The organism is Dictyobacter halimunensis (assembly GCF_036245075.1).
On record NZ_BSRI01000002.1, the window covers coordinates 1,787,818 to 1,903,160 of the forward strand.

Here is a 115,343-nt window from a genome sequence, read left to right on the forward strand (position 1 = left end):
CAATGGCGCGGGCGCGTTCCTCTGCGGCGCGCAGCAGGGCGGTTCCGATACCCCGCCCCCCATAGTTCGGTGAGACAGAGAGGGTATCGATATACCACTCGTCTTCTTCCGCTTCTTTGTCTAGAGTGATCTGGGGATCATTTTTGAGGGCGCGCAGACGAGCGATAATGGGCTGGTCCAGCATAGCGGCTTTCCGACCATGATAGAGGATGACGATGCCAACGACCTGCCGGTCCTCTTCCGCCACCAGCGTATTTTGATAGCTCAGGCGGTTGGCGGGCAACTGGAAGAAAGTGGACATAAAGGTCTGCACCTCGCGCGGCTGGTCGCTACCGGCCAGCGTACCGGCGATGCTATCCATAGCCTGAATAAACAGAGGAACCACCTGGGACGCATCTTCAGGTCTGGCAGATCGAATATTCATGATACACGTTAATCCTTATGGTAACGCGAGATAGACTGACTTATTTACCGACACTAAAGGCGATATCAGGAGTGCGCTCGATACGACTATGCCAGCCGATGGTCCACAGCAGCAAGCCAATCACGATAATAGCCAGGCCAATCATAACCAGCACGAATTGGAAGAGCAGACCGATGACAGCCAGGAAGAGACCAGCGGCGGTAATGATGGGCCAGACGCTGGGGGAGCTATCTTTTCGATAGGTCGCCAGCAGAGCCTCTTCGGCGCGGGCCAGTTGTGCATTCTGCTCAATTGTGCGCTCCAATAAGAGGTGATCGACTCCTTCATGCAGGGCCCGCGCATCAAACGGTTTATTCACACACACACAATGCTCAATAGTAGCCAGAGGTGCGCTCTTCTCTTCCATGGGTGGATCCCAGGATAGCACGACCGTGGGCAGATCGGAAAGTTCGGGCTGCTCCTGTATCGTCTGGAGCAACGTCCAATCGCAGGAGACGCCATCATCAACGTCAAGGATCAGGAGATCAAGGGACTGGATGTCAGTCGAAGATATGGTTGCCAGGGAGGCCGCTTCGATTACCTCTAATCCACGGTGACGCAGGCCGAGGCTAATTAAGCGGCGCATGGTAGGGTCAGCTTCCAGCACGAGTACCGTTGCAGCTGTTGTTTTCTGCCCTTGCGACATATGTGCACCTCTATCGCTACAAAGTCTATCCGACGAGTTGTATTGCTGTATTAAGCATACGAGGCTCACATTACAATATCTTTGACACCTAAGGTGTTTACCTTACAGTGACCTGAATATTTTTAAAGGTGTGCAAACTTTTTGTTTTGAGGGCAACAGAGCGCCCCCGTTCGGGCGTCCGCATACGCGGCCGCCCGAATTTCAAATAAGCGAAGTGACAAAAACGCGCATTCAACGCGCGTTTTTGTCACTTCGCTTATTTGAAATAAAAGCGTTACCCATATATGGATGATGTAAAAAACGCACGTTCAACGCGCGTTTTTTACATCATCCATATATAACGTAATCGTAGGTGCCGGGCTTGCCCCGGCTTTGTCGCGCAGCGACCCTGTTCCCAGCCACGCATGTTCCACCAAAGGCGTTAACCGCGCCTATATTTTGGTGAGTTTATAACCGACGTCGGGGACTGTCAGGATGTATTCAGGTCGGCGGGAGTTGGTTTCGACTTTGCGGCGCAGGCGGCTGATGTAGACCCAGATGAAGTCGATATCGCGATTGTATTCGGGACCCCAGACCTTTTCGAGCAGGAGCTCGTGGGTTACGACCATGCCGACGTTCTGGGCCAGCGTGCTGAGCAGCTTGTATTCGGTACGGCTGAGCTGGACCGGTCGTCCGCCCACTGTGACCAGATGCTGGGCGTAATCGATGGTTAACTCTCCGGTGCTAAAGATGGTCTGGTTCTGAGTATGTTCGGTTGCTGGTACCCGGCGGCGTAGCAAGGCGCGTACACGTGCCAGCAACTCATTCATGCCAAAAGGCTTGAGCACCAGGTCGTCACAGCCCAGATCGAAGAGCTGCACGCGCTCCTCTTCCTCGCAGATCTCGCAGAGCATCATGACAGGCGCGTTCGAGAACTCACGCATGCGCTGCAGCAATTCCATACCGCTCATATCGGCCAGACGAGTGGAGAGCAGGATGATATCGGGCTCTTCCAGCTCCAACTGGCGCAGGAACTGTACCCCGTGGCTGACGACATGGACACGGTATTGCTGCTCTTCCAGATTAGCACGCAGGTAGCGAGCCAGGCGCGCATCATTCTCGGCCAGCAGGACGCGTGTATAGCGTCCCTGCTTCAACGACGAGGTGCGTGTCTTGCGCTGCTGCGCGGAAGCCGCTGTGGAGTCTTCTAGCGTCACCAACGGTGCCGAAGCGGTCAGGGTCTGTCGCGCCGTTAGAGGCAGGGTAAATGAGAAGCTCGCTCCCTGACCAGGACCCTCCGAGTCGGCCCAGATCCTGCCATGGTGAGCTTCAATGGTGGCGCGAGCCGATGCCAGGCCCAGGCCACTACCGCTGCGCTGCTCGGCCCGCTTATCAGGCTCGCCAGCAGCGCCATTCTGGGTATGAACCTTACTGGCATGCTCGATGCGATAGAAGCGATCAAAGATACGGTCCAGGTGTTCGGAGGCGATACCCACACCCTCGTCGCTGACGCAGATGCGTACCTCCTCCTCATTAGCATCCAGCGAGAGGCGCACGATCTTGCCAGCCGGAGAATAGGTTACCGCGTTATTGAGCAGATGATTCAACACCTGCTCGATGCGCAGAGCGTCACAGGTAACAGGTGGGATGCCCTCAGGAAGGTCCAGCACGAAGCGATGGTCCGGGGCCTGGTTCTGCCAGCGCTTCACCAGCTGCATCAGCAATTCAGACAGCTGCACCTGGGAGAGGTGAAGCGGCTGGGTACCATTATCGAAGCGCCAGACATCCAGCAGGGTATTCAACACATCGTACAGGCGATCGGATTGGGCATCGATCATCTGCAGCATCTCGCGCTGCATCGCTGGATCCCAACGGGCCGATCCACCCAGCAGGGTCGTGGCGCATCCCTTGATGATGGCCAGCGGCGTCTTAAACTCGTGCGCGGCCATCTTCAGCGTTTCCGAGCGCGCATCCGCCGCCGATCGCTCCAGGGTGACATCCTCCAGCAGAACACCACGGCCCAGGAAGGTACCCCGAGCATCACGCACCGGGAAACTGCGCACCCGCAACCAGTTGGCGGCCGCGTCGGCCAGCGACAGGTCAGCGGAATATTCTTGCTCGACATGCTGCCAGACCTCATCCAATTCAACGCGGGCCTCACGAGGATCTGTAGCCAGAGACAGCAGATGCTGGCGCACATCAAAGTTTCGCAGACTGGCCGGGTCGTGTCCAGAGAAGCGTAGTAGCCGCAGGGCGCTATCATTGGAATAGGTAACGCGTTCACGCGGATTGAGCAGCATGAAGCCGCTGCTCATGCTGGCGCACATTTCCGCGAGTACCTGGTATTCGCGACTAAACGCCGCTGGAATGGGATCAATGCTTCTATCAGTGGGTACACCAAGAGTCGTAGCATTCTCCGCAATCCACACGCCGCTAGGAATTGTATCGTGTTTTTGTTCGATGAAGGAGGACATCCAAAACAACCCTTTCCCGCCTGTGAGTGATGTGTAGAACGTGGCTACTCATATTTTAGCAATAAGAGTCAACCACGTGCCACCCACAAAAACAGGGGGAGAAGAGCCTGCCAGCACGCTTCATCGCCCGGCAAACATCTTTATATAACACTCTATTGGATAGTACTCAAAGACAATGGGGAGACGGCTACCTGAGGCCCGCGACCATTACAATGAGGATCAAGTGGAGGATCATCGCCACAATCAGACCAATAGCGATGAACAAGATCATACGTCGATCATTAATGTATTCACGCACACGCGTCGAATATGCATGGGGCCAGCGTTCGGCCGCCACGATACCCATGGCGATACGCAGACGCAAAGGAGAGCGCACAGGAGAACGCGTCATCTCATGCTGCAACAACTGATGACAGGCTTTACACAGCACCCATGAGAGTCTGGGCTCGGGCACACCCTCTGGCTCGACCAGCTCAATCGGCTCAAACCAGATGCGCGCCGTACAGATAGAACAGTATTGAGGAGCACGGCTTCTTCGCTTGCTCGTATCATCGCGCCGAACGGCAACGACAGACTCGTTACTGTGCATTGCATCTTTCATCATACGGCCTTTCTTACTCCAAAACAAAACGGTACCTTTGAGGAGTTAAGTTTGCTTTTCTCATTGTACCATATTTCTGCCCTCCCAATAGATAATTAAGACGCCATGAAACATGGAAACAGGTAAAAAGGGATTTATAAAGCGGGCTTTGCGTGCCTTCGGCTATGACTCTACGCGCCTACGGCGCTCACAATATTTTTATAGGCAAGTGGAGAACGGTCGGTGCTGCGCAGCACCGGCCGTTCTCCACTTGCCTATAAAAATATTGTGAGCCCTGGTATCTCAGTGAGATACCAGGGCTCACAAAAAACGCCAGAAGGCGATATAGGATGCTAGCGCAGCAGAGGCACCAGGTAGACGAGGGTAAATACAAATACCCATACGACGTCAACGAAGTGCCAGTACATCTCGGCCGCCTGAACGGCGAAGTGCTGCTCTTTGGTGAAGTGACCTCGTGTAGCACGGATCAGACAGACGATCAGGAAGATCGCGCCGATCGTGACGTGCAGGCCGTGGAAGCCTGTCAGCGTAAAGAAGGCTGAACCAAAGATGCTGCTAGAGATGGTGAAATGCTCTGGTCCTGTGATCAGCGATGTATATTCGTAAGCCTGGCATCCCAGGAAGATCGCGCCCAGGATAATCGTGCCAGTCAGGCCCCAGATCAACTTCTTCTGGTTACCGCTACGGATACCAGAACCGGCCTGGTGCACGAACCAGCTGCTGGAAAACAGGATGATGCTGGCGATAAAAGGCACGATGCTGAATTCCAGCTTCCAGACCTGGCTACTGTTGCGAATCTCTAGATAGAGAAATGCAGCGATCAGGTTAGCAAAGATCAGAGCTTCCGAGCCGATGAAGAAGACCATACCCCACCAGTTGAGACTGCGCTCACCCGGCTGGCCGTGCTGCTCCTCAATGATCCTTACCTGCTCGCCATGAGCAGTACTCATACAAGTAACTCCCTAACTCTACAAAGATAAGGCTCGTATCCGACGAGCCCCACCTTTTATCGACGCTCTAAAGCCCAACCCACACCCGATATCACAAGCAGTACAATGCCGATCCCAAGCACAATCGGGCCCGCCACAACTCCAAACAGGACAAAGGCGAGTGAAAAAGCCAGGCCCAACGGCCACAAACTTGGCCGTGGCATCACTTCTTCAGCATTAACCAGGCGCCCTTTGGCCCTGGTTCGCTTCCGACCTGTGGAACTCTTTTTAGGCAGTGGCTGTGCCCCCGTAGTTGTGCCCTCCTCTTGCGACACCTGCTGTTGATCCGCTGGCGCAGAGTCGGAGGTCGGTGTGCCAGCGGCGGGAGGAGCGGCGGAAACGCCGTTCTCCTCCACTGGCACCGGCTGCTCTACGCGGTTTGTTTGTTCTTGAGACACCTTATACCTCTACTAGTCTTGTTTCCACCGGGGTGGATAGGTTTACTCACTCTTAGTGAATGACAGATTTCCAGTCGGCATGATCTGGATACTTCTTGTCATAGAAGGGACGGCGGCTGCGTACAACCGGGATCTCCAGGAAGTTGTATTTCTTCGGAGGAGAGGTGGTGTCCCATTCCAGCGTGAAGGCATCCCATGGATCATCACCGGAAGGCTGGCCATTCTTCAAGGTCTTGATGACGTTGATCATGAACATGATGACGCCGATACCGATGATCAGAGCACCAACGGAGGCCATCAGGTTCAGGTCGTTCCAACCCAGGTTGCCAGGATACGTGTAGACACGACGAGGCATACCCAGGATACCCATGATGTGCATGGGGAAGAAGGTCAGGTTCAGACCAATGAAGGTGACCCAGAAGTGCCACTTACCCAGGCGATCGTCCATCAGCTTGCCGGTGAATTTGGGGAACCAGTAGTAGATGCCCGCAAAGACGGCCAGCGCGGTACCACCAAAGAGTACATAGTGGATGTGCGCCACCACAAAGTAGCTGTCAGTGATCTGGTAGTCGAAAGGCACAACCGCCAGGGCGGCGCCGTTCAAACCACCGATCAGGAACATAGCGATAAAGCCGAGCGCGAAGAGCATCGGAGCGTTAAAGCGCAGCTTACCACCAAAGACGGTGGCCAGCCAGTTAAAGATTTTTACCGCGGTCGGAATAGCGATCAACGTTGTGCTGGTCGCGAAGAAAGCCTGCGCGATCGAAGGCAGACCAACGGCGAACATGTGGTGTGCCCAGACGGTGAAGCTCAGGAAACCGATGGCCACACCGGACCACGCGATAAAGGTATAACCAAAGATTGGTTTGCGCGAGAAGACCGGCAGGACCTCAGAGATAATACCGAAGGCCGGAAGAATCAGGATGTACACCTCAGGGTGGCCAAACGACCAGAAGAGGTGCTGCCAGAGCAGTGGATCACCGCCATTGCCATACTGATAGAAATGGCTACCCAGGTGGCGGTCCAGCAGCAGCAGTACGCTGGCCACAGTCAGGCTGGGCAGGGCGAACAGCAGCAGGAAGGACATCACCAGGATCATCCATGAGAACAGAGGCATGCGGTTGATGCTCATGCCAGGGGCGCGCAACTTGAAGATAGTCACGACAAAGTTGAGCGATCCGGCGATGGACGAGATACCCAGCAGGGTCGTACCCAGCAACCAGAAGTCTGCGTTCATCATCGGCGTAGCCTGGAAGGCATGGCCCGCCGTCAGCTCACTCAGCGGAGCATACATGAACCAGCCACCGTTTGGCGCCTGACCAAACAGGAAACTGGACTGCATAAAGATACCGCCAAAGAGCACCAGCCAGTAGCCAAAGGCATTCATACGTGGGTAAGCCATGTCGCGCGCGCCGAGCATCAGCGGCACCACATAGTTACCAAAGCCAGAGAGCACAGGAATAACGAACAAGAAAATCATGGTCGTGCCATGCATGGTAAAGATCTGGTTATACGTATTCGGGTCCAGAACCTTCCCATTTGGCAACGCCAACTGTGTACGGATCAGGAGAGCCTCCATACCGCCCACAACAAAGAAAAAGAAACCGGTGATCAGGTACATCAGACCGAGCTGCTTATGGTCGGTCGTTGTAATCCATTCACCAATATAGGTTTCGCTAAAGCGCTTTCGGCGCACACCCGTCGTTGTTGTCGTCGTGGTGTGTTCACCGATGGTGCGAGTCGCCATGCGCAAATCCTCCAGTGTCTAGCCCCAAACAAAGGGTCACAGGGCAAGGCAGGTTATTTTAACCCTTCCAGATAGGCAACCAGCTGTTGAATCTGTTCATTGGTCAGCGAACCAATGTTCATGTCATTCCCAGGCTTAATTCCCTGAGGATCATTCAACCATTTCGCCAGGTTACATTGTTCCTTCAGTTTTGGATTATTTGGATCACAGTTACCGTTTTCGGTATTGTTATCCAGCACACCGCCAGCAATCAGGTTACGACTGCCAAAGTGCGTCAGGTTTGGACCAATCAGACATTGCGGTGTACCATTGGCCTTACCACCCGGCAGATCGGTGCATTCCTGCGCGGTGTTGTAGAACTGTTTCAAGTTTACTCCAACAATGCCATGGCAGGAGGCACACTGGTTTTTAAACAACGCGGCGCCCTTCTGAGCCAGCGCATCGGTTGGAGCCGTAGCGGCCTGCTGCTGACCCGACACCCACGTCTGAAAGTCATTGTTGTTAACGACCTTGACGTTGAAGCGCATATTCGCGTGCTGCGTGCCACAATACTCGGCACAAATACCTGTATAGGTACCCTCTTTCTCCGCCACGAACCACTTGGTGTTGTCGTGACCAGGCACCACGTCAGTCTTACCGGTCAACGCGGGAACCCAGAAACTGTGGATCACGTTGTTTGAAAACAGCTTGACATGCACAGTTGTGTTAACCGGTACCTCCAGCGTATCAGCAGTTGTGACGTGGTAGTTCGGATAGTAGAACTCCCACCACCACTGGTGACCGATGGCCGTAACTTCCATTCTTGGTTGTGATGCGCTTGCCGCTGGCTCATTTTCAGGAGCCACATAGAGCAGGCCACGGATCGTAAAAAAGAGAATAACAAACAGGACCAGGGTCGGAATAACGGTCCAAATGAGCTCCAATTTCAAGTTACCGTGATTTTGGAATGGATTCGGCATTCCAGGTCGTTCACGGTAGCGAATAATGGAGAAAATCAATATGCCCTCGACCAGGACAAAGATAACGATCGAAATGCCCAGGATCAACCAGAACAGGCTGCTCTCACTGGCAGCTACTGGTCCGGCGGTATTCAAGATCGAGGGTGAGTTTTCACCGCATGCGGCAAATAGAATAGAGGACAATGACAGCAAGCTTAGCAATGCTAGCCAGCGTTTTGCCCTTCGAAATACCGGCATCCTCACGTCTAAAGCTCTCCTAAACAATTGATTGACGATGGACGATGATGTCTTGTTTTGGCGACATTTTTCCACTGTACTGCTGTAGTGTAGCGATGGAGCCTAACACAAAACTTGCAATTTTTAAAATGAACCTTACAGCAGCCTGAATAGAGGAAGCGCCTCCAATGCCTGCCCCTTGCACCCCGCCTCATAGGTTCGGCCCTCACGACCGATTTCTCATCTGCCCACCAAACACGCCATGTAGGTTCGGCCCTCGCGGCCGATTTCTCCTCCACCCACCAAACACACCACGTAAGTTCGGCCCTCGCGGCCGATTTCTCATTCGCCCGGCGAGAGGTGCGGTCACCTTTCACTCAGGTGACCTCTTCAGAAAATCCTCTTACATACTATAGCAGGACAACGAGGAGGCGACAAGTAAAAATATGAGCGCGTTGAAACCAGCATTTTTCGCCGCGACTGAAACGTTCAGGCAATTGTAAGGTAAGAGAAACTGACTGCAAGGGCGGTATCAGGAATGGCGCCGACAATAGGGAACGTCAAACTTTATAGACTATAGGGAGCCTCGTGTATGAAGGTATTAAGCCATAGTGAGCTTGAAGAGCCAAAACAGGTCCATCCTTTTCGTCAGACTCTTTCAGCTTACATCAACCTGATGAAACCGCACGTGACGGTCTTGCTACTTGGCACCACAGTGGCGGCGATGGCCATCGCCGGTCGCGGCCTGCCCAATCTCGGATTGGTGCTGGCAACCCTGTTGGGTGGCGCCATGGCGGCTGGCAGTGCTAACGCTATTAACTGTTATATCGATCGCGACATCGACCAGATTATGGGCCGTACACAGCGTCGCTCATTGCCGTCGGGCCGCGTCCAACCTGTGCCTGCCCTGATCTTTGGCATCGGCCTGGGCGCCTTATCCTTTATCGTCTTAGCCGTGTTCGTCAATCTACTGAGCGCTTGCCTGGCTATGGGCGCCATCCTGTTTTATGTATTTGTCTACACCATGGGACTCAAGCGCAATAGCGCGCAAAACATTGTGATTGGTGGCGCCGCCGGTTCCGTGCCGGTCCTGGTTGGCTGGGCTGCCGTCACCAATAGCGTCCCACTGGCCGCCATCTGGCTCTTCGCCATTATCTTCTACTGGACACCACCACACTTCTGGGCCCTCTCACTGCTGATCAAAAAAGATTATGAGAAGGCAAATGTGCCGATGATGCCCGTGGTTCTGGGTGAGGCCGAGACACGCCGCCAGATCTTCTTTTACTCGCTCTTGCTCTTCGCGGTTACGATGATGCTCTTCTTGATGCACACCATGAGCTATCTCTACCTGGTCGGCGCCGTTATTCTGGGCGGCATCCTCATTTATATGTCGATTCGCCTGCTGACCGATCGAAGCAAAAACTGGGCACGTACTATCTTCTGGTATTCTAACTGCTATCTGGCCGCCATCTTCGCACTTATGGTGGTAGACCGCATCCTGTTCTAAATTATCAAGGTCAAGGTATTATGAGTATGCGTATGAGTTGGCGACTTGCTTCGCGATTATCCGTCATCAGCCTGGCGATAGTCGTCGTCATTTTAATTAGCGTCATTCAGCACAACCGGGCGACACCATCCGCCCCCAGCAGTAGCGGCAGCGTTGGTAGTACCTCAACGTCCGCGTCGGGGCTGCAAGGTACGGATCTGAATGGCACACAAGCTCCCAATTTTCAGCTCACAGATCAATATGGCAAGGCCGTCTCGCTCGCGCAGTTCCGTGGGAAACCGGTTGTGTTAACCTTCTTGTATACCCACTGCCCGGATGTGTGTCCTCTGACAGCCGAACACCTGCATACCACCGTACAGCAACTGGGTAGCGACGCCAAAAATGTGGCGATCCTGGCCGTAAGTACGGATCCCAAACGCGATGATACGGCTGCCGCCATGCAGTTCTCCACCGAACATAATATGCAGAACTACTGGCACTTCTTGACCGGGACGCAGCAAAAGCTTTCCCCGATCTGGTCGAGCTATAGTATCTACGCGCAACAGCAACAAGGTAAAGTAAACCATAGCACGGCGCTCTTTTTAATCGACAAAAATGGGAAAGAGCGCGTCTACATGGGCGATGATTTTACGCCGAACCAGATGACCGCGAATCTGCAGCAGCTACTCAAAGAAAAATAAAAAGACTTTTTAGTTTGACATAAAGAAGGGGGCGCTGACGCGCCCCTTCTTTATGCATAAGTTTGTGCAAAAGACGTGCCAGGTGCGCCTTCTGCACAAACTTATGCATAAAAATAGCTTTATTAAGATTACATAAAATACTGGAGCAACCAGACTTTGTAAGATTGACTGCTACAGCTCTGTCGGGTATTCTATCATCTATAACAAATTATTTAAAGCATGAGCTGTATGGGCAACATTGGTGTTAATTGTGTAACCATTTTCATGTGCAGTGAGGCTCTCTGTGATGAATAGTACGATGGATGAGAATCAGACATGGCGTACATTTCTGGGTCAGCTGATCGCCGATCCACAAGAACGCCAGCGTATCGCTGATGTGATGAATATCAATCCGGTGACGCTACAACGCTGGACGACCGGCAAATCGAATCCACGTCCCGATAATTTGCCACCACTGGTTGCTGCCCTGCCTCACTATCGGCAGCAATTGACGACCCTGATCGCCAGGGAATACCCAACCGCTCTGCATGCTCCCCAACCCGAAGCCGAGCCTCCGGTCGAGATCAGCGCGGCATTCTATACCCAGGTTCTGAATGCCTACACATCCAATACGGCACAGCAGCGCAAGATCGCCGTCTACAACCTGATCCTGCAGCAGATAGTCACCCATCTAGATTCCCAGCAGGTGGGGATGGTGGTTGTGTTGTCGCTGTGCGTTCCTCCACGTTCCGGTCAAACGATACACAGCCTGCGCCAGATCAATGCCCGCAGCAGCATCCCCGGCGGCCATCAGATTGAATATATGACCCAGTTCTTCGGGGCGGAATCGCAGACGGGGCACGCGGCCAGCACAGGGCATCCTGTCATCATTCAAAACCGGCAGGAAAAATTACGCCTCTTTCCCCTGCATTGCTGTGAACATGAAGAGTGCTCTGTTGCCTATCCTATCCTGCTTTCAGACCAGGTAGCGGGCACCCTCGCCATCCTCTGTAAGCAGCCTGACTTTTTTACGCAAGCGTACCTGGACCTGATTCAAAACTACGTGAATCTACTCGTGCTCGCCTTCGAGCCAGAAGATTTTTACGCTATTGATAAGCTAAAACTGGGCATCATGCCTCCGCGCCAGCAACAATACACGACGCTGGCCACGTTTAAGCACCGTGTCACCAATCATCTCATTGAAGCGAACCAGAATATGCGCTACCTTTCCCCCACGCAGGCCGAAACCATCGCCTGGCAAGAAATAGAAGAACTATTGTTGCACACGCCTCTCCCTTAAGTCTCTCCTCTCTCCACCCTCCAGCCAGGGATCTTTGAAAAATCCATTTTTGGATTTCGCGCTCCCAATGCGGGAGGACCCTGCACCCCGGTTTTGGGAACTTTTTCAAAAGTTCGGGATGACTCATATGCTAGACATCTGCCGCAGGCGACAAAGAAGAGGTTAAGAGGTACCACGCAGTGGAATAATTCAGGTTGCACGAACCTCATATATTTGGTATGCTTAAATATACAGGACCACTATTATCAAAAAATATAAGAGTCCTCGCTGATTGTAAACCATTCGCGGAGGAGAGCGAGAGCGTATGGAATCATCTCTTCAAAGAGCAAATCTCGCAGTAGACGATCGAGAATCGTCTCTGGAGTCATATCAGGAAATAGAAGAGGCGGAACACCATATCCATATGCCAGGTCCCAGTCTATGGCCCGCAATGTTAAGCGTCGCCATTCTGGTTGCCGTGGCCGGTTTGTTGTTCGTCCCTGATGCCCCCTGGGTGACCCTTGTTGCGGTTCCATTTATTATCTGGGGCATTATGGGCTGGGCGTTAGAAGATCCTATGGCAGGTGCCCACGATGAGGATGAGGCGGCATATAGGCCGGCGATCTCATTGCCAGCACATGAGGTATTGGATCGGGCCCGTGCGGCTGCTGAGCAGATTGTGACGTTAGGTAGTACGGCATTCAGTAACCACCCTGTCAAAGTTGAGCTTGAAAGTGAGACACCAGAAGGTGTGGTGCTCGCCCTTTATGGTAAGCTTGAGCTGGAAGTCCAGCGCGAGCGCCTGGAGGATGAGGTTAGCCGCGTCCCCGGTGTCGCAGGTGTACGCAACTTTATTGTGGCTGAGGATACCGTCTTGAATACAGCCTATGAGCGTATCGAGAATCTGAGGTCACAGGGCAAGCTGGAGGGAGCCACCAATATCTCTGTCCTGGTGGAAAACTATATTTTACACCTCTATGGAGATGTACCAAAGACCAGCATGAAATATGTTCTGGAGCGTGAAGTCGTCGGCATCCCTGGTGTACGCGTGGTTGTCAACCATATCGGTTTGAACAAAGACATCCCCGGTAACCTGGGTAAGACCAGAAACGCATAACAACATCATTTTCAGCATAAGCGCACGATAATAAAAACCAGCGGCCCGCTTTTCAAAAGCGGGCCGCTGGTTTTTATTATCGTGCGCTAGCGTTTGCGCAGGAAGGCCGGGATGTCGATGACGTCTCCAGACGGGGTGTTACGGTTGCCTCGTGACAGTTCAGAGGCGGCCCCACGGTCCAGGCGTCGCACGACACGTCCACGCTGACCCCCATCCCGACGCGGTGGCAAAGCCTGGTCCTCCAGATCGGGCGTCGGCAGGTTGCTCATATCGGGCATCGACGGCTGGGTTATCTCCTCATCTTCGTCATCCAGGTTGCCGCTGTTAATCAACGGGATTGCCGGAGGCGTGTAGCCATTGCCAGGCCGAAGCGGTCGCCCCGCATCAGGCTTATACGGTGGCAGAGCAGGGTTCGACGACGACACGGGCGCTGGCTGCTGATTCCTCGGCGCCGCGGGTATCGGTCCAGTGGGACGGTTGACGTCCTGCTGCATCGCCGGAGAGACTGGCGTTGGATAGCCCTGAGGAGCTCCCTGGCGGACAGGAGCATTGCCACTGGCATTGCCGGACTGTGACGGATTGGAACCGGTATACAGGCGGCTACGATCGTATTCTGGACGTGGCGCGCCAAATCCTGAATGACCACTGCTGGTCGCGACGCGCGCGGGCGGCAGCTGATCAAAGCCGGTGGCGATAACGGTGATCTTCACCTTGCCATCATAGTTGGCATCCTGCACTGCGCCAAAGATGATGTTGGCTTCAGGATGAGCCGCCTGGCTGATGATATCGGCCGCCTCGTTGACCTCAAACAGCGTCATATCCAGTCCACCGGTGATATTGAAGAGCACACCACGCGCGCCACTGATGTCGATATCCAGCAAGGGACTGGAGATCGCGATCTGCGCCGCATCGATGGCTCGACTCTCGCCGCTGGCCTCACCAATCGCCATCAAGGCGGAACCGGCCGCCGACATAATGGTCTTCACGTCGGCGAAGTCCAGGTTGATCAGGCCGGGCACCGTAATCAGGTCGCTGATACCCTGGATACCCTGACGCAATACATCGTCCGCCAGGCGGAACGCTTCGGCCAGCGGTGTACGCTTGTCGGCCACCTGCAACAGGCGGTCGTTGGGCACGGTAATCAGCGTATCCACGTGCTGCTTCAGATTATTGATGCCCTCTTCAGCTGAGAGCAAGCGCTTCTTGCCCTCAAAGGTGAAGGGACGGGTAACGACGCCCACGGTCAGCGCGCCTACCTCGCGCGCGATCTGCGCCACCACCGGGCTGGCGCCGGTTCCAGTGCCACCACCCATACCGGCGGTAATAAAGACCATATCCGAGCCCTTCAGGGCCTCATAGATATCCTCAGCATTTTCTTCAGCGGCCTTCATACCGACGCTAGGATTACCGCCTGCTCCAAGGCCACGGGTTAGTTTATCACCGATACGAATGCGATGCGGTGCCTCTGTCAGCAGTAAGGCCTGGGCATCTGTATTAATGGCAATAAATTCGATACCCGTCATATTGGCCTGGATCATGCGGTTAACCGCATTACTGCCACCTCCCCCAACACCGATCACACGGATTTGGGCGAAGCCCTCAAGTTGATGATTTCCCATTGGTAACATATTCTTCGTGGCCCCCTTTCGAGTTTCTCATTTATAAGTCAGTGCTTCATATGTGTAGAACGAACGACGCCCAGTTTGTTGCAGTGGTCCGCCTCCATGCATGCAATTGCTTATCATACTCCATTGTTCGTTTATACGCTACTCGCTGCTTCGCCTATAAATGAGTACGTCGTTTAAGGAATAAATGCACGCAGCCAGCGCCCAAACCGAGATACAAGATTATTTTCATCATCTTCTACGTTTACATCGATCGGCTCTTCCTCCATGAGGAGCGAGGTATTGCTCAATCCCCACAGCAATAGACCAACGGCCGTCGAATAGGCCGGCCTGTTGATCGAGTCCGCTAACCCATGCAGACCAAGAGGAGAACCGATGCGAGCCGGAAGATCAAGGACCTGGCCCGCCAGTTCTAAAATACCCGGTAGCTCGGCGGTCCCTCCGGTAATGACGACGCCAGCGGGCAGTAATCCATCATACCCAGATTTTTTGATCTCTTCATGCACCATACAGAAGATTTCGTCCACGCGCGCCTGGATGATTTCAGCCAGGAGTTTGCGCGGTACGAGATCATCACAGTCGGGCATAAATTGTGACAGGTCGATCATATCATCTTCATCGATAGCCGACGGATCACAATGCCCATACGTAATTTTCAGCTCTTCAGCGACCCCGACGGGCAGGCGCAGTCCGATAGCGATGTCGCTGGTGATCAGGTTACCACCCACTGGCAACACGATCGTGTGCCAGATAGCTCCATCAGTATAGACCGCGACATCGGTGGTGCCACCACCAATATCGACCAGGGCGACTCCCAGGTCGGTCTCGCCTTCCTCCAGGACCGCGTCACCTGAGGCCAGAGGCTCCAGGACGAGATCTTCGATCTCGACATGCGCCTTATGCACACATTTAATCAGATTATGCATAGAAGACACCGAGCCCGTAATGATGTGCGCCTCCACCTCCAGACGGAAACCCGACATACCAATGGGATTCTTGATGCCCTCCTGTCCATCGACGACATAACCCCGCGGAATCACGTGAATCAGTTCACGATTCGCGGGAATGGCAATTGCTCGAGCCACCTCGAAGGCACGGCTAATATCGTTTTGTTCAATATCCCGATTCTTAGGAGAAATCGCGACGAAACCTTTGCTATTCTCCGAAGAAATATGGCTACCAGCAATACCAACATACGCAGAGGTAATTTTCTTACCTGATAAGCGTTCAGCACGATCTAGCGCCGCTGCAATTGAAGTGACGGTCTCTTCAATGTTCACCACCACCCCACGGCGCAACCCCTGTGAAGGGCAGGTGCCAACGCCAACAATGTTCAGCTTCCCGTCACGATCCAGCTCGCCGACCAGGACACAGATTTTTGTTGTTCCGACGTCGATGCCGACAATCACCCGCTCTTGCACGATCTACGCTCCTATTGGGCGGTACACTTTTGAGACGCACTACGAATACAGTAATTCAGACCTGTCATGTGGTTATTCACGTTCTTACTGTTGTAATGTAAACACTGGTCGCAGGCCATAACGTAAGTCTATGGTGGCAAGATGTATTTGCTGCTGGCGTGCGAGCTTGACGATCTCACTTAATTCTTTAAGACGATTATCCAGAGAGTTCGCATCCTGAGAGTTTCCGAGATATGCTTTCCAACCATCCGGACTTTCTATAATATAAGATCCCCTACTACCTGCCACTTCACCAGTTTGGCTGGTAGTACTAGCATACATTGTACCATCGTAATACAGTTTGAACGTATCTATACCTGCGACCCTGGGAACTCGCTGCCAGACATTACTCGCAAATGTAATATCGATATTCTTTAAATACGTTCCAGGACGCAATAACGGCTCTGTTTTTGCGCCCTGATTTGTGGTGTCTACGATGGTTCCTAACTGCTCGGCTCCCGGCGTCTGACTGATGGGCGCGATCACGACCCCGTGCGTATCTACGCTGAAGGTGCCCTGCGGGCCCTGCCACAATACCGCGGGCCTGCGCTCCACAACGGTCACCGTCAATTGATCGGGAAACTGCTTGCTGATCGCGACCGATGCTACCAGCGGCGACTTCTGGATGCGCTCCTGAATACTCCCGGTGTCAACCAGAAAGATATTCTGCCCCTGAATTCCCATGTGCTCAATGTTCTGGATTAAACCGTTGTTGTGGGTACCCATCACGCTGACGCGATGCAGACGAAAAACATCGCTGGTGAGCGCGAAGTTGACCGCGGCGACCAGGCAGGCGATGAGCGCGAACGCGCCCACGACCTTCCAGATCATACTACGCCGACGTAACCGGCGACCACTACGCCTGGGAATCGACGACCGGTAGGGCAATGGACGCCGCACCGCCTGAGTGCGTCCATTGGTCGCCCGTACCCCCGTCTGGACCAGTGTACGTGGTACCAGTTTGACAGGCTTTTTGCGTGCTCGTGAGCGCACGTGTCGCAGTTGCGATTGACGTTGGGCAAACGTATGCCATGCCACTGAAGGGTCCGCATTGGGAACCGTAACTACCCGTTTCAACGAGCGAGCGGAGACGAGCGTATTTTGCGCCGGCTCTTTCTTTACCGCATCCTTTGGTGTGTAGACTTTTTCAAGCCTGTTATAGCCTGGCGTCACCCGTTGCGCTGGTAGCTTTTTCCTTTCTGTCATGTCATAGTACCTTCCACTCCCCGCGCAGTTCGACCTCTAGCTCTAGATCTACCCCGAAGCGATCATAGACGCGCTGATGGGCTTCTTTGATGAGAGCCGCAACGTCTGCTGCACGTGCTCCACCTACGTTGACGATAAAATTGGCATGGCGCTCCGAGATCTGGGCTCCTCCCTGGGTCGTCCCCTTCAACCCTACCGCTTCGATGAGCCGTCCCGAATAGTCGCCCTGCGGATTTTTAAACATTGAACCCGCGCTCTGCTGCGGTGGCTGGGTGCGTTTGCGATATTGTTTGTGCTCTTCGATGGCGGCACGCAACTGCTGGGGATCTTCCCGATGCAGGCGAATACCCAGTTGCATGACGATCTCGGCGGGCTCGATCAGTTTGTGGGGCGCGGCAACCGGGTTGCCCTCGCCATCAAACTGGACGCGCCTCTGAGCCCTGAAACGGCTGTGCCGGTAGCTAAGCTCTAACTCATTGTGCTGATAGCGCACAACCGTTGGAGCCACTGGAACCTCCTCGCACTGGCGCGCGTCGACGATGTCGACCCATTCCAGTACCTGTCCCAGATCGTGACCGTGCACGCCCGCGTTGCTAACGACCCCTCCACCCAGGGTCCCTGGTATGCCAGGACCAAACTCCAGACCACCCCATCCTTTGGGGGCGATCTCATTGATGATACGTGGCCAGCTGATGCCAGCCCCTACCGTTAAAAAGGCGGTTCCAGCGCCGCTCTCTTCCAGGGTATAGGAGTTGATGGCGACGCGCGCCACCACACCACGGACACCGGCATCGGCATAAAGGACATTGGTGCCATTGCCGGTGATCAGCAATGGCCAGCATCGCTCAGCACACATAGTAACCAGGCCCACAAGATCCTCAGGTGTATCCACTGAGACCCATACATCAGCGGGACCACCGACGCCAAAGGTGCAGTGGCGGGCTAATGGCTCATTGCGGCGCACGCGGCTGCCGAAGTGAGCAAGGAGTTCGTTATAAGCAATCTCAGCATCAAATGTCATGTCGTTTCCTCTAGGCCTGTTGTGTATTCTTCAATAGGTTTTCTGTGACGATATAAATGTCTCCCGCGCCCATGATCACGACCAGGTCGCCGGAGCGCAGGGTGTGGGCGAGCAGTTCGGTCGTTTCAGTGACGCTGCCACCATGCATAATGTGGGACTGACCACTGGCGAACGCGGGCTGCTGCGCGATTCCATCCACAAGTTCACGCGCATGGATCAAGCCGGTATCGCGCTCGCGGGCGGGAAAGATGTCCGCGATGATAGCGATATCCGCCGCGTCAAACGCGTGCAAGAACTGATCAAAAAAGGTCCTGGTCCGGCTATACATATGCGGCTGGTAGACCGCGACGATGCGCTGCCCCGGATAGCGGCGACGCGTGGCCTCCAGCGTAGCGGCGATGGCCGTTGGATGGTGGGCATAATCATCCACCAGCATGACGTCCAGCGCCTGGTCCACGATCTTCAGTGGACCCTGGTGGCGGATGTCAAAGCGCCGCCTGGTACCACTGAAGCCCGCCAGGGTCTGCGCGATGCTTTCGCTCCCCACACCACACAGCTGCGCCGCCGCCAGGGCCGCCAGGGCGTTCTCAATGTTATAGGCACCCGGCAACTGCAGGCGCATCACCTGTTCCTCTGGTATAGAGGAAGTCGCCAGACGCGAACGCACGCGGAAGCTGGTCTCGCCATCCAATTTGATATCATAGGCTTCAAAGGTGGCCGGACCCTGCTCGGGCACCGCATGATGTCCAACCGAATAGGTTAGAATCTGTCCCGGCCAATCGTGCAGGCGCGCCTTTAAATCCCAGCAACCAGGACTATCCGCGTTCATGATGACGGTCGCGGGCAGCGGCCAATCACCCTGCAGATCCATACCGCGAATAAAGTGCTCAAAGGCCGCCAGGAAGGCATCGTAATCGGCAAAGAACTCTGGATGCTCGAACTCGATCGAGGTAACGATCGCCAACCGCGGATGGTAGTGCCAGAAGTTATGATTGAACTCGTCAGCTTCATTGACGAAGAACGAGCCCTTCCCCAACCGGTAGTTGGCACCGAAACGCGGGACCACCGCGCCAATCTCACAGGTGGGATCCAACCCGGCATCGACCAGCATCAGCGAGAGCATGGCGGTGGTCGTCCCTTTGCCATGGACGCCGCTGACGGAGAGGACGCATTTGTTCCTCATCAGATCGCTCAGGATCTCCTGCCAGTGAATAATCGGCAAGCCACGCTCACGGGCTGCCAGCAATTCGGGATTGTTCGGGTCCAGCGCGGGCACCGCCGGACTGATAACCAGCGTATCGACATCGTTAAGATGATCGGCGCTGTGTCCAATCTGGATGGCAATCCCTGCCTCGCGTAGGGCGCGTACGGTCGCCGATTCGCGTTGATCGCAACCGGTCACCGTTTCTCCCGCGGCATGCGCCATCTGCGCGACCGCGGAAATACCCTGGCCTCCAATACCCATAAAATGCAAGCGTGACTTCATCAGACGTTTATCCTCTTGTTTTCTGGCGTCTGCGCGCCAGTTGTTGGTTGTGCCATATGTACAACAGCCTCGGCGATATCGCTGGTCGCGGTCGGACGGGCGAACTGCTTAAGCGCCTGCGCCATATCCAGCAAGCTGGCAGAGTTTACAACATGTTGTACACGACTGATCAATAGCTCAGGTTTCAATACATCGTTCTTGATCACTTCGGCCGCCTGAGCGCGGCGGAAGGTCTCAGCGTTCGCTTCCTGCGGAGAACTGCCGATCGCCGGTGGCAAAGGCACCAGGATGCTCGGCTTCTCCAGGACAGCCAGTTCGCTCAAGGTGGCGGCTCCGGCTCGGCAGACAACCAGTTCGGCGGCCCGCAGTGCCAGCGCCATCTCATCCGTGAGGTAAGGCACCAGGCGATAGCGCTGCTTAAGCTCGCTATCCAGCCCTGCAATGGTGCTTTCGGACAGACTCTGTGTCTCCGTCAGCAGCTTCTGACCACTGATCTGCAGCACCTGGCAGAACTGTAAGAGCTCCGGCAAGGCCCGCGCGACCACCTGGTTCAGGTGACGCGCCCCCTGGCTACCACCGGTAACCAGAATCAGCGGCAGGTCCGGGGCCAGCCCCAGTTGAATGCGCGCCTGCTGCACGCTGACCTGGCGCACGTCTAGAATCTCCTGCCGAATCGGATTTCCCAGCAGCAGCGTCTTGCCGGCCGGGAAGTACTGCTGCGAGTCAGCAAAGGCGATCGAGATACGATCGGCCAGCGGACCGATCAGCTTATTCGATAGATTGGGCGGTACATCCTGCTGATGCAGCAGGAGCGGCACCCCGTTGAGGCGCGATGCCAGTCCCGCCGGGACCGCGACGTAACCGCCACTGGTAAAGGTGGCGTCCGGCCGAAATTTGCGTACAATACCTACCGCCTGGACCATACCGACGGGTACACGGGCGATGCCCTTGACCGTCTTGACGGAGACATAGCGCTGGAGCTTACCCGCCTTAATGGTAGCCATCCGGAAACCAGCGGCCGGCACGAGCTGCGTCTCCAGGCCATCATCGCTGCCCAGATAGAGAATCTCCGCGTTATATATGTTGCGCAGGTGGGTGGCAACGGCCAGGGCTGGATAGATATGGCCACCTGATCCACCACCAGAAATAAGAATTCGCATAATGTGTTCCATAAGAAGCACAGACACCAGGGTCTCTACTTCGCTACTTTCTTTTTTAACCTTTTTGTAATGGTCTGCCGGGAGAGCGCTGGGTCTTCCGGCGCTTGAATATAGCGAGAAATATTCAAGAGCACCCCTATACCTGCTAACGAGATGACGAGCGAGGTGCCCCCATAGCTGATAAAGGGCAACGGCACACCCGTGTAAGGGATCGTCCCGGTTGTGGCGCCGATATTGATCATGGCCTGCACAACAATCCAGGTGGTAATGCCCGTAGCCAGCAAGGCTCCATAGACATCCTGGGTGCGGCGCGCCAGGCGAAAACCGCGAAATGCCAGTACCATAAATAGCGCGATCACAACCATACAGCCAATATATCCCATCTCTTCACCCACAATAGCAAAGATAGAGTCAATATAGGGCAGCGGCAGATAACCTGTCTTCTGCCGGCTCGCCCCCAGACCAACCCCTAACCAGCCGCCTGAGCCCAGCGCTAACAGCGATTGGTACAGCTGCAGATTAATGTCGGTCGTATATTTAAACGGATTAAGGAAACCAATCAAACGGTAATAGCGATATCCGCTAAAAGCCTGGGACAAAAAGATTAAGAATCCACAGCCCAGGGCCAGCAAAAATTGTAAGATGTTCGCTCCCGCTGTAAAAAACATGGCGGTCGTCAAAACCGCGATAACGCAGGCGGTTCCCATGTCTTTCTGCAATAAAACCAGGCCGAGCACCAGGCCGAGCAACAACACAAAAGGCGTAAGCCCATACAGGAAGGTCCCTACCTGGTTGCCTTTGCGGGCCAGCCAATCAGCAATATACAAAGCCAGTACCAGTTTGATCAACTCGCTGGGTTGGAATGAGAAAAAAGAGCCAAAGACCAGCCAGCGCGAGGCTCCATACGCATTGGAGCCGATAAACAGTACCGCCGCCAGCAGGGGAAGCCCGATGGCCAACCCCAGCAAGGAGAAGCGACGCCAGATGCGATAATCGATGCGCATCGTTACCAGCATAGCGACCACTCCTAATACAGCTCCCAGGAGCTGTTTCTGAAAAAAGTATGACGCATCGCCGAAATAGCGTGCCGACGCGAATGAGCTGGCGCTATAGACCATAATCAGTCCGATACATAGCAGGGCCAGTACCGCCACCAGCAAGATCGGGTCTGGCTTGCCAGGCACACGAGGAAGGAACATCTCCAGCGCGGCCAGCTTCTCCTGCTCCTCTTCGCTGATCACCTGCAATGGCTTGCTTGGCCGCACGGGCGGCTTATTGCGCAAGAGATCGGCCGTCTGCCTTGGCAATATGGTGCGCCCGGCGGGTCCGCGTCTTCCCGGGGAGAGCTCAACCGGCTCCTGCGGCGTTACCTCCGGGACGTTGGCCGCTTCCGGTGCCTCCACTTCATTGAGCGCCGCGATGAGAGGACGGTTCCTCATGCGCGGCAAGCTCTTGCGCATCGTCTTTTGATCAGCCAGCGTGTCTTCTGCCGCGTAACTCATTTTGACGCGTCGAGCCATCACAGCCTGGGTCGCCCTGCGCTTCATCGGCTTAGCCCCATGGGTCGGAGGCGGCAACGGCTTGCGCCTGCTTCCTCCCGCCGGCGGATGCTGGCCCTTCAGTTCGATCGACTCCAGGGCAGGAGAGCGAAACGTGGGGGGTGCCAGGTCTTTGCGCCTCGCACCCTTCATCATCCTCTCTCCCGCATTCTTTCCTCGATTGAGTTTATCTTGTGGCATGAAGCTTCTTTCACTTAGCTAGCTGACACACTACGACCTTGACATAGAACACATTTTCTAGTACAATTATGTCTGGCAAGGTTCCTAATACATTCTCTCTTGACGAATAGGAATGTCTCTGTACATTGCTATTCGCTAAGAGACGAAGGTGACAGCACATAATCTTTTTCATTTCTTCAATCCGTTTGAGGATATGGCAATAAATCAGTGCTGCTTAGACGATGAACCCTCGTCATCTTGCTGAGCGGATTGCTCTTGCATAACCTCGAGCATCTGCTCGACTTCTTGATCGCTGATCTGTAAGCGTGTTTTATGCAGATCAACCATTTCAACACCCTTAGCTTGTATTAACGTACTCCAGGGGTCGCTTTCGAGCGTCGGGATGCTTTCCTGGTCTTTTTCTACGCGCTCAATGTCATCTGCCCCCTGCTGTAACTCGCCTGGCGGCCGGCGCCCAAGCAGCTCCTGCCAGGCCGTGCTCAACTCATGTTGCTCATCCGAGATGTTTTGATCTTGTTGTGAACGTTTCTTTTTATCTTTCATCTCACTCACACCTACCTTGTTAACACACTACATTCCCTGCACACCCACACAGCTTCCTCCACCATCTTCGTGCACTACAAAGTTCTGCGCTATCTTTTCAACTGCGTTTTTCGGCCGCTGACCGCCGCGCTCATTAGCTGGCGGCATCGGGTGGAATGCTATAGTGCCACATCAGTTGTTGCGCGATATCCTTCCACACGGGGCCGGCCGCGCTTCCTCCATAGATAGTCGCTGTTGGGTGATCGATCTTCACCAGGATAACAAACTGTGGGTTTGAAGCCGGTAGAAACCCTGCCATTGAGGCGTCGGTATTTGTATCCGCCAAACCCTGTATGGTTGCCGTTCCGGTCTTTATCGCGACACGATAGCCGGGAACGGCATCTTTATTATATTGGGCCACACTCTCCAGCATGGAGGTCAACGTTTTGGCCGTACTGGCACTGATCACCTGCCGCTCTTCATGCGGCTGAATGGTGGTCGTATGGTCTTTGTCTCGCAAGGACGAGACAAGATAGGGCTGCATCAAAACACCATCGTTGGCGATCGCCTGATAGGCCGAGGCCATCTGCAACGGGGTTACCAGAATACTCTGCCCAAAGGATTGGCGCGCCAGGTCGCTGGGCGACCAGTCCTTTGAAACCGGTGTGCGATACGTACCGGCCGACTCGGGATCCAGTACGCCGGTACGCTGCCCGAAGCCGAAGCGCTGCAGGTAGGGATAAAAACCTTTGGCCCCCAGCTTCTGCGTGGCCACCCAGGCGGCTCCGACGTTGGCTGAATGCTCCAATACCTGCGTCATAGACTCGGTACCATAGCCCAGGTTATGCCAATTCTCAACCGTCGGTGTCCCGTCTTTAAAGGCAAGGTAGCCGGGATCCTGAATGGTATCGGTTGGTTTGATCAGGTGCTGATCAAGCGCGGCCGCCATCGTGACGGCCTTCATGGTCGAGCCCGGTTCGTAAGCACAATAGACGACTGGATTGCTATACACCTCGAGTTGACCCCGGCAATCGGTGTCGCCGGCATACTTGCTATAATTGTTCGGGTCGAACGAGGGTGCTCCAGCCATCGCCACGATCGCGCCCGTGCGCGCATTGAGCACCACCGCGGTTCCACTCATGGCTCCCATCTGCTTGACGCGCGCCTCCAGATCGGTCTGCAGCTGGTATTGAATGGTACTATCGATGGTCAGGGTTATATCATCTCCGGGGACCGCGTTCTGCTCAAAGCTGGGGCCCACGGTTAAAGGATTGCCATTGAGGTCCGTTTCAGCCGAAAAGCTGCCCGCCTTACCGGAAAGCTGCTGATTGTATTTTTTTTCGATGCCATAGATCCCCTTCGGCGAACCACCGGTCGCGCCTTCCTGCACAAATCCCAGGGTCTGTGCCGCCAGGTCGTTGCCTGGATAGGTACGCCAGGTACGCGGCTCTAGAAAGATATAGGGCAGATGCAGATTTTTCAATTTCTGGCTCTGGTCCGGTGTGATCGAGATAGCGACCCGCACCGTCGGAACCGAAGAGTCGAAGGCGCTCGTCAACTTCTCTTTTGGTATATTGTTCAGCACGCCGCTCAACTTCTGAATCAGGGTATCGCGTTCGCTCTGATAGGTATCGGGATAATCCGTTACCAGCTGTGATGGCTCGATATACACATCGTCGCGTACCACATTGGTCGCCAGTAGCTGGCCCATGTCGTCATAGATGCGTCCTCGTGGCGCGTTCAGCGTCTGACTTTGCAGATGCTCGGCATTGGCTGCCTTCGCTAACTGTGGACCTTGCATCACCTGCCAGTAGTAGAGTCGTCCAGAAAGCAGCACCATGCCCGCGCAGACCAGCAGAAAGATAACCATCTGGCGGTTACGTGCACGGCGTAGCTCTGTACTCATCTACAAAATCTCCTCATTCAGACAACATTTGAGCAATCAGTCAGTCAGTTAGCCAGTTTTCTGTATAGCGCTAATTATTATTGGGTCCTGGATCATGGATGGGCTGTAAATTGGGAATTTTAATGACATTGACATGCGCCGGGTCAGCGGGTACCAGGCCGTTCTTTTTCGCCTGTTCGCTGATATAGGCGGGCGAACGCTCAATGGCGATGGTCTGGGCCAGGTCCTGGTTTTCTCGTTGCAGTGTGGCCTGCTCGCTCCGTATCTGCTGCAATTGCTGGTTAGCGACGGCTGACTGGCCAACCTGGGCCAGGTAGAGCACCGCCATCAAAGCGATCAGCAGCACGCTGGTAATCGATAAGGCCGCCGGCCCCATATGAAAGAAAAAGGGGCGCAACTGACGCCGTCTTTTCGCCGCAAACACTGATCTGGGTACAACCGGCCGTTCTTTTCGGGCCTCGTTATTGAGCTGTTTCAGGCCATACATACGCTGCGTTCCTTCGAGATGGTCGTTATTCTGCAGATACGCCCGTGTAGAGAGTTCCGCATCCTTACACACCCCTACATGTGACGCACTACGAATTATTCTGCAATACTTCAGCTGCTCGCAATTTAGCGCTACGAGCGCGAGGGTTGCTGGCGATCTCCAGCTCACCTGGTGTGACAGGTTTGCTTGTCAGGTTGCGTAAACGAGCTTTATGACCACAGATACATACAGGAAGGCGGGGCGGGCAGAGGCAATCGGTGGCCTCGCGCCGGATATATTCCTTGACGATTCTATCTTCTAGCGAGTGAAACGCGATGATCACCATGCGCCCTTTTTCCCCGTGCCCCTCTTCATCGCCCTTTGTCTTTCCCTCGAGAACATCCACAATTTGCGGCAATACTGCTTCCAGGCGCTCTAATTCGCCGTTCACAGCGATGCGTAGAGCCTGAAATGCGCGCGTAGCTGGATGAATGGCACCATACTTATGTGGTACACCGGCGGCTATCAAGGACGCCAGTTGAGCTGTACGCGTGATAGGTGCTTTCTCTCTCTCACGCACAATGCGCCGTGCTATCTGGCGTGAGCGCGTCTCTTCACCATAGCGCCAGAAGATATCCGCCAGTTCCTGCTCGCTCGCACCGTTCACCAGATCAGCGGCGGTTAACGGCGACGCCTGATTCAGGCGCATATCTAATGGACCATCCGTGCTAAAAGCAAAGCCACGCTCCGGATTGTCCATCTGGTCCGAGGAAAATCCCAGATCCAGCAAGACACCCTGCACCCCCTTTCCACCCCCAAAACTAGTCCGTTCCACAATCTGTGCCAGGTCAGAAAAATTACCATGTGCCAGAACCAGGCGACCATTAGCGACAAACTCAGCCAGGCGTTCGCCCACACGGGCCAGTGCCTGACTATCGGTATCAATACCCAGAACCTTGCCATCGGGAGCGCTGCGCTCCAGGATTGCCGCCGTGTGGCCACCACCACCTAACGTGCCATCGATATAGAGTCCTCCAGGTTTTGGCTGGAGGTATGTCAGCACCTCATTCGGCATGACTGACACATGTTGTGTATGTTCCATTGTCACCAAATTGATAAAAATCTAGAATTCGAATCCGTAATGTATTGCTTACGTCATTTAAAAAGGAATATTGCTTCCTTCAGCATCGAGTCGTGCCTGATATTCCTGCCAGGTCGCGCGATTCCAGATTTCAATATGGTCTCGCACGCCTACCACGGTTACTTCATTACTTAAATTTGCATAGGCTCGTAATTTAGCCGGGATTACCATACGTCCCTGTGCATCTAAATCAATTTCACTGGCACTGGGATAGATGCGCCGCTCGAAATCGCGCAGCTCGTCGCTCGACAAGCCCGCAACCAACTCATTTGAGCGCCGCTCCCAGTGTTCCGCGGTATAGATAGACAGGCATGTTCCCATACCTTTGCTGACAACCGCGCCCTTATCTATCTGTGAGCGAAACCTGGCCGGAACCGCCATGCGCCCCTTCGTGTCGATTGTATGCTCGTACTCACCTAGAAACATAGCTAGCTTCCATACTTTCTCAACGGCAGTTGCGGGATATCCACAGTGAAATCTTTCAGAAATTGAGCATTATTCTGCCATACTTCCCTATCTCCACCACCAATACTATAGACTCACCAAAATTCCCCACTTTTCCCCACTTCATTGTAACACTTCTTAGGCATGTGGGAAAAGAGTCTTTGCGGCCAATTTTACCCCGGCACGTGGATAACTTGTGGATAACTTTTTTTTGACATTTATATTTCAAGAAAAATACAATCTAAAAGATAGATTTCAATTGCGAAATCTTTGCAAGTAGCCACTTGCACCTTCTCTTTAGTAGAGCGCACATACGCCAAAGGACTGTTCCCCATGACACAGCAACAACCAGCTGGATCTCCGGCCCGGGATCAGGAGCGATCCCCTCTGGTCCGCGAGGTTGCGGACCACATCTGGCAGATCACCCTCCCGATTCCCCTACCGCTCAAGACGGTCAACGTCTACGCCCTGGTCGGACAGACAGGCTGGGTCCTGGTGGATACCGCGCTCGGCAGCCAGGATACACGCGAGGCGTTTTTTACCGCCATCGAGCAGCTTGGTCTGGATTTCAAGCAGCTGCAAGCCATCGTGCTCACACACAGACATCCAGATCACATCGGTCTATCGGGAGAGATCCATGAGTTGAGCGCGGCCCCCATACTGATGCATCCACTGGATAGCTCAGGTATGCTTGATAGCTGGGGCACGAACGCCCGGGCGCACCTGGAATTAACTAGCCAGTTCTTCTCCCGCCATGGTCTACCAGCGTCCGATCACTGGTACACACGCATGTCGCCGGAGATGCGACGCACTATTTTACGTCTACCACCAGCCTCTGCCATGCGCCCGCTGGCAGATGGGCAACAGCTGGAACTGGCCGACGACCACTATCGCGTCATCTGGCTCCCGGGCCATTCGGACGGGCAGATAGGGCTGTGGCGTGAGCGCGATGGCGTGTTGCTGGCGGCCGACCATGTCTTGCCGCGCATTACGCCAAATATTGGCCTTTATTCGCCTCAGGATCGTCCCAATCCTCTCGCGGACTATTTTCAATCATTGAAGAAAATTGCCGCACTACCCGCACAACGAGTTTTACCCGGACATGGTGATCCATTTGACCATCTTACCAACCGCGTTGCAGAGATTATTGAACATCATCAGCGCCGATTAAAACAAATTACAGATTTACTCGCAATACAACCTCAGCCTGCCACTCAACTGACACAACAGCTATTCGGGGCCCGTCTCAAGGGCAACGAGGCCCTCCATCTTGCCGTTGCAGAAATTGTTGCTCACTTGGAATATTTACGACTCAAAAAACAACTTATTCAACAACAGACCCAAGCAGGCATTCTATATTATGTCGTTTCCGATACATTGCTACAAAAGTAGGCAGTAGGATTTGTTATAACCTTTCTAATGCAAGAGTTTAAAGAATCGAAATGCTAACTACAATCGTACAATATTCTAGAAAAGAACAACCTTATATAGAGATTTTTTGCAATTTTTTTAAGCCGAGAATAGAGGGGTAGATTGGCTTCTCAGGCTGATTCATGCTGTACTTCCTACTTTTAGGGATAGTGCGACGCTTGTATTTCTTAAAATCGCGTGCTATACTCCTAATCGGCAGTGAGGTTGTGACGCCGCTCTACAAGCCCGGCAAAGTGCATTTGGGCGACCAAGCGACGTGTGTTGATAGTTGCAAGGAGGAAATCGAACCTATGGCCGAAAAGACCGATCTGGCAGCGGCACAAACCGTTGGCCGGCAAGAGCTATCTAAGCGCATTGCCAAGCAGGCGAAACTTTCTCAAAAGCAGGCGTCTGAGGTGCTAGAAGCCACCCTCACGGCAATCCGTGAAGCACTTCAGAATGGTGACGAGGTCCGTCTAGTAGGCTTTGGCTCTTTCAAAGTTCGCCAAAGCGCCGCACGCAAAGGGGTAAATCCACGCGACCGCAAACCAATCGAAGTGCCAGCCAAAGAGCGTGTCCGCTTTTTCCCCGGCAAAGAACTCTCGGAGGCTGTTCTCAAGAAGTAGTAAGTCGTGACTCTGTTCTCACTGCCATACAATGCATAGCCCGCTAAGCATCATTAGCCGCGAGAGATCGGCACCAGGCATGCGCCGGTGTCCTGGCATTCGCCTCTATACGGGCAACACAGAGAAGGATGTTGCCACCGATGCTTTCTGGGCTATGTTCCATCCATCCACTCGCCACCCATCTCATACCTTGCTCGAAACAGTACTGCTATTCCATTATTACGCGGTTATACGCAGTCCAGGTAGGATTGATTAATTAGCGGGGAAAGTATATGAGCACACACACCATCAACGGCTCTACCCTCCTCTTACAACAGGGCAATATCGTCAATGTGCAGGCCGACGCCATCGTGAATGCCGCCAACGCGGCCCTGGCTGGTGGAGGTGGCGTGGATGGAGCTATTCACCGGGCCGCGGGCCCTACTGTCATGCGAGAATGCCGCCAGATCGGTGGCTGCGCGACGGGGAGCGCCGTCGCTACCGGAGCCGGCAACCTGCCCGCCCGCTATATCTTTCACGCGGTCGGCCCGATCTATCAAGACCGTGGGAATGAGCCGCAGCTACTCGCGAGCGCCTACCAGACCTGCCTGAACCTGGCTGAAGAACATCAGTTGCAGAGCATCGCCTTCCCCTCCCTTAGCACGGGCGCCTATGGCTATCCGCTCCACCTGGCGGCACCAATCGCCCTGCGCACGGTTATCACCCATCTACAACAGCCCACCAGCCTCAAACAGGTCTACTTCATCCTTTTTGATCAGCGTACCCTCCAGGCTTATCAGCAAGCCCTGCGCAAGTTGTTGGGCGGCGACCAGGCCTGACTGTGAAATATGCAGCGCCGATTTGCCGCCATTGTATAGAAAAATATATGATATATAGATAAATTTGAATTATTTTTCATACAGAGGGATAGTAAGAATATATGCAATCGCGCGAGCCAAATTTAAAGTCTGAGGAAGAGATTGCACTGATGCGGCAGGCCGGATTATTGACCTGGCAGGCACACCAGATCGCGGCGGCCCTGATTCGACCGGGCGTAACGACCGGCGAGATCAATGCGGCTATGGAGGCCTTCATGCTCGAGCAGCATGCCGAGCCACTATTCAAGGGGGTACCGGATCGTACAGGTAGGGTACCATTTCCAGCGGTCGCCTGCATCTCGGTCAATGAGCAACTGGTGCATGGTATTCCCGGTCCACGTCAGCTACAGGAAGGGGATATCGTCAGCATCGATACAGGGGTGCGTTTCCAGGGCTGGTGCGGTGATGCGGCCGTCACGCACGCCGTCGGCGAGATCAATCCTGACACGCGGCGTCTGCTGGAAATAACCGAGGGGGCACTCCGCCTCGCCATCGAACTGATCCCTCAAAAACAATATTGGAGCCAGGTGGCGCGCGCCATGGAGGCATATGTGACACAGGCCGGCTTCGCTGTGGTAGAGGGATTGGTGGGACATAGTATCGGTCGTGAGATGTGGGAGATGCCGCAGGTTCCCAACTATTTTACCTTACAATATCAGGCGCTGGGCGATTTTGAACTGCAGCCGGGCGTGGTCATCGCGGTTGAACCGATGGTAAGCATGTCATCCCGCCATGTCAGAATGCTATCCGATCACTGGACCCTGGTAGCGGCAGATGGCCGGCCCGCCGCCCACTTTGAGCATACGCTGGCCATTACGCCGTCCGGGGTACAGGTGCTGACCGCCAGACCAGACGGCAAAGCCTGGGCACTACCAGAGAAAACGCTCTGAGCATCCCGCTTTGCGTCTGATATTGAACCGGAGAAGCGTTCGGCAAGGCCCGGTGGAGGTAAGCTAGGCGGCAATAAGGATCTGAGAACGGGCCACAACGTCCCGGTACCCCTGTACCATGCATTCCATCGCCTCATGCCATGAGCGCCGGGCCGCCTCGCTCTCCGCCCGCCGCCCCATCATCAGGCGCTCTTCTCTGTCCTGCACCAACCTTGTAAGGGCATCACGATAACCGGCCACCTGAGCGTGGTCATTCAATCCTTCAGCCGATAGCAGCAGACCCGTCTGCCCATGTGTCACCAGGTCACAGACGCCCTCTGAATGAATGCCGATGACAGGCAGACCAGACGCCATAGCCTCCAATACGACCTGGCCAAAGGTCTCTGTATAGGATGGGAAGGCGAATATATCGGCGGAGGCATAGGCTGTGGCCAGATCCTTACCACTCAGGTAGCCGGTCATCGTTACCGGCAAGCCTTCGAGATCATGCTGGACCTCATTGTAGGCGGGCCCCTGACCCACAATAACCAGGTGACAGCGTGAATGGTCCATCTCTTTATACGCCTGAATCAGCAGGCGCAGATTCTTCTCCCAGGAGACACGGCCAACGTAGAGCAGGACGCTCTTATCCTCCGGCACGCTGCGCCCGCGCAGCCATGCGGCCCGTAAGGCTTCGCTGCGGCGTTTGGACGCGAACAGATCTTTATCGACTCCGCGTGGCCAGATGCGCAGATGCTCAAAGCCCTGACTGGTCAGCATCCTGGCTGTAGAGGCCGAGGGACAGTAGGTCAACACACACTGGTTGTGCACGAATCGATTGTAGAGCCACATCGGCCGCGTTAATAAAGAGAAACCAAAGTGACCACAATATGCGGCCAAATTCGTGTGATAAGAAGAGATGATCGGTATGTTGAGAAAACGCGCAGCCGCCAGCCCCGTTGCGCCCAGGATCACCGGGTCGACGGCATGAATGATATCGGGACGAAATTCGAGCAAGCGACGCACGAACAATGGCCGGAAAAAATTAAATTTGAGCTCAGGATAAAAAGGAAAAGGCAATCCAGCTGTCCCTACCACTTCCGCGCCAGCATATTCGTCCATACCGCAATCAGGACCCAGCAGGAGCGCCTGGTGACCATTGGCATGGAGATGTTCAAGTAAACGCGATACTGTTCTGGTAACGCCATCTAGTTTGGGCAGAAAATTTTCTGTAATGACGGCAACACGCATGAGGTTCACCACCTGCTTATCGATGTGCGAATAACGGCATGCTTAAAGCACATATATAACTCGAAAAACGAGCTTGAAACACTATGCTAATCAGCATGACGCGGTTAGACAAATGGGTGACCGATGTACCCCACATCAACAGTAACACGTTGTATTTAGAGGATAATTAAGGCTTGTTTAGGGTTATGTAAAACACAGGCTAACGGGCTATTAAATAGATACATTCACATATTACCAATTAGTCCCAGTACATGGATGAGAAAACTGTCGTTTTCGTGAAGATTTACTCTACCATTCGTTATACTGTGTAGCAAATACTTCTTTGTGTACCATGGTGTCATATTATGCATAAAGCATATAAGGCTCATAAAGGATTTGGGCTAGCAGGTGGCTATAGTATATTTGGGAGGGGGAGAAAGCTCAAAGAGCTATGATATATATTCAGTGAATAGGAAGCGGGTATAGCAGGTGAAAAATCAATTTGTGCATAAGCATTCGCGGGATGGCATCGCGAACCAGCCGGGATCACCGCCGGGTTCAGCGGCTGGACAAAATGTAGGTGGAAATAATACAGCTGAGGAACAGCCTCAGGGTCCTTCAGCGAATAAAAGCGGGTTGCTCACCAGGTGGAAAACGGGGCAACTGCCGCCTCCTCAAGATCAAAACGCTGTGCGCACAGACAACTTAAGAAATGAACCTGCAACCGATCCGCTGAGTCAACGTCAGATGCCAAGGCCTGCACCCCAGCAGGGCATATCATCCTCTCGTGCCGGGTCGTTTTCAATTCCTGCTGATGCGGTACCAACATCCTATCAGCCCGCCGTTCCAGATATGATTCCGCCATCGCAGATAAGCCTGCGGCAGTATCCAGCGGTACCACCGGCACAACCCACCTTTGCGGGTCCCCCTCTGACACCTCAACGACCACGGATCACACGTGATCTTAATGGGTACGCACAGCGTCCAACGACGGGACAGCTGAGCAATCCAGCGCAGGGCCAGCCAGGCATCGGTAGCGGTCAGTGGCCGAATCCCGCCGCGGCTCCAGCGACTGTGAGCAGAAATAGCTGGGATAACTATAACCGGCCGGCCTCGGGCGCGCCTCCCTACATGGCGTCGGGTCCGTCCCAAACAGGAAAAACCAATGATCGCAGGCGCATCCCGATCTGGACCCGCATGGTGATTGCCATTCTGGCCTTCCTGGTCATTACCGGTGGGGGCGCCTTTGCCTATTATCAGATCAACTTCGCCAATTCGGTCAATGATATCACCGGCAATGGCGCCCTGCACGATATCAACGGCAAGAACAAAACATCTCAGCAGCCGGTGAATGCCGATCCTCTGACGCAGCGCACAAATATTTTGCTGCTGGGAAGCGATACCGATGGCAAAGGGAATGATATAGCGACCGGCAAGCCGTTGGCCCAGACCGTGATCATTATTACCATTGATCCAAAGACAAATTATGTTGGTATGCTCTCCATTCCACGCGATATGCAGGTCTCAGACCAGATTCTGGGCGGACAGACCAAAATTGACCAGATATTTGAAAATGGCTGGCAGGGTAAGACCACGAAAGAGAAAGTGCAGCGCGCCGCCGGGCATACCATGGATGTGATTGAGGAGAACTACGGCATCCATATCGACCACTACGCCTGGGTGGGTCTGCAGGGCTTTATCAAGGTCATTGATACGATCGGCGGAGTAGATATCGACGCCATGCGCCCGGTGGTCGATGATGCCTATCCCGATGACACCAATAATAGTCCCAATGCCTATAACTATAAGCGCCTCGATATCGCGCCAGGCCCACAGCATTTTAACGGCATTGGCGCCCTGGAATATGTCCGCTCACGCCATGCTGACCTGGGTGGAGACTTCGGCCGTACCCAGCGTCAACAGCAGATCTTGAGCCAGATTAAGGTCAAACTGAGCGGAACGGATATCGTTACCAAGGCGCCCACTATCTTAAGCGACCTGGATGGCTACCTGCTAACCGACCTAACGGTCTCACAGCTGGCCTCCTTCGCCCAGATCGCCAAGAATGTCGACGTCAACAAGGTGGATCGCGTCTCTTTCACACAGGGGTATTCAAATCTGATCGCAGGCAGCACTAACTACGCACCCATTTGCCCGGCCATCACGGCGAAAATTCATGCCATGTTTGGCGTTACGCCAAATTGTATTCCACAGGCTTCTATGCCAGGCAACACCGGTACAAGCGTGGCCCGCATACAGCCTTCGGGAACCAGCCCTGCTATGGCCACCGCCTCGGTAGATAAGGGCGCCAGCCTGGCTGGTTCCACTTATCAGCTGACCAGCCTGAGCACAGGGAACGCCATCGTTTCCAATAAGGCGATCTTTAGCAATTTGATGGACCTGATGCTTCTCACCGTTTCTGGCTCATTCAATGCCATGGGGAAATAGCAGGCCGGTGCTTTTTATGCTATAGCGGGTACCCCGATGACATAGAAAGTACTCCTATCCTAAAGAATAATTGCGATAGTGTTACAGTGAGATGCATTATATAGTCTGAGCACAATGTTTCCTGGTGCGCTGCTCACCAGTGCACCATCATTTTATAGAGATGATTACAAGAGCTAGTATGAAAAAATATCCACTGTGGAAACTGATCATTGTTTTTGCATTGCTCTCCATGAGCCTGCAAGGCTGCCTGGGGCTGGGGGGTGGCGACACCAACTATAAAAGCGTGACAACGGGCAAAAATGGCGACGTCAAAATCAATTCCCAACAGGCGGCCTTTCAAGGAAAGATATATTTCACCCTCAACCGCAATCTCTACATGCTGGATGGGAAAAATAAAGAGCATCTGATGCAGCTTACCAAAGGAATGGATGTCCGCGATCCAGCGGTCTCACCCAATGGCAAGTTCATCGCGTTCACCATCCATTACAAGGACTATTCGGACCTGGCGTATATGCCTACCAGCGGCGGCAAACCAACCATCATCGCCACTGGCTACGGAAAATTTACTCCCAACGGAGCTTCTGTGCTCAGCACATACCACTGGTTCGCCCAGCCCGCCTGGGATCCAGATAATGAGCATATCTATTTCTTAGGCGACAATCAGAAACACTACTGGGATCCCGCCATAGTCGGTAATTACGACGCGGACATCCTTGACCTGCAGGTCTTTAAAATGTCCATCCACGCTAAAAAACTGGTTACCGTAGACGATATGGAGAGCGCCCAGGCCGTGGCCTACACCTCTATCGGGGCGGGCGGTCTGCGTGATCCAATGTATCGTCCCGGGCATGCAAACCAACTGGTCTACACCAGCTACAAATATACGCCACCTGACTGGTCCAGATTGGCGATCCAGATCAATATCATCGATACCAATGCCATTCAGAATAGCATCAAACAAGACCCCAACCCATATAATCCTAAATATCATCCAGGAGTCTATGGTGGCGAGTATGACCCGGGCGTCGCGCTCACCCCTGAGAAGGCCGATCTGACCAATATGCAACCGGCTTTTTCGCCCGACGGCAACACACTGATCTATGTGCGGCGCGAGGATGCTACCCACATGAGCCTGTACACCATGCCGGTCGTTAACGGCGTCACCAGCGATCCCAACAATCCAGCCTTTGATCCCAACAACGCCGCCAACACCAAAAAGGGACTCTCAGACTACGGGCAATCGACAAAGCTGATGACGGGTCAGTACATCAGCCAGCCTGTCTGGTCACCGGATGGGTCACAGATCGTCTATTACGATTATCACGACAACATCTTTGACCTCTGGCTGGCAAAGATCGTCAAAAATCCGAAGACTGGGGCGTACAGCATCGATAAGAATAGCATCACGCAGCTCACGCAGACGAATGGGAACCTGGACGCCGATTCCCGCGCGGCCTGGAGCCGATAACCTATGCCTGCCCATCGCTTGCAAAGAGAAAAATTAGCAGATAGACGCTGGTCATGTAACACTCGACGACATAACTCATTAATGGTATACTACCCTCTGAAGTTAAATTTTCTTATAAAGTATTCGCCCAGGTCGCTCGAGGTGAGACGTTGAACCAATTTGAAGGCACACTGATCGCTGGACGGTACGAGATTCGTGAGCATATCGCTACTGGTGGTATGGCGAGCGTCTTCAAAACCTGGGATCACCGGGTAGAGCGCATTGTCGCGATTAAAGTGTTGCGCTCCCTGGACAAAAATGATCTTCGTGCAGTCGAGCGTTTCCGCCGTGAAGCTCGCGCTGCTGCCGCGCTCGCACATCCGAATGCCGTCACTATTTACGATTTTGTAGAAGAAATGGGCCAGTATTTTCTGGTGATGGAGTATATTCACGGCCCAACCCTAAAACAACTGATCGCGCAACGCCGCCAATTACAACCTCGTGAGGCGATAGAGATTGCGGCCCAGGTCTGTGCTGTGCTTCAGGTTGCGCATGCGCGCGGATTTATTCATCGCGATATTAAGCCACAAAATATCATGTTAGCGTGGAGCGGCGGCGCGGGCAGCCTCAGTGACGGGGGCGCATGGGTGAAACTTACCGACTTTGGTATTGTGCGCGTGGCGGAGGATGCGGGCTTAACCAATAGCGGCATCGTGCTTGGCACGGCTGACTATCTGTCACCAGAGCAGGCGCGCGGCGAAACCCTGACCGCGTCCTCCGATCTGTATTCGCTGGGCGTGGTGATGTTTGAGATGCTGGCCGGTCGACCTCCCTTTGTGGGTCCGACCGCGGTATCCATCGCGATGCAGCATGCGTCAACAAATCCACCACCGCTGCGCCAGTTCAGCCCACAGGTTCCCGCCGTACTTGAGCAGCTCGTCAATCGAACATTGCAAAAAGAGCCCTCCGAACGGTTTAATTCAGCAGCGGAGATGCAAAAAGCCTTGCGGGCATGCGCGAAAGAGCTCGCACGTAGCAAGTCAGCCTCATTGCCGGTCGGCCAACAATCCTATCAATCACGTTTCAACGATGGGCAAGGCCACTACCCACCCGCAGGACACAGTCAATTCTGAGTTATGTGAAAAGGCAAAACCAGGCGATACATTTTTATCCTGTGATGGAGAAATGTGCTCATTGAGCACATTTCTCCATCACAGGATAAAAAGGACCGGGCGCGCAAGCGCCCTCCGCAAAAACAACGTGTCTCCCATAAAACTGGGAAACACCCAACTACTTTCAATTTATATTCAGCGCAAGATAGCATTCGCGTCTACTTGCCCAATGATGGGAAATGCACATGGAATACACACAGATTAGCACATCCGAAGCTCCAGCAGCCATTGGCCCTTATAACCAGGCCATTCGCTATGGACAATTCGTTTATACGTCCGGCCAGATCCCCCTTGATCCGGCCACGGGCGAAATGGTTGGCGACGATGTCCAGACACAGACACATCGCGTGCTACAAAATCTGCAAGCGGTGTTGAAGGCTGCCGGTGCCTCCCTAAATAGCGTCATCAAGACCACTGTTTTTCTGACGCGAATGAGCGATTTCCAGGCCATGAATGAGGTCTACGCCACCTATTTTGGCGATGTTGCACCAGCGCGCTCGACGGTCGCGGTCGTTGAACTGCCTCGCAAAGCGCTGGTTGAAATTGAGTGTGTCGCGCTCGCTCAAGACTAGTGCATGGGGGGATAACGGTGAATACCGCGACTATCTGGCGCACGACCCTGGCACAACTGGACACCACGCCCATTGATGAATTGACCAAGACCTGGTTGCAGGATGCACATCTAGTTGAGTTGTCTGCCGAAGCACTGCATGACATCGCGCCTGATGCGGCCGAGCAGGGTCTGCTGGCCTTTACCCTTCAGGTTCCCAATGATCTGGCCGGGGAAATCATTGAGACCCGCTGGCAAAACCTGCTAGAGGATGTATTAAAAGATGTACTCGGTCAGCCGGCGCTTCTCATTGTGAGACCCTCGACTCAGTCCGAGCCTGTGGCAGAGACGATGCCGCCCATGCATGAGCGGGAACACGAGCCGCAACAGGCTCCACGCCCCGGCCACCATGCGCGGCCTCCGCACACGAACCATAACGCGAACAACGCGTATTATGACAATGCCTCAGCTAATGCCTCGGCACGCCCACCAACGCAGTCCGAGTTCGCCTACTCCTCTTCTTCGCCTGAGACGCTGGAAGATTGGGAGAACGAGCAGCGCGCCAACATGCTGGCCCATAATCGTTTGAATCCACGCTACACTTTCGATGCATTCATCGTTGGCAATAGTAATCGCCTGGCGCATGCCGCCTCACTGGCGGTCGCGGAGGCGCCTGGTGAATCCTATAATCCCCTCTTCCTCTACGGAGGAGTCGGATTGGGTAAGACCCACCTGCTGCATGCCATCGGTCATCAGGGGGTGCAGACAGGTCTGGCGGTCCTCTATGTTTCGTCCGAACAGTTTACCAATGAGATCGTCAACGCCATCCGCTATCGTACCACCGAAGAGTTTCGCGCCAAGTATCGCTCGGTCGATATCCTGCTGGTTGACGATATCCAGTTTATCGCCGGCAAAGAGTCGACCGAGGAAGAGTTCTTCCATACTTTTAACAGCCTGTACGAGATGAGCAAGCAGATCGTGATCTGCAGCGATCGTCCTCCCAAGGCCATCTTGAGCCTGGAGGAGCGGCTCCGCTCGCGCTTCGAATGGGGCTTGATCGCCGATATCCAGCCGCCAGATCTGGAGACCAGGATGGCCATCCTGCGCGTCAAGGCCGATCTCTTGCATTACCATGTGCCCGATGAGATCATCGCCTATATCGCCAGCCGGGTCCAGACCAATATTCGTGAGTTGGAGGGCTGCCTGAATCGCCTGATGGCCTATCAGCAGTTGCATCGCGTCGATCTGACGATGGATGTAGCACGTTCGGCCATCTCCTCTCTGGGCACGGATAATCGCGAACCGACCCTGAATAGCCGTCAGATCGCACAGGCGGTAGCCGACTACTACCATATCTCGCTGGAAGCCATGTGCGGCAAGCAGCGCGATAAATATATCGTCACGCCGCGCCAGATCGCTATGTATCTCATCCGCCAGGAGACCTCTACCTCCCTGCTGGAGATCGGCCAGCTCTTTGGTGGCCGCGACCACAGCACCGTGCTGCATTCATGCGAAAAGATCGATCGCACCATCAACGTTAATCAAAACTTGCGCCGCGAGATCCTGGCGATCCGTGATCAGCTCATGCGCGAATAAAACCAGCCACAAACGGGAAGCGCTCCCGCTGTCGCCACGGCGACAGCGGGAGCGCTTCCCGTTTGTGGCTCAATCCCTGTGGTATACTGGGTACGGATCGCAGGCGAAGGAAAAAGCCGGGGCAAGCCCGGCACCTACGGGGGGCCGCCACGCACACAAAGCCGGCATAAAGCGGGGAGGTGCAGGAGGGGCGGTCAGCCCCTCCTGCCGGGGGTCTGGGGGTGTCCCCCAGATTCCTTCCTCTCCTATTTCCTCCCCGCCGCAGGCGGGGCGAGCAAGCCGGAGGCAAACCCGGCGCCGACGGGCACAATCACAATTGTTTATATATTTTTGGGAGAACGATGCGAGCATGTTACCACAAATACAAGACCTCACAACCTACCTCATCGACCTCGATGGCGTTGTCTATCGCGGTGAGACCCTCGTGCCTGGCGCGCAGGCATTTATTCATTGGCTGGACGCCAACGCGAAAAAATACCTGTTCTTAACCAATAATTCCTTTGCCAGCGAGACTCAGGTGGTGGGCAAATTGGGGCGGTTGGGCATTCAAACCGATCCCAGCCATGTGATGGGAGCCGCGCAGGCGGCTGTGCAAAGCATTCAGCATCGCTTCCCCGACGCTTCGGTCTATGTGATCGGCGAACAACCATTGTTTGACCTGGTGACGCAGCATCAGCTCAAGGTAGCCAACGACGACTGGCAGAGCACAGATGTGGTCTTTGTAGGGCTCGATCGCTATTTTAACTATAAGAAGCTCACGGAGGCGGTACTGGCGATTCGCAAGGGCGCTGCATTCATCGCCATCAATCGCGATCCTCTGCTGCCGATTGCGGGCGGTGCCCTGACAGCGGGCTGCGGAACGATGGTGGCCGCGATTGAGGCTGGCAGCGAAACGATGCCGGAAGTGATTGGAAAACCGGAGCCCGCGCTCCTCCAGGAGGCGATGCGCAAGCTGAATAGCAGCCCGGAAGAGACGGTGATGATCGGGGATAACCTGGGGGTAGATATCCAGGCCGGGGTCGCCGCAGGCACCAGAACCATGCTGGTCTTCTCGGGCAAAGATACCCCCCAGAGCCTGGCGAAATCTACCCTCCATCCAGATTATGTCTATGCTGACCTGGCCGCCGTCATGCAGCAGATTCAAGGCTAAAGCGGTCAGCTTATTTTCGCAACAACGGATCGCCTCCATCCGGAGGACGATCCACCACCGCGACCGTACAGCGCGAGACGCAGATGAGCTTCTCTCTTTCATCTGTGATGCGCACATCCCAGACGTGGGTGGAGCGGCCCAGATGGATCGGTGTCGCCACCGCAAGCAGCTCGCCATCGCGCTTGGGACGCAGATGGTTGGCGTTGATCTCCAGTCCAAAGGCCATCTGCCGCGCGCTATCAATGTTCATCACGCTGGCCAACGAAGCTACCGTCTCCGCCAGTACGACCGAGACGCCTCCATGTAAATAGCCGACTAGCTGCAGGTGTTTCGCGGCGATCGGCATGGAGGCCGCGACCTTCTCCCGGCTAGCCTCCACTATAGTGATACCCAGCGCTTCCAGCACGGTCCCCTGGCTGCTGGCATTTAAACGTTCTAGCATCTCCTGCGATGTGGCATCCATTCCTATGGACCCTCCTCTGGTTTATGAATGGATGGGGCAACACCATGGGCAGGATGCGGATGCACCCCGCCCATGGTGTTGCCCCATGCACTTACTTATTTAGACATGGTCGAGGCATGCTTTGACGCGGAAACCCGGTTTGCTTCCCCATCCTCGACCGGGGCGACAAAAGGTGTTTTTCTGGCGCGCCACCAGAAGAGCATGAAGCCCAGGAAGAAAGCCACTAGCCACATCACGATCGTGGCCACAGTAGCTGCCGGCACGTTCTCCCACACCTGGTAAGAACCATTGGTGAGGCCGCCCTGGATATCACGATACATACTGAACAGGGGGATACCAATCAGCAAGACCCAGGAGAACCAGCGTGCTTTCCCGGACCAGAAGCGCCAGATGAGTAGATAGCCCAGGCTGCCATAAATAAAGATCGGCGTCAGATAAAATGGCAGGGGAATGTGCAACGTATTCAGAGATCCCATGAACAGGTTGGAAAGATGCTGTTGAAAGTCGTTGGGATTGTGCAGGGCCGATTGTACAAATGTGTAGTGCCACCAGTGGGCAGTGTACGCGAGCAGATCAACAGCTATATTGACAACGCCCATGACCAGGCCGCCCAGCAGTGAAGCCAGCCAGACCGCCTTCGGGGGCCGTATATACAACATGAACGCGCCATACACGAGCAGCAGAAATGGAACAACGTAAAGCAGGAAGATAAACGCTTCCATGTGAAAGAAACTCCTTTGAGAACAAATGAAAAAACTCTGTATACATATCATAGCGTCAGGAAGCGAAAGCAACAAGAAGGTTCGCACCTTTGGTTTTTTATACTCCGCGCCTGCGGCGCGGAGATATTATGTATGTGTGGTATGCCGGGGCGCCGAGCGCCCCGGCATACCACACATACATAATGGGTCATGGTGCTTGAGCTACTAAGCGCACCCCAACACGCAACTCATCAACAATACTTTAGGTGCACCTTTTTTATTCCTCGGGCAGGCACAGGCGCTGGATCAGGCCGGTCAGCAGGGGGCCACGCACCGTGAAAGAATTGATCTGCATGTGTTCGCGATCCAGATTATGCATTCCACCACCTACCGGGCCCAGCGTGTCCAGCGTGGGGACGCCGGCGTCCATCAAGATATTGGCGTCAGATACGCCTCCCTTTGGCTCGGCTTTCAGCTCGATCCCCAGAGCCTCGCCTTCCAGCCTTGCCAGCTCGACCAGGCGCTGAACCGCGGCCGTAGGCTCATAAGGATGGCGACCGGGATTGCGTGTCAGCGTGGTGATGGTATCGGGCACGCTACTATTGGCAGCGATCGTCTGCAGCACAGCCGCGGCCGCATCCAATCCACGCCGACTAAACGAGCGTACAGAAAGATAGCACCGCGCCATATCAGGAATGACATTTAAGGGCTCGGTACTGCTTAGCCTGGTAATATTAAAGGTGACCCCCGGAAAAGTAGCGTGCAGATTCTGAATGGCCAGGATCTTGTGCGCCAGCTCAACAACGGCCGAACGACCTTTGAAAGGCTCAACACCCGAATGGGCAGAAATACCGCGTACCTCCAGCATATACTTATCGGTCCCCTTGCGCGAATGGGTTAAGGAAGACTGCTTGCCCGCCGGCTCCAGCACCAGTGCATAGTCAATCTCGCGCGCGGTCTCGCGGATCAAAGGGATGCTACCCGGTGAGCCAACCTCTTCATCATTGTTGAAAAGCAGGACCAGCTCGCCATACTGGTCAAAACCAGCTTCAAGCAAGGCGCGAACCGCGTACATAGCCATAACGACACCCGACTTCATATCCAGCACGCCGGGACCCACCGCGACCCCATCACGCATAGCAAACGGCTGCTCCTGAACCGCTCCGGCCGGATAAACGGTGTCGACATGCCCCATGAGCAGGATACGCCGCTGCCCCTTCCCTTTGCGCCGGGCCAGCAGATTGTTGCCATAACCGGCTGATTCGTGCAGGCTGACCGCGAAATCGTACTCGGTCAACCATTGTTGGAGCAGATCCATAATGCGGTTTACGCCCTCGATCTGGCCGGTTCCCGAGTCGATATTCACCAGTGTCTCTAGCCGTTGGAGGTACTCTTGCTGGTAGGATTGAAAACTCGCGAGGTAGCTCTGTGCATAGGTAGCGGTCTGTGACATAAATAACTTGTCCTTCGTAGTGCGTTTAACGTCAACGGTGAAGTTAGTCTGCCGCTATTGTATCACAGGAATAGAGGCCGAAGGCCCACACATAGAATAAGGGATGGTGTTGTATGAGGCAGGCGCGCCTGCCTCATACAACACCATCCCTTATTCCCACAAAAATTGCCGTCGTAGAAGCCAGGCTTGCCCTGACTTCTACGAGAAATCCTGTTCTTTGAGCTGGAAGGTCTGGCGCAACCTTTTGTAGGCCATGCTCAGTGAAGCGGCGTGGCGGCTCCGCTCCAGTGGATCGTCAGATGGGGAACGACGATACTCGCGTAGATCGATGCCCACCGTCTTAAATGCCGCCAGCAACTGACTGGTCTCGCCACTTAAATCAGCGTGATTGGCCAGGTCTATCAGCAGGGCGGTACGCTGCTTGACAGGGAAATCAACGATGATACGGGCCAGGGTCATAAGTACAGAGATGCGCATAAGACTATCCAGGGCTATTTCAGAGGGGTCTACATCATCTCCATTTGATAAAAGGTAAGGAACCTCTCCATCCTGCGAGGTGGGGCGAATGAGCCGCAGTTCTCGCCGGCGCAGGTCACGAAAATGATTGTGTGCCACGGTACGCCCAAAACAAGTCATGGAGTGTATCGGCATCCCAATGCCATTTTCTACCAATCGCGTATATTTCAAGGTGCGGATGACCGCCTCTTGCAATATGTCGTCGGCGATATCATGTTCCTGACCATGCCACGATGTGACACCGGAGGAGTAGACCCAACCTAAGATGTAGGGCCGTAATGTACTGTAGAGCTCAATCCAAACACGATCGCTTACCGCCTGGCGATCAGTTGTCTGTACCATTGGTCGATAGACAGCCATGAGTTGTAACCTCCAGGAAAGACAGGCTATCTTAGAAACCCATCAACCCTTTCTAAATATGGCGCTCACCTAATGCTTGCTTCTGGTTACTGAGCTTTGTTCTGCTTTCACCACTTACTTACTTCAACACACACCCACAAAGCTTCACATAAAGCACTTCAAACATCTCATATTATTGACTTATCCTTATCAATTTTATAGCATACTAGAGTTAGTAATTCAATGTTTTCTTAGGATCAGCTGATATTTCTATGAGCTTTATCCAAAAAAATCAATAATTATAAGCGTCCAGACAGGCGTTTCCAGCCATATTTCAGCATATTTTCTTACCTCACCATAAATTAACCTGACTTTATTCTGAATTTGGGCTGCCGAAGCATAAAAAAATCTTACCCTACGGCGTTCTTTTTAGAGAAAGTTAGAGAAAGGTAAACAGGGATACAGTGATTTTTTTCGAGCATAGAGGCAGTTTTTTTAATATGCCATTTGCCAAAACGTCATATACAGGTGTACAAGCTATTCGAGCGTGTGTTATGATAGGCAGGAATTCAAAATACATGGGCTATTTCCCACTGTATTTTTTAAAGGAACATGGTGATGGATGAGCGCAACCTACAGCGGATTGCCAGGCATCTTAAAGATGAAGCCGCACAACGACGTGTTCATCACAACATCCAGCGAGGGCGCAACGAGGTCACAGTGACGATAGGAAGGGCATCGCGTCTCTTCGGCTTTAGCGAAAGCCAGCTACGCGATTGGGAGAAGATGGGGTTGATTAAGCCGATACGCCCACGAGAAGATACCGAGTCACGGCAGATTACAGGCCAACGACAGTATTCATTTGCTGAGCTAGACAAGCTCGCGATCATTCGCGAGTTGCTTGATGAGGCCCACCTGACTCCAGGGGCAATTCCTCCAAATATCAATGAGATCTGGTCGGCATTGGCTTTACCGGCATCCGCGCTATCGGCGCAGATATTCGAACAAGAGGCGGATAACCAATCCGCGGCCATAGCTACACCATCACCAGATGATAATATCAATAAGCGTGTGACGCTGGCGTATCGTGATCTTACCGCCTGGCGCTTCTATGCTTCACGGGTGCTCTGGCTGGCCTTGCTGCTGGTCTATGAAAATATCCCGGGCTTTTACGCTGGCCTCGTGCTGCCTGCCCAGGATTACCAGGCCGATGAGATTCTACGCGATCCCGCCAACATCAGCATGGTCGGGCCGTCGCTGGTCGGCTGGCTGGGCCAGACGGGTTCATTCTTTACCTTTCTGACCCCCACCCCGTCCTTCGAGTATCCCAGCGATTATATTGTACTGCCATTATGCCCCCCCCGACTTGCGTATGCAATTACCAGGCTCGATCGCCTATCGGACCCTGGTGGTGGTGCAGCGCGACGAGATACAGCATGTACGGCAACAGGAAAAGGCCATCCGCACGGTGCTGCGCCTGCTTGAACCCCTCTATGAGGATCAACAGCAATGGGAGCATTATATGGGTGATGGTCGGCAGGATGTCATTACGCTAGCAATGGATTTTACCCCCAAGCTGACAGATGCGGTCCTGACCAGCCTGGCCAATACAACGATTCGCCTGGGCGGCAAAATGTCCGGCGGCCAGAACCGCTGGCAGGACTGCTGCATTCTCCTGCCCAATACGCAGAGCCTGCCCCTGCAGCAACGCAGCCTGGTGGTACGAGCCAAGAGCCAGCAGGCACGTCACACCGTCGGCGTCACCTCGGTCTCTCCTGAGCGCCATGTGACCAGCCTGAGTATCCGCGCGTACCAGAGTAGCCATATCATCTATCGGCCAGAGCTGGCCCGCGAAGATATTCTCACCCTACAGCGCGATCTGGAGGGTCCCATTCAATCGAACATCGCGGTTCCTATCGGTGGTGAAAGCGGACAGCCCCTGGGCGTGCTCTATGTCACCTCTAATGAGCAGGACGCCTTCAACGAAGAAGATCAGCGCATCCTGCGTATTATAGCTAAAATTACTGAAGAACTTTTATATACCTATAAGGTTCGACAGCAGGTCGCGGACACGCTGACCGACATGCTAGAGGATCCTGCTACGGTAGATCCTCTCTTCAAAGATTTTGCTTCCGAGAGCGATTTCCTCCGCGACCTGGCGGAGATCCTGACCACTATCAAAGAGCAGGTGGAACGGGGGCAAGCTCCAATGACCTCGACCGACATCGATGGGCCGGTGAAGGAGATCTCTTTTATCGCCATAGATATCGATAGTAATGTACAAGAATCGATTGCTAATAGTTATGGAGATCCGACCCTGCATAATCTAAATAAAGCCATTGGTTTACGCATCCACGATCTCTTACCAGCACTTTTCTCCAATCACTTCAACTGCACACTCTATCATATTTATGGCAGCATCTATTGCCTCCTTCTACGTGGCTTTACGCTCGAACGTACCAAAAGCAACGCGGAACGTCTGCGGAAGGCACTAGAGGGAAGCATCGCGGTCAAGCAATCAGAATTACCAGGGGGCACATTAACGCTACCAGATATATCGGTTCACCTTGGGGCTACCTGGTATTCATATGAAAAACTTGCGGAATTTTTATCCCCTCGCCATATGCGGTCGGTGACCGATGTGCGCGCAACCCTTTATCATTCGTTGGATTTCGCGCTCAAGCTCGGAACGGATACCGGGGGCAATATCATCTATGCCTGGGATCCAGTCACCCAGACCTATATGCCGTATCAATCCGGCGAGGAACAACAACAAAAAAAATAGATACATACCAAAGCGCAGATGGAAGATGGAGGAGTGTGATTGATGTTAGCAAAGGTATTCGTTTTAGGGCGTCCTGGTAGTGGCAAGACAACGGCAATTTATCATCTTTTGAATGTAACACGCCAGCACGGCTATACAGCCCTGAATATAGATGACTATGGCATTCTTTACCGCATGTCACGTGATGAAAAACACCATGAGCAATTTCGCCGCACAGCTTATGATGGCTTCGACGTGCTGGATCTTTCGGTCTTTGATGTGGCCCTGCAGAGGTTAGAACAACAGGTACGCGCGCTCTCAACACTTGAAGACAACGGCATCATTACCATTGAGTTCGCGCGCAACGACTACGCCCAGGCCCTGCGTCAGTTTAGTCCCGATTTCTTGCAAGACGCGTACATATTCTTTGTCGACGCGGACCTGAATACGTGCATTGAGCGCATTTATCAACGCATTGCCGGGCCACAGACCAATAGCGGGCACTTCGTTTCGGACTATATTATGCATACATATTATAGCTATGATAACTGGCCCTATGTCAGCACCCAGCTGGCCTCAACCTATCACATCACGAAAACGATCGAGACGTTTCGCAATACAGGCAGCGTCCCGCAGCTACTGACCAGGGTTGAGCAGTTCGCGGAACACATCTTCAGCACCGAGTTTGAGCGGCCAGCCCCGGCCGATCCTTTAAAACAACTGGCGCATGCCTGAAGAAAAACGAAACGCCCGCGTGGCGAGAGGTAGTCTGCCTCTCGCCCGCAAGGCGTTGAAAGATTCTACGCTGTCAAAACCGTTTTTATACCTGTACCTGCTGCTTTAAACGCTTGTAAGCGATGCTGCGCAGGGCGGCATCTCGACCACGGATGGTCGGGTCCTCGGATCGCGGTCGCCTGTATTCGCTCAACTGCAGACCGACATCCTGCAAGGCCTGCTCTAACAACGACGGCTCACCATCTAAATCGGACATATTGGCCAGGTCCGTCAGCAGGGCCACTTTCTGACCGCGTGGAAAACCCGCCACTACCCGGGCCACCGACACAATGATTGAGTCTAACATCAAGCGGTCCAGCGCAATCTGGGAGGCATCGACAATCTCATGTGGTCCCGCCGTAACATCTAATATCTGCTGATCATTCTCGTTGAGGGTCGGACGCACCAGGCACCAGTCCTTTTTACGCCAATCTCGAAAATAGTTGCGCGCGATCACCCGGCTCAAAGCCTTTATAGAACCAATGGGAGACATCTCGCCACGAGCAGCGCGCTGCTGATAACGAAATGTTCGCACGACAGCTTCATGGGCGATGTCTTCCGCGATCTCCCGGTGCTGACCATACCAGGATGAGACGCGAGAGTCGCGCACCCACATTTCGACCAGCGGCAGTAACCAGTTATACAGGTCATACCACACTTGCCCATCCGCCATATCGTAGCTGCCCTGGTGGGTAGATGTTGCATCTGTTGCCATGAAAGTGACCTCCCGAATATTGTCTGCCTACGCCTGCGCTACAATACCGGCACGCCGCCGTTATCCACAGTTGATCACTACATTATCCCGGTCGAAAAGAGCTTCAACACCCTTTCCCACCCTGGTTCGATCTTGTATGCACTACCCACAACATGTAAATATTCACCAGCCCCGACAACAGAAAGAAGACTGTGCTCACGGCTATTTAAAAGTAACGAATAGCGGGGTCAAGGGGCGGCTAGCCCCTTGCGGGGTGCGGGGTGTCCCCGCTCACTCCCTCCTCCACCGCCGCCGAAGGCGGCTAGAAATGACTTTTAAATGGCCCTGGATTGTTCTGAAGATTGTTTACAATTAAGAAGAAAATTGCTATATTTAAAGTATATGGTACCTGAGAAGAATTTTTTTGTCAATGGCACGAAAGAAAGTTACGCACCTCAGATAACAAAAGGTAATCTTTCTTAACTTTTCTGACGATAGCTTCAAATTACCTGGTCATCATGCATTTATCATCAGAAAAACTTACCCTATCAGAGTTTTTAACTATCCATTGATAAAAAACCTCATATTTTTTATTTGAAATAGGTATACAAACTAATACAATTGTGGTACTATTAAACCTGTGTTGCATCAGCCCTGAATTTTTCTCCACTTTTTCAGCGAGGCGAAGATGGATGTGCGAAGTAAGCAATCAATACAGGAGCATTTACAAAAAGCGGATGTTCAAGAACGTATCTTGCAGAATATCCACAAAGGGCGTGATGAGGCGACGGTTACCATTAGCCGCGCAGCCGAGCTATTTGGCATTACTGAAAACAAACTGCGTGACTGGGAAGAATATGGTTTCCTGAATCCACTGCGCCCCGGTGGACCCAAGGGACGGCGCCTGTATACACCAACCGAGTTAGATAAGCTGGCCATCATTCGTGAATTGATCAACGCAGGCTACGCGGCCAGCGATATTCCAGCCGATATCGATAAGCTCTGGCACACTATTCGTTCGCTGGCAGAGCTTGAGATGGCCAGCAATGCGGCCAATCATATCCCTTCACTTACCGGGCTATCAGCGGTTGATGAGCTTTCGATCAATCAGCGTATTCATCAGGGACGCGATGAGCTGTTCTGGAGCTTTTATATCGCGCGGGCTCTGCGCCTGGCCTTAAAGTTGATCTGTGAGGATCTCCCCAATACGACGGCCGGATTAATCCTGCCCCTTTCGCCCACCGCTAACGCGCAGGGGGTACAACGCATTGAGGATCTGGAGACCCTGGGGGAATCTCTTGTGGGCTGGCTGAGTCAGAGCGGCTCATCTCATACCCTCCTGACATCTCGTCCATGGTTTCAATATACCTCTGATTTTCGCGTTGAGCATCTACAGGAGATGCGCGCCGGTATCTCGCAGTCCGAACAGGCATGCGATCAGACCCTGATCATCCTGCAGCGCGAGACGAGTCCACTGACGTTAAGTAGAGAGGTGGTAAAAACGATTCAGCGCCTGCTGGAGCCGCTCTATGCGGAGGTAGAACATGTGCGCGCCTCCCTGGGGCCGGGCGCGCGCGATAGTATCGATCCCGCCACTGACCTCTACACCAATATGAACCATGAGGACGCGGTTCTCAATGGCCTGGCAGATATGGTGATCCGACTGGGGGGCACGCTGCGCACGGGTCAGCCACGCTGGCGCTTCTGCTGGATCCTGCTACCGCGCGATATTTCACAACCGGCCAGCATGAGCCATCTGACGCTGCGGGCTCAGAATCAAGATGCTTTCTATACTCCCCGTCTCCCCCTCGCCGGACTGGATAAGTATACCAGCTATCCGTTTATCAGGGCTCTGTATAGCCGTCATATCATCTATGAGCCCAATATACCTGCCTCGGACACACAGGCCATTCTGCGCGACCTGGACGTGCCTGTGCGCTCTTCTATCGCCATGCCTATCTCCGGTGAAGATGGGCAGCCGCTAGGCGTGCTGCATGTAGCCTCCCACCTGCGCGATGCCTTTAGTAAAGACGACCAGCGTCTGCTGCGTGTCATCTGCCGCATGGCGGAGGAGCTATTGAAAACGTACTGGATACGCCAGCAGGTAGCACAACATATGGGCAGCATGATCAAAAATCCGGCCGTCATCGATACTCTGTTTGAGGGCTTTGCCTCGGAGTATGATTTTAATCAAAGTGTAGAGGGATTGTTGAAGCCGCTGCAGAACAATCGGGGCAAGGGCGGCAAAGACAAGCTAAACGATAAAGTGGTCTCTTTTATCGCGCTGGACATCGACAAATATACGAGCCTGACCAACAAATATGGTGAACGCCTGATGCGCAATCTCACCCGCGAGGTCGGCCTGCGTATTCAAGAACAGATCCGCACCTTCTTCAAAGAATATCCCGAGTGCCAGCTCTACCATATCTACGCCGACCGCTTCTTTATCCTGCTCAAGAATACGTCTCTCGAACAGACGCGCGAGCACGCGGAACGGCTGCGCATCGGGACCATGGGTCCCTATAAGCTGGACGCCTTGCGTGTCTTCGCCGATCAGCAGAGCCGCTCCGAAAGCCTGATAGAGATGACGGATATCACCATGCGCTTCGGCGTCACCTCTTACCCTTATTCCAAGCTGGACGAGATTCTGCGTGAGCATGCCCCCGAATATGCCATCCCCGAGGTCCGTTCGATTATTACTTCGGCCCTGGATGTCGCCCTGGTGAAAGGACAGATAGATGGTGGGAATGTCGTCATCAGTTGGGACTACGAGCAGCGCAACTTTATTCGCTGGTCCCCTCCAAAGGTCCGCTAATCGCTCCTGAGCTTTTTCAACGATGATTTTCTATCTAAAGTATATTCCCCTACGTCCCAATAACTCTTACTCTTTCGCTTTACAGTTACCCCCCATCCCATATACGCGTTACGTGTGTATATTAGCAGTACCAGCCCTCCTTCCTCCAAGGCTTACGGCCATTCAAATGGATAGAGCTATTGTAATTATTTATAGTTTAATTAAAGCAGAGGTGGATGGGCAGATGGGAGAATATATAGTTATGGCCATCAATCTTTTTTTATTGGGGCGACCCGGTTCCGGTAAATCTACAGCGGCCCATTATATCCAGTGGTTGCTTAAAAAATATCATTGGTCTGCCGCGCATATAAACGATTATCATTTTTTATTGACTCAGTTCAGGGAGGACATTGATCAGCGCAAGTTCAGACCAAGCGGCTGCGGCGGCTTTGATGTGCTGGACTTTTCTGTTCTGGATGAAGTGCTGCACGATCTTGAACATGAGGCACAGCGCTACGCGACCCATCCACGTACTGTGCTCTTGCTGGAATTCGCACGCAACGACTATATGCAGGCGCTGCAACAATTTCAGCCCCGTTTCTTACAGAATGCTTGCTTTCTCTTTTTTGAGGCCGATCTAGATACCTGTGTTGATCGTGTTTATACGCGTGCCTATCACCCTACCAATGCGGATGACCATTTTATCTCAGAAGAGATGTTGCGCAGTTATTATCATGAGGACAACAGGGTTCATCTGATTTATCAATTACTTTCCAGTTATGGTGTTAGCGAAAACAATATATGTGTGATCCATAATAACAGTACCAGACGCAACTTCTATGAACAGGTGCGCCGTTTTACAGTGGACCAATTACTCCGACCTGCCGAAGAACACCAGCATCTGGTAGGGATTCATGCCGCAGGCCAAAGGTATGTACCTGCTTATACCGAACACCCGACATCCGGCCAGGCTTATGAACGCCGCACAGCGGCAAAAGATGTAGATACGCCGCGGATTTGACGTATGTGATACAGTGTGAATAACGTATCCCCCCTAGTAGTTGATAGGAGATCCATGACGAGTGGCATCTACACATACTCCATTTGATAAGCTAACTCCGATCCATCCTAATCGTCGTATTACGTTAGAAACCGGGAAGCAACCGATAGCGCCACGCATGATTGATCTTCTGGTGCCGCTCGGCTTTGGGCAGCGCGCGTTGATCGTTGCTCCTCCTCAGGCAGGCAAGACGACGATTCTGCGCCAGGTCGCGGCAGCAACCATGCAAAATTTTCCTGAGGCCCGCCTCTATCTATGCCTGGTCGATGAGCGGCCAGAGGAGGTCACAGACTGGCGCATGGAGGTGCGCGGCCCCCAGGTTCGCATGTATGCATCGAGCTTTGATCAGCAGTCCTCCAAACACGGGCGCATAGTTGAGCAGGCCCTGCAGGACGCCAGGCGCGAAGTGGCCCGAGGACACGATGTTGTTATTTTGCTGGATTCTTTGACGCGTTTAGCACGCGCCCATAATCTGAATACCGATATGTGGCAGACGCCGCGCAATCAGCGTGGAGGCTATGGTAGCCGCACGCTGTCGGGCGGCATCGACGCCCACGCCCTTGAGATCGGACGCCGCGTCTTCGGAGCCGCTCGTGCCCTGGAGGAAGGTGGCAGCCTGACCATTGTGGCCAGTTGCCTGGTTGAGACTGGTAGCCGGCTAGATGAGGTTGTCTACGAAGAATTTAAAGGCACGGGCAATCTTGAGATACGCCTCTCGCGCGAACTGGCCGACCGGCGCATCTTTCCCGCCATCGACATTACCACGTCCAGCACGCGCCAGGAGGAGCGCCTGCTTTCAGCGGAAGAGCTACGAGCTATGTCTATCGTTCGCCGCCGCATGGCCGATATTCCTCGTCGCGACGCCGTCGAACAGGTCATCCAGCTCTTCGCCAAAACCCCTCCAATGCCCAGCTCGTAGAGGCGATCCTCAAACAAGGTTAATCAGTTTGTCCAGTGATAGTTGAGGCCGTCGTGAGACGGCCTCAACTATCACTGGACAAACTGATCCCACCATTGTGATATACTACAGCCAAAAAGAAGTTTTTCATGCGGCCGTTTACCGGCACAATTGGATATTACAGCCCGTACCCACGTTGTATGTATCAGAGACCCTGTCCAATACTTTTGATATTGTCTGCAAACAGACTGGAGAGCAATCTATGCGCTGTCCTCATTGTGGTGGATTAAATCCAGATACTTCTAAATATTGTATTCGTTGTGGACGCACGTTCGCCCCACAACAACAAAATGTCTTTCAGCCGGCGCAGCGTCCGGTCTATCCTCCCAGGCCCGCAACACCGCCTCAGCAGTCGAGGCCCGTCTATCCACCGCCGTCCCCATCACGCCCGGCTCCGCCTGAACGTCCAACGGTCACGCCACAGCCACCTCGGCCGACGGTCTATCCACCAACCACGCCCAGGACCGCGCAGCCGGTATCGGCTCCATCAGCAGCGCCCGCTCGTCCGGCGCCCAGACCATTCAGACCCGATCAGGGAAGCTGGTCACCCGAGCCTCCTATTCCACCCGCGCCAGAGCCGCCTGCGCCATTTCCTTCCCATACCGTGGCCCAGCTCAAACAATTAGTCGGTGGCGCGCTGGAGTATACAGTGGTGAACGAAAATACCGATTATCGCTCGAAAAAAGTGGTACAGATCCTCTATCGGCGCTGCGCCCAATGGCAACAGGTCGCGACCCTGCTAAAGGCTTTTAACGATCTTGACGATAAGAAATTTGACACAATCATCATTCAGGGTGTGTATAATCAAGAGCATACACTCTATGCGTTTACCAATGGACAACTCATCTTTGATCGCAATGTACGCCTGGGCAGCCAGACACAGAAGCGCTATCAAATTGAGACCGATAACGGCTACGCCATGGAGGCGGTGCGCATCGTAGTATCTGAATAGCTTCCAACACAATCAGCTCATCCTTTCACACTGATGTGCAGGCTGATTGATTGCTATGGCAGCGAGCTGGAATTGTGGAATAACAACATATGCAAACGGTTGAACTTATCACCAGGAAGAGGGATGGAGGGACGTTCAGTACAGGGGAGATCGCCTGGTTGATCGAACACTATACACAGGGCAGCATCCCTGATTATCAGATGGCTGCTCTGTTGATGGCTATTTATCTACGTGGTATGGACTCGCGCGAGACCAGCGATCTGACGCTGGCGATGGCTCGCTCAGGCGTCCAGCTGCGCGTCAATACACAGGTCTCACCGGTGATAGACAAACATAGTACCGGAGGCGTAGGCGATAAGGTCACGCTGGCCGTGGCGCCTCTGGTCGCGGCCTGCGGGGTCGCCGTGGGCAAGATGACCGGTCGCGGCCTGGGCCATACCGGCGGCACCGTCGATAAATTGGAGTCCGTCGATGGATTTCACGTAGAGCTGACGCGCGACGAATTTATGCGTATCCTGCAAGAGCACCAGATCGTGCTGGCCGGCCAGTCCAGCGAACTGGCGCCAGCCGACGGCAAGCTCTACGCCCTGCGCGACGTTACCGGCACCATCGAGAGCATCCCATTGATCGCCTCCAGCATCATGAGTAAGAAACTGGCCGTTGGCGCCTCCCACCTGCTGCTGGACGTTAAATTTGGCTCAGGCGCCTTCATGAAGACGATCGAACAGGCCCGGCAGCTGGCGCATGCTATGGTTGAAATTGGACGCGCAGCGGGACTGCATACAGTAGCCGCGATCACCTCGATGGAGCAGCCGCTGGGACGCGCCATCGGCAACGCCATAGAACTGAGAGAAGCCATCGATATCCTGCGCGGACAGGGACCAGCCGATGTATCCGAGCTCTGCTACCACGAGGCGGCGGAACTGCTGATGATGACCGGTAAGGCAACCGACGAGACAGCTGCAAACCAGATAGTGGCACAGGCGATCCAATCGGGGGCCGCCGTCAAAAAGCTGGCGGAGGTTATCGCCGCCCAGGGTGGCAATCCCAGACAGATTGAGCAACCCGAACTGCTACCGACCGCGCCGATCAAAACCATGCTGAAGTCTCCGCGCGGCGGCTACATAGCCACCATCAACGCCGAAGGCATCGGGGTGGCCAGCATGCACCTGGGCGCGGGACGCTTCAAGAAGGGCGACCCAATCGATCACCGCACCGGTCTGATCCTGCAAGCCAAAGCAGGTGACCACCTGGCGGCTGGCGATCCACTGATTGAGATCCATGCCCGCGACGAACAGGAGGCCCATGATATACAGTCATCACTGATCGCCTGCTATCAATGGAGCGAAAGCCCCATCCAGACCCAACCCCTGATCCACGACATCATCCGCCCCTGAGTTCACCCGACAGAACCAGGAAACTTCAATACACAAAGCGAATGGTGCCGCAGGGCGCGCTGCTTCCAGAACACCTCTGGTATGTACAGCCATATATAATAGTGCCACAGGAGCGCATTCGCGCTTCTGTGGCACTATTATATATACCGGTTGCCGCCGCGCACGCGGACGCCCGTGCGGAGCCGCCCAGGCACGCTAATAAAAAAAGAGATCGCTTACACGATCCCTTTTTTACTTCTGGTAGCGCATACGGGATTCGAACCCGTGATCTCCGCCTTGAGAGGGCGATGTCCTAAACCGCTAGACGAATGCGCCATATTTGATGTCATAGGTATGTAGCACTTGTTAATGCTTACTCTCCCTACGGCTCATGTATTATGCCATGACCGCCATCCTTTGTCAAGAGCCTGGCGCAAGGAAAAACAGAACATCGACAGATCATTTATAATAAGCATAGATATATACAACCACAGAGAGGACACGATGGAAGACAATCTTTTATTGCTCAGCAATTCTCAAACACATAACATGGGGGTGCTGGAACATGCCCACGAGGCGCTCATAGATTTTCTCGCCGGACAACGTGCCATCTATTTCGCGCCCTACGCGGCGGCGGCCAGCGCCTATGACAGCTACACAGCCACCATTCAGGAGGCCTTTAAACCATTCGACGTCACCGTCACCGGACTGCATACGGTAGACCGGCCGGTCGCGGCCCTGCGCGATGCCGAGGTCCTATTTGTGGGAGGCGGCAATACCTTTCGCCTGCTCAAGACGCTGCATCAGCTAGATGTGCTCAACATCGTACGCGAACGAGTGACACGCGGTGAGCTACGCTACATGGGCTCCAGCGCCGGTACCAACATGGCCTGTCCCAGCCTGCGCACTACCAACGACATGCCCATCGTGCAGCCCGCCTCATTCACCTCATTCGGCCTCATTCCTTTTCAGATCAATCCGCACTATCAGGATCCGCCAGCCGGCTCGACACACATGGGCGAGACTCGTGAGCAGAGACTTCTGGAGTTTCTGGATGAGAATGATGTGCCCGTAGTGGGGCTGCGCGAGGGCTCCTGGCTGCGCAAGCGCGGCGCATCTCTGAAATTGGAAGGTCTAACCGCCGCCCGCATCTTCAGGCGCGACACCGAGCCCCAGGAATACCAACCCGGCTCAGATCTATCCTGGCTGCTCACCCTGCCAACGACCTTTGACCAGAGCCGGTCGTAAACCATATCCTATGCTCATAGGATCAAATGCTCATAGGATCAAATTGCTTCTTCGGGAAGTCTGAACGTCAGACAGAACAAAACGGCAGGCGCAAATTGCGCCTGCCGTTTTGTTCTGTCTCGTTTGTCGGAAATCGATCACCAGGAATACTATCTGTATACGATGACATTCAAGCCTGCGAGGATAATTTTATGCAAAGCTTATGCTCCCGCGTAGGTGACGATCAGGTCCGTCAGGTAGCCCAGGATGAAGCCGAGTAGCAGGCCCCACATAACGATTTCGGGGGCGCGCACCTTCTTGGCCACACCAAACAGTTCGGCAACCACATAGATAATGGCGCCCGCGGCCAGGGCCAGGCAGAAGATAAAAACCTCGGTGGAGTGGAAAGCGATGCCGAACACAGTACCCAGGAACGTTGGACCACCACCGATCAGACCGAGCATGGCGATGAATTTCCAGGACACGCGCTGACCCGTCAGGGGTCCGGCGATGCCAAAGCCTTCGGTCATATTATGCAAACCAAAACCGATGATGAGGATGGTTGCCAGTTGCAGCGCGCCCGCGGCCGCCGATTGCCCGATGGCCAGTCCCTCCGAGAAGTTATGGAAGCCGATGCCGATGGCGATAATCAGAGACAGCGTCGCCGGGGCCAGATCTCTCGAAGGAGCAGGCGCCGCCACGCTCGTGACAGGCTCGGTTACCGCTACCTTAGACTTGCCCTTGTTCGCCTGGTCGGCCGCCTCTAACTCATTGGCTCCGACGCTAGCCAGGGCGATCTGAGAGGTGGGAACAGGAGTAGACCCTGTTGCCGCCTGATTTTTGCTCCACTTCAGACGTCCAATCACAAATTTATTGAAATACACCAATCCCATCAAGCCAACGATCAGGCCCAACAACATCAAAACAACATCCAGGATCAGCGAGGCACCACCAGTATTATGCGAGTGCACCTGGTCAATCAGCTCATTAATCGGTTCACTGGCTTTCCCCACAACATCGTAGAGCAAGAACACAAGCACACCTGTCGCCACCATACTAAGAAAAGCTTTCAGCAACTGTGGGGCACGCTTAAAGAACGCCAGAGGAAGACCCAGGTAGATTGTTAGACCGGCAAAAGCACCGAGCAAAATAATGGTTCCGGTAGGCACGAGTGATTCCTTTCATCCACCTTCATGAGATGGATAGTAACGATTCTGGCATAACTAATATCCTAGTCACCCACTCGGATATTAGCACAGCCTAATACCAAAATCAAGACCTGCATCCCCGAAATGTATGGTGAGAACTATATAAAGGTTGATAATTGTAACGTTTGGTTGATTGCTGCGACAGTACGTACGGGGCTAATCGCATGTGAAAAACTACGCTGCTTTTTATTAAAAAAAATTGAATGCATCAACCACTATACAAGAAAAAGAGATGAGGGAGTTCCACTGCTAAGTTTGCTTAGCAGTGGAACTCCCTCATCTCTTTATTTATGAGGTCAGCGCCTTACACAGGCAGGTTTTATTTCAGCCTGGCTTCGATGCCTGACAGTTGCTCGCGCAGCTTGCGGTTCTCTTCACGGACCTCATCCAGATCGCTGCGCAGCTGCTTGAGCTGGGCTTCGTCTTTACCTTCGGTGCCGAGCGTCTGGGCGGCAACCAGGTAATTACGCTGGGCACCCGAGTCCAGTTCGGTATCGGCCGCACTCTTCAGGAAGGGGATGGCGCGTTTGTCGCCAAATGCTGCCAGGGCTCGAGCCGCCGTTGCGCGCGTGGGCGCCCAGCTATCATGCTCAAGGATATGGATCAGAGCCGTGACGGCGCGCTCACGAGCCCCCTCGCTGTATAGAGCCCGTTGCTGCCCCACCGCCAACAGACCCACGGCGGCCGCACGGCGCAGGGTGGGATGGTTGTGATCGCTGCCAGCGTACTCGGCCATGATGTCTACGACGCGATCTTCACCGCTATGGCCGAGGCCGCTGAAGATACCGCGCTGCACATGGTTCATCCAGCTCGGACGATCCAGCAAACCGGTCAGAAAATCAACAACGCCTTCGGTACGGGTACGGCCCAGCGCCTCGGCGGCATTGGCTTCGACCATGTAGCTGATATCTCCCTTGCTCAGGAGAGCACGCAGGGCTTCTGCGGAACGACGCGCCAGATCAGCCTGCTGCGGTGCCTGGAACTTGCCCAGCGCGTTTACCACCGCCGCGCGCACCTTCGAGGATTTGCTGGGATCCAGCTTCTCCAGCGAGTCGATCAGGGCGCTCTGCGCCTGCTCGTTTCCTACAGTCGCCAGGGCTCTGGCGGCCGTGACGCGTACACCCCAGAAGGGATCGTTATTGAGCGCGGAGACCAGGGCCTTCAGGCTGCCCTCGTCCTTCTGTTTGGCCAGTTCCTGCGCCGCCTCTACCCGGCCCAGCACGTCGGGATCGTGGGCCAACTGGTAGCGCAGCATCCGGTTGGAGCGCTCAAACTTGAGGGTCTTCAGCAGCCAGCCGTCCGGATCAACGCGTACCAGCACCGGCTCACGCTCCAGGGGGAGATAGAAGCTCTGCTCTGTCTGCCCATCTTCGCCAAGCTGGACCTGCATCGTCACGGTGCGGGTCTGCGTGCTATCTTCCTTTCTGGCCTCTTCATCCGAAGTGGGCACAGTAAAGGCGAGATCGAGCGGCATATAGAAGCAGGCGGTCAGCTCGTCGACTTTCTGGGTCTGTTTGACCTTGACCTTCGCCAGCTTACGCTCAACGTCCCAGCTATAGTTCACCTCTAATTCGGGATGACCGCCGCCATGTACCCACTGCTGGAAGAAACGCTCCAGGCTGTGTCCTGTCACCTCTTCAAGGGTGCGCAGGAGATCGGCCGTCACCACCGATTTGCCGCGATACTTCTCGACATACGCCTTCATGCCACGGCGGAAACCCTGATCGGTCAGGCGGTGGCGTAGCATATGCAGGACCCAGGCGCCTTTGTTATACAGGTGGCCATCAAACAGCTCAAAGCCGCGATCATGGTACACATGATAGACGATGGGGCGGCGATAGTGGCTATCCTCATCCAGATACCCCTGCTTCTCCTGCAGCATCGAGTATTTAAACTCGTCATTGCCGAGGTCGTACTCCTCCCACATCTGCTCGAAGTAGGTGGCAAAACCCTCTTTGAGCCATGCATTGGCCAGGTCGCGGCAGGTCAGCAGATCGCCAAACCACTGGTGAGCCAGTTCATGGGCCACCACCGGCACCACATCCATATCCAACGCGGCACGCTCATCCGGAAGAAGAGAGAAGCTATGCGTCGTCGTGGTCGTATGCTCCATGGCGCCGGTGTAAATTTCAACCACCGTCTGGGCATACTTGTCATAGGGGTATTCGACGCCGATATACTCACTGAAGAAGCGCATCATCTTCGGAGTCTTGCCCATCAGCAGGGTCGCATCACCCTCGCGATCTTTGCGCACATAGTAGTTGACCGGCTTGCCGTTGTAGAAATCTTCAATGACGGCAAAGTCTCCCACCACCAACGAGATCAGATAGGCCCCGTGGGGAACGTCGTGGCGCCAGTGGTGCGTTTTGGTAGCGCCATTGTCTTTGACTTCCAGCAAATTGCCATTGGAAATAGTAATAAATTCCGCAGGGACGGTAGCGATGATCTCCGAAGTCGCCTGATCGTCCATGCTGTCGTGGCACGGGAACCAGTGACTGTTGTAACGCGGCTCTCCGAAGGTCCACGCGTGCACAGGGCGCGTGGGGTCTTCGGGTACCGGCTTCATGAAGTGCAGACCGATGCGCGGCCTCGCCTGATAAGTGACTGCGACGGTAAACTGCTCTCCGTGCTTATACGGCCGATCCAGGACCACCAGCAGCTTGCGATTGGTGGTAGAGTACTCCAGCCGGGCGCCATTCTCAAGTGCCACTTTCTCAATTTGCAATTCTTCGGCGTCAAGAGAAATGCTGCGTACCTCTTCAAACAGCGTGCGGAAGGTTGTATAAGCAGTGCCGCTGATCGTCTCCTGATCAAAATCCAGCGTAATGTCCAGCTTCACATGCTGTATATCGGCTGGCCGATCAGGGGCGTAATGCAGTTGATCACCAGGAAACTCAAATGAGCGTGCTTTTGGAGACGGTAGGGAGTGATGCTCATTAAACACGAGCAGGCCATAGCCATTGCCCAGTTCAAGCGCTTCCCCACGATGACAGGTAAACAAGATGTTACTCCTACTCTAGTAATGGTTATTACCTCTACATGATATGATGATTATTCACTATAATCAAACACAGTCATCGCATTCCACCAGTATAATGCATAGTGGGCTACAACTCTACCCTAAAGCATGGCTCAAGCGTAATGATTACGTAGACAAAAGATCAGGGCCGCAAAGATATGGACAGATCGGTGGTTTTCATCTACTGTGGCTGCTATAGTATGTCAAAAGGGTTAGAGAGGCGCCTTGATGCAGAGAAAAGTACCCCGAATCAATAGATTTTCGCAGCTTGTCCGCTCCTTCCGCGTGATCAGGCTGCTGCTATGGACCCTGTGGGTTATTTACCGTGAACGGCGTCGCGTGGTGCGGGCACGTGAACGGGGCAATTATGAAGTACAACCGAATATCGAGGTCTTGATCGATGTGCTGGTCGCGTTTCGTCAGACTGCCATCAAGCTGGGCGTGTTGATGATCAAGCTGGGCCAGTTTATGAGCACACGCGCCGACCTGCTGCCAGAGCGGGCCCTGGCCGTGCTCGCATCCCTACAGGACGAGGTTCCACCGGAACCGTTTGAGCACGTGGAGCGGGCCATCGAGGCTGAATATAATAAGCCAGTGAAGGAGATCTTCAGCCATATCGAGCCCACCTGCGCGGCGGCCGCCTCCCTGGGACAGGTCCACAAGGCGGTGCTGGCGAAGACGGGCGAGACGGTGGCCGTCAAGGTCCAACGTCCTAATATCGATCAACTGGTGACTATGGATCTCAATAGCCTGCGCTTTGTAATCTGGATCATTAAGCGCTTTGTTGATACCAACTTTATCGATCTGCAGGGCTTCTATCGCGAATTCCGGCGCACGGTCTATGAAGAAATCGACTTCGTGACCGAGGCAGCCAATGCGAAACGCTTTAAAGAGATGTTTAAAGATGATCAGACTGTCTATATCCCCAATGTCTATGAGGAATATATTACGCGCCGTGTGCTGGTGATTGAGTGGATCGATGGCATCAAATTAAATGATTACGCGGCCCTGGATGCGGCCAAAATTAATCGCTTAGAGGTGGCGACACGCACCGTTAAGGCCTATTTCTATCAGTTCTTTGAGGCGGGCTTCTTCCATGCCGATCCCCATCCGGGCAACATCTTTGTGAAGGCTGGATCTTCTCCCGACGAGCCGGTGGTGGCGTTCCTGGACTTTGGCATGGTGGGCTCAATCACAAAGGGGATGAAGCGCTCAATGCGCGATATCTTTATCGGTTTTATTACCCGCGATGCCCACATGATGGTGGGAGCCCTGGCGCGGCTGGGCTTCATCGGCGAGGGTGCCAATCCAGTGGCGATCGAAAAAGCCATCGCCATGATCCTGGAGCAATACCATGGGGTGACTCTGGGACAGATGCGTGAGATGGAGATGGACGACATCATGCAGGACATTGTTAACCTGCTCTATGGTCAGCCTTTTCGTATTCCAGCCCAGTTCGCCTTCACCGGGCGTGCCGTCGGCACCCTGGTGGGTGTCTCCACGGGTCTGGCTCCCACCTTCAACTTCATCGAGGTCGCGGCCCCCTACGCGCGCTCATTTATGGGGCTGGACGCCAATTCGGCGCGTGAAACCATGCAAGAGGTCCTGACGCAACTATTGGAGAATGGCAAGGTCCTGCTCAGCCTGCCACGCTCGGTTGAAAGCCTGATTACGCGTATCGACTCGGGGCAGATGGAGGTCAAGCTATCTAACTTTCCAAATGTCAGAGGTAGACGCGGGAGGAACACCAATACCGCGGGAGTAGCTATAGCCACGTCCGGGGGTGGACGCATCGCGCTCTTCTTCATGTTCCTGGCCTCTATGGGCGGCGGCATCTACCTGACCAACCTGCACCTGAATGCCCCTGGCTGGTTCTGTCTCGGACTGGCTGGCCTGACCGCCCTCGGCACCATCCTGAAGCGCTAGCACACTATGAGTCATCCCTAACTTTTTCAAAAGTTCCCAAAACCGGGGTGCAGGAGGGCGGCGAGCCCTCCTGCACCTCCCGCGCTGGGAGCGAGGCGGCTTAGCGAGTTGGATAGCAGGTGGTATCATCGGTGATACGGGCCTTATGCTCCCGCTCAAGCTTGATCAGGTGGGCCTTCACCGATTGCATAGCCATATAGTGCAACCGCTCATCCACATCCTGGTAGATCTGTTTCACGATCGCCATCATCTCGATCCCTTCAGGATATTGCTCCAAAACCGACAGGATCTGCTGTTCCCGCTGCAGCCGATGGGCGATATAATCGGTCAGCAGTTGCCGGGGATCGGTGATGGTCGGCCCATGGGCCGGTACTATCTCTTTCAGATCCATGCCTTGCAGACGCTGCAGCGAATTGAGGTACGCCTGCATATCACCCTCGGGCGGGATAATGACGACGGTACCACTCCCCGCTACCAGGTCGCCCGCGAACAGAATCCGTTGCTTCTCAAGGAGAAAGCACAGATGATCAAAACGGTGCCCCGGTGTATGGATGGCGCGTAAGCAGTCATCTCCGGCCGGGATCTGAGTGCCATCTGGCAACTCCTCATCGGCGTAGGGAACACCCTGGCGGCTGAAAGCATAGATATGCATGCCCAGCCTCTTACGCAACGCCTCCGCCCCTCCAACGTGGTCGGGATGTCCATGCGTGATCAGGATGCGACGAATGTCTCCCCTGGGCTCACCGGCACGGATGATAGCCTCCAGATGCTCTGGATCGTCGCAACCCGGATCAATCACCGTCGCCCCCTCGATACCTCCTCCCACAATAATCGTGTTGGTGCCAGCACCAGTCATCATCGATGCATTGGGCGCCAGGATAGTTGTATATGCTGTAAGCATAATAATATTTTCCATTCCCGCTCACTGAGCGTGTTTCAGCTATCTATGCAGGCTCCTCTGGCAATAAAATCTGCGTCTGACCATCTTTTTCTATTATTACGGGTCGCTGCGTTCGAACGCACTGCCGATCGGCTCCCGCCAGGGCAACCCCTAGCGTTGGATAGACCGCTAGCTCGCGCAGTTGATAGATCGTAGGAAACGCCAGGTCGAATGTTCCCGCCTCGTAACGGGCAAGGGCTTCACCCGGTCCGATCCATATGCCATCGCTCGTCTCTAAGCGATCATACATCGCTTCCTGTTCACCAGGAGCCTGGGCCAGGAAGAAATGGGTATCATAGCGCCTGGGAGAAGCCTCGGGCGTGATCCAATGGGAAAAGTAGTGCAGTTGATCGCTGGCCAGCACCAATCGTTCACTGCTCAACATCGCCTCCATTGAACCCTGCTGCTGATGAAACAGGCGGCGATAGTCCATAAAGCGGGCCAATGACTTCTCGTCAATAGCCAGCATGCGCTGTTCAGCCGTATAGGCCAATAGCACATTCGCCTCCTCGAACAGTTCCCGCAGGGCCGCTACGCGCAATCCGTGGCCCAGGCTGGTGCGCCCCTCAGGATCGGCCGCCGTTGTCTGAGCCGGCACGCATAGCCGGGCGGCGGCTTCAATAGCGCGATCCTCCTCCATCACCACACCCCCTGGAAACACATAAACATCAGGCATAAAAGCGCTTTTCGTGGAACGCCTGACCATGAAGACTTCTAAACCGCTCTGTGTATCTCGAAGCAGCATCACCGCTGCAGATGGCCGAGGTTGTACTGGCATCCCTGAAACTCCAATTTCTTCCCAAAAACTTCAACGGACAATAAGAATGGGTCTTACTCCCATCACGCTGGGGGCACGTGAGCGCCCCCACTTGCGCGTCCGCTACGCGGCCGCCCCGTTTTTTGAGTTGGTGCATGGGGTGCGCGGATGCGCACCCCATGCACCAACTCAAAACGGACTCATGAGCACCTCAGGTGCCTGGATATCTCGTATTGTGATGGTGTGGTAGGGGCGCATCCGCGCACCCGTGCACCAAATCAAGTCGGCACGTGAGCACCTCAGGTGCCTGGATATCTCGTATTGTGGTGGTGTGGCAGGGCGCGGATGCGTCCCGATACACACCTCAAAACGGACTCATGAGCACCTCAGGTGCCTGGATATCTCGTATTGTGGTGGTGTGGCAGGGCGCATCCGCGCCCTGCCACACCACCACAATACACAAGTGCGGCCGCGCAGCGGCCGCCTGAGCGGGGGCGCTCACTCTCCCCCGTGATGGGAGTAAGACACATTCTAAAAATGTCTGGTCTAATATATTCACGATACAATCACGGACGCAAAAAAACAAGCGTCCCCAGGAGAGCTATTATCGCCAGGTCGCTGCGTTATATATTATAAAGGGACTATCTTTGGTATAATCTGAAAGAAAAACGATGAGCGCGTTTGTGCTCATTGAGTTCCATATATGACCAGGACACAATCCATGTATCCATGGCACGGTTAACGTCCTCATATTGATACAGGTATACTATAGAAAAATGGTGCTGGGATGTCTATTGAGAAGCAAACGTTAATGCAGACAACAAAGCAATTGCATGTTGGGTTAATTGGCGATCCTGTAGCGCACTCTTTTTCGCCGCGCTTCCAGCAGCCTGCCTTTGATGCGCTTGGCATTCCTGCGCGCTACGAACTTTGGCATACGCCTGCCAGGCAGCTCATAGAGCGTATCCGCTCTCTCTGTGAGCCAGACTGTCTGGGCGCCAACGTCACCATTCCACATAAAGAAGCCGTCCTACCGCTGGTCGATAAAATTGATCCGCTGGCGGCCCGTATCGGGGCCATTAATACTATCGTGCATCGCGACGACTATCTCCATGGCTATAATACCGATGCGCTTGGCCTGCTCCACGCTCTCCATGAACATGGCCTGGGTGAAGTAGAGACATATGATGGTCGTGAGCATGTCTCACTGCGCGGCCATACCGCGGTCTTACTGGGGGCCGGGGGCGCCGCCCGAGCCGCCGCGTTCGCGCTGGTAGACGCGGGCGTTGAGCAACTCATCATCTTAAACCGCAACCTGGAACGCGCGCGCCATCTTGCCGCCGATCTGCTGCGCTCTTATGATCGCCCCATCTTTAGTTTAAATGACCCATCGTTCTTGATTCCGCGCGCCTCGTCGATCATCATCAATGCCACCTCACTTGGACTGCATGAAGACGTCAGCCCATTACCGGTGGAGACACTGGCCCAGTTTGATCCCGATACCTTTATCTACGACATGATCTATAATCCATCGCAAACCTACCTGCTCTGCCAGGCACGCCTGATGGGCTTCAATACCGCCAACGGCCTCTCCATGCTCCTGCATCAGGGCGCGCAGGCCTTTACGCTGTGGACCAACCAGCCAGCCCCGGTCGAGATCATGCGCAAATCCTTGATGATGGATTAGAAGCGCTCATCAGGAACATGGTTACGGCGGGGAGACGTTTGTATAGTGTACCGAGCCATTGTCGTCAATGTTGAGCTGGTAGATGCTGCGTCCTGGAAAGGCGCCGCGCAACTGCGCGTACTGGGTGGGATCATTGGCCATCGCGTAGATGACATCGCTATGCAGGTCAGGATCATTCAACGGAAACAGAACGAGATAATACAGGTAAAGGTCGTCCGTAACCACGACGGCCTGGTGCAGCTTCGGATGGTAGATGGCGTTCAAATCTACCTTGTAGCCGGACGGCAGGCCCGTATAATCGCGATAGACAACCGCTTGACGTGGCAGATAATACAGCAGATTGCAGGCCACCAGACATACGATCAGCAAGACCGTCGCCAGACTCCATAATACTGAGATGGAGGCCGGCGGCTGCTGTCGCAGCCGTCCCAGGTAAGAGGAGACCATCGCACCGGTTTTCATGCCCAGGGAGCCAAGCGTCAGGATGCCACGCACGGTCAGGCCCAGCAGAAAGGGCAGCGTCTCAAAGAGGTAGCGCGGTCCCAGGTAGATGCCATGATAAAAATAGCCGATATAAGCGCCGGCCATGGTGATCAGGCAGAACAGGAGTATCCAATCGACCAGTCGGGCCCGTCCGGTGATGAAAGGGAGGGGTATAAAAGCCAGCGTAAAATAAAATGGCCAGCCATAGAGATCAGTTGCCAGGCTGGTTAAGAGCTCATCCAGATTAATCAGGCCGGCCGCCAGCGTGTGCTGACCATAAAAGCCGATACCCATACCGAAGCCCCAGCGATCAGGCGCATAAAAGAGGGTACGTGGCGAGGTCAGGGCATTGTGGGTAAGGTAGAGGTTGTAGCACACGCTGATCGCCCCAAAGCAGCACGCCAGTCCCAGCACGATCAATGCTGGTGTGATCCATCTGCGCCAGGCGCGCCAGTTATGCCGGATGCGTGATTGGTTAATAACGATGCAGCCTATGACCACCAGGAAGATCCATAGAATGCCGACCAGGTCACGCGTAAGGGCGCCCAGGCCAAAGCAAACGACAGCCAGGTAGAGGTTCCACCGCGATCGTCTACCCTGCATGAAACGGAGCAGGGCCCACCAACCCCAGACCAGGTACAGCAGGGCGATGGTATGGCTCAAATAGCTGGCGGACAGATAGCTATAGAAGGGGGAGAGCGTCCCCAGCACGATAGCCAGCGTCGCCACCGTCCGACCATACAGCCGTCCCAGCACCAGTCCACAGCCCAGCAGGGCCAGGGTACCACAGATGGGCTCTACGGCCCATGGCACGCCGAGCCAGATACCAGGCACCAGCGTCAGCGCGGTCCCTGGAGGATACTGCGCGAACCACTTGCCGTCAAATTGCAGCACGAAGGGACCCGGAAAAAGGTTGGGCACAGGTGGGAGAGGGGCGGACAGCTGACCATGGGCATAGGTTTTCGCGGCGAAAAGGTACGCGCTCGCGTCATAGATATGCGGCTCCCCATGGTACTCTACCAGCGCGATCCACAACACAAAGATCAGCGAGGCCACCAGAAAGAGCAGGGCAACGGGATGGATGGCCGCCGTCATGCCACACCAGCCACGCCGTATCAGGCCCGGCTTCTGATCCTCCAAAACCACATCTGCGCCCTCTAACTCAGGCTTTCTGCGTCTCAGCCGGGTCAGCCAGGAACCAATAACGCCATGCCACAGGCTCGCGCTCAGCGCGTCTCCCAACAACACCAACACCAGTATAGCCAGTGCCCACAGGCAGGTGCGTGCCAGAAAGCTAACGACCATGGCGGCAAACGGCCAGGGGTTTTGTGGAAAAAATGCCCGTGCAACCTCGATATCCGCTCCCCCCATGAGATTCTGGGGACTTCGCGTAATGCGAATATAACGATCGTTGCGATCCAACGTAATATGGATAGTCGTATGATCAGCCATAGTCACATCTATGGTGCGTGGCGTCTCTGGTCGCTGCAGCTGCAGATGAACATCGAAAGAGGCTGCTGAGGGCAATGGAACAGACATGGTTGACGTGGGCTGCGCGATGGTGCGTATTACACGTTGAGATTGCACTATCTGAACATCACGCCAGACGCTCGTCCCACCGAAATCGCGCATCCAGGCCTGAAAGCGGTAGTATAGAGTGCTCGCTAGCTGCTCAAAGTAGGATTGATTGAGCGTAAAATTATTGGTACTGTCCGTTCCATCTATCTGATACTCATGGACAACCGGGCTGCCATTGGATAGCAAGAGAACGCGTGGCGCGGCGATCGCGCCCACCTTTAACCCGGAACCATCGACATCAACAGTTAAGGTCTGGTGGCGCACCTCCAAAGTGACAGGTACCGTCACCTGGTAGCAGACGCGATCGATCAATACCAGCAGCAAAGCCAGCAATATCAGTCCACCCACCTTCCACCATCTATGCATAACCAACCACTTCATAACAGATCCATATCCCCGTCATACCAACCAGCCATCGTTAATTTACATATGCATGTTAACACATAATACATTAAAAGTCATAGGCAAACCATAGAGCACAATACGAGCACGACTATTATAAACGTCACCGTGAGGCATGTCAAAGTTCTTCCGCATCAAGGCTTTTTGATATTCGTCTGTGGGGTGTGTGGTGGGCGGACGTAACCCACCACACACCCCACAGACGAATATTGTAGAATAATGGGCAGATACGAATTCCATTGAAGGAGAGATTTTACGTGAAACTGGTCAGCTTTTCCAGCCAGGGAAACACCGCGATCCGGCCGGGCGTGGTTGTACAGGAGACCGTCCTGGATATTCCCGCCGCCTGCGCGCTACTTCAACTCTCAAGTCCTGATTCCGTGCAGGGTATCATTGAACATTATGCGACGGCTAAAGAGAACCTGCAATCCATCATACAGGTAGCCGAGCAAGGAAAACTGGGAGAAGCCAGCTATGCCTTGCGCGACGTCACGCTGGCCGCGCCGATCCCACGCCCCACAAAAAATATTATGTGCCTGGCGGTCAACTATACCGAGCATGCGAAGGAGACCGCCGCCCTGCGTGACCACGGTGGCGAACCTCCTACGCAACCGGTCATGTTTACCAAAGCCCCCACGACCGTGAATGGACCCTACGGAGAGATCGCCATTGATCCCGCGGTCTCCACAAAGATCGATTGGGAGGTTGAGCTGGGCGTGATCCTGGGCAAAACGGGCAAAAATATTCGCGAAGACGACGCCATGTCCTATGTCTTTGGCTATACGGTCCTCAACGATGTTACGGCCCGCGATCTGCAGTCGCGCCATAAACAATTCTTCAAAGGCAAGAGCCTCGACGGCTCATGTCCCATGGGACCCTGGATCGTCACGGCCGATGAGATCGGTGATCCGCACAACCTGGCCCTGCGCTTGCGCGTCAATGGCGAGATAAAGCAGGATGGCAACACGAAGCAGATGATCTTTTCTATTCCAGATATGATCGTCACGCTATCGAGGGGCATGACCCTGGAGGCCGGTGATATCATCGCGACCGGCACTCCCAGCGGTGTCGGCTTCTCCCGTGTTCCTCCGGAATTCTTACAGCCCGGCGACACCATGGAATCAGAGATCGAAGGCATCGGCACGCTGCGCAACCCCATCGTCGCAAGCTAAAGTATCGTCGCGCCTGGATCAACCTGAACAATAAAGCCCGGCGGCATGCGCAGCGTGCCGCCGGGCTTTATTATTTATTACACGTGAGCTTCTTCGCGAATCCAGGAGGGGAGGACGCCCCAGAGGTTCAGCGCCATCGCCCGTGTATGCCACAGGCGTGGAGGAGTCGTCACATCGCGATCATAATATTGTTGGATGCCGGCGGATAGTTCGACATGGATACCATCGCTATCGGCGAAGCGCACAAACAGGTCTCCACTGGTGCCATGACGTCCCGGACCCCATAGCAGGGGGATCTGGTGCTGGCTCAACTGGTCGGCCCAGCGCAACAATTCATTGCCGTCGGCGATCGTAAAGCCGATGTGATCGATGCCCGGCTTACCCTGAATAAACATCAGGGTATGATGATTTTGATTACAGCGCAGCCAGACGCGCTCGCGCAGCAGCCAGTCAGAGATATCGAAGCCCAGAGCCTCGGTATAAAACTCGACCATAGTCTCCAGGTGGGTAGTATAGAGGGCGATATGCTGTAACGCCTGTGGGCGCCACATCGCTGACCGACCGCCAAATGAGGCCATGAAGTCATCGGGCCTGGAGGCAATCTCAACCCGATTGCCATCGGGATCAGTGAACCAGAGCGTATCCCCACGGTCGGCATCACCGTCGCGTGGCTCCAGTTTAAGATCGACACCCGCCATCTTCAGGCGAGCGGCCAGAGCGGCCAGTTCAGCATCGCTATCGACCTCAAAAGACAGATGATGGAGAGGCGTTTTCTGAACAGGACGCCGCCCATTGACAGAGCTGGGGCGATCATCGTTAAAAAACCCTACGCAATGGGACTCTTCACCCAGACCTAAAAATATATTCGCCTCGTTTAATTCGTTATCCTCATCTGTCGCACTCTCAGATGTTGAGCGCACATCCAGCCCAAGGACTTGATGGTAGAAGCGTGCCTGCGCGGCCACATCTGTCGTCCATACGCCGACATGCGCCAGGCGCTTTACCTTAACCTTCTGTACCTGCTGGTTGCTCATAGGAGCCTCCTCACCTATCTGCTTGCTGATACTCGCACAAAACCTGCCTGCTATCATACTTCGCTGGCGACAGCAGGTCAATAAAATACCCGAAGGTCATGCATTCAGCTTATTCAGATGCAGAGGTGTCCTTACGCTGCCCCTTTACATCACGCAGCCTGGCGATGGATCCGGTGGTTTGAGATTTGACATCGAGAAAATGCTTTACATTGGTAGATGATAGGTCGATCGTCTCAAGCACGCGCACCAGCGGCGTGGCCGGTGGCATAGGAGTGTCAGGAAAGTTGAGCAGAGAGGACACCTGGGGCTGAGGAAGGCTCTGGCTACGACTCAAGGCTTGCAATGGCTGGCTCGGCTGTGAAGCCGGGATGCCAGCGAACGATGAAGTGGCGGACGACATAAATGGCTTGATTGTCTGCTGCATGCTCCGTTTCTGTTCCCCCCGCCAGTAGTCAAAGATAGCGGTTGTTAACACACACAAACAGGCAAACAACGCAAACGTCACCCAGTGGGAAAGCAGCATGGCCCAATCATAAATGGCCGACAGCACAAAAGCGATCCCGATACACACAAACACAAACGCACCCTGAAGCAGTCGATTAAATGTCAGGTAGCGAGACATCACGTACAGCGCCTGAATGCGCAGGAGACCCAGCATATCGAGTCCGTTAATGCCAGTCATGATAATAAGACGGCGCTGCTGGGCAGCTCGATTGGTGTGGACATAATGTTGGGCCGTGAGCGGCCAGATAGCTTTGCTGGCACCGCGATGCAATTGATAGAGCCTGCTTTGACGCATACGCTGCTTCTTTGGCTCTCGCATACCCCTACTCTCCACTATATACTTCGGTAATAATGATTGAAGCATAGCGACATTCCCTTTGATTGATCCCCAGAAACTTTTTGATTATTTCGATCAGATTAATAGTTTTGCGCGCTCTTCTACTATACATCGTGCCCGGCGCCATAAAGCTCAGTAATTCTTCACCATGGTATTAACTTCCTATCTCATCAATAGGTCGGACTTCTGCGTGCGCTCGTTCGGGTGGGCGGGCAGGCACGCGCATCTTATGGCAGTCAAACACTGTCCGGGTAAAAGGCCATGTTATTTTTATATGAGCAAAAGGAACTCAATAATCACGGCATCCATTATAGAGCTTAAAGGGTAAAATAAAAGTTAAAAACACATAAGGATTGTGTTAAGAAATTAATGTTTGGTATACACTTTCTTAACCTTTTATAGACTTATTGCGCTATGGCTATATATAACATATGCTCATATGCGCATATGCAGGGGGGGGAGAGGGAGATCAGGAGGCAAGAAGATGAGGAGCATCCTGATCAAAGGGTGCCCCATATACAGGTATCACAGCGTTGACAGCAGGTGAACAGCTTATTTGTGGTCGCTATCCGAGGTATCCACATGTACTGTACCACGGATGACGTTTGAATTAGGAGTATGGGAAGGAGGATCCCACTCAAACGTGATTTTCTCGCGCCTGATCGGCATGTTGGCCAGCAGTTTTTCCGCGCCACCTTCATGCGCCAGGTTGACCTGCACCTGATCTTCATCAATCGCCAGGCGACGAGAGACGACCGACAGGATCTCCCCCCGGATCACCTCCAGCAATTCAGGGTTAAGCTTCAAGCGATCATGTGCCAGTACCACTTTTAAGCGCTCCTTGGCCACCTCACCAGGGGTTGGCTTTTTCTTGCCAACCATAAATTCAAAAACACCCATTGTTTGCCCCCTCTCAAGAAGACTACGAACGCACAGGCTTCTCACCCAATGCAGGACCAAATCCCATTAAGCGCCGTAATCGTTCCAGCAGGGAAGGAGATTCTACCAGATCTTCCAGTGGGACCTCCTCTCCCAGGAGACGTTGAGCGGCGTGCAAAAAGCCACGTCCAGCACGCGTACGCTTATCATAGACAGCCGGCTCACCTTTATTGGTGGCAACGATGATAGCTTCATCCTCTGGAATCACGCCCAACAATTCAATGTTCAGCACTTCCAGTACATCGGTGACATCCATCATATCGCCACGCTTGACCATCTCTGGTCGCAAACGGTTAAGGATCAGGCGAGGTTCTGGCTTGCCGGCGGCTTCTACCAGGCCGATAATACGGTCGGCATCGCGCACCGAGGCCATTTCAGGATTCGCGACAATAATAATCTCATCGGCACCGACGATTGAGTTACGAAACCCCTGCTCAATACCAGCCGGTGAGTCGATCACCACAAATTCGAATTCCTGGCGCAATTGCTGGCAAAGTTGCTCCATCTGAACGCTATTGACAGCGTTTTTATCGCGTGTCTGTGCGGCTGGTAATAAATAGAGTTCTGGCTGGCGTTTATCTTTAATGAGCGCCTGCCGCAGACGGCACTGACCCTCAACAACATCTACCAGGTCATAAACGATGCGATTCTCTAAGCCGAGAACGGCATCCAGGTTGCGCAATCCAATGTCGCCATCAACAACCACAACCTTTTTCCCCTGCATCGCCAATGCGGTCCCTAAATTCGCAGTCGTGGTTGTTTTGCCCACCCCGCCCTTACCCGACGTAATGGTGATTATCCGGCTATCCATGCTATACTCCCTCTGAAGAACTTTTCAGGCTGCTGTATTGGCCCATACAGTCTTTTAGTATATCACGAACTTTTGATTGAAGTAGATGTGCATTATCCAACTTCATGAATACAGCAAAACCATATTATTTGCGAGGTGACCGTCCGCTTACCCATGTCTCGACAACGATCTGGCCTTCGCGTATGGTCGCGACCTCGGGTCGGGGCTGTGCTTCAAAACCTTCGGGGGGACGAGAGAGGAGATGCGCAATACGCAATTGGACGGGCGATAGTTGCAAAGAACAGACGATTGCATTCTCATTATCTGGATAGCCAGCATGTACCATTCCCCGCAATACTCCCCAGACGATGATGTCTCCGCCGGCCACAATTTCAGCGCCCGGGTTGACATCTCCGAGCACCACAACGTTGCTATCGTGATGGATGGCCTGCCCTGACCGCACCGTACGCCTGATAAATAAAGTGTCGGTCGATTCGCGAGCATCTTTGATCGGTGCTTCGCGCACATCTTTTGTTACCGGAACCGGCTCTTTAGCATTGAGAGATGCATTGGGGGATGGATTCAAAGGTGGATTTGAAGATGGAGTCGGTGCCGGTGTTGGCGGAATCTCTTTTGTCATTGGTCCGACCTCCTTCGTGACTATTCCTTCAATAGACGTATCCGGAATGGATAGAGAGATCGTCTTGGCGGCCTTCCGCTTTTCGGATACGGTTTCAACTGCGGATACAGACATGTGATAGCGGGCCAGTAGATCTTCCAGTTGTGAACGCTCGTTGGTGCGCAGTGAGCGATGTGTGGTATCTACCGTAAGAGAGGCACCCCGAAAAAAAGCGGGCGATTCCGCCAGGCGATTAGCTAGCGCAGAGATCAAATCACTGAAGGGGGTCTCTGGTTCTAGCGTTAAGAGCAAACCGTTGCGGGTACCTTTAATTGCGATATGTCCTGTCACCCTTTTTCAATCGTGCGGAGTCCCCGCCTTCCGGCAAGGGGAGGATGCACGCCTCCTTTTTTCTGTCTTTCCTCGCTTCGGCGCTTCTCTATCCGAATTGTCTCCCACGCTTTTTAGTATTCGTATGCATCCGGAAGCTGGACGAATATAATGATACGGTAGTAGTAGTGATGAATAGCATACATATGGGTACATACATATGTACCTTGATATCATACAGTATAAACACCTGTCTCTCAAAAGACAATAGGTCCTATTTGAGCATACAATCCCGCTACGGGCGGGATTGTATGCTCAAATATCATGAGTGGCTGGATGGTTGCTTTATTGGCCTGTGGCCCTGACTCGAGCGCCTGCGGCGCTCGAAAATTTATTTTGTGAAGTTGTCGCGGGCGCGCTGCGCGCCCGCGACAACTTCACAGATACAAAGAGGTGGAGTTTGAAGGTGGGGGAGAGAAGATACAAAGAGGTGGAGTTTGAAGGTGGGGAAGAGAAGATACAAAGAGGTGGAGTTTGAAGGTGGGGGAGAGAAGATACAAAGAGGTGGAGTTTGAAGGTGGGGAAGAGAAGATACAAAGAGGTGGAGTTTGAAGGTGGGGAAGAGAGGATAGAGAACTTGCGATCAGGCTCAGATATGCGTACAATGCCAGCGTGACAATATTTTAAGGAATATGCGTCTGACAGCAAAGGAGGGATCAACTGGAAGAGCTTCTTTTTGGGCCCCGCGCCGACCTGGAACTGGTTCCCGAGATGCTTGAGCATTACGCGCTCGGTACGACGTTCGCGATTCGTGATCTGGGGGGCACCTATAACTTAAACGCCCTGTTGGATACGGAGTCGGGTCAGTATGTGTTGCGCATCCATCGTCCCTGGGTCACGATGCGCCGCCTGTCTTTTGAACATCAAACGAAGCGCCTGCTGGCCGAGGCCGGCTTTCCAGTCGCCCTCCCGATACCCGCCCTCAGTGGCGCGGACATATTGTCTCATGAGCAGCGCCTGATTGAAATTGAGCCGTTTATTGCTCACGATCCTCCCACAACAAAACGCTGGGAGTATTTACCCATGATGTTTACACTGCTCGGTGATCTGCACGCGTTTCTGGAAAAGCATCTCGCTCCAGCCAACATTGTTCAGCCCGCCATCGATAATTATGCTACCCCTGTTCAAATGATGGAATGGATCGAGAGAACGGCGTCTCTCATCGAAAATTCACGGTCTGCGTATAAAATAGGAGAGGTGCAACAGGCCAGTGAAATCTGCCACGTGGTTTTGCAGATGCTTTCTCAGCAGTTGCCATGGTGGTATGACGAGGGCCAGTATCTGCCGCGCCGTCCAACCCATGGTGATTATCGCATGGGCAATGTACTCTTCCGCGCGGGTAGCGTGGCGGGACTGCTGGATTTCGATTTTCTGGATACGCATGAACGCATCTTTGACCTGGCATACGCGATCTATTGGATCTTCTGGCTCCAAGAGGATGTGCGCTATCCCGAGCTGGCTCCCTGGACACGCGTACGGACATTGTTGGAAGCCTATAACCAGGCGACCGATCAACCGCTATCGCGTGAAGAGATTCAGGCTCTACCGCTGGAGATAATTCGCGTACCATTGTATTGGATCGCGGAAGCCGGTTTTCTGCCCGATCCTGTACAGGCCGTTCTCCAGCAAACGGATGCAATTGCCTACGCCCTGCGCCTCTTCCAGCAGCAACCGGCCCTGGCTAAAGCGTTCGCGCTAGCCTAGAAGAAAACGTGAACACGCCAGGTAAAGCGGGCGGCACTATCACAGACCCGTATCCGATCAGGTGATGGAGCCAAACAGGTTGATCACTGATAAAAACAGTTATTTACATACAATGGGAGTGGATAACATCATGACATTTACACAATTTCCGATGGAGCGCGAAGTCGTGCTCAGTGCTGGAGATACAAAAGTCGGCGTAATGCCGGACATCTGCCTCGTCTCGCATTTTCAGGTGGGAGACTGGCAGGTGCTCTATCGAGCCAGCGAGACCGGCAACATTAAACGCTGGGGAATGCCTTTGATGATACCCAATTTTTCGCGTTTGAAGCAGGGCATCTTTCAAGAGAAGGGCACAATGCTACCCATCCATGGCTTTGGGCGTACGATGCCGTGGGAGGTGCTGCAGCAAGATGCCGCCAGCATTACCATTCAGCTGACCAACAATGAGCAGACCTACGCGCAATATCCCTACAAGTTCGCGTTTACCTCTCAGATCGTTGCCGGAGAAGGTACCCTGACCTACACACTGACGATGGAGAATCGCAGCGATGAAGTGATGCCGATCGCGCCCGGCTTCCATCCATACTTTTCCGTCGCCCAGAAGGACAAAGCCGATATCACCATCGACGGACTGCCCCGCATAGATCCCCAGGCGATTCAATGGGCGACCCAGCCACCGGACCAGCCCAATCCGTTTCCCCATAGCGTCACAGTCCATATGCCACATGAAGGCGATCTGACCATTGCCGAACAACCCGTGGATGAACGCTACTCGCTCTCCACCATGCAGGTCTGGTCCGAGCCATCAACCGCGCCCGATCATGATTTCATCTGCTTCGAGCCCGTGGTGACCAGCGAAGATGGTCTCAATCGTCCCGCTGATCGTCTCAATATCGCCCCGCGTGGCTCTCACCGACTGATCCTGCAGTTGAGCGCCAGACCCTACCAATCATAAGCACATCAGCGAGGAGGCCAGCTATGCTCGCAATACAGAAAGCTGGCTTCCTCCCCACAGGCGTCTGCTAGCGCGTTTTCTGTTGCGTCCAACGCTTTTTGTAGAAAGTGTAGATCCGGGTCCCAGCAGCATCCCCATCCAGCACGCATTCCTGCCACTCAGCCTCAATTCCCTGGGTACGCAACGTTCGGATGACGACATTAATCAAAGCGGTATCCTGGCTGATTTTCACGCCGACCAACTGTTCATCGCTTAACGTCCCCTCACGCTCAACATCCTGAACCTGCGTTTTACCACGCAACACATAGTGAATAGACATCTTCTCATCTCTCCCATGCTATCGTGCCGCCAGTCTATCCTCTCCTACCAGAAAAAGCCCGGACTCCATACGTTCAGCCCGGGCCGATAGCTCAGTGTCAGCACATCGCTTAAAACAGATCAAATTTCGCCCCCTATCATAACACAGTCTCGCCCATACATACATAGAGGGTATCAAACTCATCTCTTACCGGGGCGCATGAGCGCCCGCGCACAGTCTCGCACCTGCGGTGCTCGCGCTTGTTTATATGTTGTGTGTGATGAATGATGCAAATGTGCGCAGTGCGCACATTTGCATCATTCATCACACACAACATATAAACAAAGTCAGTTTTATATTGGTGCATAGGGTGCGCTTGAGCGCACCCTATGCGCCAATATAAAAAACAGTGCGAGCACCGCAGGTGCGAGACTGTGCGCGGGCGCACAAGCACCCTTGGCAAAAGAAAAGTCTGCAGCCCTCTATGAATATGCATGAATGCGCCAGGGTTATAATAGATATAGAAGTATTGTTTTTCATAAGGAATATCAATTTACTCTTTTTGATGCAGCGGAAGCGTTAAGGAGATATGGCTTGACGCCGACTATATTCCTTAGGTACCATACAGCAAAAGCAGGTTATACGTTGGCAGGTAGTAAGTGAAAGGGGAGCTGGATGGCGATGATACCTTCGGAAGAACCACAGGTGGTAGGCGATGATCGGTTTGTCGGACATGTATTACACGATGGTGAATATCACATCAAGCGCTTGTTGGGACAGGATGCAAGCAGCAAATTATACCTGGCGGCGCATACGACGCTGGCGACACCACTTGCGCTCAAGCAGGTGCAGGCCGATGGGGCATTGCCAGAGAGCGTAGTAGATGAGCTAGATTATATTTTGCATGGTGGGGATATCTCTCGTCGCCCTTCTCCTGGGAGAGAAGGGCAGGAGGCTTTTTTCCCCGTTACCGGAGGAACACATACCGATCTTTTCCTGCGCGAGGCTCTATTGATGGCGCGACTGCAGCATCCGGCCTTGCCGACCCTGTATGACTATTTCTCCGAAGATGGCTACTGGTACCTGGTGATGAATTATATGCCGGGCCATACCCTGCGCCAACAACTGCAAATTGAGACCGCCTTACCTCCCCTGGAAGCGCTAAGCTATTGTATGCAGGTATGCGATGTGCTGGACTATCTCCATCGTCAGCAGCCACCACTCATCTACTGTGCCCTGCAGCCAGAAAATGTCTTCCTGCTACCGGATAAATCTTCCATGCTCATCAATCTGGCCAATGCGCGCTATTTTAAGGAGCCACCTTTTTTCAGCGAGGAAGAGCCAGGGACGCACACCAGGTACACAGCCCCCGAGTTCGCGCCCAACGGCGCCTCTATCGATATCCGCGCCGACATTTATAGCCTGGGCATGATCCTGCAGGAGATGGTGCTGGGCACACATCCACAGGCCAGCACTGAGCTACGCGAGTATCCGCCGATGCCTGTCTCTACCATGCTCAATGGCATCATCAAGCTGGCCACGCAGGCCGATCCATGCGAGCGCTACCAGTCGGCGCACGTTCTCTTTCTGGCATTGGAGCGCGCCTACCGGGTCGAGGAGCGGCTGGACTACCAGCGCCGGCTGTTTGGACAATCGCTACAGAGCGATAAGATCAGGGTACACGCGGAACAGCGATCCAGACGAGATGGAAGCGATAAAGAGATGGGATCGGGTCAACATAATAATGATGAAACAGAGGTCGTTTTCAACACCCGTGATCTGGAACAAAGACGCGCGGATCGCGAGATGCTCCAGCAGATGCGGCGTGAACGCCTGGACCATGATCAGATGGAGCAGCAGTTCGCCTCGGTCGATGAGAGTTTGCAGCGCCGATCCAGCATGAGCCTGTCGCAGCTCTCTTTGCATACGCTGGAGGGTTCGCCTGCGCCCCGCAGGCGCAAGCCAGTCCAGATCCTGACATTTCAGCGCGCGATTCAGATCAGCTTCGGGCTGGCACTGATGCTCTTCCTGATCATGGCGTCACTGCTGCTCTATGTGCGCCTGCAGCCAGCAAAAGAACATGTCCAGCTCGGCCCTCCCTCCGTCACCAGCGCCACCCATCCTCAGCCTGGAGCCATGTCCAATGCATGGCTGCGCCTACCATCGCTGCCCAGGCCAGAGGCCGACACCGCGGCGGTCTATGTCGAGCAGCGAGGACATCCTTACGTCTATATGAATGGCGCCTATAGCAGCCCTCGGCATCCATCTTATGACCATGCCCTGTATCGCTATGATGTGATCGGCACGCGCTGGGAAGTTGTGCAAACCGCGTTCCCGGGAATGGTGAATAACGCGGCCGCCGTCGATGAACGAAATACCATCTACTTTACGGTCGGCTATTCGTCTGACAGCTACAATGTGCCTTCATTGCTCTACGCTTACCAGCCAGACACGGAGCAACTGAAAAAGATTATTCCGCCAGATCAGATCAGCATTGGTTTTGCCAGCGCCCTGTTCGCGGATCAGCGGGGACATCTCTATCTGACACAAGGCTTTAGCCATCCCGGCGATAGCCATGCTCAGGCGGGAACGGGCTGGTATCGCTATGATATCGCGACTTCTCACTGGCGGCACCTGGCCGACCTGCCCGTGGGCCTGGGATACGTCGTTATCAGTAGCGATGAACAGGGACACCTGCTCCTCTTTGGTGGCTCGACCGACGCGGGCCAGCAGCAGCAGACCAATAGCATCTATAGCTATGATATCGCCCACAACATCTGGAATCAGGCCGCCACCAGCCTGCCCCAGGCCATGAGCAGTGCCTCGGGCTGCACCATAGTGCCCGGCAAACTGGCTTTGATCGGCGGCTTTGATAAAGCGCAGCAACGCGGCAAAGATAGCAGCTGGCTGATCGACACGCAGACGCTGCAGATGCAGCCATTGATCCCCTTTACGGCCGGTGGATCGGTGCTTGGAGCCAGCGCCTGCGATGGACACGGACATGCCTTTGTGGTGCGCGGAGCGGATGATCCTCAAGTGCCCACGCAGGACTTCTGGCAACTGCAGGTGCACTACTGATTATCAATCGGTGGCCGCATCATCTTTTATCCCTGGACCAGGCTGCGCTCACAGTCTGAGTAAGCGGTGCGCAAAGCCTGGAGCGGATCGCCCTTGGGAATAAACTCATGGGCGATATAGCCGCTATAGCCGGTGGCGCGAATGGCCCGGTAGATAGGAGGATAATAGATCTCCTGCTCCTCGTCGATATCGTGACGGCCGGGATTGCCAGCGGTATGGTAGTGAGCAAAATAAGGGTGATACTGCTGAATGGTACGGATGAGATCACCTTCCATAATCTGCATATGATAGATATCATAGAGCAATTTAACATTAGGCGAATTCACCAGGTCGCATACGCGCACTCCCCATTCCGTCTTATCGCACTGATAGTCTGGATGGTTCACCCTGCTGTTCAAGAGCTCAACAATCAGCGTCACATTGGCCTCTTCGGCGGCCCGCGCCACGCGCCGCAGCCCTTCGGCGGTATTCTCCGCGCCCTCTTCATCCGCTAGACCGGCCCGGCTCCCGCTGAAACAGATCAGGGTCGGAATGTCCCACTCCTTTGCCAACTCAAGTTTTGCCAGAATCTCCTGCTCGATGCGATCATGCTGTTCGCGCCGATTCAGCCCATTCTCAATCGAGACATGCCCACCGACCGATGCGATGCGCAGGCCCGCTTCTCTGGCCAGGGACCAGTATTGCTGATCGATCAAATCTACGCCCTGATAGCCGATCTCCGCCGCCGTGCTCAACAGCTTCTCAGGAGCCAATCCCTCACGAGCAAAACACCACCAGGCAAACGACTGCTTCATAGCATATCCATCCCTTCATCATAAACACATAACTGCCTAAAACAAGCCACCCCACAACTCCACCAATAAAAAGGAGTACGCATCTGTACGCACTCCTTTTTATTGTACATTATTTATTGTTTAGGTTTCGTGCCTGTGGCCTATGATCATCGCCTGCGGCTTGCATGTGTTTTCGCACCTCTGGCGCTCAGAGGGTGTCAGACTCTCGTCACTCTGGGAGCACGTGAGCGCCCCAGCACGCGCACACCATGGACTCGTGAGCACCAGAGGTGCGAAACCTCATGCAAGCCAGAGATGATGATCATGAAAGTAAGACACGTTCTCAGGAGGCGGTTTTATATTGGTGCACGGGGTGCGCATTCGTGTATCCCGTGCACCAATATAAAAAACGTGTGCGGCCGCGTATGCGGACACCCGTGCGGAAGCACTTACGCTCGCCAGCAAGAAAAGAGTAAGACACATTCTCAACGATGCAGACGTTCAGGCATTTATTTTGATCCATATGATAATATTTTTACTCACAAACGATTACGCTACGAAAGGGACCATTGTTCATTCCAAAGGTGGTATACTACTTAGGTAAGTTGGGGCAATGAATGAGCCTTATATCACCTATTCGTCATCAGTAGTAGGGAGTTTTCATGACTGACACTATCGCATTGCAGTTGTATACCGTACGTGATGAGACGGCGAAAAATTTTAAAGAGACGCTGCGCGCTGTCGCGGAGATCGGATATCCGGGCGTCGAGTTCGCTGGCTATGGCGATTTTAACTCGAAGGATCTGGCCGCGATCCTGGCTGACTTTGGCCTGAAGACGGTCGGGAGCCATGTGGGTCTGGCCCTGGTTGAGAAAGATATCCAGCACGAAATCAATTACTGTCTGGAGATCGGCAGCCCTTATTTAATTATTCCGTGGATCAATAAAGATCTGCTGGCGCAGGAAGAATCTTTTAAGAAATTTGCCAATCAGTTGAATGAGTATGGACAGATCTGTAAGGATCGTGGGTTGACGCTGGCTTATCATAACCATGATTTCGAGTTTGCCCAGGTGAATGGCCAGTCGCTCCTTGAGCGGTTGATCGCCTCGACAGACGCGAATCTGGTGAAGTTTGAGTTGGATACATACTGGGCCGCGTTCGCGGGGGTTGATCCGATCGCCTTCATCAATAAGCATAGCAATCGCATTGCCACCCTGCACCTGAAAGATATGACGCCCGATCGTAAATTTACCGAGGTTGGCGCGGGCACGCTGGATATCGCCGGCTATATCGAAGCCGGTCAGGCCGCTGGCGCCACCGCATTTATCGTTGAGAATGATCAGCCCGCGATCCCATCTCTGGAGAGCGCGCGCCTCTCATTCGCGGATCTACATCGCAGTTTAACGTAGAACTCTCAGAGGTGTGCATGGGAAGGGCCGCACCCAACTGTGGCCCTTCTCACGCCCTGGATCCAACACCCACGCCAATGGATGCGGTTCTCTTGTATGAATCTTTGGTGCGATAAGGATGTCATTCCAGTTCCACTGAGTTCTGTTATCCATCAAGAGGAGAGCTTAGCATGACTGACCTGACAGCTGTACCAAACTTTGATGAAGTCACCATCTTTATTAAAGAGCGCGTTGAAGCTATGCGTCTACCAGCCAGGCAATGGGCCGACCTCGCCCGGCTAGCGATTCAAGGGCTTCCACATGATGCTCATCGGCTGGCAGAGCTGGAAAATCGCATCAATGCTATCCGCGCGGAACTTCGCCGCGTCGTACTCGCCGCCTCAGAACACTTCTCAGAAGAACAGCTCAATGATCTCCGCAAGCGCGTCGGCATGAGTAAGTCCGCCTGGCGTGCCGCCAAATCAAAGCGGGCCGTTACGATTAAACATGGTTTTTCCCTGGTCATCTATTGACCGTTCTTGCAGCGCTACTTGTTGCCTTGCCCGATCCAAAGGAAGTCACTGGCATGGAAATTGATGTCGAACGACAGCAAAAAGCGCGTGAATATGCCCGCACGCGCCGCCGCATCTCGTATGTTAGCATGGGCATCGGGGTACTTAGCATTCTGATCGTGCTGGGAGCAGGACTCGACAAATGGTTCCGCGATCTCATTCAAGGTGCCGGCAGCTGGTTGCCGCTTCTAAACTGGCAGCCCAGAACAGATTGGTTCCCCTGGCAGATCATCGTCTATTGCGTCTTAATTACCATACTCTACGAATTACTGACCTCGCCCTTATCCTATTATTCCGGTTTTGTGCTGCCGCATCGCTATGGTATTTCGGTGATGAGCCTGCGCGCCTGGTTGCGTGAGGTGGGGATCGGCCTGGGACTCAACCTGCTGCTGGAGGCGGTCTTTATCTCGCTGGTCTATGCCTTGCTCGCTTTTCAGCCGCAGTTGTGGTGGCTCTGGGCAGCGCTGATCATCCTGTTCTTCTCGGTTCTGATGGCCAACCTGGCCCCTATCCTGATCTTTCCACTGTTCTACAAATTCTCGCCGCTACCGGATGGTGAGCTGGTACAGCGTCTGTTGAAGCTGGCGGAACAGGCCAACACGCGAGTCAAGGGTGTCTTCTCAATGCAGATGAGCCATAAGACCACCGCCACCAACGCGGCTTTGATGGGTCTGGGTAATACGCGGCGCATTGTGCTGGGTGATACGATGACCGATCGCTACACGATCGATGAGATCGAGGTGGTGCTGGCCCATGAACTGGGGCACCATGTGCATCGCGACATCTGGAAGCTGATCGCCAGCCAGACGGTATTAATGCTGGTGGGGCTCTTTCTGGTCAACCTCGTCTTCCATTGGGTCGTCGATCAGCAACACTACTATCGTTCCTTGACCGACGCCGCCACGCTGCCCTTCTTCTTCGCGCTGATCGGCGTGTTCAGCTTTATTATCATGCCGCTCAGCAATGGCTTGAGCCGCAGGATTGAATACCAGGCGGATGAATACGCGCTGGCCTCCACCCACAAGATAGAGGCGTTCAAAGGAGCGATGAGGCGCCTGGCCAACCAGAATCTGTCAGAGCTTGAGCCGGCGCCCATCGTTGAGTTTCTCTTCCACTCGCACCCATCGATCCAGAAGCGTCTGCAACATGCCGATGAGTTCGCGAGTCGCACAGGCTATACGGCCAGCGCCTCTTTAAGCGCGGAAAGTTGAGCGGCCGCTTCATCGACGGAGCCATCGGGCATGGACAGCAGTGGTTCGTCCACGCCCATGGCCGCCCAGCTATCTACTTTGGCGGCGCACTCCCGCGCGGTTCCAATAATGGTGGTCGCCTCCAGCAGACGCGGACTGACCGCCTCTACCGCCGATTTCATGCCCTGCTGCCAGGCCGCCTGCACGGCCAGCACATCCTCTTCAAAGCCGTTGCGGCTCAGCATCTGTGCATAGTACACACCCATCTTCCCAATGTAATAAGCCAGAGGGGAGGCGGCTTTAAAGCGGGCCGCCTGCTGTTCGGCCTCGCTGGCACCATCGGGCAGGATGACGCTGGTAATGTAGGGAGCAATGGCCGCGCTGTGGGCCGGTCGATCCGCGGCCTTCGATCCGGCATCTAACTGCTCACGCAGCGATCCCCAACGGGTCGCGGGCCAGTACACCGGCAGGACTCCATCAGCGATCTCGCCTGTTTGAAAAACATTTTTAGGTCCCATGGCCGCGATATAGATCGGTAGATCCGGACGCGTGGCTTTGAACCGCAGCTTGAAGCCGCGCTCCAGCTGAAATATCTCGCCCTTATGCACCAGCTTCTCGCCGCGTAAAATTGTACGGATGATCTCAACGTATTCACGTGTGCGCTGCAGCGGCTTCTCAAAGGGTACACCATGCCAGTGCTCGATCACCTGTGCGCCTGAGGGCCCCAGGCCCAACAAAATACGGCCACCGGAGCGCTCATCCAGCGTGGCGACCGTACTGGCGATCACCGCCGGGGTACGCGAATAAATATTGGCGATACCAGCCCCGATCTTGATCCTCTTCGTGGCCCGCACCAGGTCAGCCATCGAGGTAAAAAGTTCGTAGCCCCATGACTCGCCCAGCCAGACCGAATCGTAGCCCAATTCATCGGCTATACGTACCTTCTCTACCACCTGATCCCAGGCAGCCGGGAAATTGGGGGAGTCCGCTACCAGGCCGATGCGGGAACGATAATCGGGTCTATTGTGCTCAGCTCCATTGCCTGTTTCACTAGCAGTCGTCATATGCTCACGTCTGTCCTTCCAGTAGTGTGACTTATGCACAATGAACATGTGTATACACGTCTATTATAGCTTATGGAAACGTGGCAATGTGAGTGTTATAGCGCGATGTGGGCGTGTTGCTGCTCGTCGGAGCGCACACGAGCCAGCATGGTACGAATATCTTGATAATCGTCATCCTGAACCGCGACCAGGCGCTCAATGCCTCCCAGGTGCAGCAGAGCCGCCTGCCGGGGATCTTCATGCATGTTCAGCAGAGCCTGCTGCACGCGTTGCTTGAGAGATGCGGGCAGGCGGCGCGCGGCAACAATCGGTGGAATCGTCGAGGGACCGAGCACATCAATGACACGGATCTGCGAGGCGAGGTGTGGGTTACGCAGCAGAAGGACATCCAGTATGTGGGAATCGATGGCGGTAGCGTCTGCCTCTCCCTGGAGCACCAGCTCCAGGGATTGCAGGTGGGAGCCCGATCGAATCGTCTTTGCGAAATAGCCAGCCGTCTGCTGCCGCTGCAGCAGGCTATACTGCACCAGGTTATAGCCAGAGTGAGAAGCCTCTTCGTTATAGGCCCAGCTCTTCCCCCCAAGATCTGCAAAATCCTGTGCATCACTCTCACGCCGCACAACCACGTCCGAAAAGTACCTGGGCTGCCGTTGATAGCGCTCGGGCAATAATACAGGAGCCGCCAGCAGATCAACAGGATCCTCAGGAGTAGCGTGCGCGCGTACATAGAGGAGTCCGCAGAGGAAGCCAAAATCACTCCGACCGTCCTGAAATTCATCCAGACGGTGCCCGGTGTTAAAAACAACCTCCATGCCCAATTGTTGTCCAACATAGGAGGCGATAGCACTATAGGTTTCCTGCAACAACGACGATAGAAAATTAGCACAGCGCAATGTAGCCAGACCATGTTCTCCCACTGACATAACCATCCTTATCTACTGCTTAATACATGATCTCATGCATTTGAAAATTGTTTGCCTGATGATGAAAGGCATAGTGCTTGGATTTAAGCAGCTGCGGTGCATTTTTTGCTAGCCCACCGGGAAAGATGCCGCTATGAATACGAATCCAATCGTAAACACGCGGCGCCAGGTGATAGGCCGCGTGCTGATGCATGTCGATGCCCTTTAAGTTAGTCTTCACATCAAGGGTCTGCATCATCACCAGGTTATACCAGCGACCGGGTCGTAGCTCCATGGATGAATAGGCCAGCAGACCCGGAATATGTGTGAGCTTAGCAAGCATATGCAGGTCCGCCTGGGAAAGTTCCTCATTCAGAACATCATCATTGCCTGTCTGACGCCCACTGACAAAACCGACAAAAGAGAGCGTCTCCTCCTCATACAACGCCTGGGGGCGATAAAAAACGATGCGATGCAGGCACGATTGACGCTCTGTAAGCTCATAAACTATAGGAATATTCGTCATGTCGGGCTGTTGTTCTGTCGTCAGGAGTACAAGTTGTAGTTGACGAGCCATGTGCCGGAGCACCATCAGATCGAGCCGTCCCTTCACAACTTTGTTGACGGCCAACAAATCAATCCTATCTACCTGTATGGGCAAAGCATATTGTAACATTTGATACATCCTCACTCTCTACCTGGTAACCTGAAAAGGGGCAGTAAAAATTTCTAAGCATCAAAGGGGCTCATGTCTATAGGCAAATAATGGTAGGTCGTCTGCCCTTGAAGCCAAAGGAGAACCGGCGTATCCGGAAAAACAAATTTCAGTGGAAATCCGCAATAGACCAGCTGCGAGATGCGCTTTCTATTTCTTCAAAAGCGCCATATACAGTGGAGATGAGCCAGAAGTGTTTAGCAACAGTGAGGACAACACATAGACATAGACATAGAGGAGCAAGGAAAAAGGGAAGAGGTTACAGGGACATAGGATGTCGCGGCATGTTGAGAGATCGCTTCTATAATCGTCAGCGATGGTGATGATGAATAATATTGTGTTGCCATCTTAATACTCCAGATCTATGTGTTACAGAAGTTACTTTTTGGTCGTATTAAGTAACTACCGTTACGTTGATTGTAACGGAGATGGAACCAGCCTGTCAATAGGAGAGTTTACTATATTCCTATGGCATAGTTGTATAGCCGCCAGACCTGTAGCCAGTAGTATCAAGAACAGAGAAACGAAGAGCTACCGTTCGTATCGATATAGCTGTCTGAGCTCAAGTGAAGCTATATATCAATCTACTCCTCATCAAGATTGCTTGAAAATGGTTGGGGGCTATAGACATACTTCTTTGTATTTTCTGGAATGCATAACTCTGACTATAGATCTATAGCTCATATATACATATCAAGCGATACCTGTCCGCCAACATGGTGGCTACAACAAGCCCTGTATGCGGCGAAGCACCGGTCGAATACTGAATCCCTGCACTAACAGGGTGAATAATACCACTATGTAGGTGGAGAAAATCAATGCAGTGCGGTGGGGAACGTTGGTGGGCAGGGCCAGCGCTAACGCCAGCGACAGGGCTCCCCGCAAACCACTCCAGAACAGGATAAAACGCCAGGCGTGCAGGCGCTTGCGCAGTTCACCGACGAAGGGGAGCGGCAAAAGCAATATCATCACATAACGTGCTACCAGCACCGCGATGATCACTACACTGGCGGCCAGCAGCAGATACATCGGCTGACCAATGGTGAGCAGGCCAAGTGGATTGAGCTGGGCGCCGACCAGCAGGAAGAGCAGTGCATTGGCCAGAAAAGCGATCATGCTCCAGAAGTCATCAACCACCAGGCGTGTCTCTTCAGACATGCCTTGCTCGGTACAATAATTGCTCATAATCAGCGAGGCAACAATAACGGCCAGGATGCCAGACATATGCAGGGCATCGGCCAGTAGATAGACACCATACGCGGTAACAATGGTCATGGTCATTTCGATCAGGTGGTCGTTGACCTGCTTGACACAGCGGCTGACCGCCAGTCCACATAGGGCACCCACCACTATACCGCCCCCGGCCTGAAGGATAAATACACCAATACCACGCAGTACGGCGGCACCTAGCGATACCTGCTGTCCCTGCACCGCCAGCAAGACGATCGCCAGAAAGACCTGGTAGAGCGCGCCCGCCACACCATCATTAAACAGGCTCTCACCCTCGATCAAGATCGAGAGGCGCTCGTTTACCTTGAGCTGCCTGAAAAGTCCCAGCACTGCTACCGGATCGGTCGGTGATAAAATAGCCGCCAGCAGCAGGGCCACCGACCAGGACATGCCCGCGAAAAAGTGGAGTGGGAGCGCGATCAATGCCAGCTCCAATAGCAGTCCCGGCACAGCCAGCAGGAGGATCGGCACCCAGTTCTCGCGCAGCAACCTGAGAGAGATCGACCAGGAGCCTTCAAAAATCAAGGGAGGCAAAAAAACAAAGAGCACCAACTCTGGCGAAAGATGGAAGGCCTCAATATGCCCGAACAGGCTGATCAGCAAGCCGACCAGCACCAATCCCAGCGTATAGGGGACCGCGAAGCGCCTGGAGATAAAAATTACCATCAGCGCGATCAAAAGGAGAACTACCAGCAGGCGAACAACGCTTAATATTTCCATCCATACATAATCCTTGATTAAAGCTGTGTATTGATATAGCAAGCGACAGCTAAAACATCCCCTCAAACTATATCACAATGGACATGCCCGGCAAACAAAAGGAGCGGGGACGCAGCTGTGTCCCCGCTCCTTTTGTTTGTGTCTGATCCGCAAGATGATCACCTGCAGCACGCCTGGGCTTTCGCATCCGCAGTGCTCACGGGGCGTTGTATGTGTGGATGCATTGGGTGCACGAATGCGCACCCAATGCATCCACACATACAACGAGTGCGGCCGCACGTTTTTTTACTCCCTAGGAGGATTAACTACTTTACGATCACCGTTACCGGCACATCTATAACATACATAGGGCACATCTGGCCAGCTTTGCATATGGCCCGGCTGGTGAAATGGAGATCTACTGTGCCGGTATTCTGGGCGGTGAAGCGCCAGACGCAGGTCTTATCGCTCTTGGACGCATAGCCAGCAGGCTTCTGCATCTCCAGTTGAGCCGGTACGCTCTTCGGCCCAATCCACTTTTTCCCGAATGGGAAGCTCAGATCAATAATATCGCCCTTATTCGCGTTCACCGTCGTTCCGGTCTGGCTCTTCACGACTACCGATTGATTGGCCTTGGGAGCATTACTGACCACCACATCGCTGGGACACCCCTGGCTCGTACCATAACCGGCGATACTGGTTGGCGTCGGCGTAGGTTGATGCCCGGTCGTTGGCGCGCCTCCAGCAGTAGTTGATTTGCCACCATTACTACTACTGTTACTGTCAGTATTGCCACACGCCGCCAATACAACCAAAAGCATAATCATTACGACGCCGAGTATACCCACAGTCCGTTTACTTTTATGAACATGCATCCGCATAATCGACATAGAAAAACTCCTTTTCTGCGACCAACCATACTTGCTTGAATAGCCATTCACAGCTATGACGTTGCCCCGGCCATAAAAGTTCCGCTCATTCTCACAATCATATGCCAATACGTTCTTTGATCTCAATTAGTCATTAAGTACTAAGATAAGGTTGAGTCTATTTTTATGCTGCAAAGCCTATCAAAACCGATCACAAGCTGGTTTATCCTCCACTTTTAACTATTCCCTCAGGCTAATTTAACACATGCATAACAATCGCTTAATCATGTTCATACATAATCGAGATGAAACACAACAATAGGCATTCAACCTGTCAGAAACCTGATAACGAAGCAGGCATCCCATTGCATCCTCTCTGGAAAAGAAACGCATACACGGGAAGCCCTCCATTGTAAGCACCCGCTTTTGGATGTGATGCGCATTAAAAATCTATATTAAGTAGAAACATACACAGGTCAAAAGGATACTATTTATGCATTTAAACGTCTATGCCAATCATGGTAAAGGCAAAACCAGTATGCCCTCACAGGCTGTTGCGCGTGGCGTTATACCTTTCGCGGTACTGCTCTGCATGGCACTGCTGTTGACGGGATGCGCAGGTGCGGACCAGCAAGCACAACAGCTGAATGGGCAGCTTAAAATTAGCGGGTCGACGGCGCTACAACCTCTGGTTCAGGTGGCGGCGAAAAAATTCATGGCCTTGCATCCTGAAACCCACATTATCGTGAGTGGAGGTGGCAGTAAAACCGGTCTGATCAATGTCTTTCAAAAAAAATCTGATATTGGAGACTCGGACATCTATGCCGATCCGGCTATTTATCCCGATCCGAATATGACCGACCACATTATTTGCGTTACACCGTTTGTCATGATTGTTCATCCAGATATCAATATTACATCCCTGACAAAAGAACAGATTCTTGATATTTTTTCCACCGGAAAAATCACCAACTGGGACCAGATCAAAGCTGGCCTGAACCAGCCAATTCACCCTATTATCCGTCCATCGACTTCTGGTACCCGCGATACATTTCGTAAATACATCCTTGGTGGTGGCGATGAGAAAGGTACGCTGCTCAAGGTCGACGATACCCAGCAGGTCGTCAATACCGTCGCCAGCACCCCTGGGGCGATTGGCTATATCGCGCTGTCAGCCCTTAAGCCAACCGTCAAAGCGATCGCGATCGACGGCGCCAACCCAACTGCCATCACCATTGGCAACGGCAAATATAATTACTGGTCATATGAGCACATGTATACACTGGGGGATAGCCTCCCGCTGACGAATGAATTTCTCAACTTTATGACCAGCACCACAGTACAGCAAGAAGCCCATCAGCTACGCTATATCACCATTGATGAAATGAATCTGAATCAAGCAGATGCCATTCCCGGTAGCCATGTACAACAAACAGCGCTCGCATTCTCGTCCATTCATGAAAGCGAGGTCACCCGCCGTGAATCGTATGTATAAGCCAGCTTCAACAGTCAATACACAAATGGAAAAAACCATGTCCGACACATCACCAACCTATAATGGAAAAGCCATTCCGATACGCTCTTCACTCAGACGTGGAGGCACCCTGTTAATCGATCTCCCCATTGGCGCACGCCTGACGCTCGGCTTCCTGGCCGCCGCCCTGATCGCGGCCCTGGTAACCGGGGCCACCGGTCTGCAGCGTTCACAATCCCTGAGCAGCCAGGCGGAGTTCTACCGCAGTATCTTAACAGCCAACACTAATTTAAACACCGGTAGCCAGTATTTACAATTGATGAAGACCGAGACACAGTCGATCCTGGCGTTGTTGCAAACTCCGCAGCCTTCAAATGAGACGCTGCAGAACGAAAAAGATGCACTCAAGAGCCTTGTTACGCGCTACGACGGTCTGCTCAATAATTATGTCAATAACGATGTAATCGCCAAACACCAGGAACAGCAGTCGATCCTGGATGTTATCGGTTCATCAAACCAGCTCACCCATCAGCAAACGGTCCTGGTGGGTAGTGCTCAGCGCACCTGGAACATCCATAAGACAGCGTTGAACGATATTTCGCGCTACTTTGATCAGGGCGATATAGCTAAGGCGAGGTACCTGGAGCAGGTACAGGTTGAGCTGACCAATAGTGATGCGGCCAGCGCTCTACGCGCCTTGATTCAGTTTAACGTGCGCCTGACGGATTCGATCAATAGCGCCGAGACGGTTGAATTCCAGAATCAGGTTGTCTTTACCATCATTGGATCGATCATCGCCTTTATTTTGATTTTGATCATCGGGCTGGTCATTTCGGGCACGCTGGTACGCAGACTACGCCAGTTGCGCAATGTAACGCAGGCGGTCGAACAGGGGCAGCTCAATCGGCGCGTAAATGTGATTGGACGCGATGAGATCGCCGACGTTTCAGGATCGGTGAATGCGATGCTGGAAGCCATTGTGGGCCTGCTGGATGAGACACGCAACCAGCGTGACGCGCTGACCAACGCCGCCGAACATCTCTTTACGGATATGCGGGTCGTGAGCGCTGGTGACCTGCGCATCAACGCCCCCGTCAGCAACGATCCAATCGGCATGCTGGCCAACGCGTTTAATTTTACGGTGGGACGCTTCCGCCGCTTTGTGCAGCGTACCCGCACGACAGCCGAACAGCTCGATGTGATCGCGCGCCAGCAGACAGAACGTTCAGAAAGCTTTACTCAGGCTCTCCTACAGGTCAAAACCGCGAATAACAAAGCTCCCCTTATCGTAGATGCCGGAAAAACAGATCTCCGAGGAAAATCCAGCGCACCGGAGAAGATCGATAACCAGCAGGCAGAGTTGCTGGCCCAGTTGCGCCAGACGCGCGAGCTGCTGCGCCAGGTATCCAATGAGGAGATCTTGCAACGCATTCAGACTATTCTGAAAATATCTGAACAGTCCTCTCATGCCGTCGAGCGGCTTACCAACTTCCCAAAATCGGTCAGCACACCCTATGCGAAGTTGGATGAACTGCGCCTGCAGTTTAGCGATGACCTGCAGTTACTGGCAAGCTTGAATAAGCGTATAACGCAGGAGATGCAGATCTCACAGCACAATACCACCCGTGGCTTCCAGGAATTAGATAAAGAGATGTCGCAGATTACCGCGCGAATACGCCTGCTCAAAACGCAGGCAGGCGAGGCGGCTCCCACGGCGGCTAATATGGAAGCGATACAGGAAGTGGTCAAATACAGCACCCAGTTTGCCAACGATGTGCATGCCCTCGCCCGCCAGGTAAGCCAGATGGCGCAAGAGATCCGCACCGGTATCGTGAACTTCCAGTTAGACACCGTTGAGAGCGGCGGAGCCATGGCTCCACTTCCACAGCCCGGCTTCTCAAATCCCAGCCTGGGTCCAACTCCTCAGGGACAGGCCAGCCCGAGCATGCCGGGGCGAAGAAATAGCATGGGACTATTGGAAACGCGCTAGCTACACGGAACTCCGTTGAGAGACGGGCAGACAAAGTGGGTCCCTGGTAAGCCAGGGACCCACTTTGTCTGCCCGCCTCTCTAGGGGGGAAACGTCAGGCAACACTGATCAACATGGTCAGAAGCTCTTCTGCGTCCTGCAGAAAGCGCCTGGGGGACAGGATCTGGTGAATCAGCCCCAGTGACAGCGCATCGGCCACGTTTAAAGGCTCAGAGCGTTCTAGGAGATGTTGCGTTTCTGCTTCGCCAATCAAGGCTGGTAATGCTGTCGTCAGCGCGCGAGGGAAGAGACTGTGACCACGAGCGGGCAGGCGTAGCGTCGTATCTTCACGCGCGAAAATGGTGCCACATAAAATCGCCAGATCGCAGCCAGCTCCCCAGGTAGCACCCTTGATTAAGGCAACGGTTGGAATCCCCTGCGCCTGCAAGGCCTCCAGGGAAAGTTCGATCTCGTGTGCCGTATCTGCGAGGGTGTGGTCGTGCATGATCGCATCATCTGGTAGATCTAAGCCAGCGCAGAATGCTTCTTCACCCATTCCAGTTAGCGCGATGAGACGCGGAGGTTTGTTGCGTGCCTTGAGCAAGGCTGCGGAGAGCTGCTCAAGCATCGCAGCGGTCAACATATTTCGAGGATGTCTGTCAAGAATAAGCCAGAGAATGCCATTGCGTTGACGGACATGTATATCCGACATGAAATACTATATCCTTAATAGTAGGTGACTTGCCGTGCCGCGCGAAAGATAGCACCGGACGGCACATGCATTGATCAAACACAGGCAATATTTTTGATATGCCATACGCAGAATGATCGCTGCTTATGGTAAAGTATATCTCTACATACTCAGAAATTCAAGCGCGTCTTCTGGCAAAAAGAAAGAGCAAGATCGCTTATGAGGTAGGGTTGCGATCTTGCTCTTATCCGCATTACGCCAGGGCAGCTTAGCTAGCCCAGAATGATGCGAACGTAGTTTTGTGTTTCGGCTGGCAGATACGAGAGCCAGGCTGCGCCACCGGCCGCGACAGCATTGTTAACACTACCGGGACCGGCATTGTAGGCGGCCAGGGCTTTGGCATAGTCTCCACCATACTGATTTGAGAGATTGGACATCATGCGAGCGGCCCCGTACAGGGCATCAACAGGATCATAGGGGTTAACACCCATGCCCGCGGCGGTCGAGGGCAGGAACTGCGCGATACCGACCGCTCCAACGGGAGACATGGCGTAGGGGTTAAAGCCACTCTCTTGATTAATCTGGCGCACAAAATAAACCGGGCTGATGCCATATTTCATCGCGGCCTGCTGCGCGATAGCAACATACTGGCTCTTAGGCAGGTTGGTTGTGTCTAGAGTAGGAGGCGTTACAACGGGATTCGTCTGCTGCTTGGCCTGTGCTGGTTGCTGGGTCGTCGACACCGGCGCCGGCACGGTACGGCCGACAGCGAGGTCAAAGTTCTCTTGCTGGGTCTGTACCCACTTAACGGCGCTATCAACCAGTGGCACCCCACTCTGGCCACTGCCAAGGGGCGTCATGGTAAGCATGGTAAACATCAATACGGCGAAGGTAGCCAGCATGACCAGGCCATGGCGCACACGCAAGGTGAGTCCAAGATGCTTTCCCTGTTGGAGACGCAGTGCTTCGGTATCACGCTGCCGTTTTCGATCACCTGGGATAACGATTGGCTGCCTTTTCCCTTGCACCAATGGCTGCTGTATGGTGGCATGTAACGCCAGTACCAATGACTGCGTGGTCTGCGCGTTCTGCAGCACGATAGGAGGATAATTATCGGTATTTCTTACCTTCAGCGCGGCTGTTTGCTCGGTGGTGGTCAGACCCGGAAAGGCATCGGTCTGAAACGTTGACGTAGCAACTTCCCCCGGGACCGGGGTCATCATCGCGACATCGGGGATGCGCGATCCTGACTGTTCAGCGTCATCGCTCTCCCAGGACCGCCAGGAATTAAATTGTGGCATTAAACCCTACCTCATACAAAATATTTTTTTTGTTGCTTTACACTTATTGCTATTTGTGAGTCTAACTAAATAAACCGAGCCTCGTCAATTCGTGGTGCATCTCCTAGGCCAAAAGTCATAGAAAAACATGAATAGATATTAACCATGCACCATTTGGGATGGTGCATGGTTAAGGGAAGGTTGGTAGTTCCCGCGCGTGCGGACGCCCGAGCGGCCGCCCGATTTTATATATGACAAGCGGAAGATGCGCAAAGCGCATCTTCCGCTTGTCATATATAAAATCGTAAGCGAGGATGCTGGGGGCATCCTCAATCCAGGCTTGCCCTGGCTTGTCGCGAAGCGACCCCGTTCCCGGGCGCGCGCCTTCCAGGATTAAGCGTGGCGGGCGACGTAGCTGAGCTCGGGAACGCGTTCGGGGATCGGTTCTTTGCGACGCTGCGGTTTGCGTTCGGGCTTGCGCCAGAGGCGCGCGGGCACATAGGGCTGCATGGCGCGCAGGGCGTTAATATAAACCTGCTGCTGCTCGGTGATGACCCGGTTGGGACCCAGCGACCACCATTCGGATGGGGTAAAGTAGGCCGATACCTCCGCTTCGGGGCCGCTCTTTCCATACCATTGAATCAGGTGCAGATTATCCGATTGTGTGAGCCAGACGGCCAGGTCAACCAGATCTTCGTTCCCGGTCAGGCGGGCCATGCCATAGACTTCGCCCATGAGCTGGAGGATCGTTTTCTGGGCCTCGTTCCCCAGGAAGAACTCCATCCCTCCGCTTCCAGCCCAGGTGGTGGGATATACTGGTAAGGGGAGATGGTGCGGCCGCGCTCGATGGCGTTCGATGAGCTCACTGGCGGTATAGGTGTCCACATGGCGCCGCTGTAGCTCTCCCGGTAGGGCGCGCATAAAGTCAAAGATGCCGCTATCGCGCCGATGATGCTCACCAAAGGTTTCAAAGTCCCATCCCAGCAGCAACAGATCGCCCCAGGTATGGGCGATCCAGTTCGCGTAGGTGTCCGCATACAGTGGATACCCATCCCAACTGCGATTGGAGAAACGATAACCAACGTCGTCGCTGAGCTCCAGGTGTCGCGTCAGTAGATAGGGACTGCTGTTACGGGCTTCCCGGACGGTGCCTGCCTTGCGCACGGGGCGGCGAGCGCGTTTATTCTCTATCGGTAAGGCATAGGGAGCCTCATCACCATTGCGATAGAGGTGGGTACTCTCGCGCCAACCCATTACCCAGGGACGCCCATCCATCAAGGCACCATGAAACCCGGCCATGTCCAGCGCATCATAGAGCGAGGCCGACATGCACATCTCGGTGGTATCGGTCACCACCGGCCGCTTACCAAAGATGGTCTCCAGTTCCTGAGCCATCTCCTGCATCAAGGTAACGAAGGCAGGCATGTCCAGCAAAAAAAGGAAACTATGGTATGGTTCAACCCCGATCAATTCAACATTTTCATGCGCCACCAGTTCCCGGAAAAGGTCCAGCAATGTGCTATCCCACGTTTCCGCCTGGCGTATAAAAGAGAGGGAGAAGCCAATCGAAAGCTTCATTCCCTGGCGCACCAGATCCAAAAACATCTGGGCGGCGGGATAATAGCTATACTGCGCCACTTTTCTAAAGTAGCGTTCATTCATTCGTTCGTCAAAGAGGCAATGGGCAATATCCTCGGGCGTGGCTCCGCGCGGAATGGGCTGAGCCGGTAACTTTAAGCGCCGAGGTTGATGAACCACAGTGTAGATAGCCAGATCCGCAACCATACTCCTCATCCTCCATCCTTACAGCATCTCCTGGCAGCGTATTGGCCCGCCGCACGCATGCGCGCCGGGCCAATACAACAACGAGCAACCTCGTATTGGTAGTTAGTAAAAAACGTTTGCAAAGTTATTATTGCAATGCTAGCGGCTATCGCTTACTATGCATTATACCTGGCGGACTTGGAAGAAACACTTACTTCTTGCGCCACCTGCTCATGCATATGAGACTCGGTCTCTACATCCATCATACTGCTGGGAGACAAAGCAATATTCTGCTTACGCGCCAGGAACTCAAGTTTGCCTACCATGTTGTCGATGACGCGATCCCATAAGAATTGCCGTGCCGTCACCTGGCTGGCCTGGCGCATCTGTTCCTGCTTCTCTGGATGGCGGCGCAGGTAGAGGAGGTAGCCAACAATTTCATCGGGATCATCGGTCTCGGTCACAATAGCATTTTCGAAGGAGACCGCGTAGTCCTCACCGGTTGAGCCGGTCACGGCGATCCCCTGAGCCGCCATCACTTCGAGCGCCACCAGGCCAAAGGGCTCGTGTCCACTATTGGCCAGTGTGGCATCGGCTGCGGCATAGGTGGTACGCACAAATTCCTCGGGCAGGAAGAAGCGCAGATTATAGATGTCGGCGGGGCCAGCCTGTTCGATCGCGTCCAGACACTGCTCAAGATTGGGGCGCTGGGCCACCACATCCTGGATCTGCAAGCCACGATTATAGGCATGACGGAACACATCGGCTCCGTGGGGCTCGATGCCGCCGCGCACAAACAGGGTCACCGGATGGCCAGCATCCTTTAAACGCGCCACCGCCTCGATGGCCATGATCCAGCGCTTATCGGGATCAAAACGGCCAATCTTGAATAGGAAGAAGCGATCAGGATCGCCCCGACGTGCGATGGTACGCAGGCGTTCGACCGCCTGTGGATCAACTGGATTGAGGTGACGGGTGGGGATACCATTAGGAATAACCAGGGGATTAACATTCAGCTCCCACATTTTGTGCTTCATGTACTTGCTGACAGTGCAGAGCGTGGTTACAAAATTCAGTCGTCCCCAATCAATGCGGTTGAGAGACATCAGGCTGTTCAAGTTCCACAACATCAAGACCTTTTGCCGCAAGCCAAACCAGTGCAGGAGATCCGAGGTACGGCACATTACTTCAGCGGTATGCCAGTCCTCTCCCAGGATAACAACCGTCTTCCCCTCGGCCGCCGCGGGCCGCACGATATCGCTAAAAATATGATAAGGAACGCTTTCATTATAATCGTATAGCTTCTGCTCTTCGCCGTCATATACGCCATTGGGATAATATTTGCTGACCCATTGCGACCAGCGCTTAAGGATCAAGCGCCCATCCAGGCGATGCTCAACCGCCGGTTTATAAGGATCGCCGATATAAATAAGATGGGTTGTATATCCCTGTGTTGCCAGCGCTTCGCTTAACTCGGAAACCCGCGTACCCAGACCACCCGCGGTAGAGTAGACATCGGGGCCTTCAAAACAGAGCAGGACAAAGAGCGTATTTGCTGGTGATATTGCTCCGTCTAATTTTATCATGATAGGTCATCCTCATTCTCTTAAGTTTTCTTTGTGGGAAGGAAAACATAGACACCTGTATGCGCCACGATCTCTGGTGTGCCTACTTCTATGTACTAGATAGTACATGAAGGGCTTCTAATTGCAGTATACAACATAATAATATGTACGATTTCACCCGAACACATGTATACAACGACCGGCTTCAGGCTTTTCTTCTCGCAGAGGTAAGGTGGTATAAGTTTTATATATTGGTGCAATACAACAGGTGGGTGCAGATGCACCCACCTGTTGTATTGCACCAATATATAAAAGACTTTGAGGTAGCGTTCCGTCTCTCTTTTATGATGTGCCTGGTGTGGACGACACATTTGGATTTGGCAATGTAGTGGTCGCAGTCGGCGTGGGCAGCGGTGCCGTTGTCGGCGTTGGCACCGGAGCCGTTGTCGGCGTTGGCACCGGAGCCGTTGTCGGTGTTGGCTGCGGTGCCGTTGTCGGTGTTGGCTGCGGTGCCGTTGTCGGCTGTTGGGACGGGGGCGCCTGCGTCGGCTGTTGGGACGGGGGCGCCTGCGTCGGAGCCGGCGATGATGGAGCATCAGTCCAGTTCGTCACATAAAGGGTCAGGACTTCTCCATCTTTCAATGTTTGGCCAGCTTTTGGATCGGTTCGGGTGATAATGTTGGCATCCCGATTAGGATCGTGCGGATCACGATCATCCTGCTGGGCAACAAACTTGATTCCCAGGTTATTCAGTTCAGTCTTTGCTTCATCCAAAGGCTTGCCAATCAGATCACTGGGCACCACAGTCGTGCCAGACAACTCAACCTGGATCGTTGAACCCCGCTGGACATGATTACCTGCCGCTGGCGCCTGATTCGTGACCTTGCCAGTAGTAACACCATTTTTCGCCTGCAGCTTAAGGCCATTGGACTCGGCCAGCTTTTTGGCCGACTGGTAGTCCATATTCTTTAAGTCGGGCACCAGAACACCCTGGGCCACTGTTGGCGTGGAATTAGAATTGCCAGACGGGAATGGCAGGAAATGCAACTGACTGGCGAGATAAATGCTGAAAGCGAGTAATAAGACCGTTGCCGCCAGAATCAGGACGGTAACAATGCCAGCCATACGCGTATCCCGCTGCTCACGTACCACACCGGCGGGCCGGCCACCCAGAGCATCGCGTTGAATAGGCCGGGTCGAGCCCGAGCCCATGTCGCCCATGGTGCTCATAGGTACTGGACGTGGTGGCTCCATCGCGGTGGTAGCATCATTCGGATCAACCGCCGAGGGAGCATATCCCTGATCGGCTTGCAACGCGGTCGCGGCACCATTCTCAACGGCTCCATTGGGACCCATTGCGCTCGGGGACATCTGCTGATTGGGTGACGAAATCTGCGCACCCGGTCGCGCGGCACCATTGAGATAGCCAGCCGCCGCTGGACCCGCCAGCGCAGCCGCGCCAGGATGAGGACCCGCTCCATTGCCAGGTAGCATATTAGCGGCCTGCACGGTATCCTTATCCTCCTCACCCAACAACTCCAGGGCCCGGGCCAGCATATTACCATCCCGGAAACGCATCTCTGGGATCTTTTCCAGGCAGCGCAAAATAATCTCTTCCAGCGCTGGCGGAACATTCGGGTTCAACTGACTGGGGGGCATCGGGACATCCTGGATATGTTGCATGGCAACCGCGACAGGGGTATCCCCATCAAATGGGGTACGACCGGTCACCATCTCATACATGACAATGCCCAACGCATACACATCGGCCGCAGGGCTAACAATCTCACCCTGTGCCTGTTCTGGCGCATAATATTGAACGGTACCCAGTGTCATACCGGTCGTGGTTAAACGCTCGGCATTAATGTCTTTGTACACACTGGCAATACCGAAATCGGTTAATTTAATGGAACCATCGCGCCCCACCATGATATTCTGTGGTTTTACATCGCGATGCACAATACTCCGACGATGGGCCGCTCCCAGACCAAGAGCGACGTCGTGCGCGATAATGACGGCCCGATCCATAGCGAGCACGCCCCGCGAGCGCAGGTAACGACGTAGATCTGCACCTTCGACCATCTCCATGACAATAAAATAATTGCCATCACTCTGGCCATAATCGTATACCTGCACAATATTCGGGTGCTGTAACGAAGATGCAGCCTTCGCCTCTCGCTGAAAGCGCGTCACAAACTTTGGGTCGGTACTGTAAACTTCGCGCAACACCTTGATAGCTACGGCCCGGTCCATGCGCATATCACGGCCCCGATAGATCGTAGCCATACCACCGCGTCCGATAGGGTCTTGTATTTGGTATCGCTCACCCAAAACTTCGATTTGCATAGCTCTCCGCACTGTTGGGCGACCTTTTACAGTGCCCCTCCCTTGTTTATTGGACTATCATTCTTCACTGTCACAGCGGCATCCAGGTGGTTATACTACTGGATGTCACCACCTCAGATGTTCCGGAATGAAAGCCAATTGAGTCTCAAACAAGGATTTACGCATATCTCAACCAGAGACGCAATGTGACTCGCCGGCATCAAATTGCCAGAAGATCTCTTCCCGGAATCTGGAAGAAAGCAAAACGCATTGCGCCACTATTTTAACTTATTCTACGTCAGAATGGAACACTCTGCAGGAAAGTAGGAGTTATCCCCCCTGATAAGGAGGCTTTCGTCTCCTTCTGTTCGATTGTAACAGGTCCATCCATCCATTTATTCACGAATTTTCATTCCACCGAGCTACCAATGTGGGCTGTACCTGGTGTACGTTCGTCTCCCATACGATGGGTTATACGCAGGGCATCCATGTGTTCAAGTAGAGGCAAAATATACTTACGAGTTGTTTCTAACACATCGCGTGCCTCCGCCACGGTTATTTTACCATGTTCATGCATATAGGCCGCTAGTTTTGAGAGTGCTGTACTATAAGCGGTATGGGAAAAAAGGATACCGTCACCTATCTTTACCAGCTGGCCCTGTTCAATCAGGGCGCTGACCACATCGGTGCCTACCATCGCCTCCGCCTCGCTACGTACAGGGGGCGTGTAGGGATGCTCGCGAAAAAGTTGTAATAGCTGATCTACCTGTTGCTGCTGGGCGGCGGTAAAATGTGGGTGAAAGCCAGGTATCCTGATTAATCCACCGGTTCGGACCGCTGCCGACCCGCCCCCTCCCCTGTTTTCCACACTCTCCAACAGGCCATTTTCTTGCAATCGCGCAAAAACTTCGGTCGCCAATCGGGATTGAAGACCCAGGCGGGTACGCCACTCCTCTTTGGAGATTCCGCTGCGCAATGGATACTGTTGGTGGAATTCCTTAACAAGGTGGAGAGCCTCGTCAGTTAACATCTCCCAGACGGTTTGTGCAAACCAGTAAACACCAGCTTTATACACTCTTCCTTCTGATAACAACGACTCTAGTATCTGTTGCGTCACATCTTGCGCTAAATTAGACTGCTTCGCTATCTCTTCGAGTAGATAGCCAGAAAAACCGGATGCTACGTGGGCTGTTTCTCCCCTGGAAGGCTTGCGACGCTCCAGACTGGCCAGGACCAGTTCGTCAGGGGTGGCCTGCATCAGCTGCTCCAGCGTTGAAAGCACCGGTTTCTGAAAACGGCGGTGATAGCGTGGCGTGACATCTACGATTTCACCGCCGCCAATGGTGGCGCCCGGTGACGGAATGCGTACAATGAAACGATCACGCCGAGCAACTACCGCGGGCCGGCTCAAGCGCATCTGCACCCAGGCACTATCCCCCGGTTGAAGCTCATTGGTATCTAGCAGGCGCACACGCGCGGGAATCTCCTGTGAGCCGGTATACACGTCAACGGATGTATTGTGTAAGAGCGGGCGACCGCTGTCGGCAAGCAGACGCAGCCGGGCATCAAAGAGTAACGTAGGCTGCAGCTGGCCTGGTCGGGCCACCACATTGCCGCGCGCGAGATCGCTGCGCGCCACATTGGCCAAGTTTAGCGCCACGCGGCCACCCGGGAGTACAGACTCAAGCTGCTGCTTATGGGACTGCAAACCGCGCACACGCGATTTTATGCCCTGAGGATAAATCTCCACTTCCTGCCCCACCTGTAATCCGCCATCTAACAGCGTCCCCGTGACAATCGTACCGAATCCAGTCAACGAAAAGACTCTATCAACTGGTAAACGCGGGCGGGCAATATTTTTGCGGGTGGAGGTGGCATTCAATAGCTCCTCCAGGGTCTTCAGCAGTTCTGGCAGACCCTGGCCTGTATAGGCCGAGACTGCCAGGATCGGCGCCCCCGCTAAAATAGTTGGCTTCAGATATTCCGCAACTTCATCCCTGACCAGTTCCAGCCACTCTTCATCTACCAGGTCCGCTTTGGTGAGCACAACGACTCCACGAGGCACCTGCAATAGATCTAGGATCGCCAGGTGCTCGCGTGTCTGTGGCATGATGCCTTCGTCGGCCGCGATAACCAGCATGGCGGCGTCGATTCCTCCCACGCCAGCCAGCATATTCTTGATAAAGCTTTCATGGCCGGGCACATCTACAATGCTGACCTCTTGCCCACCAGGCAGTTTCAACCAGGCAAAACCAAGGTCAATGGTCATGCCACGCTCTTTTTCTTCCGTTAGACGATCGGGATCGATACCGGTAAGTGCTTTTACCAGCGTAGATTTACCGTGATCTACGTGGCCTGCAGTTCCTATACAGCTCATGCTTTCCTAGTATATATAACTCGATAGACATTTACACTTTCAGTATACCGCAGATGGGCGGTTATGGCTATGCAAAAGCGAGAGGCGTGGTTCTCCCCGCCTCCTGCGGGGAGAACCCCTTGCCGTCAAGTTAAGGGGTGCAGGGTTCTCCCTGCCGGGGTGTGGGGTGTCCCCACAAAACTTCTTTTTCTCTTTTTACGCGCCGCCTGCGGCGGCACGAGAGAAGAAAGGAGAGTGTGGGGACACCCCACACCCCGGCAGGAGGGCTCGCCGCCCTCCTGCACCTCCCGCCTAGAGGAGGACCCTGCATCCCGGTTTTGGGAACTTTTTTCAAAAGTTCGGGATATCCCATGACACTCACCCTGCAACGAGGTATAATAAAGGGACACACAAATGTAGTGTTGTCAGACCAATTGCTGCTTGCTTTCCAGGGAATTTTATTGATGAACGAAAAAATCCAGTCTGTGCTCAAATCTCTCCCCCATAAACCCGGTATCTATCTGATGAAGGATGCCGAGGGCACCATTATTTATGTGGGAAAAGCTATCTCTCTCTATAATCGGGTGCGTTCTTATTTTCTGGAATCGACCGATCATAGCCCCAAGAACCGGAGCATGGTGGCTAAAATCGATGATATCGAGTTTCTCGTCGTGCAAAACGAGGTCGAAGCCCTGGTCCTGGAAAGTAACTATATCAAGCAGTATCGGCCCAAATATAATGTTTTGTTACGCGATGATAAGAGCTATCCCTATATCAAGGTCGCCCTGACAGAGGATTTTCCGCGTGTCTACCGGGTACGGAGCTTCCACCACGATGGCAATCGCTACTTCGGGCCCTACACGAACTCGGGGGCCGTCGATGCCACGCTGGATCTTTTAAACAAGTTGTTTGCCTTCCGCACCTGCCGTTATGATGCCAGCGTCTGGGCGCCACCGGCCAAAGGCGAGCCTCCGGCGGGCTGGAAGCAAAAGCTGCTGCCACGCCCCTGCACACAATACTACATCCATCGCTGCACCGCTCCTTGCGTGGCCTATACAACACGCGAGGAATATGGCGCCATCATCAAGCAAGTTATCCTCTTCCTCGAAGGGAAACACGACGAGGTTCTCAAAGATCTGCAGTCGAAGATGGATAAGGCCGCTGAAGAGTTGAACTTTGAGGAGGCAGCTCGCCTGCGCGATCGTATTCAGGCGGTCGAACGAGTGCTGGAGAAGCAGCGCATCATCAACACCGACGCGCAGGATGACCAGGATGTGATCGCGCTGGCAAGCGGCGACGACGAGACCTGCGCCCTGGTCTTCTTTTTCCGCGCTGGCAAACTGGTGGGGCGAGAATACTTCATCCTGCAGGGCACGCGCGACAGTAGTCCTGGCGAGGTAATGGGCTCGTTCATGCAGCAGTTCTATCAGAGCTCTCCCCATGTACCATCCGAGATCATTGTTGAGGTTGAGCCCGACGATCGCCAGGTGGTTCAGAACTGGCTCCGGGAGAGGCGCAAAGGATCAGCCACCAGCGGCAGTTCCGCCGTAACGATTACCGCGCCCAAACGCGGCGATAAAGTACAGCTGGTCAATATGGTAAAGAACAACGCCAAAGAGGTACTGGAACAGCAGCGTATCAAGTGGCTGACGGACAGCCAGAAGACGCAGTTTGCGCTGGAAGAGATCCAGCAGGCCATCAACCTGGAGACACCTCCGCAACGCATTGAGTGCTACGATATCTCCAACACACAGGGGACCAATTCGGTTGGCGCCATGATCGTTTTTGAAGCGGGACGGCCAAAAAGGAAGAGTACCGCCGCTTCAAAATCAAGCAGGTCGAAGGACCCAACGATTACGCCAGCCATCAGGAGGTGCTACGCCGCCGCTTTCGCCGGGCCGCCGGAACCGCCACAACTTCGATCCCCAGCAGTCCAACCGATGATATCAGTGAGCCAATCGGTGAGACCGTTGACGAGATCATCCAGGATGGCAGCAATGGGACGCTCCATCACGACTGGGCCATGCCGGACCTGGTGATTATTGATGGCGGCCGGGGCCAGCTGAACGCGGCCCTACAGGTCATGCGCGAGCTCAAACTGGATATCCCGGTCATTGGCGTAGCCAAAGAAGAGGGCTCTCACACCAAGCTCAACACGGCCGAAGAGATCTACACGCCCGAGTCGCCAGAGCCGATTATCCTGCCACGCAACTCTCAGGGACTCTACCTGCTGCAGCGTATCCGCGATGAAGCCCATCGCTTCGGCCTCACATATCATCAGAAGCTGCGCTCCAACCGTACCTTTAAGTCGGTTCTCGACGAAATTCCAGGTATCGGCCCCAAACGCAAACAGGCGCTGCTCAAACACTTTGGCTCGGTTCGCGCCATCAGCGCCGCCAGCCTCGAAGATCTGACCGCCCTCGACGGTATGACGCGCGACGCCGCCGAAAAGGTGAAAGAGTATATCGGGCGGATGGAATAGATTGTGAGTGCCTCTTGTTCTATAGAACAGAGGCACTCACAATCTATTCCATCCGCCCGGCGCGGCATGTACGTTTCGCGCCTGCGGCGCTCAAATTTATTTAGTAGTGTTTGTGCAAGTTGGGCGCCTCAGAGGCGCCCAACTTGCACAAACACTACTAAATAAATTTGTTGAGGGTGTCAGCGCCCTTAGGATGATCTTTGCAGGAGTGCTAGCACTCGATCGAATTGATTGACAACTCGACTGATTCACTGTAATATTATTGAATAGGACGGCTATAGCGGTCGCCCTCTTTCTTATACAAAATTTATCTCATCAAGACACGCAAGCCACGTGTGCTGGACCAGATGATCGCTGGAAAAGAGATCACTTCCTCCGTCCACCGGCATACGGGTGCGATAAGGCGTGGAATATGCGTATTGTATATAATGCGTATAATGCATTTTTTAAGAGGTGATTGGTATATGCCAACGTACGAGTATCTTTGTCAAACATGTAGCCACCGCTTCGAAACGTGGCAGAAAATGACCGATGAGCCTTTGACCGTTTGCCCGGAGTGCGGTAACCATATTCGCCGCGTCCTCTTCCCCGCTGGCGTTGTCTTTAAGGGTTCAGGCTTCTATAAAACTGATTATAGCCAGACAAAAACGCTGGCCTCTTCCAATGGGGACGCCAAAAAGGCCGAGGGCAATGGCGAGAGCAAGAGCAGCAGCGAGAGCGGTTCTTCTTCTTCAGAGAAAAGTTCCGGCACCTCCGCTTCCAACACGCCAGCCGCCAGCAAATAAGCGCTTATTAAAAAAATGTTCAATAGCCATCTTATGCTGATGGCCATTCTTCATATTTTTGAGTTGGTGCATGGGGTGCACAATGCGCACCCCATGCACCAACTCAAAACGAACTCCTGAGTGCCACAGATACGAAAACTCGTGCGGGCTCAGGTGACGATGGGTGTCAGACACCTGGATAGAGGGAAAAGGATTATGGCAGAATCAGCCCTGGCCGCCATTCAGCGTCAGCAGATCGAGATCGCCGTCGGCGAACTTCTCCTGACATCGGACTTCTATATGCGCCAATCCATCGCCGAGCGCATCCGTCACCTCATCTCACACGCAGACCCGACCCTGGACATCCACAGCTTCAGCGAAGCGGCCCAGGACGAGCTCCGCGACCTCAACCTCCTGCCCGAAAATTAGAGATCCGCTCCACTATTACGATCCGAGGTATGCGATGATCTCCGGGTGTTCGTCCGCTATTTGCTGCATAATCTGTTCCACACCCTGATTGGCGCTATCATCGCATACCTCTAGATGCGTCTCCAGCCATCGCACCAATTCTTCAAATTTCTTCTCCGCCACCATAGACTCGATGGTATAGGCCAGAGACATCTCATCCTGCTTATCCCTATAATGGATCTGGTAACCATTAATAATGAGAAAGGTGCTACCCAGAATAAAAGCTACTCGTTTATTCCCGTCGATAAAAGGATGATTCTGCGCGATGCGCTCGATGAGGGTCGCAGCCAGCTCCACGATACTGGTATCTTGATACAAAGCAATGTTCCGAGGAGCGGCCAGCGCGGAACCCAGGCCATTCATGTCGCGCACAACACCAGCCTCACCAGCGATGTGGTTCGCCTGGATGGCTTCATCAATATCAGGATATCTTTTTTCTTTATCTTTATACATAACAGTTATTTTAGTTCATGTTAGGAGATCAGTCAAAAGGCAAGTATAGGAAAAGATCATATCTAATCATGGCTCTTTACCCAGCATTCGCAATTATTGAGTGGATGAGGCAGCGTCATCCACTCAATAATAAATCTCTGAGCGCCATAGGCGCGTAGAGTCAGGGGCCGAAGGCGCGAATCCTCCCTCATTCAGGCATATGCATAAAGAGGACGATATATTCTACAAAAGGAGGACATAGAACGCATCTTCTCTCCCAAAAGTCATAACATGCATACCCAATTTTCCTATCAGGTAGGTATTCAAGAACAGATGCGCGTCATACGAGTGTATACTGGTATTACACAATCCCTAAGAATGGCTACAATTATGCCGCTTGCAAGGAGACAGAGGTCATGCAGCTTCAAGGCGAAAAAACACAGGAACAGATTATTGAGGAACTACAACAGCAGGTAAATGATTTACGGGCGGAAAACCTCCTCTTGCAAGATCAGCTGGCACATAAAGAACAGTCAACGGCGATGATCGCACATGATCTGCGCGGCCCGCTTTCGCCGATTATGAACTATGCACAGATGATTGCACGTCATGCAGCCCCTTCTAAAGATGGCGCGAAGTTTTCTGCGCAGCAGCTTGGGAAGAAATATGCGGCTATTCAGCGCAATACCGGTATCATTATTGGTCAGGCACAACGTATGAGCCGCATGGTCAATGATCTACTCGATTCTTCTCATCTTGCCTCGGGCAAGTTTTCGTTAATCCGCGAGGACTGCGATATTGTACAACTGGTCAAAGATATAGTAGAACAGTTACGCCCGCTCGCCCCTTATCATACATTTGTCGTTTCGGCGCCTGATACGCCGATCATCGGACATTGGGACGGCGACCGCTTGCAGCAAGCTCTGGGCAATCTGCTGGATAATGCCATCAAATATTCAGATGAGCAAACTACCATTACCGTAACGGTGAGCGCAACCCAGGCAGGTGTGCGGGTCAGCGTCCACAATCAGGGGGCCAGTATCCCCTCGACCGACATCAGTCAGCTCTTCCGTCCCTATGGGCGCCTGGCGGCTACCCGTTCTCGCCATGGTTCTGGCCTGGGTCTATTTATCACGAAATCGATCATTGAGGCCCACCAGGGGACCCTGCAGCTAGAGCCCCACGATGAAGAGGGCAACAGTAGTGAGAAGGGGCGTGGCACGACCTTTAGCTTTGAGCTGCCGCTCAAGCCGTCGTAGTAGGTGCCAGGCTTGCCCTGGCTTATCGCTGAAGCCTGCAGCGTACCAAAGATTGAATAATGGATGGACGCAATGAAGAGCCGCGCTCGGCGCGGCTCTTCATTGCGTCCATCCATTATTCAATGAGAGATTAATGCAGGGTGTCGGGGACGGGCAGGAAGTCGAGCAGGGCTTCGACGGAGTGAACGAGGAGGTCGGCTCCGCGACTCTGATAGAGCTCAATCTCCTGTGGTTTGACGACCATGGCGGCCAGGACCGGTGCTTCGGACTCTGCTCTGTCGATTTTGTAGCGCCTGACGAGGTCGAAATCGTCGGCGGTATCGCCGATGTAGAGGCCACCGCGACCATTTACCTGGTTCAGGGCGTAGCGTAGCGCCATGGGATCGGGCTTGGCATAGAGGTCAGCTGGCACCACTACGTCCCACCAACGCTGGCCACTATAGGCCTCCATGCGTTCGATGGCGCTATCGACCTCGGCACCAACGCGGCCGGTAATCATGCCCAGATTGGCAACACCAGCCTGGCGTAGCCGCGCAAAAAAATCAGGTGCGTAGAGCATCTTTTCATTCTGCGCATATCCCTCGGCCTGCGGCAGGTAGCGCGCGTCTCGTCCAAAGCGGCGCCGCAATTCGCGGGCCCCCCAGTAGCACTCATTGAATACATCCACTACCACATCATAATCGGTCAGTGCCGTGGAGGGGAACACAGCCTCAACCCAGGCGCGGCCGCTCTGACCACTTACGGCGGCTTCATGGGCCAATATTCCCCACTCCTGCGTACTGCGCGCGGCCAGTTCGCTATCGCGCCACTCGCGTAGCCGTGCCGTGGCCAGTGCCGACAGCAGATAACACATATCCCAATCACTGTTAAAGCCACCAGCCTGCTTGAAGATACTGATATCCTCTTGCGTCACTGGCGTCTGGTGCTCATTGGAGTCCCATTGCAAACCATTTAAGGTCCCAACAATATATGTAGTGACCGCGATGTTCGCGGCACGAAACGAGTTCACGGTCTCAATCAGCACACCATCCACATCGAACAACAATGTATCAAACGGCTGGGGTACCAGCAGGTCCGGTCTTTTCCAGATCACCGGGGTCGTCATGATCGTTCAGGCCCTTTCAACAAAGATGGCACCGCTCAAGCAGTGCCATGTATATGACAATCTCTACTGTTTCTTTATTGTATAACAGATAGATTAAGAGAATGTGTATTGTAATTAGAGTACGCGACTCAAGAAGTTTCGGGTACGCTCGTTCCGGCATTCGCCAAAGATCTGCTCTGGCGGACCCTGCTCAACGATCTGGGCCTGGTCCATGAAGACGACGTGATCGGCGACGTCGCGGGCAAAGCCCATCTCGTGGGTGACCACAACCATCGTCATGCCCTCTTCAGCCAGCTGGCGCATTACTTTGAGCACCTCGCCCACCAGCTCGGGATCCAGCGCGGACGTAGCTTCGTCGAATAGCATCAGCTTGGGATTCATAGCCAGGGCACGCGCGATGGCGACGCGCTGCTGCTGTCCACCCGAGAGCCGATGAGGATAAGAATCTTCTTTGTTGGCAAGCCCTACTTTGTCCAGTAGCATGCGTGCGCGCTCGATCACCTCGCCTTTGGGCTGACGTAATACATAGATGGGAGCCTCAATAATATTCTCCAGCGCCGTCTTGTGCGCAAAGAGATTGAAGCGCTGGAACACGAAACCGATCTGCGAACGCATACGCGCGATATTGGCCTCGCTATCCTCAACCAGGCGCCCTTTCTCCTCGCGGTAGCCTACCAGTTGTCCGTCGATATAGATGCGCCCATCATCGATCCTCTCCAGGTGATTGAGGCAGCGCAGCAGCGTCGTTTTTCCAGAACCGCTCGGACCAATCACCACCACCGCCTGGCCGCGTCCGACAGAGAAATCCACGCCGTTCAATACCACATTGGAGCCGAAGCGCTTCACCAGTTTCTCTGTACGCACCATCTCGCTGGTCTGATTCGTCTGAGGGCCGTTAATCGTTGTTTCTATGGTCATTTTTACTCCTCCTCAACCCTACCTGGCAGTCTGCGTACCAAAGCCAGTCAGGCGTTTCAGCGTACTCTTCTCCTGCGCGACCGCGACCGCAACGTTGCCCCGATCGGGGTCGAAGCGATTCTCGATCCAGCGCTGGATGAACTCCCAGATAGTCGTCAGGATGAGGTAATAGATGGTGGCGACAATCAGCAGTTCAAAGGTAATAAAGGTCTGGGAGCCATAAATCTGCGCGGTACCCGTCAGTTCCATCACACCAATAACCGAGGCAATAGAGGTGGTTTTGAGCATATTGTTGAATTCATTTCCCAGGGGAGGAATAATGACGCGCATAGCCTGCGGGACAATAATGCGACGCATCGCCAGACCATAACGCATGCCCAGCGCCTTGGCCGCCTCCATCTGACCCGTATCAACCGAACCCAGGGCGGCACGAATGATCTCAGACATATAGGCGCCTTCATTCAGCGAGAAGGACACCAGGACACAGGCATAGGCAGGAAGGAGCGCCTGTGGAAAAACCTTTGGCAGACCAGCCCACAATAACAACACCTGAACCAGCAGAGGACTGCCGCGAAAGAACCAGATATAGGCACGAGCCGGCCACACCAGAAATGGATATTTCGATGTACGCATAATCGCTAAAAAGAAACCCAGGATAATGCCTATCGCCTGCGCAACGACTGAGATCCACAATGTGATCCAGGCGGCCTGCAAGAAATAGAGGTTGGGATCCTGAAATAGATAGTACCAGACCTGGTCCCAACGAAACATGGCGATCCTCCTAAAAAACTACGTGCTCCTCGCCTCTAGAAATAAATTGTCATTGAGGCGAGGAGCGGGGGGATAAAAGGCTTAAACGTGACGGTAATGCCGTCTACTCTCAGGCTACAGCTTCCTGTGGTTTGGTATAGGAAACCTTTTGCTGATCGGAAAAGCCCCAGGTTTTGAAAAGGTTATTGTACGTGCCATCGGACTTGACGGCATCAAACGACTTCTGCATGGCGGTCAACATCGAGCTATCACCCTTGCGAACGACAATCCCATACGGGGCTGCATTCACCACCGAACCGCCCACCTCAAACTGTCCCGGATTAATTTTATTGTAGTAGTCCGTAACAGGCGAATCCTGATATGTGGCATCGACTCGTCCGTTTGAGAGCAATTGTACCACATCTGTTTGTGACTGCAACACGGTCTGCTTGATGGCGGGCTTGCCAGCCTTCTGACAATCCTTGGTAGCGGCATCCAGGTCGTCTTTTTCAACGGTCCCGGTCTGCACACCAATATTGAGACCACACAGATCGGCTACTGTTTTCAAATGCTTTGGGTTCCCTTTGGCAACCAGCAGGGACTCGCCGGCATTGAAGTACGGTACGAAGTCGAAGCTCTGTTTGCGCTTATCATTGATGGTAACGGAGGAGATCACCACGTCGAAGCGCTTGTTTCTCAAATCATCAAAAATCGTATCGAAGCTGGTCTTCTGAATGACGACCTTTAAACCCATGCGCTGCCCCATGGCTTTGATCAGGTCGAGGTCAAAACCAACATAGGTATTGGTTTTAGTATCAACAAACTCCATCGGTGTATAGGTAGTATCGCTACCAACCAGCAAGGTGCCCGACGTCTTGAGATCCGTTGGCGCGGTGACGTTGGGCTTGGCGGGAGGAGTAGGATTGCTCGCGGGTCCGGGGGTGCTGCCGCTACCGGCAGAGTTGCCGCAGGCGGTCAGCAGAAGCGACAAAAGGGATGCCAATAAAAGCCCTGCCCACGGTAGGCGCCGGGCATAAGTACGGGTGGGAGATAGCATAGAATGGGAACCTCCATTTACAAAAGTAGTGCGAATAAATATGGTTCGCGTGTATGTCAATGACGATGAAGATAAGGTAGTTTCAACCACTCAACTATGGCTCTCGTAGCAACGATGCGATCCGAGAAAGCGCGAGAACACTCTCCGTTCAATCCGAGACACGTAGCCCTGGGATGACTAATCCATATTATGTAATCTACGTTCAACTATAACCAGTATCTCACAAGAAGTCACGCCCCTATCCAAATTGATATAGACAACGACCCTGCCCGTTTTTAGCAAACAGACAGGGCCGGCCGAGGGATCATACAACCATCTCAATGACTAGATCTTATCAGCATCGGAGAAGCCATACTTCTGAAAGAGCGCGTTATACGTGCCGTCAGCTTTAACGGCCTGGAATGCCTTCTGGACCGCATTAAGCATCTCGCTGTCGCCTTTGCGAATCACCAGACCACTGGGACCCGCGTTGATAGTAGGGCCGACCAGTTGGAATTGTCCAGGATTGATCTTGTTATAGTAAGCGGCTGATAGCGAACCCAGATAGATCACATCGGCACGATGGTTGGACAGTAGTTGGATGACATCAGTCGCGGACTTTAATACCACATTCTTGATTTCTGGCTTACCAGCGGCTTTACACGCAGCATTGCGTTTCCCCACATCTTCCAACTGTATAGTTCCAGACTCCGTACCCACGGTTAAGCCACAGAGCCCATCGACCCCCTTGACACCTTTAGGGTTGCCATTGGCGACCAGCAAGGAAGAACCCGCCTGCAGATAGGGCACAAAATCGTATTTAACTTTGCGCTTAGCACTGACATAAACGCTGGCATTGACAATATCAAAGCGTTTATTGTCCAGATCATTAAAGATCGTATCAAAGCCGGTCTTCTGGATATTGAGCTTCAGGCCCATATGACTGGCCAGAGCACTGCTGAGATCAATGTCGAAGCCCGCATAACTATTCGTCTTCTGATCGATGTATTCCATCGGAAAATAAGTGGGATCGGTACCAACCGTAAACGTCCCGGGGCTAAGCAGATCCTTTGGCGCGGCTACGTTGGCCTTCGCAGAAGAAGTGGGAGCGGAAGGCGAGGTAGTGGTTCCGCCTCCACCTCCGCCGCAAGCCGACAGCAAGAGCGAAAGTATGCTTAAACCAAGCAGCAAAACAAAAGAGAAACGTTGCTTAAATAAAGATGCAGATCGCATTATATAAACAAATACCTTTCAAGCTATTAAAGGAAAAATGGACGGTTTTTGTGTGAATGCAACAGGAGGCATTCGCGCTCCTGTTGCATTCACACAAAAACCACTATACCATTAAAGAGATGCGAAAATAAAGCTCAAGAAGACGGCTGTGTTTCACCCAGCAGGATTTCTGGAAATGCATGTTGCTCATCCAGGATGTGGATCATATTCCAGCCTTCCTGGGGCACAGCGCGCAACGCCTGCTGCAGCAACGAGAGATGATATTTGATGACCTGCTCCCCCACGATACGGCCACGCGCCTGGTGCTGATCATACTTCAGGCAGGTTTCGAGCGAGATATTAAAGAGGAACAGGCAGGTTGTATAGTGATGACGCAGCGCGAGATCAAGTAAACGCTGGCGTGCCTCCACTTGCAGGGCGGTGCTATCCACAATTGTCAACCTTCCCTGAATCATTCTTTTATGGATGATGTAATGAAAAAGATCAAATGTATCTCTATTGACCTGTTGATTGGTCTCGTCGTCACAAATAAGGGCCCGACAATAATCGGATGAAACGATTGAGGTCATACGGCATCCCTGCTGCTGATGCCGGGCCACAAATGTGCGAGCGAACGTGCTCTTGCCCGCTCCCGCCGGACCACACAGCACGATCAAGGTTCGCTCAGGCAGGTGAATCCGCTGCACCTGCTGCTCAGAATTATTTTCCATGCGAGATATACTCCTTTAGCTATCTGCTCCACATGCTAATAGGTATATTAACCTTAACGCTCGGTACATAAAAGCCACGAGCACAGTCTATCATCATACCTAAATAATATAACCTGAACAATTCATAAGAATCTCTCCTTCTGGTTCAGAATACACCAAAAATAACTCAGATTGTATCTTTATATCCCTGTGTTTTTCTACATATATCAAGCTCCGGTTTATAATAAAGATAGTGGATGGGTCTTGATGGATAGATGGAGGTGAGGCGATGCGTTTCTGGTCGGACATGTTTTATCGGCATTATCGATTCGTGCTCTACGTGCTTCTGGGTGGCGCCTGCGGTATTTTGATGATCCATATAATCCTGCTACCACCAACCGGGTACTCATGGACGGGCGATGCGCGCCAGCAGTATGATCAATTCTGGCTCCAGCAGAGCGGACAGGATTTTCAGCAGTGGCAGATGAATGGTGTGATGGTGCAAAGCGGGCTGATCCATGCCAGTGTACAGATGCAGATGACGCAGGCAGCCATCTGCACCAGCGACGATATCGATGGCGGCTTCGCCAGCTTCAATGGTCAGGCAGGATTGTGCCAGGGACGAGATCCCTACCAGGCGCGTTCATATGAACAGGGACTGAACTACTATAACGCGGCCTCTTTCTACTTTGGGACCCTGACGTCGCCCATTCAGGTATCCAGGCGGCCGGTGACCACACTGATCGCTTCGTGGAACGCGACGACCCTGAAAGGGACCTGGATCGAAACACATGTGCGCGTTCTGGAAGGCCGATCCTGGACACACTGGTACCGTCTTCCGATCTGGGCCAGCCATACTGAGGCGATTACGCGTCATAGCATCAATGGTCAGAGCGATGGCTGGGGCAAGGTCGATACCGACACA

Annotated in this window: 94 protein-coding genes, 1 tRNA gene and 2 pseudogenes (2 of these 97 only partly in view); 40 read left to right on the top strand and 57 right to left on the bottom strand. The window is 53.7% G+C overall.

What is annotated here, in order from left to right; genetic code table 11:
* From AABA21_RS21455 to coxB, 8 genes are all read right to left on the bottom strand, one after another.
* On the bottom strand, positions 1 to 424 hold the 5' portion of the coding sequence (locus AABA21_RS21455) for a GNAT family N-acetyltransferase (protein WP_338253549.1). 146 nt of this gene lie to the left of the window's left edge; 424 of the gene's 570 nt are visible here — the first part of the coding sequence; it begins with the start codon at positions 422 to 424; its stop codon lies off the left edge, out of view.
* Positions 425 to 464: 40 nt separating this feature from the next.
* The gene (locus AABA21_RS21460) at positions 465 to 1,109 is read right to left on the bottom strand and encodes a hypothetical protein (protein WP_338253550.1); all 645 of its coding nucleotides are present in this window, start codon (positions 1,107 to 1,109) and stop codon (positions 465 to 467) included.
* 431 nt (positions 1,110 to 1,540) lie between these two features.
* Complete coding sequence (locus AABA21_RS21465; protein ID WP_338253551.1) at positions 1,541 to 3,562, bottom strand: ATP-binding response regulator; 2,022 nt, start codon at positions 3,560 to 3,562, stop codon at positions 1,541 to 1,543.
* A 187-nt stretch (positions 3,563 to 3,749) separates the two neighbouring features.
* Entirely contained in the window at positions 3,750 to 4,166 is a 417-nt protein-coding gene (locus AABA21_RS21470) for a hypothetical protein (RefSeq protein ID WP_338253552.1), read from the bottom strand.
* A 329-nt stretch (positions 4,167 to 4,495) separates the two neighbouring features.
* The gene (locus tag AABA21_RS21475; protein WP_338253553.1) at positions 4,496 to 5,113 is read right to left on the bottom strand and encodes a cytochrome c oxidase subunit 3; all 618 of its coding nucleotides are present in this window, start codon (positions 5,111 to 5,113) and stop codon (positions 4,496 to 4,498) included.
* A 56-nt stretch (positions 5,114 to 5,169) separates the two neighbouring features.
* Entirely contained in the window at positions 5,170 to 5,550 is a 381-nt protein-coding gene (locus AABA21_RS21480) for a hypothetical protein (protein ID WP_338253555.1), read from the bottom strand.
* Between the two features lie 52 nt (positions 5,551 to 5,602).
* Positions 5,603 to 7,297 carry a cytochrome c oxidase subunit I gene (gene ctaD, locus AABA21_RS21485; RefSeq protein WP_338253557.1) on the bottom strand — a complete coding sequence of 565 codons (1,695 nt, stop codon included), beginning with the start codon at positions 7,295 to 7,297 and terminating at the stop codon, positions 5,603 to 5,605.
* 53 nt (positions 7,298 to 7,350) lie between these two features.
* The gene (gene coxB / locus AABA21_RS21490; protein WP_338253559.1) at positions 7,351 to 8,439 is read right to left on the bottom strand and encodes a cytochrome c oxidase subunit II; all 1,089 of its coding nucleotides are present in this window, start codon (positions 8,437 to 8,439) and stop codon (positions 7,351 to 7,353) included.
* 625 nt (positions 8,440 to 9,064) lie between these two features.
* Between coxB and AABA21_RS21495 the strand changes: the two genes are divergently transcribed.
* The 4 genes from AABA21_RS21495 to AABA21_RS21510 all read left to right on the top strand — a co-directional run bounded on the left by AABA21_RS21495 (position 9,065) and on the right by AABA21_RS21510 (position 13,034).
* Entirely contained in the window at positions 9,065 to 9,979 is a 915-nt protein-coding gene (locus AABA21_RS21495; protein WP_338253561.1) for a heme o synthase, read from the top strand.
* 26 nt (positions 9,980 to 10,005) lie between these two features.
* Positions 10,006 to 10,659 (top strand): SCO family protein, encoded by a 654-nt coding sequence (locus tag AABA21_RS21500; protein WP_338253563.1) that lies wholly within the window; start codon positions 10,006 to 10,008, stop codon positions 10,657 to 10,659.
* Positions 10,660 to 10,945: 286 nt separating this feature from the next.
* Complete coding sequence (locus AABA21_RS21505; RefSeq protein WP_338253564.1) at positions 10,946 to 11,938, top strand: GAF domain-containing protein; 993 nt, start codon at positions 10,946 to 10,948, stop codon at positions 11,936 to 11,938.
* 304 nt (positions 11,939 to 12,242) lie between these two features.
* A complete protein-coding gene (locus tag AABA21_RS21510) occupies positions 12,243 to 13,034 on the top strand; it encodes a BON domain-containing protein (protein WP_338253565.1) in 792 nt (263 codons plus the stop codon).
* 659 nt (positions 13,035 to 13,693) lie between these two features.
* Here AABA21_RS21510 and ftsZ read toward each other — a convergent pair.
* The 12 genes and pseudogenes from ftsZ to mraZ all read right to left on the bottom strand — a co-directional run.
* Positions 13,694 to 14,662 (bottom strand): annotated as a pseudogene (gene ftsZ, locus AABA21_RS39470) (cell division protein FtsZ); the annotation flags it as partial.
* Between the two features lie 173 nt (positions 14,663 to 14,835).
* Positions 14,836 to 16,080 (bottom strand): cell division protein FtsA, encoded by a 1,245-nt coding sequence (gene ftsA, locus AABA21_RS21520; protein WP_126595472.1) that lies wholly within the window; start codon positions 16,078 to 16,080, stop codon positions 14,836 to 14,838.
* Positions 16,081 to 16,164: 84 nt separating this feature from the next.
* Complete coding sequence (locus tag AABA21_RS21525; protein ID WP_338253570.1) at positions 16,165 to 17,325, bottom strand: cell division protein FtsQ/DivIB; 1,161 nt, start codon at positions 17,323 to 17,325, stop codon at positions 16,165 to 16,167.
* Between the two features lies 1 nt (position 17,326).
* Positions 17,327 to 18,346 (bottom strand): UDP-N-acetylmuramate dehydrogenase, encoded by a 1,020-nt coding sequence (gene murB / locus AABA21_RS21530; protein WP_338253571.1) that lies wholly within the window; start codon positions 18,344 to 18,346, stop codon positions 17,327 to 17,329.
* 10 nt (positions 18,347 to 18,356) lie between these two features.
* The gene (gene murC, locus AABA21_RS21535) at positions 18,357 to 19,832 is read right to left on the bottom strand and encodes a UDP-N-acetylmuramate--L-alanine ligase (protein ID WP_338253572.1); all 1,476 of its coding nucleotides are present in this window, start codon (positions 19,830 to 19,832) and stop codon (positions 18,357 to 18,359) included.
* Positions 19,832 to 20,992 (bottom strand): undecaprenyldiphospho-muramoylpentapeptide beta-N-acetylglucosaminyltransferase, encoded by a 1,161-nt coding sequence (gene murG, locus AABA21_RS21540; protein WP_338253573.1) that lies wholly within the window; start codon positions 20,990 to 20,992, stop codon positions 19,832 to 19,834. Before murG ends, murC begins: the two co-directional genes overlap by 1 nt.
* A 35-nt stretch (positions 20,993 to 21,027) precedes the next feature.
* Complete coding sequence (gene ftsW, locus AABA21_RS21545) at positions 21,028 to 22,731, bottom strand: putative lipid II flippase FtsW (RefSeq protein ID WP_338253574.1); 1,704 nt, start codon at positions 22,729 to 22,731, stop codon at positions 21,028 to 21,030.
* Between the two features lie 204 nt (positions 22,732 to 22,935).
* Positions 22,936 to 23,274 (bottom strand): hypothetical protein, encoded by a 339-nt coding sequence (locus AABA21_RS21550; RefSeq protein WP_338253575.1) that lies wholly within the window; start codon positions 23,272 to 23,274, stop codon positions 22,936 to 22,938.
* A gap of 133 nt (positions 23,275 to 23,407) precedes the next feature.
* Positions 23,408 to 25,159 carry a peptidoglycan D,D-transpeptidase FtsI family protein gene (locus tag AABA21_RS21555; protein WP_338253576.1) on the bottom strand — a complete coding sequence of 584 codons (1,752 nt, stop codon included), beginning with the start codon at positions 25,157 to 25,159 and terminating at the stop codon, positions 23,408 to 23,410.
* Positions 25,160 to 25,229: 70 nt separating this feature from the next.
* Positions 25,230 to 25,646 (bottom strand): septum formation initiator family protein, encoded by a 417-nt coding sequence (locus AABA21_RS21560; protein ID WP_338253577.1) that lies wholly within the window; start codon positions 25,644 to 25,646, stop codon positions 25,230 to 25,232.
* Positions 25,647 to 25,734: 88 nt separating this feature from the next.
* Positions 25,735 to 26,727, bottom strand: a complete 993-nt coding sequence (rsmH, locus tag AABA21_RS21565; RefSeq protein WP_338253579.1) for a 16S rRNA (cytosine(1402)-N(4))-methyltransferase RsmH — start codon at positions 26,725 to 26,727, stop codon at positions 25,735 to 25,737.
* Between the two features lie 57 nt (positions 26,728 to 26,784).
* A complete protein-coding gene (gene mraZ, locus AABA21_RS21570; RefSeq protein WP_338253580.1) occupies positions 26,785 to 27,192 on the bottom strand; it encodes a division/cell wall cluster transcriptional repressor MraZ in 408 nt (135 codons plus the stop codon).
* Positions 27,193 to 27,543: 351 nt separating this feature from the next.
* Here mraZ and AABA21_RS21575 point away from each other — a divergent pair, with 351 nt between their 5' ends.
* The 4 genes from AABA21_RS21575 (at position 27,544) to map (ending at position 30,993) form a co-directional block, all read left to right on the top strand.
* Entirely contained in the window at positions 27,544 to 28,602 is a 1,059-nt protein-coding gene (locus AABA21_RS21575) for an MBL fold metallo-hydrolase (RefSeq protein ID WP_338253581.1), read from the top strand.
* 329 nt (positions 28,603 to 28,931) lie between these two features.
* Entirely contained in the window at positions 28,932 to 29,246 is a 315-nt protein-coding gene (locus tag AABA21_RS21580) for an HU family DNA-binding protein (protein ID WP_338253582.1), read from the top strand.
* A gap of 272 nt (positions 29,247 to 29,518) precedes the next feature.
* Positions 29,519 to 30,064: an O-acetyl-ADP-ribose deacetylase gene (locus AABA21_RS21585; RefSeq protein ID WP_338253583.1), complete on the top strand. Its 546-nt coding sequence runs from the start codon at positions 29,519 to 29,521 to the stop codon at positions 30,062 to 30,064.
* Between the two features lie 101 nt (positions 30,065 to 30,165).
* Positions 30,166 to 30,993, top strand: coding sequence for a type I methionyl aminopeptidase (gene map, locus AABA21_RS21590; RefSeq protein ID WP_338253584.1), 828 nt, complete (start codon positions 30,166 to 30,168; stop codon positions 30,991 to 30,993).
* A gap of 63 nt (positions 30,994 to 31,056) precedes the next feature.
* Here map and AABA21_RS21595 read toward each other — a convergent pair whose 3' ends face one another.
* Positions 31,057 to 32,223 (bottom strand): glycosyltransferase family 4 protein, encoded by a 1,167-nt coding sequence (locus AABA21_RS21595; protein ID WP_338253586.1) that lies wholly within the window; start codon positions 32,221 to 32,223, stop codon positions 31,057 to 31,059.
* Positions 32,224 to 32,691: 468 nt separating this feature from the next.
* Between AABA21_RS21595 and AABA21_RS21600 the strand changes: the two genes are divergently transcribed.
* From AABA21_RS21600 to AABA21_RS21625, 6 genes are all read left to right on the top strand, one after another.
* The gene (locus tag AABA21_RS21600) at positions 32,692 to 34,650 is read left to right on the top strand and encodes an LCP family protein (RefSeq protein ID WP_338253587.1); all 1,959 of its coding nucleotides are present in this window, start codon (positions 32,692 to 32,694) and stop codon (positions 34,648 to 34,650) included.
* 178 nt (positions 34,651 to 34,828) lie between these two features.
* Complete coding sequence (locus AABA21_RS21605; protein ID WP_338253588.1) at positions 34,829 to 36,118, top strand: TolB family protein; 1,290 nt, start codon at positions 34,829 to 34,831, stop codon at positions 36,116 to 36,118.
* A 149-nt stretch (positions 36,119 to 36,267) separates the two neighbouring features.
* On the top strand, positions 36,268 to 37,230 hold the full coding sequence (locus AABA21_RS21610) for a protein kinase domain-containing protein (protein ID WP_338253589.1): 963 nt from the start codon (positions 36,268 to 36,270) through the stop codon (positions 37,228 to 37,230).
* A gap of 224 nt (positions 37,231 to 37,454) precedes the next feature.
* Positions 37,455 to 37,841, top strand: coding sequence for a RidA family protein (locus tag AABA21_RS21615; protein ID WP_338253590.1), 387 nt, complete (start codon positions 37,455 to 37,457; stop codon positions 37,839 to 37,841).
* Between the two features lie 17 nt (positions 37,842 to 37,858).
* Positions 37,859 to 39,415 (top strand): chromosomal replication initiator protein DnaA, encoded by a 1,557-nt coding sequence (gene dnaA, locus AABA21_RS21620; protein ID WP_338253591.1) that lies wholly within the window; start codon positions 37,859 to 37,861, stop codon positions 39,413 to 39,415.
* 349 nt (positions 39,416 to 39,764) lie between these two features.
* Complete coding sequence (locus AABA21_RS21625; RefSeq protein WP_338253592.1) at positions 39,765 to 40,565, top strand: HAD-IIA family hydrolase; 801 nt, start codon at positions 39,765 to 39,767, stop codon at positions 40,563 to 40,565.
* 10 nt (positions 40,566 to 40,575) lie between these two features.
* Here the strand turns inward: AABA21_RS21625 and AABA21_RS21630 are convergent, their stop codons facing one another.
* The 4 genes from AABA21_RS21630 to AABA21_RS21645 all read right to left on the bottom strand — a co-directional run bounded on the left by AABA21_RS21630 (position 40,576) and on the right by AABA21_RS21645 (position 44,058).
* The gene (locus AABA21_RS21630; protein WP_338253593.1) at positions 40,576 to 41,028 is read right to left on the bottom strand and encodes a hotdog fold thioesterase; all 453 of its coding nucleotides are present in this window, start codon (positions 41,026 to 41,028) and stop codon (positions 40,576 to 40,578) included.
* Positions 41,029 to 41,123: 95 nt separating this feature from the next.
* Positions 41,124 to 41,750: a hypothetical protein gene (locus AABA21_RS21635; protein WP_338253594.1), complete on the bottom strand. Its 627-nt coding sequence runs from the start codon at positions 41,748 to 41,750 to the stop codon at positions 41,124 to 41,126.
* A 256-nt stretch (positions 41,751 to 42,006) separates the two neighbouring features.
* Positions 42,007 to 43,182: a M20 family metallopeptidase gene (locus AABA21_RS21640; RefSeq protein WP_338253596.1), complete on the bottom strand. Its 1,176-nt coding sequence runs from the start codon at positions 43,180 to 43,182 to the stop codon at positions 42,007 to 42,009.
* Between the two features lie 198 nt (positions 43,183 to 43,380).
* A complete protein-coding gene (locus AABA21_RS21645) occupies positions 43,381 to 44,058 on the bottom strand; it encodes a hypothetical protein (RefSeq protein WP_338253598.1) in 678 nt (225 codons plus the stop codon).
* Between the two features lie 597 nt (positions 44,059 to 44,655).
* Here AABA21_RS21645 and AABA21_RS21650 point away from each other — a divergent pair.
* From AABA21_RS21650 to AABA21_RS21660, 3 genes are read left to right on the top strand one after another with little or no spacing between them, the layout of a single operon-like run.
* Positions 44,656 to 45,522 carry a MerR family transcriptional regulator gene (locus tag AABA21_RS21650; protein WP_338253600.1) on the top strand — a complete coding sequence of 289 codons (867 nt, stop codon included), beginning with the start codon at positions 44,656 to 44,658 and terminating at the stop codon, positions 45,520 to 45,522.
* Complete coding sequence (locus AABA21_RS21655) at positions 45,410 to 46,822, top strand: GAF domain-containing protein (protein ID WP_338253602.1); 1,413 nt, start codon at positions 45,410 to 45,412, stop codon at positions 46,820 to 46,822. The genes AABA21_RS21650 and AABA21_RS21655 overlap by 113 nt, the downstream gene beginning before the upstream one ends.
* A gap of 42 nt (positions 46,823 to 46,864) precedes the next feature.
* Positions 46,865 to 47,536: an AAA family ATPase gene (locus tag AABA21_RS21660; protein WP_338253604.1), complete on the top strand. Its 672-nt coding sequence runs from the start codon at positions 46,865 to 46,867 to the stop codon at positions 47,534 to 47,536.
* Positions 47,537 to 47,621: 85 nt separating this feature from the next.
* Here the strand turns inward: AABA21_RS21660 and AABA21_RS21665 are convergent, their stop codons facing one another.
* The gene (locus AABA21_RS21665; protein WP_338253607.1) at positions 47,622 to 48,290 is read right to left on the bottom strand and encodes an RNA polymerase sigma factor; all 669 of its coding nucleotides are present in this window, start codon (positions 48,288 to 48,290) and stop codon (positions 47,622 to 47,624) included.
* A 673-nt stretch (positions 48,291 to 48,963) separates the two neighbouring features.
* Here AABA21_RS21665 and AABA21_RS21670 point away from each other — a divergent pair.
* From AABA21_RS21670 to AABA21_RS21690, 5 genes are all read left to right on the top strand, one after another.
* The gene (locus tag AABA21_RS21670) at positions 48,964 to 51,084 is read left to right on the top strand and encodes a MerR family transcriptional regulator (RefSeq protein ID WP_338253609.1); all 2,121 of its coding nucleotides are present in this window, start codon (positions 48,964 to 48,966) and stop codon (positions 51,082 to 51,084) included.
* 166 nt (positions 51,085 to 51,250) lie between these two features.
* Complete coding sequence (locus AABA21_RS21675; protein WP_338253610.1) at positions 51,251 to 52,084, top strand: ATP-binding protein; 834 nt, start codon at positions 51,251 to 51,253, stop codon at positions 52,082 to 52,084.
* 61 nt (positions 52,085 to 52,145) lie between these two features.
* Positions 52,146 to 53,042, top strand: coding sequence for a transcription termination factor Rho (gene rho, locus AABA21_RS21680; protein WP_338253611.1), 897 nt, complete (start codon positions 52,146 to 52,148; stop codon positions 53,040 to 53,042).
* A 241-nt stretch (positions 53,043 to 53,283) separates the two neighbouring features.
* On the top strand, positions 53,284 to 54,033 hold the full coding sequence (locus tag AABA21_RS21685) for a zinc ribbon domain-containing protein (RefSeq protein WP_338253613.1): 750 nt from the start codon (positions 53,284 to 53,286) through the stop codon (positions 54,031 to 54,033).
* Between the two features lie 89 nt (positions 54,034 to 54,122).
* On the top strand, positions 54,123 to 55,430 hold the full coding sequence (locus AABA21_RS21690; RefSeq protein ID WP_338253615.1) for a thymidine phosphorylase: 1,308 nt from the start codon (positions 54,123 to 54,125) through the stop codon (positions 55,428 to 55,430).
* Between the two features lie 238 nt (positions 55,431 to 55,668).
* On the opposite strand, the gene AABA21_RS21695 is transcribed toward AABA21_RS21690, so the two are convergent.
* Positions 55,669 to 55,745: transfer RNA gene (locus AABA21_RS21695), tRNA-Glu, on the bottom strand.
* Positions 55,746 to 55,913: 168 nt separating this feature from the next.
* On the opposite strand from AABA21_RS21695, the gene pepE reads away from it, so the two are divergent.
* The gene (gene pepE, locus AABA21_RS21700) at positions 55,914 to 56,657 is read left to right on the top strand and encodes a dipeptidase PepE (protein WP_338253617.1); all 744 of its coding nucleotides are present in this window, start codon (positions 55,914 to 55,916) and stop codon (positions 56,655 to 56,657) included.
* A gap of 200 nt (positions 56,658 to 56,857) precedes the next feature.
* Here pepE and AABA21_RS21705 read toward each other — a convergent pair whose 3' ends face one another.
* Both AABA21_RS21705 and AABA21_RS21710 read right to left on the bottom strand, forming a co-directional pair.
* Positions 56,858 to 57,805: a ZIP family metal transporter gene (locus AABA21_RS21705; RefSeq protein WP_338253618.1), complete on the bottom strand. Its 948-nt coding sequence runs from the start codon at positions 57,803 to 57,805 to the stop codon at positions 56,858 to 56,860.
* Between the two features lie 358 nt (positions 57,806 to 58,163).
* Positions 58,164 to 60,845 carry a M1 family aminopeptidase gene (locus AABA21_RS21710; protein WP_338253620.1) on the bottom strand — a complete coding sequence of 894 codons (2,682 nt, stop codon included), beginning with the start codon at positions 60,843 to 60,845 and terminating at the stop codon, positions 58,164 to 58,166.
* 246 nt (positions 60,846 to 61,091) lie between these two features.
* Here AABA21_RS21710 and AABA21_RS21715 point away from each other — a divergent pair, with 246 nt between their 5' ends.
* Positions 61,092 to 62,789, top strand: a complete 1,698-nt coding sequence (locus AABA21_RS21715) for an ABC1 kinase family protein (protein WP_338253621.1) — start codon at positions 61,092 to 61,094, stop codon at positions 62,787 to 62,789.
* Between the two features lie 100 nt (positions 62,790 to 62,889).
* Here the strand turns inward: AABA21_RS21715 and AABA21_RS21720 are convergent, their stop codons facing one another.
* Together AABA21_RS21720 and AABA21_RS21725 are read right to left on the bottom strand one after the other, a co-directional pair.
* A complete protein-coding gene (locus AABA21_RS21720) occupies positions 62,890 to 63,690 on the bottom strand; it encodes an MBL fold metallo-hydrolase (protein ID WP_338253622.1) in 801 nt (266 codons plus the stop codon).
* A 43-nt stretch (positions 63,691 to 63,733) separates the two neighbouring features.
* Positions 63,734 to 64,507, bottom strand: coding sequence for an NUDIX hydrolase (locus tag AABA21_RS21725; RefSeq protein ID WP_338253623.1), 774 nt, complete (start codon positions 64,505 to 64,507; stop codon positions 63,734 to 63,736).
* A gap of 790 nt (positions 64,508 to 65,297) precedes the next feature.
* On the opposite strand from AABA21_RS21725, the gene aroE reads away from it, so the two are divergent.
* Positions 65,298 to 66,173 (top strand): shikimate dehydrogenase, encoded by an 876-nt coding sequence (aroE, locus tag AABA21_RS21730; RefSeq protein WP_338253624.1) that lies wholly within the window; start codon positions 65,298 to 65,300, stop codon positions 66,171 to 66,173.
* A gap of 21 nt (positions 66,174 to 66,194) precedes the next feature.
* On the opposite strand, the gene AABA21_RS21735 is transcribed toward aroE, so the two are convergent.
* Complete coding sequence (locus AABA21_RS21735) at positions 66,195 to 68,615, bottom strand: ArnT family glycosyltransferase (RefSeq protein ID WP_338253626.1); 2,421 nt, start codon at positions 68,613 to 68,615, stop codon at positions 66,195 to 66,197.
* 278 nt (positions 68,616 to 68,893) lie between these two features.
* On the opposite strand from AABA21_RS21735, the gene AABA21_RS21740 reads away from it, so the two are divergent.
* Positions 68,894 to 69,808, top strand: a complete 915-nt coding sequence (locus AABA21_RS21740) for a fumarylacetoacetate hydrolase family protein (RefSeq protein ID WP_338253628.1) — start codon at positions 68,894 to 68,896, stop codon at positions 69,806 to 69,808.
* A gap of 77 nt (positions 69,809 to 69,885) precedes the next feature.
* Here AABA21_RS21740 and AABA21_RS21745 read toward each other — a convergent pair whose 3' ends face one another.
* From AABA21_RS21745 to minC, 5 genes are all read right to left on the bottom strand, one after another.
* Entirely contained in the window at positions 69,886 to 70,842 is a 957-nt protein-coding gene (locus AABA21_RS21745) for a VOC family protein (RefSeq protein ID WP_338253630.1), read from the bottom strand.
* Between the two features lie 109 nt (positions 70,843 to 70,951).
* Positions 70,952 to 71,665 carry a hypothetical protein gene (locus AABA21_RS21750; protein WP_338253631.1) on the bottom strand — a complete coding sequence of 238 codons (714 nt, stop codon included), beginning with the start codon at positions 71,663 to 71,665 and terminating at the stop codon, positions 70,952 to 70,954.
* A gap of 570 nt (positions 71,666 to 72,235) precedes the next feature.
* Entirely contained in the window at positions 72,236 to 72,583 is a 348-nt protein-coding gene (gene minE, locus AABA21_RS21755) for a cell division topological specificity factor MinE (RefSeq protein ID WP_126595514.1), read from the bottom strand.
* Positions 72,584 to 72,605: 22 nt separating this feature from the next.
* On the bottom strand, positions 72,606 to 73,433 hold the full coding sequence (minD, locus tag AABA21_RS21760; RefSeq protein WP_338253632.1) for a septum site-determining protein MinD: 828 nt from the start codon (positions 73,431 to 73,433) through the stop codon (positions 72,606 to 72,608).
* A 124-nt stretch (positions 73,434 to 73,557) separates the two neighbouring features.
* On the bottom strand, positions 73,558 to 74,382 hold the full coding sequence (minC, locus tag AABA21_RS21765; protein ID WP_338253633.1) for a septum site-determining protein MinC: 825 nt from the start codon (positions 74,380 to 74,382) through the stop codon (positions 73,558 to 73,560).
* A gap of 750 nt (positions 74,383 to 75,132) precedes the next feature.
* Here minC and AABA21_RS21770 point away from each other — a divergent pair.
* Positions 75,133 to 76,125: a phosphotransferase enzyme family protein gene (locus AABA21_RS21770; protein WP_338253634.1), complete on the top strand. Its 993-nt coding sequence runs from the start codon at positions 75,133 to 75,135 to the stop codon at positions 76,123 to 76,125.
* Between the two features lie 130 nt (positions 76,126 to 76,255).
* The gene (locus AABA21_RS21775) at positions 76,256 to 77,080 is read left to right on the top strand and encodes an aldose epimerase family protein (protein WP_338253636.1); all 825 of its coding nucleotides are present in this window, start codon (positions 76,256 to 76,258) and stop codon (positions 77,078 to 77,080) included.
* 67 nt (positions 77,081 to 77,147) lie between these two features.
* On the opposite strand, the gene AABA21_RS21780 is transcribed toward AABA21_RS21775, so the two are convergent.
* Complete coding sequence (locus tag AABA21_RS21780) at positions 77,148 to 77,399, bottom strand: hypothetical protein (RefSeq protein WP_338253637.1); 252 nt, start codon at positions 77,397 to 77,399, stop codon at positions 77,148 to 77,150.
* A 654-nt stretch (positions 77,400 to 78,053) separates the two neighbouring features.
* Here AABA21_RS21780 and AABA21_RS21785 point away from each other — a divergent pair.
* Entirely contained in the window at positions 78,054 to 80,456 is a 2,403-nt protein-coding gene (locus AABA21_RS21785) for a protein kinase domain-containing protein (RefSeq protein ID WP_338253638.1), read from the top strand.
* Positions 80,457 to 80,482: 26 nt separating this feature from the next.
* On the opposite strand, the gene AABA21_RS21790 is transcribed toward AABA21_RS21785, so the two are convergent.
* Positions 80,483 to 81,250, bottom strand: coding sequence for a hydroxypyruvate isomerase family protein (locus AABA21_RS21790; RefSeq protein WP_338253639.1), 768 nt, complete (start codon positions 81,248 to 81,250; stop codon positions 80,483 to 80,485).
* A gap of 641 nt (positions 81,251 to 81,891) precedes the next feature.
* Here AABA21_RS21790 and AABA21_RS21795 point away from each other — a divergent pair.
* From AABA21_RS21795 to AABA21_RS21805, 3 genes are all read left to right on the top strand, one after another.
* Positions 81,892 to 82,638, top strand: coding sequence for a sugar phosphate isomerase/epimerase family protein (locus tag AABA21_RS21795; protein ID WP_338253640.1), 747 nt, complete (start codon positions 81,892 to 81,894; stop codon positions 82,636 to 82,638).
* Positions 82,639 to 82,808: 170 nt separating this feature from the next.
* Positions 82,809 to 83,150, top strand: coding sequence for a hypothetical protein (locus tag AABA21_RS21800; protein WP_126595523.1), 342 nt, complete (start codon positions 82,809 to 82,811; stop codon positions 83,148 to 83,150).
* 26 nt (positions 83,151 to 83,176) lie between these two features.
* Entirely contained in the window at positions 83,177 to 84,400 is a 1,224-nt protein-coding gene (locus AABA21_RS21805; protein ID WP_338258461.1) for a M48 family metallopeptidase, read from the top strand.
* Here AABA21_RS21805 and AABA21_RS21810 read toward each other — a convergent pair.
* The 5 genes from AABA21_RS21810 to AABA21_RS21830 all read right to left on the bottom strand — a co-directional run bounded on the left by AABA21_RS21810 (position 84,364) and on the right by AABA21_RS21830 (position 89,879).
* Positions 84,364 to 85,443 (bottom strand): LLM class flavin-dependent oxidoreductase, encoded by a 1,080-nt coding sequence (locus tag AABA21_RS21810; RefSeq protein WP_338253641.1) that lies wholly within the window; start codon positions 85,441 to 85,443, stop codon positions 84,364 to 84,366. The genes AABA21_RS21805 and AABA21_RS21810 overlap by 37 nt on opposite strands.
* A 95-nt stretch (positions 85,444 to 85,538) precedes the next feature.
* Positions 85,539 to 86,366 carry a phosphate/phosphite/phosphonate ABC transporter substrate-binding protein gene (locus tag AABA21_RS21815; protein WP_338253643.1) on the bottom strand — a complete coding sequence of 276 codons (828 nt, stop codon included), beginning with the start codon at positions 86,364 to 86,366 and terminating at the stop codon, positions 85,539 to 85,541.
* A gap of 19 nt (positions 86,367 to 86,385) precedes the next feature.
* On the bottom strand, positions 86,386 to 87,021 hold the full coding sequence (locus tag AABA21_RS21820; protein WP_338253644.1) for a hypothetical protein: 636 nt from the start codon (positions 87,019 to 87,021) through the stop codon (positions 86,386 to 86,388).
* A gap of 762 nt (positions 87,022 to 87,783) precedes the next feature.
* Positions 87,784 to 89,010, bottom strand: coding sequence for a cation:proton antiporter (locus AABA21_RS21825; RefSeq protein ID WP_338253645.1), 1,227 nt, complete (start codon positions 89,008 to 89,010; stop codon positions 87,784 to 87,786).
* A 305-nt stretch (positions 89,011 to 89,315) separates the two neighbouring features.
* On the bottom strand, positions 89,316 to 89,879 hold the full coding sequence (locus AABA21_RS21830; protein ID WP_338253647.1) for a hypothetical protein: 564 nt from the start codon (positions 89,877 to 89,879) through the stop codon (positions 89,316 to 89,318).
* A gap of 472 nt (positions 89,880 to 90,351) precedes the next feature.
* Between AABA21_RS21830 and AABA21_RS21835 the strand changes: the two genes are divergently transcribed.
* Both AABA21_RS21835 and AABA21_RS21840 read left to right on the top strand, forming a co-directional pair.
* Complete coding sequence (locus AABA21_RS21835) at positions 90,352 to 91,353, top strand: phosphate ABC transporter substrate-binding protein (protein WP_338253649.1); 1,002 nt, start codon at positions 90,352 to 90,354, stop codon at positions 91,351 to 91,353.
* Positions 91,354 to 91,390: 37 nt separating this feature from the next.
* Positions 91,391 to 93,322: a HAMP domain-containing protein gene (locus AABA21_RS21840; protein WP_338253650.1), complete on the top strand. Its 1,932-nt coding sequence runs from the start codon at positions 91,391 to 91,393 to the stop codon at positions 93,320 to 93,322.
* A 94-nt stretch (positions 93,323 to 93,416) separates the two neighbouring features.
* Here the strand turns inward: AABA21_RS21840 and AABA21_RS21845 are convergent, their stop codons facing one another.
* The 6 genes from AABA21_RS21845 to selB all read right to left on the bottom strand — a co-directional run bounded on the left by AABA21_RS21845 (position 93,417) and on the right by selB (position 103,303).
* Positions 93,417 to 94,013, bottom strand: a complete 597-nt coding sequence (locus AABA21_RS21845) for an enoyl-CoA hydratase/isomerase family protein (RefSeq protein ID WP_338253651.1) — start codon at positions 94,011 to 94,013, stop codon at positions 93,417 to 93,419.
* A gap of 251 nt (positions 94,014 to 94,264) precedes the next feature.
* Entirely contained in the window at positions 94,265 to 95,293 is a 1,029-nt protein-coding gene (locus AABA21_RS21850; RefSeq protein ID WP_338253652.1) for a lytic transglycosylase domain-containing protein, read from the bottom strand.
* Between the two features lie 372 nt (positions 95,294 to 95,665).
* Positions 95,666 to 97,057 (bottom strand): glycoside hydrolase family 57 protein, encoded by a 1,392-nt coding sequence (locus tag AABA21_RS21855; RefSeq protein WP_338253653.1) that lies wholly within the window; start codon positions 97,055 to 97,057, stop codon positions 95,666 to 95,668.
* A 155-nt stretch (positions 97,058 to 97,212) separates the two neighbouring features.
* Complete coding sequence (locus tag AABA21_RS21860; RefSeq protein ID WP_338253655.1) at positions 97,213 to 98,622, bottom strand: glycosyltransferase family 4 protein; 1,410 nt, start codon at positions 98,620 to 98,622, stop codon at positions 97,213 to 97,215.
* 321 nt (positions 98,623 to 98,943) lie between these two features.
* Positions 98,944 to 100,947, bottom strand: coding sequence for a protein kinase domain-containing protein (locus AABA21_RS21865; RefSeq protein ID WP_338253657.1), 2,004 nt, complete (start codon positions 100,945 to 100,947; stop codon positions 98,944 to 98,946).
* A 388-nt stretch (positions 100,948 to 101,335) separates the two neighbouring features.
* Entirely contained in the window at positions 101,336 to 103,303 is a 1,968-nt protein-coding gene (gene selB, locus AABA21_RS21870; RefSeq protein ID WP_338253658.1) for a selenocysteine-specific translation elongation factor, read from the bottom strand.
* A gap of 503 nt (positions 103,304 to 103,806) precedes the next feature.
* Between selB and uvrC the strand changes: the two are divergent.
* The 4 genes and pseudogenes from uvrC to AABA21_RS21890 all read left to right on the top strand — a co-directional run.
* A pseudogene (gene uvrC / locus AABA21_RS21875) lies at positions 103,807 to 105,488 on the top strand (excinuclease ABC subunit UvrC); the annotation flags it as partial.
* Between the two features lie 150 nt (positions 105,489 to 105,638).
* Complete coding sequence (locus AABA21_RS39475) at positions 105,639 to 105,764, top strand: hypothetical protein (RefSeq protein ID WP_420917205.1); 126 nt, start codon at positions 105,639 to 105,641, stop codon at positions 105,762 to 105,764.
* Between the two features lie 464 nt (positions 105,765 to 106,228).
* The gene (locus AABA21_RS21885) at positions 106,229 to 106,549 is read left to right on the top strand and encodes an FmdB family zinc ribbon protein (RefSeq protein WP_338253662.1); all 321 of its coding nucleotides are present in this window, start codon (positions 106,229 to 106,231) and stop codon (positions 106,547 to 106,549) included.
* A gap of 195 nt (positions 106,550 to 106,744) precedes the next feature.
* Entirely contained in the window at positions 106,745 to 106,957 is a 213-nt protein-coding gene (locus tag AABA21_RS21890) for a hypothetical protein (protein ID WP_338253663.1), read from the top strand.
* Between the two features lie 15 nt (positions 106,958 to 106,972).
* On the opposite strand, the gene AABA21_RS21895 is transcribed toward AABA21_RS21890, so the two are convergent.
* Complete coding sequence (locus AABA21_RS21895; protein ID WP_338253664.1) at positions 106,973 to 107,449, bottom strand: type II toxin-antitoxin system death-on-curing family toxin; 477 nt, start codon at positions 107,447 to 107,449, stop codon at positions 106,973 to 106,975.
* A gap of 395 nt (positions 107,450 to 107,844) precedes the next feature.
* On the opposite strand from AABA21_RS21895, the gene AABA21_RS21900 reads away from it, so the two are divergent.
* Positions 107,845 to 108,687 (top strand): sensor histidine kinase, encoded by an 843-nt coding sequence (locus tag AABA21_RS21900; protein ID WP_338253666.1) that lies wholly within the window; start codon positions 107,845 to 107,847, stop codon positions 108,685 to 108,687.
* A 130-nt stretch (positions 108,688 to 108,817) separates the two neighbouring features.
* Here AABA21_RS21900 and AABA21_RS21905 read toward each other — a convergent pair whose 3' ends face one another.
* The 6 genes from AABA21_RS21905 to AABA21_RS21930 all read right to left on the bottom strand — a co-directional run bounded on the left by AABA21_RS21905 (position 108,818) and on the right by AABA21_RS21930 (position 114,439).
* On the bottom strand, positions 108,818 to 109,792 hold the full coding sequence (locus AABA21_RS21905; RefSeq protein ID WP_338253668.1) for an HAD family hydrolase: 975 nt from the start codon (positions 109,790 to 109,792) through the stop codon (positions 108,818 to 108,820).
* Positions 109,793 to 109,906: 114 nt separating this feature from the next.
* A complete protein-coding gene (locus AABA21_RS21910) occupies positions 109,907 to 110,659 on the bottom strand; it encodes an amino acid ABC transporter ATP-binding protein (protein WP_420917206.1) in 753 nt (250 codons plus the stop codon).
* Between the two features lie 69 nt (positions 110,660 to 110,728).
* A complete protein-coding gene (locus AABA21_RS21915; protein WP_338253671.1) occupies positions 110,729 to 111,481 on the bottom strand; it encodes an amino acid ABC transporter permease in 753 nt (250 codons plus the stop codon).
* Between the two features lie 109 nt (positions 111,482 to 111,590).
* On the bottom strand, positions 111,591 to 112,517 hold the full coding sequence (locus AABA21_RS21920) for an ABC transporter substrate-binding protein (RefSeq protein ID WP_338253672.1): 927 nt from the start codon (positions 112,515 to 112,517) through the stop codon (positions 111,591 to 111,593).
* 324 nt (positions 112,518 to 112,841) lie between these two features.
* Complete coding sequence (locus AABA21_RS21925; RefSeq protein ID WP_338253673.1) at positions 112,842 to 113,729, bottom strand: ABC transporter substrate-binding protein; 888 nt, start codon at positions 113,727 to 113,729, stop codon at positions 112,842 to 112,844.
* 134 nt (positions 113,730 to 113,863) lie between these two features.
* Entirely contained in the window at positions 113,864 to 114,439 is a 576-nt protein-coding gene (locus tag AABA21_RS21930) for an AAA family ATPase (protein ID WP_338253675.1), read from the bottom strand.
* A gap of 268 nt (positions 114,440 to 114,707) precedes the next feature.
* Here AABA21_RS21930 and AABA21_RS21935 point away from each other — a divergent pair, with 268 nt between their 5' ends.
* Positions 114,708 to 115,343 carry the beginning of a peptidase C39 family protein gene (locus AABA21_RS21935; RefSeq protein ID WP_338253676.1) on the top strand. It continues 744 nt past the right edge of the window, so only the first 636 of its 1,380 coding nucleotides appear in the window; it begins with the start codon at positions 114,708 to 114,710; the stop codon falls past the right edge of the window.

Coding starts and splice junctions, on each gene's coding strand:
- AABA21_RS21815 (WP_338253643.1), bottom strand. CDS start 86,366: ATGTCAGTGGGAGAACATGGTCTGGCTACATTGCGCTGTGCTAATTTT.
- AABA21_RS21915 (WP_338253671.1), bottom strand. CDS start 111,481: ATGTTTCGTTGGGACCAGGTCTGGTACTATCTATTTCAGGATCCCAAC.
- AABA21_RS21585 (WP_338253583.1), top strand. CDS start 29,519: ATGAGCACACACACCATCAACGGCTCTACCCTCCTCTTACAACAGGGC.
- AABA21_RS21470 (WP_338253552.1), bottom strand. CDS start 4,166: ATGATGAAAGATGCAATGCACAGTAACGAGTCTGTCGTTGCCGTTCGG.
- AABA21_RS21920 (WP_338253672.1), bottom strand. CDS start 112,517: ATGCTATCTCCCACCCGTACTTATGCCCGGCGCCTACCGTGGGCAGGG.
- AABA21_RS21905 (WP_338253668.1), bottom strand. CDS start 109,792: ATGACGACCCCGGTGATCTGGAAAAGACCGGACCTGCTGGTACCCCAG.
- AABA21_RS21885 (WP_338253662.1), top strand. CDS start 106,229: ATGCCAACGTACGAGTATCTTTGTCAAACATGTAGCCACCGCTTCGAA.
- ftsW (WP_338253574.1), bottom strand. CDS start 22,731: ATGCCACAAGATAAACTCAATCGAGGAAAGAATGCGGGAGAGAGGATG.
- AABA21_RS21855 (WP_338253653.1), bottom strand. CDS start 97,057: ATGGTTGCGGATCTGGCTATCTACACTGTGGTTCATCAACCTCGGCGC.
- AABA21_RS21460 (WP_338253550.1), bottom strand. CDS start 1,109: ATGTCGCAAGGGCAGAAAACAACAGCTGCAACGGTACTCGTGCTGGAA.
- AABA21_RS21555 (WP_338253576.1), bottom strand. CDS start 25,159: ATGAGTACAGAGCTACGCCGTGCACGTAACCGCCAGATGGTTATCTTT.
- AABA21_RS21925 (WP_338253673.1), bottom strand. CDS start 113,729: ATGCGATCTGCATCTTTATTTAAGCAACGTTTCTCTTTTGTTTTGCTG.
- AABA21_RS21820 (WP_338253644.1), bottom strand. CDS start 87,021: ATGTTACAATATGCTTTGCCCATACAGGTAGATAGGATTGATTTGTTG.
- pepE (WP_338253617.1), top strand. CDS start 55,914: ATGGAAGACAATCTTTTATTGCTCAGCAATTCTCAAACACATAACATG.
- map (WP_338253584.1), top strand. CDS start 30,166: ATGCAATCGCGCGAGCCAAATTTAAAGTCTGAGGAAGAGATTGCACTG.
- AABA21_RS21500 (WP_338253563.1), top strand. CDS start 10,006: ATGCGTATGAGTTGGCGACTTGCTTCGCGATTATCCGTCATCAGCCTG.
- AABA21_RS21790 (WP_338253639.1), bottom strand. CDS start 81,250: ATGAAGCAGTCGTTTGCCTGGTGGTGTTTTGCTCGTGAGGGATTGGCT.
- murG (WP_338253573.1), bottom strand. CDS start 20,992: ATGCGAATTCTTATTTCTGGTGGTGGATCAGGTGGCCATATCTATCCA.
- AABA21_RS21890 (WP_338253663.1), top strand. CDS start 106,745: ATGGCAGAATCAGCCCTGGCCGCCATTCAGCGTCAGCAGATCGAGATC.
- AABA21_RS21775 (WP_338253636.1), top strand. CDS start 76,256: ATGACATTTACACAATTTCCGATGGAGCGCGAAGTCGTGCTCAGTGCT.
- AABA21_RS21640 (WP_338253596.1), bottom strand. CDS start 43,182: ATGTCACAGACCGCTACCTATGCACAGAGCTACCTCGCGAGTTTTCAA.
- AABA21_RS21505 (WP_338253564.1), top strand. CDS start 10,946: ATGAATAGTACGATGGATGAGAATCAGACATGGCGTACATTTCTGGGT.
- AABA21_RS21595 (WP_338253586.1), bottom strand. CDS start 32,223: ATGCGTGTTGCCGTCATTACAGAAAATTTTCTGCCCAAACTAGATGGC.
- AABA21_RS21615 (WP_338253590.1), top strand. CDS start 37,455: ATGGAATACACACAGATTAGCACATCCGAAGCTCCAGCAGCCATTGGC.
- AABA21_RS21630 (WP_338253593.1), bottom strand. CDS start 41,028: ATGGATGCCACATCGCAGGAGATGCTAGAACGTTTAAATGCCAGCAGC.
- AABA21_RS21845 (WP_338253651.1), bottom strand. CDS start 94,013: ATGTCGGATATACATGTCCGTCAACGCAATGGCATTCTCTGGCTTATT.
- AABA21_RS21780 (WP_338253637.1), bottom strand. CDS start 77,399: ATGTCTATTCACTATGTGTTGCGTGGTAAAACGCAGGTTCAGGATGTT.
- murB (WP_338253571.1), bottom strand. CDS start 18,346: ATGACATTTGATGCTGAGATTGCTTATAACGAACTCCTTGCTCACTTC.
- minE (WP_126595514.1), bottom strand. CDS start 72,583: ATGGGTGTTTTTGAATTTATGGTTGGCAAGAAAAAGCCAACCCCTGGT.
- AABA21_RS21645 (WP_338253598.1), bottom strand. CDS start 44,058: ATGGCTGTCTATCGACCAATGGTACAGACAACTGATCGCCAGGCGGTA.
- AABA21_RS21655 (WP_338253602.1), top strand. CDS start 45,410: ATGCAATTACCAGGCTCGATCGCCTATCGGACCCTGGTGGTGGTGCAG.
- AABA21_RS21675 (WP_338253610.1), top strand. CDS start 51,251: ATGGATAGAGCTATTGTAATTATTTATAGTTTAATTAAAGCAGAGGTG.
- AABA21_RS21660 (WP_338253604.1), top strand. CDS start 46,865: ATGTTAGCAAAGGTATTCGTTTTAGGGCGTCCTGGTAGTGGCAAGACA.
- AABA21_RS21720 (WP_338253622.1), bottom strand. CDS start 63,690: ATGCTTACAGCATATACAACTATCCTGGCGCCCAATGCATCGATGATG.
- AABA21_RS21690 (WP_338253615.1), top strand. CDS start 54,123: ATGCAAACGGTTGAACTTATCACCAGGAAGAGGGATGGAGGGACGTTC.
- AABA21_RS21550 (WP_338253575.1), bottom strand. CDS start 23,274: ATGAAAGATAAAAAGAAACGTTCACAACAAGATCAAAACATCTCGGAT.
- AABA21_RS21625 (WP_338253592.1), top strand. CDS start 39,765: ATGTTACCACAAATACAAGACCTCACAACCTACCTCATCGACCTCGAT.
- AABA21_RS21735 (WP_338253626.1), bottom strand. CDS start 68,615: ATGAAGTGGTTGGTTATGCATAGATGGTGGAAGGTGGGTGGACTGATA.
- rsmH (WP_338253579.1), bottom strand. CDS start 26,727: ATGGAACATACACAACATGTGTCAGTCATGCCGAATGAGGTGCTGACA.
- AABA21_RS21475 (WP_338253553.1), bottom strand. CDS start 5,113: ATGAGTACTGCTCATGGCGAGCAGGTAAGGATCATTGAGGAGCAGCAC.
- AABA21_RS21895 (WP_338253664.1), bottom strand. CDS start 107,449: ATGTATAAAGATAAAGAAAAAAGATATCCTGATATTGATGAAGCCATC.
- ctaD (WP_338253557.1), bottom strand. CDS start 7,297: ATGGCGACTCGCACCATCGGTGAACACACCACGACGACAACAACGACG.
- mraZ (WP_338253580.1), bottom strand. CDS start 27,192: ATGTTTCTAGGTGAGTACGAGCATACAATCGACACGAAGGGGCGCATG.
- murC (WP_338253572.1), bottom strand. CDS start 19,832: ATGAAGTCACGCTTGCATTTTATGGGTATTGGAGGCCAGGGTATTTCC.
- AABA21_RS21750 (WP_338253631.1), bottom strand. CDS start 71,665: ATGCGAGAGCCAAAGAAGCAGCGTATGCGTCAAAGCAGGCTCTATCAA.
- AABA21_RS21900 (WP_338253666.1), top strand. CDS start 107,845: ATGCAGCTTCAAGGCGAAAAAACACAGGAACAGATTATTGAGGAACTA.
- AABA21_RS21665 (WP_338253607.1), bottom strand. CDS start 48,290: ATGGCAACAGATGCAACATCTACCCACCAGGGCAGCTACGATATGGCG.
- AABA21_RS21465 (WP_338253551.1), bottom strand. CDS start 3,562: ATGTCCTCCTTCATCGAACAAAAACACGATACAATTCCTAGCGGCGTG.
- AABA21_RS21560 (WP_338253577.1), bottom strand. CDS start 25,646: ATGTATGGCCTGAAACAGCTCAATAACGAGGCCCGAAAAGAACGGCCG.
- AABA21_RS21825 (WP_338253645.1), bottom strand. CDS start 89,010: ATGGAAATATTAAGCGTTGTTCGCCTGCTGGTAGTTCTCCTTTTGATC.
- AABA21_RS21725 (WP_338253623.1), bottom strand. CDS start 64,507: ATGCCAGTACAACCTCGGCCATCTGCAGCGGTGATGCTGCTTCGAGAT.
- AABA21_RS21835 (WP_338253649.1), top strand. CDS start 90,352: ATGCATTTAAACGTCTATGCCAATCATGGTAAAGGCAAAACCAGTATG.
- AABA21_RS21785 (WP_338253638.1), top strand. CDS start 78,054: ATGGCGATGATACCTTCGGAAGAACCACAGGTGGTAGGCGATGATCGG.
- AABA21_RS21770 (WP_338253634.1), top strand. CDS start 75,133: ATGCTTGAGCATTACGCGCTCGGTACGACGTTCGCGATTCGTGATCTG.
- AABA21_RS21910 (WP_420917206.1), bottom strand. CDS start 110,659: ATGGTGCGTACAGAGAAACTGGTGAAGCGCTTCGGCTCCAATGTGGTA.
- AABA21_RS21930 (WP_338253675.1), bottom strand. CDS start 114,439: ATGGAAAATAATTCTGAGCAGCAGGTGCAGCGGATTCACCTGCCTGAG.
- AABA21_RS21830 (WP_338253647.1), bottom strand. CDS start 89,879: ATGTCGATTATGCGGATGCATGTTCATAAAAGTAAACGGACTGTGGGT.
- AABA21_RS21605 (WP_338253588.1), top strand. CDS start 34,829: ATGAAAAAATATCCACTGTGGAAACTGATCATTGTTTTTGCATTGCTC.
- aroE (WP_338253624.1), top strand. CDS start 65,298: ATGCAGACAACAAAGCAATTGCATGTTGGGTTAATTGGCGATCCTGTA.
- AABA21_RS21525 (WP_338253570.1), bottom strand. CDS start 17,325: ATGACAGAAAGGAAAAAGCTACCAGCGCAACGGGTGACGCCAGGCTAT.
- AABA21_RS21715 (WP_338253621.1), top strand. CDS start 61,092: ATGCAGAGAAAAGTACCCCGAATCAATAGATTTTCGCAGCTTGTCCGC.
- AABA21_RS21685 (WP_338253613.1), top strand. CDS start 53,284: ATGCGCTGTCCTCATTGTGGTGGATTAAATCCAGATACTTCTAAATAT.
- AABA21_RS21865 (WP_338253657.1), bottom strand. CDS start 100,947: ATGCAAATCGAAGTTTTGGGTGAGCGATACCAAATACAAGACCCTATC.
- AABA21_RS21860 (WP_338253655.1), bottom strand. CDS start 98,622: ATGATAAAATTAGACGGAGCAATATCACCAGCAAATACGCTCTTTGTC.
- AABA21_RS21850 (WP_338253652.1), bottom strand. CDS start 95,293: ATGCCACAATTTAATTCCTGGCGGTCCTGGGAGAGCGATGACGCTGAA.
- AABA21_RS21635 (WP_338253594.1), bottom strand. CDS start 41,750: ATGGAAGCGTTTATCTTCCTGCTTTACGTTGTTCCATTTCTGCTGCTC.
- AABA21_RS21580 (WP_338253582.1), top strand. CDS start 28,932: ATGGCCGAAAAGACCGATCTGGCAGCGGCACAAACCGTTGGCCGGCAA.
- AABA21_RS21510 (WP_338253565.1), top strand. CDS start 12,243: ATGGAATCATCTCTTCAAAGAGCAAATCTCGCAGTAGACGATCGAGAA.
- AABA21_RS21840 (WP_338253650.1), top strand. CDS start 91,391: ATGTCCGACACATCACCAACCTATAATGGAAAAGCCATTCCGATACGC.
- AABA21_RS21575 (WP_338253581.1), top strand. CDS start 27,544: ATGACACAGCAACAACCAGCTGGATCTCCGGCCCGGGATCAGGAGCGA.
- AABA21_RS21800 (WP_126595523.1), top strand. CDS start 82,809: ATGACTGACCTGACAGCTGTACCAAACTTTGATGAAGTCACCATCTTT.
- AABA21_RS21495 (WP_338253561.1), top strand. CDS start 9,065: ATGAAGGTATTAAGCCATAGTGAGCTTGAAGAGCCAAAACAGGTCCAT.
- AABA21_RS21810 (WP_338253641.1), bottom strand. CDS start 85,443: ATGACGACTGCTAGTGAAACAGGCAATGGAGCTGAGCACAATAGACCC.
- AABA21_RS21650 (WP_338253600.1), top strand. CDS start 44,656: ATGGATGAGCGCAACCTACAGCGGATTGCCAGGCATCTTAAAGATGAA.
- AABA21_RS21745 (WP_338253630.1), bottom strand. CDS start 70,842: ATGAGCAACCAGCAGGTACAGAAGGTTAAGGTAAAGCGCCTGGCGCAT.
- selB (WP_338253658.1), bottom strand. CDS start 103,303: ATGAGCTGTATAGGAACTGCAGGCCACGTAGATCACGGTAAATCTACG.
- AABA21_RS21795 (WP_338253640.1), top strand. CDS start 81,892: ATGACTGACACTATCGCATTGCAGTTGTATACCGTACGTGATGAGACG.
- minD (WP_338253632.1), bottom strand. CDS start 73,433: ATGGATAGCCGGATAATCACCATTACGTCGGGTAAGGGCGGGGTGGGC.